General features: G+C 37.7%; 104 protein-coding genes, 2 tRNA genes and 1 pseudogene (1 of these 107 running past the window's edge). 46 read left to right on the top strand and 61 right to left on the bottom strand.

The features are described 5' to 3' along the window. The 3 genes from rimO to ABS768_RS10645 form a co-directional block, all read right to left on the bottom strand. Positions 1–1,035, bottom strand: partial view of a 30S ribosomal protein S12 methylthiotransferase RimO gene (gene rimO / locus ABS768_RS10655; protein WP_408074956.1) — the 5' portion only. 294 nt of this gene lie to the left of the window's left edge; only the first 1,035 of its 1,329 coding nucleotides appear in the window; its start codon is at positions 1,033–1,035; its stop codon lies off the left edge, out of view. A 144-nt stretch (positions 1,036–1,179) separates the two neighbouring features. Continuing rightward, positions 1,180–2,676, bottom strand: coding sequence for an OmpP1/FadL family transporter (locus ABS768_RS10650; protein WP_408074955.1), 1,497 nt, complete (start codon positions 2,674–2,676; stop codon positions 1,180–1,182). 56 nt (positions 2,677–2,732) lie between these two features. Continuing rightward, on the bottom strand, positions 2,733–3,830 hold the full coding sequence (locus ABS768_RS10645) for a hypothetical protein (protein WP_408074954.1): 1,098 nt from the start codon (positions 3,828–3,830) through the stop codon (positions 2,733–2,735). A 106-nt stretch (positions 3,831–3,936) separates the two neighbouring features. Between ABS768_RS10645 and proS the strand changes: the two genes are divergently transcribed. The 5 genes from proS to typA all read left to right on the top strand — a co-directional run bounded on the left by proS (position 3,937) and on the right by typA (position 7,953). Next, positions 3,937–5,412: a proline--tRNA ligase gene (gene proS, locus ABS768_RS10640; protein WP_408074953.1), complete on the top strand. Its 1,476-nt coding sequence runs from the start codon at positions 3,937–3,939 to the stop codon at positions 5,410–5,412. Positions 5,413–5,493: 81 nt separating this feature from the next. After that, positions 5,494–5,565, top strand: a tRNA-Glu gene (locus ABS768_RS10635). 68 nt (positions 5,566–5,633) lie between these two features. Then, a tRNA-Glu gene (locus tag ABS768_RS10630) sits at positions 5,634–5,705 on the top strand. Between the two features lie 35 nt (positions 5,706–5,740). Continuing rightward, positions 5,741–5,992, top strand: coding sequence for a 30S ribosomal protein S20 (gene rpsT, locus ABS768_RS10625; RefSeq protein ID WP_157483307.1), 252 nt, complete (start codon positions 5,741–5,743; stop codon positions 5,990–5,992). Between the two features lie 161 nt (positions 5,993–6,153). After that, positions 6,154–7,953: a translational GTPase TypA gene (gene typA, locus ABS768_RS10620; RefSeq protein WP_408074952.1), complete on the top strand. Its 1,800-nt coding sequence runs from the start codon at positions 6,154–6,156 to the stop codon at positions 7,951–7,953. A gap of 40 nt (positions 7,954–7,993) precedes the next feature. On the opposite strand, the gene ABS768_RS10615 is transcribed toward typA, so the two are convergent. The 11 genes from ABS768_RS10615 to ABS768_RS10565 all read right to left on the bottom strand — a co-directional run bounded on the left by ABS768_RS10615 (position 7,994) and on the right by ABS768_RS10565 (position 21,920). Next, positions 7,994–8,812, bottom strand: coding sequence for a hypothetical protein (locus tag ABS768_RS10615; RefSeq protein ID WP_408074951.1), 819 nt, complete (start codon positions 8,810–8,812; stop codon positions 7,994–7,996). 65 nt (positions 8,813–8,877) lie between these two features. Further along, entirely contained in the window at positions 8,878–11,373 is a 2,496-nt protein-coding gene (locus ABS768_RS10610; RefSeq protein ID WP_408074950.1) for a T9SS type B sorting domain-containing protein, read from the bottom strand. A 56-nt stretch (positions 11,374–11,429) separates the two neighbouring features. Beyond that, positions 11,430–14,198 carry a T9SS type B sorting domain-containing protein gene (locus ABS768_RS10605; protein WP_408074949.1) on the bottom strand — a complete coding sequence of 923 codons (2,769 nt, stop codon included), beginning with the start codon at positions 14,196–14,198 and terminating at the stop codon, positions 11,430–11,432. 63 nt (positions 14,199–14,261) lie between these two features. Beyond that, positions 14,262–15,101: an ABC transporter permease subunit gene (locus ABS768_RS10600; protein ID WP_408074948.1), complete on the bottom strand. Its 840-nt coding sequence runs from the start codon at positions 15,099–15,101 to the stop codon at positions 14,262–14,264. 9 nt (positions 15,102–15,110) lie between these two features. Further along, entirely contained in the window at positions 15,111–16,010 is a 900-nt protein-coding gene (locus tag ABS768_RS10595; RefSeq protein ID WP_408074947.1) for an ABC transporter ATP-binding protein, read from the bottom strand. A 93-nt stretch (positions 16,011–16,103) separates the two neighbouring features. Beyond that, on the bottom strand, positions 16,104–17,987 hold the full coding sequence (locus ABS768_RS10590; RefSeq protein ID WP_408074946.1) for a hypothetical protein: 1,884 nt from the start codon (positions 17,985–17,987) through the stop codon (positions 16,104–16,106). Between the two features lie 148 nt (positions 17,988–18,135). After that, positions 18,136–19,194, bottom strand: a complete 1,059-nt coding sequence (locus ABS768_RS10585) for a nucleoid-associated protein (protein WP_330442872.1) — start codon at positions 19,192–19,194, stop codon at positions 18,136–18,138. A gap of 65 nt (positions 19,195–19,259) precedes the next feature. Then, complete coding sequence (locus ABS768_RS10580) at positions 19,260–19,799, bottom strand: IS1096 element passenger TnpR family protein (RefSeq protein WP_408074945.1); 540 nt, start codon at positions 19,797–19,799, stop codon at positions 19,260–19,262. A gap of 105 nt (positions 19,800–19,904) precedes the next feature. Beyond that, complete coding sequence (gloA2, locus tag ABS768_RS10575) at positions 19,905–20,294, bottom strand: SMU1112c/YaeR family gloxylase I-like metalloprotein (protein ID WP_408074944.1); 390 nt, start codon at positions 20,292–20,294, stop codon at positions 19,905–19,907. 1 nt (position 20,295) lies between these two features. Further along, the gene (locus ABS768_RS10570) at positions 20,296–20,670 is read right to left on the bottom strand and encodes a VOC family protein (protein ID WP_408074943.1); all 375 of its coding nucleotides are present in this window, start codon (positions 20,668–20,670) and stop codon (positions 20,296–20,298) included. 74 nt (positions 20,671–20,744) lie between these two features. Further along, the gene (locus ABS768_RS10565; RefSeq protein ID WP_408074942.1) at positions 20,745–21,920 is read right to left on the bottom strand and encodes an outer membrane beta-barrel protein; all 1,176 of its coding nucleotides are present in this window, start codon (positions 21,918–21,920) and stop codon (positions 20,745–20,747) included. A 175-nt stretch (positions 21,921–22,095) separates the two neighbouring features. Between ABS768_RS10565 and ABS768_RS10560 the strand changes: the two genes are divergently transcribed. After that, positions 22,096–24,249, top strand: coding sequence for a TonB-dependent receptor (locus ABS768_RS10560; RefSeq protein ID WP_408074941.1), 2,154 nt, complete (start codon positions 22,096–22,098; stop codon positions 24,247–24,249). A gap of 79 nt (positions 24,250–24,328) precedes the next feature. Here the strand turns inward: ABS768_RS10560 and ABS768_RS10555 are convergent, their stop codons facing one another. Genes ABS768_RS10555 through ABS768_RS10545 form a run of 3 tightly spaced genes read right to left on the bottom strand, consistent with a single transcriptional unit; the run spans position 24,329 to position 26,282 of the window. Further along, complete coding sequence (locus ABS768_RS10555) at positions 24,329–25,255, bottom strand: hypothetical protein (protein ID WP_408074940.1); 927 nt, start codon at positions 25,253–25,255, stop codon at positions 24,329–24,331. A 6-nt stretch (positions 25,256–25,261) separates the two neighbouring features. Continuing rightward, complete coding sequence (locus tag ABS768_RS10550; RefSeq protein ID WP_408074939.1) at positions 25,262–25,759, bottom strand: hypothetical protein; 498 nt, start codon at positions 25,757–25,759, stop codon at positions 25,262–25,264. A 1-nt stretch (position 25,760) separates the two neighbouring features. Further along, positions 25,761–26,282, bottom strand: a complete 522-nt coding sequence (locus ABS768_RS10545; protein WP_408074938.1) for an STM3941 family protein — start codon at positions 26,280–26,282, stop codon at positions 25,761–25,763. 321 nt (positions 26,283–26,603) lie between these two features. Between ABS768_RS10545 and ABS768_RS10540 the strand changes: the two genes are divergently transcribed. From ABS768_RS10540 to ABS768_RS10505, 8 genes are read left to right on the top strand one after another with little or no spacing between them, the layout of a single operon-like run. Further along, positions 26,604–27,236 carry a tetratricopeptide repeat protein gene (locus ABS768_RS10540; RefSeq protein ID WP_408074937.1) on the top strand — a complete coding sequence of 211 codons (633 nt, stop codon included), beginning with the start codon at positions 26,604–26,606 and terminating at the stop codon, positions 27,234–27,236. A 21-nt stretch (positions 27,237–27,257) separates the two neighbouring features. Beyond that, complete coding sequence (locus tag ABS768_RS10535; protein WP_408074936.1) at positions 27,258–27,629, top strand: hypothetical protein; 372 nt, start codon at positions 27,258–27,260, stop codon at positions 27,627–27,629. 44 nt (positions 27,630–27,673) lie between these two features. After that, entirely contained in the window at positions 27,674–29,020 is a 1,347-nt protein-coding gene (locus tag ABS768_RS10530; protein WP_408074935.1) for a 2TM domain-containing protein, read from the top strand. Continuing rightward, positions 29,011–29,334: a 2TM domain-containing protein gene (locus ABS768_RS10525; RefSeq protein ID WP_408074934.1), complete on the top strand. Its 324-nt coding sequence runs from the start codon at positions 29,011–29,013 to the stop codon at positions 29,332–29,334. Before ABS768_RS10530 ends, ABS768_RS10525 begins: the two co-directional genes overlap by 10 nt. Positions 29,335–29,336: 2 nt before the next feature. Further along, positions 29,337–29,654, top strand: coding sequence for a 2TM domain-containing protein (locus ABS768_RS10520; protein WP_330442879.1), 318 nt, complete (start codon positions 29,337–29,339; stop codon positions 29,652–29,654). Between the two features lie 2 nt (positions 29,655–29,656). Beyond that, complete coding sequence (locus ABS768_RS10515) at positions 29,657–29,953, top strand: 2TM domain-containing protein (protein WP_408074933.1); 297 nt, start codon at positions 29,657–29,659, stop codon at positions 29,951–29,953. Positions 29,954–29,962: 9 nt separating this feature from the next. Next, positions 29,963–30,289: a 2TM domain-containing protein gene (locus ABS768_RS10510; protein ID WP_408074932.1), complete on the top strand. Its 327-nt coding sequence runs from the start codon at positions 29,963–29,965 to the stop codon at positions 30,287–30,289. Positions 30,290–30,324: 35 nt separating this feature from the next. Then, a complete protein-coding gene (locus tag ABS768_RS10505; RefSeq protein ID WP_408074931.1) occupies positions 30,325–31,080 on the top strand; it encodes a LytR/AlgR family response regulator transcription factor in 756 nt (251 codons plus the stop codon). Between the two features lie 86 nt (positions 31,081–31,166). On the opposite strand, the gene ABS768_RS10500 is transcribed toward ABS768_RS10505, so the two are convergent. The 7 genes from ABS768_RS10500 to ABS768_RS10470 form a co-directional block, all read right to left on the bottom strand. Then, the gene (locus ABS768_RS10500; protein ID WP_408074930.1) at positions 31,167–31,349 is read right to left on the bottom strand and encodes a CsbD family protein; all 183 of its coding nucleotides are present in this window, start codon (positions 31,347–31,349) and stop codon (positions 31,167–31,169) included. A gap of 108 nt (positions 31,350–31,457) precedes the next feature. Next, positions 31,458–32,483, bottom strand: coding sequence for a COX15/CtaA family protein (locus ABS768_RS10495; protein ID WP_408074929.1), 1,026 nt, complete (start codon positions 32,481–32,483; stop codon positions 31,458–31,460). 140 nt (positions 32,484–32,623) lie between these two features. After that, positions 32,624–34,066, bottom strand: a complete 1,443-nt coding sequence (locus ABS768_RS10490) for a CCA tRNA nucleotidyltransferase (protein WP_408074928.1) — start codon at positions 34,064–34,066, stop codon at positions 32,624–32,626. Continuing rightward, complete coding sequence (locus ABS768_RS10485) at positions 34,067–34,642, bottom strand: L-threonylcarbamoyladenylate synthase (RefSeq protein WP_408074927.1); 576 nt, start codon at positions 34,640–34,642, stop codon at positions 34,067–34,069. A gap of 2 nt (positions 34,643–34,644) precedes the next feature. After that, positions 34,645–35,757, bottom strand: a complete 1,113-nt coding sequence (locus tag ABS768_RS10480) for a DegT/DnrJ/EryC1/StrS family aminotransferase (protein ID WP_408074926.1) — start codon at positions 35,755–35,757, stop codon at positions 34,645–34,647. A gap of 26 nt (positions 35,758–35,783) precedes the next feature. Then, positions 35,784–36,731 (bottom strand): hypothetical protein, encoded by a 948-nt coding sequence (locus tag ABS768_RS10475; RefSeq protein WP_408074925.1) that lies wholly within the window; start codon positions 36,729–36,731, stop codon positions 35,784–35,786. Continuing rightward, positions 36,732–37,700 carry a hypothetical protein gene (locus tag ABS768_RS10470; RefSeq protein WP_408074924.1) on the bottom strand — a complete coding sequence of 323 codons (969 nt, stop codon included), beginning with the start codon at positions 37,698–37,700 and terminating at the stop codon, positions 36,732–36,734. It abuts the gene before it with no gap. A gap of 170 nt (positions 37,701–37,870) precedes the next feature. Between ABS768_RS10470 and ABS768_RS10465 the strand changes: the two genes are divergently transcribed. Beyond that, positions 37,871–38,779 (top strand): hypothetical protein, encoded by a 909-nt coding sequence (locus tag ABS768_RS10465; RefSeq protein ID WP_408074923.1) that lies wholly within the window; start codon positions 37,871–37,873, stop codon positions 38,777–38,779. Then, positions 38,779–39,573 (top strand): glycosyltransferase family 2 protein, encoded by a 795-nt coding sequence (locus ABS768_RS10460; protein WP_408074922.1) that lies wholly within the window; start codon positions 38,779–38,781, stop codon positions 39,571–39,573. Before ABS768_RS10465 ends, ABS768_RS10460 begins: the two co-directional genes overlap by 1 nt. Before the next feature lie 2 nt (positions 39,574–39,575). Here the strand turns inward: ABS768_RS10460 and ABS768_RS10455 are convergent, their stop codons facing one another. Beyond that, a complete protein-coding gene (locus ABS768_RS10455; RefSeq protein ID WP_408074921.1) occupies positions 39,576–40,328 on the bottom strand; it encodes a glycosyltransferase family 2 protein in 753 nt (250 codons plus the stop codon). 123 nt (positions 40,329–40,451) lie between these two features. Between ABS768_RS10455 and ABS768_RS10450 the strand changes: the two genes are divergently transcribed. Continuing rightward, the gene (locus tag ABS768_RS10450; protein ID WP_408074920.1) at positions 40,452–41,111 is read left to right on the top strand and encodes a polysaccharide deacetylase family protein; all 660 of its coding nucleotides are present in this window, start codon (positions 40,452–40,454) and stop codon (positions 41,109–41,111) included. Here the strand turns inward: ABS768_RS10450 and ABS768_RS10445 are convergent. Continuing rightward, positions 41,103–41,840 (bottom strand): glycosyltransferase family 2 protein, encoded by a 738-nt coding sequence (locus ABS768_RS10445; RefSeq protein ID WP_408074919.1) that lies wholly within the window; start codon positions 41,838–41,840, stop codon positions 41,103–41,105. The genes ABS768_RS10450 and ABS768_RS10445 overlap by 9 nt on opposite strands. Before the next feature lie 59 nt (positions 41,841–41,899). Here ABS768_RS10445 and ABS768_RS10440 point away from each other — a divergent pair, with 59 nt between their 5' ends. Further along, positions 41,900–42,718, top strand: a complete 819-nt coding sequence (locus tag ABS768_RS10440) for a glycosyltransferase family 2 protein (protein WP_408075069.1) — start codon at positions 41,900–41,902, stop codon at positions 42,716–42,718. Between the two features lie 17 nt (positions 42,719–42,735). On the opposite strand, the gene ABS768_RS10435 is transcribed toward ABS768_RS10440, so the two are convergent. Continuing rightward, positions 42,736–43,797 carry a glycosyltransferase family 9 protein gene (locus tag ABS768_RS10435; RefSeq protein WP_408074918.1) on the bottom strand — a complete coding sequence of 354 codons (1,062 nt, stop codon included), beginning with the start codon at positions 43,795–43,797 and terminating at the stop codon, positions 42,736–42,738. 58 nt (positions 43,798–43,855) lie between these two features. Here ABS768_RS10435 and ABS768_RS10430 point away from each other — a divergent pair, with 58 nt between their 5' ends. Next, positions 43,856–44,623, top strand: a complete 768-nt coding sequence (locus tag ABS768_RS10430) for a lipopolysaccharide kinase InaA family protein (RefSeq protein WP_408074917.1) — start codon at positions 43,856–43,858, stop codon at positions 44,621–44,623. Between the two features lie 48 nt (positions 44,624–44,671). Here the strand turns inward: ABS768_RS10430 and ABS768_RS10425 are convergent, their stop codons facing one another. Continuing rightward, a complete protein-coding gene (locus tag ABS768_RS10425; RefSeq protein ID WP_408074916.1) occupies positions 44,672–45,487 on the bottom strand; it encodes a 2,3,4,5-tetrahydropyridine-2,6-dicarboxylate N-succinyltransferase in 816 nt (271 codons plus the stop codon). A gap of 135 nt (positions 45,488–45,622) precedes the next feature. Between ABS768_RS10425 and ABS768_RS10420 the strand changes: the two genes are divergently transcribed. The 3 genes from ABS768_RS10420 to ABS768_RS10410 all read left to right on the top strand — a co-directional run bounded on the left by ABS768_RS10420 (position 45,623) and on the right by ABS768_RS10410 (position 48,431). After that, entirely contained in the window at positions 45,623–46,357 is a 735-nt protein-coding gene (locus ABS768_RS10420) for a class I SAM-dependent methyltransferase (RefSeq protein ID WP_408074915.1), read from the top strand. A 44-nt stretch (positions 46,358–46,401) separates the two neighbouring features. Next, the gene (ruvX, locus tag ABS768_RS10415; protein ID WP_408074914.1) at positions 46,402–46,815 is read left to right on the top strand and encodes a Holliday junction resolvase RuvX; all 414 of its coding nucleotides are present in this window, start codon (positions 46,402–46,404) and stop codon (positions 46,813–46,815) included. 107 nt (positions 46,816–46,922) lie between these two features. Continuing rightward, entirely contained in the window at positions 46,923–48,431 is a 1,509-nt protein-coding gene (locus ABS768_RS10410) for a malate:quinone oxidoreductase (RefSeq protein ID WP_408074913.1), read from the top strand. Between the two features lie 46 nt (positions 48,432–48,477). Here ABS768_RS10410 and ABS768_RS10405 read toward each other — a convergent pair whose 3' ends face one another. Then, positions 48,478–50,694 carry an FUSC family membrane protein gene (locus tag ABS768_RS10405; RefSeq protein WP_408074912.1) on the bottom strand — a complete coding sequence of 739 codons (2,217 nt, stop codon included), beginning with the start codon at positions 50,692–50,694 and terminating at the stop codon, positions 48,478–48,480. A 167-nt stretch (positions 50,695–50,861) separates the two neighbouring features. Here ABS768_RS10405 and def point away from each other — a divergent pair, with 167 nt between their 5' ends. From def to mazG, 3 genes are all read left to right on the top strand, one after another. Next, positions 50,862–51,449 carry a peptide deformylase gene (def, locus tag ABS768_RS10400; RefSeq protein WP_408074911.1) on the top strand — a complete coding sequence of 196 codons (588 nt, stop codon included), beginning with the start codon at positions 50,862–50,864 and terminating at the stop codon, positions 51,447–51,449. Between the two features lie 57 nt (positions 51,450–51,506). Then, positions 51,507–51,956 carry a DUF5606 family protein gene (locus ABS768_RS10395; protein ID WP_408074910.1) on the top strand — a complete coding sequence of 150 codons (450 nt, stop codon included), beginning with the start codon at positions 51,507–51,509 and terminating at the stop codon, positions 51,954–51,956. Between the two features lie 135 nt (positions 51,957–52,091). Then, positions 52,092–52,865, top strand: a complete 774-nt coding sequence (gene mazG / locus ABS768_RS10390; RefSeq protein ID WP_408074909.1) for a nucleoside triphosphate pyrophosphohydrolase — start codon at positions 52,092–52,094, stop codon at positions 52,863–52,865. Positions 52,866–52,900: 35 nt separating this feature from the next. On the opposite strand, the gene ABS768_RS10385 is transcribed toward mazG, so the two are convergent. The 19 genes from ABS768_RS10385 to ABS768_RS10295 form a co-directional block, all read right to left on the bottom strand. Beyond that, the gene (locus tag ABS768_RS10385; protein WP_408074908.1) at positions 52,901–54,940 is read right to left on the bottom strand and encodes a DUF349 domain-containing protein; all 2,040 of its coding nucleotides are present in this window, start codon (positions 54,938–54,940) and stop codon (positions 52,901–52,903) included. A 156-nt stretch (positions 54,941–55,096) separates the two neighbouring features. Continuing rightward, entirely contained in the window at positions 55,097–55,858 is a 762-nt protein-coding gene (locus ABS768_RS10380) for a shikimate dehydrogenase family protein (RefSeq protein ID WP_408074907.1), read from the bottom strand. A 167-nt stretch (positions 55,859–56,025) separates the two neighbouring features. After that, positions 56,026–57,423, bottom strand: coding sequence for a tetratricopeptide repeat protein (locus ABS768_RS10375; RefSeq protein WP_408074906.1), 1,398 nt, complete (start codon positions 57,421–57,423; stop codon positions 56,026–56,028). A 116-nt stretch (positions 57,424–57,539) separates the two neighbouring features. Then, on the bottom strand, positions 57,540–58,727 hold the full coding sequence (locus ABS768_RS10370) for an aspartate aminotransferase family protein (protein ID WP_408074905.1): 1,188 nt from the start codon (positions 58,725–58,727) through the stop codon (positions 57,540–57,542). Positions 58,728–58,739: 12 nt separating this feature from the next. Next, the gene (locus ABS768_RS10365) at positions 58,740–60,401 is read right to left on the bottom strand and encodes an OstA-like protein (protein WP_408074904.1); all 1,662 of its coding nucleotides are present in this window, start codon (positions 60,399–60,401) and stop codon (positions 58,740–58,742) included. A gap of 132 nt (positions 60,402–60,533) precedes the next feature. Further along, the gene (locus ABS768_RS10360) at positions 60,534–61,805 is read right to left on the bottom strand and encodes an adenylosuccinate synthase (RefSeq protein WP_408074903.1); all 1,272 of its coding nucleotides are present in this window, start codon (positions 61,803–61,805) and stop codon (positions 60,534–60,536) included. A gap of 107 nt (positions 61,806–61,912) precedes the next feature. Further along, complete coding sequence (locus ABS768_RS10355) at positions 61,913–62,365, bottom strand: Fur family transcriptional regulator (protein WP_408074902.1); 453 nt, start codon at positions 62,363–62,365, stop codon at positions 61,913–61,915. Between the two features lie 51 nt (positions 62,366–62,416). Next, positions 62,417–62,758, bottom strand: a complete 342-nt coding sequence (locus tag ABS768_RS10350) for a hypothetical protein (RefSeq protein WP_408074901.1) — start codon at positions 62,756–62,758, stop codon at positions 62,417–62,419. Then, a complete protein-coding gene (locus tag ABS768_RS10345; protein ID WP_408074900.1) occupies positions 62,758–64,980 on the bottom strand; it encodes a RelA/SpoT family protein in 2,223 nt (740 codons plus the stop codon). Before ABS768_RS10345 ends, ABS768_RS10350 begins: the two co-directional genes overlap by 1 nt. A 100-nt stretch (positions 64,981–65,080) precedes the next feature. Further along, positions 65,081–65,629: a cupin domain-containing protein gene (locus ABS768_RS10340; protein ID WP_408074898.1), complete on the bottom strand. Its 549-nt coding sequence runs from the start codon at positions 65,627–65,629 to the stop codon at positions 65,081–65,083. Further along, on the bottom strand, positions 65,629–66,162 hold the full coding sequence (locus ABS768_RS10335; RefSeq protein ID WP_408074896.1) for a hypothetical protein: 534 nt from the start codon (positions 66,160–66,162) through the stop codon (positions 65,629–65,631). Before ABS768_RS10335 ends, ABS768_RS10340 begins: the two co-directional genes overlap by 1 nt. Then, complete coding sequence (locus ABS768_RS10330; RefSeq protein WP_408074895.1) at positions 66,152–66,559, bottom strand: hypothetical protein; 408 nt, start codon at positions 66,557–66,559, stop codon at positions 66,152–66,154. Before ABS768_RS10330 ends, ABS768_RS10335 begins: the two co-directional genes overlap by 11 nt. A gap of 66 nt (positions 66,560–66,625) precedes the next feature. Next, positions 66,626–67,414, bottom strand: coding sequence for a TrmH family RNA methyltransferase (locus ABS768_RS10325; RefSeq protein WP_408074894.1), 789 nt, complete (start codon positions 67,412–67,414; stop codon positions 66,626–66,628). Positions 67,415–67,455: 41 nt separating this feature from the next. Next, on the bottom strand, positions 67,456–68,787 hold the full coding sequence (locus ABS768_RS10320) for a DUF58 domain-containing protein (RefSeq protein ID WP_408074893.1): 1,332 nt from the start codon (positions 68,785–68,787) through the stop codon (positions 67,456–67,458). Next, the gene (locus ABS768_RS10315; RefSeq protein WP_330442953.1) at positions 68,787–69,743 is read right to left on the bottom strand and encodes an AAA family ATPase; all 957 of its coding nucleotides are present in this window, start codon (positions 69,741–69,743) and stop codon (positions 68,787–68,789) included. The genes ABS768_RS10320 and ABS768_RS10315 overlap by 1 nt, the downstream gene beginning before the upstream one ends. A gap of 116 nt (positions 69,744–69,859) precedes the next feature. Next, complete coding sequence (locus ABS768_RS10310) at positions 69,860–71,050, bottom strand: DUF4350 domain-containing protein (RefSeq protein WP_408074892.1); 1,191 nt, start codon at positions 71,048–71,050, stop codon at positions 69,860–69,862. A gap of 2 nt (positions 71,051–71,052) precedes the next feature. Then, positions 71,053–71,799: a DUF4129 domain-containing protein gene (locus ABS768_RS10305; protein ID WP_408074891.1), complete on the bottom strand. Its 747-nt coding sequence runs from the start codon at positions 71,797–71,799 to the stop codon at positions 71,053–71,055. After that, a complete protein-coding gene (locus tag ABS768_RS10300) occupies positions 71,792–72,709 on the bottom strand; it encodes a hypothetical protein (protein ID WP_408074890.1) in 918 nt (305 codons plus the stop codon). Before ABS768_RS10300 ends, ABS768_RS10305 begins: the two co-directional genes overlap by 8 nt. Continuing rightward, positions 72,702–73,673: a stage II sporulation protein M gene (locus ABS768_RS10295; RefSeq protein WP_408074889.1), complete on the bottom strand. Its 972-nt coding sequence runs from the start codon at positions 73,671–73,673 to the stop codon at positions 72,702–72,704. The genes ABS768_RS10300 and ABS768_RS10295 overlap by 8 nt, the downstream gene beginning before the upstream one ends. Positions 73,674–73,694: 21 nt before the next feature. Here ABS768_RS10295 and ABS768_RS10290 point away from each other — a divergent pair, with 21 nt between their 5' ends. Further along, positions 73,695–74,435 (top strand): RDD family protein, encoded by a 741-nt coding sequence (locus tag ABS768_RS10290; protein ID WP_408074888.1) that lies wholly within the window; start codon positions 73,695–73,697, stop codon positions 74,433–74,435. Beyond that, entirely contained in the window at positions 74,435–75,040 is a 606-nt protein-coding gene (locus ABS768_RS10285; RefSeq protein WP_408074887.1) for a trimeric intracellular cation channel family protein, read from the top strand. The genes ABS768_RS10290 and ABS768_RS10285 overlap by 1 nt, the downstream gene beginning before the upstream one ends. Here the strand turns inward: ABS768_RS10285 and ABS768_RS10280 are convergent. Genes ABS768_RS10280 through ABS768_RS10270 form a run of 3 tightly spaced genes read right to left on the bottom strand, consistent with a single transcriptional unit; the run spans position 75,037 to position 79,355 of the window. Then, positions 75,037–75,597, bottom strand: a complete 561-nt coding sequence (locus ABS768_RS10280; protein ID WP_408074886.1) for a hypothetical protein — start codon at positions 75,595–75,597, stop codon at positions 75,037–75,039. The two genes, ABS768_RS10285 and ABS768_RS10280, sit on opposite strands and share 4 nt — an antisense overlap. After that, positions 75,594–76,880, bottom strand: coding sequence for a MutS-related protein (locus tag ABS768_RS10275; protein WP_408074885.1), 1,287 nt, complete (start codon positions 76,878–76,880; stop codon positions 75,594–75,596). Before ABS768_RS10275 ends, ABS768_RS10280 begins: the two co-directional genes overlap by 4 nt. Positions 76,881–76,889: 9 nt before the next feature. After that, positions 76,890–79,355, bottom strand: coding sequence for a gliding motility-associated C-terminal domain-containing protein (locus tag ABS768_RS10270; protein ID WP_408074884.1), 2,466 nt, complete (start codon positions 79,353–79,355; stop codon positions 76,890–76,892). A 159-nt stretch (positions 79,356–79,514) separates the two neighbouring features. On the opposite strand from ABS768_RS10270, the gene ABS768_RS10265 reads away from it, so the two are divergent. From ABS768_RS10265 to ABS768_RS10240, 6 genes are read left to right on the top strand one after another with little or no spacing between them, the layout of a single operon-like run. Continuing rightward, positions 79,515–79,712, top strand: a complete 198-nt coding sequence (locus tag ABS768_RS10265; protein WP_408074883.1) for a hypothetical protein — start codon at positions 79,515–79,517, stop codon at positions 79,710–79,712. Beyond that, positions 79,696–81,084: a methyltransferase domain-containing protein gene (locus tag ABS768_RS10260; protein ID WP_408074882.1), complete on the top strand. Its 1,389-nt coding sequence runs from the start codon at positions 79,696–79,698 to the stop codon at positions 81,082–81,084. The genes ABS768_RS10265 and ABS768_RS10260 overlap by 17 nt, the downstream gene beginning before the upstream one ends. Beyond that, positions 81,081–82,577, top strand: a complete 1,497-nt coding sequence (locus tag ABS768_RS10255) for an alkaline phosphatase family protein (RefSeq protein WP_408074881.1) — start codon at positions 81,081–81,083, stop codon at positions 82,575–82,577. Before ABS768_RS10260 ends, ABS768_RS10255 begins: the two co-directional genes overlap by 4 nt. Further along, on the top strand, positions 82,564–83,505 hold the full coding sequence (locus ABS768_RS10250) for a GNAT family N-acetyltransferase (RefSeq protein WP_408074880.1): 942 nt from the start codon (positions 82,564–82,566) through the stop codon (positions 83,503–83,505). The genes ABS768_RS10255 and ABS768_RS10250 overlap by 14 nt, the downstream gene beginning before the upstream one ends. Before the next feature lie 13 nt (positions 83,506–83,518). Next, on the top strand, positions 83,519–85,009 hold the full coding sequence (locus ABS768_RS10245; RefSeq protein WP_408074879.1) for an oligosaccharide flippase family protein: 1,491 nt from the start codon (positions 83,519–83,521) through the stop codon (positions 85,007–85,009). Then, positions 85,002–85,733, top strand: a complete 732-nt coding sequence (locus ABS768_RS10240; protein WP_408074878.1) for an acyltransferase — start codon at positions 85,002–85,004, stop codon at positions 85,731–85,733. Before ABS768_RS10245 ends, ABS768_RS10240 begins: the two co-directional genes overlap by 8 nt. On the opposite strand, the gene ABS768_RS10235 is transcribed toward ABS768_RS10240, so the two are convergent. Continuing rightward, positions 85,730–86,869 (bottom strand): glycosyltransferase family protein, encoded by a 1,140-nt coding sequence (locus ABS768_RS10235; RefSeq protein WP_408074877.1) that lies wholly within the window; start codon positions 86,867–86,869, stop codon positions 85,730–85,732. The two genes, ABS768_RS10240 and ABS768_RS10235, sit on opposite strands and share 4 nt — an antisense overlap. A gap of 92 nt (positions 86,870–86,961) precedes the next feature. Between ABS768_RS10235 and ABS768_RS10230 the strand changes: the two genes are divergently transcribed. Together ABS768_RS10230 and ABS768_RS10225 are read left to right on the top strand one after the other, a co-directional pair. After that, positions 86,962–87,729, top strand: a complete 768-nt coding sequence (locus ABS768_RS10230) for a glycosyltransferase family 2 protein (RefSeq protein WP_408074876.1) — start codon at positions 86,962–86,964, stop codon at positions 87,727–87,729. Next, positions 87,726–88,142 carry a sugar 3,4-ketoisomerase gene (locus ABS768_RS10225; protein ID WP_408074875.1) on the top strand — a complete coding sequence of 139 codons (417 nt, stop codon included), beginning with the start codon at positions 87,726–87,728 and terminating at the stop codon, positions 88,140–88,142. The genes ABS768_RS10230 and ABS768_RS10225 overlap by 4 nt, the downstream gene beginning before the upstream one ends. On the opposite strand, the gene ABS768_RS10220 is transcribed toward ABS768_RS10225, so the two are convergent. Genes ABS768_RS10220 through ABS768_RS10200 form a run of 5 tightly spaced genes read right to left on the bottom strand, consistent with a single transcriptional unit; the run spans position 88,139 to position 92,705 of the window. Continuing rightward, on the bottom strand, positions 88,139–89,083 hold the full coding sequence (locus tag ABS768_RS10220) for a glycosyltransferase family 2 protein (RefSeq protein ID WP_408074874.1): 945 nt from the start codon (positions 89,081–89,083) through the stop codon (positions 88,139–88,141). The two genes, ABS768_RS10225 and ABS768_RS10220, sit on opposite strands and share 4 nt — an antisense overlap. A gap of 3 nt (positions 89,084–89,086) precedes the next feature. Next, positions 89,087–89,968, bottom strand: coding sequence for a glycosyltransferase family 2 protein (locus tag ABS768_RS10215; RefSeq protein WP_408074873.1), 882 nt, complete (start codon positions 89,966–89,968; stop codon positions 89,087–89,089). Between the two features lie 28 nt (positions 89,969–89,996). Then, entirely contained in the window at positions 89,997–91,298 is a 1,302-nt protein-coding gene (locus ABS768_RS10210; RefSeq protein ID WP_408074872.1) for an ArnT family glycosyltransferase, read from the bottom strand. Further along, positions 91,288–92,019 carry a glycosyltransferase gene (locus ABS768_RS10205; protein WP_408074871.1) on the bottom strand — a complete coding sequence of 244 codons (732 nt, stop codon included), beginning with the start codon at positions 92,017–92,019 and terminating at the stop codon, positions 91,288–91,290. Before ABS768_RS10205 ends, ABS768_RS10210 begins: the two co-directional genes overlap by 11 nt. A 2-nt stretch (positions 92,020–92,021) precedes the next feature. Next, a complete protein-coding gene (locus tag ABS768_RS10200) occupies positions 92,022–92,705 on the bottom strand; it encodes a cell division ATP-binding protein FtsE (RefSeq protein ID WP_408074870.1) in 684 nt (227 codons plus the stop codon). 194 nt (positions 92,706–92,899) lie between these two features. Between ABS768_RS10200 and ABS768_RS10195 the strand changes: the two genes are divergently transcribed. The 10 genes from ABS768_RS10195 to ABS768_RS10150 all read left to right on the top strand — a co-directional run bounded on the left by ABS768_RS10195 (position 92,900) and on the right by ABS768_RS10150 (position 108,584). Further along, positions 92,900–95,914, top strand: coding sequence for a tetratricopeptide repeat protein (locus tag ABS768_RS10195; protein ID WP_408074869.1), 3,015 nt, complete (start codon positions 92,900–92,902; stop codon positions 95,912–95,914). Positions 95,915–95,943: 29 nt separating this feature from the next. Then, complete coding sequence (locus ABS768_RS10190; protein ID WP_408074868.1) at positions 95,944–97,713, top strand: porin family protein; 1,770 nt, start codon at positions 95,944–95,946, stop codon at positions 97,711–97,713. Positions 97,714–97,791: 78 nt separating this feature from the next. Further along, positions 97,792–98,244 carry a hypothetical protein gene (locus ABS768_RS10185; protein ID WP_408074867.1) on the top strand — a complete coding sequence of 151 codons (453 nt, stop codon included), beginning with the start codon at positions 97,792–97,794 and terminating at the stop codon, positions 98,242–98,244. A 230-nt stretch (positions 98,245–98,474) separates the two neighbouring features. Beyond that, positions 98,475–100,091 carry an asparagine synthase B gene (gene asnB, locus ABS768_RS10180; protein ID WP_408074866.1) on the top strand — a complete coding sequence of 539 codons (1,617 nt, stop codon included), beginning with the start codon at positions 98,475–98,477 and terminating at the stop codon, positions 100,089–100,091. 278 nt (positions 100,092–100,369) lie between these two features. Next, positions 100,370–102,310, top strand: coding sequence for a DNA topoisomerase (ATP-hydrolyzing) subunit B (gyrB, locus tag ABS768_RS10175; RefSeq protein WP_408074865.1), 1,941 nt, complete (start codon positions 100,370–100,372; stop codon positions 102,308–102,310). A 189-nt stretch (positions 102,311–102,499) separates the two neighbouring features. Further along, on the top strand, positions 102,500–103,435 hold the full coding sequence (locus tag ABS768_RS10170) for a malate dehydrogenase (protein WP_408074864.1): 936 nt from the start codon (positions 102,500–102,502) through the stop codon (positions 103,433–103,435). Between the two features lie 139 nt (positions 103,436–103,574). Beyond that, positions 103,575–106,520, top strand: a complete 2,946-nt coding sequence (gene secDF, locus ABS768_RS10165; protein ID WP_408074863.1) for a protein translocase subunit SecDF — start codon at positions 103,575–103,577, stop codon at positions 106,518–106,520. Positions 106,521–106,672: 152 nt separating this feature from the next. After that, positions 106,673–107,380 carry a MotA/TolQ/ExbB proton channel family protein gene (locus ABS768_RS10160; RefSeq protein ID WP_408074862.1) on the top strand — a complete coding sequence of 236 codons (708 nt, stop codon included), beginning with the start codon at positions 106,673–106,675 and terminating at the stop codon, positions 107,378–107,380. Positions 107,381–107,382: 2 nt separating this feature from the next. Continuing rightward, complete coding sequence (locus ABS768_RS10155; RefSeq protein ID WP_408074861.1) at positions 107,383–107,775, top strand: ExbD/TolR family protein; 393 nt, start codon at positions 107,383–107,385, stop codon at positions 107,773–107,775. A gap of 8 nt (positions 107,776–107,783) precedes the next feature. After that, positions 107,784–108,584 (top strand): energy transducer TonB, encoded by an 801-nt coding sequence (locus ABS768_RS10150; protein ID WP_408074860.1) that lies wholly within the window; start codon positions 107,784–107,786, stop codon positions 108,582–108,584. A gap of 58 nt (positions 108,585–108,642) precedes the next feature. Here the strand turns inward: ABS768_RS10150 and lgt are convergent, their stop codons facing one another. The 4 genes from lgt to folE all read right to left on the bottom strand — a co-directional run bounded on the left by lgt (position 108,643) and on the right by folE (position 112,114). After that, on the bottom strand, positions 108,643–109,590 hold the full coding sequence (lgt, locus tag ABS768_RS10145) for a prolipoprotein diacylglyceryl transferase (protein ID WP_408074859.1): 948 nt from the start codon (positions 109,588–109,590) through the stop codon (positions 108,643–108,645). A 66-nt stretch (positions 109,591–109,656) separates the two neighbouring features. After that, positions 109,657–109,908: a membrane protein insertion efficiency factor YidD gene (gene yidD / locus ABS768_RS10140; protein ID WP_408074858.1), complete on the bottom strand. Its 252-nt coding sequence runs from the start codon at positions 109,906–109,908 to the stop codon at positions 109,657–109,659. 4 nt (positions 109,909–109,912) lie between these two features. After that, positions 109,913–111,397 (bottom strand): cysteine--tRNA ligase, encoded by a 1,485-nt coding sequence (gene cysS, locus ABS768_RS10135; protein ID WP_408074857.1) that lies wholly within the window; start codon positions 111,395–111,397, stop codon positions 109,913–109,915. A 45-nt stretch (positions 111,398–111,442) separates the two neighbouring features. Next, on the bottom strand, positions 111,443–112,114 hold the full coding sequence (gene folE / locus ABS768_RS10130; RefSeq protein ID WP_408074856.1) for a GTP cyclohydrolase I FolE: 672 nt from the start codon (positions 112,112–112,114) through the stop codon (positions 111,443–111,445). 374 nt (positions 112,115–112,488) lie between these two features. On the opposite strand from folE, the pseudogene ABS768_RS10125 reads away from it, so the two are divergent. Beyond that, positions 112,489–115,343 (top strand): annotated as a pseudogene (locus ABS768_RS10125) (hypothetical protein); the annotation flags it as partial.

Here is a 115,343-nt window from a genome sequence, read left to right as displayed (position 1 = left end):
ATCATCTTCAAGAAGGTAGGCATGGGTGTTTTCCTCATGAGAGTAGGTAAAGCAGCCTAAACGCTCAAAGCGCATTTCCTCTACCCAGTTTTTAAGTATCTGGAAGTCCTCTTCGGTCTCTCCCGGATACCCTACAATAAGGGTAGTTCTAATAGCCATTCCCGGTACCATTTCCCTAAAGTCTCTAAGTAGTTTAGTAGTCTTTTCATAGGTAGTACCACGGCGCATTGACTTTAATACATTGTCACTAATATGCTGAAGCGGAATATCTATATAGTTACATATTTTAGGTTCGCGTTTCATTAGGTCTAATACATCCATCGGGAATCCGCTAGGGAAGGCATAGTGTAATCTTATCCATTCTATACCTTCAACCTTAGCAAGGTTTTCAAGTAGTTCGGCAAGGTTACGTTTTTTATATAGATCAAGACCATAGTAAGTAAGATCCTGAGCAATAAGTATAAGTTCTTTAACTCCGTTTTTAGCTAAACCTTCGGCTTCTTTAACCAGTTTTTCAATAGGCTGGGAAACGTGTTTACCTCTCATTAAAGGGATGGCGCAAAAACTGCATGGGCGGTCACAGCCTTCGGCAATTTTAAGGTAAGCATAGTTTTTTGGGGTAGTGGTTAAGCGTTCCCCAAGAAGTTCATGTTTATAGTCGGCTCCTAATGCTTTAAGTAGTAATGGTAGTTCGGTTGTACCAAAATACTGATCAATATTAGGGATTTCCTTCATTAAATCAGGTTTGTATCGTTCAGAAAGGCATCCTGTAACAAAAACTTTGTCTACAATTCCCTGTTCCTTCTTATCGGCATAATTAAGGATCATGTTAACCGATTCCTCTTTTGCATTATCAATAAAACCGCAGGTGTTTATTACAATAATGTTTCCTTCCTCTTCAGCCGGAGCTTCGTGGGTAACATCTTTGCCGCTTGCTTTAAGCTGGCCCATAAGCACTTCACTGTCATAAACGTTTTTAGAACAGCCCAGGGTTATTACATTGATTTTATTTTTCTTTAACGATTTGGTTCTCATGTACTTGAAAATTGGAGTGCAAAATTACGCTTTTTATTGATAAACAGGAGTATATAGCGTTAAAATTTATATTAGCAGGCAGTAATAAAAAAACCGCCCTTTTTAAAAAGAGACGGTTTTTTCAGTATAAAGCAAGATGAAAAATTATAAGTCAAGCGTGTAAGACAGTGTTACATTATTATTACTGCTGTTTATCCTTGCCGAATCGGTAAGTCCTGCAGTTAGTAACGGTGCGTTTGATTTTCTTTCAAAATAAGAATAAGCAAGGTCGAGTCTTGAGTTGTTGAAAGCAAAACCTAAACCAGCAGACCATCCTGTAAGGTCACCTACAGTATAGCCGTTTTTATACGGACTTTGCTCATAGCGGTAACCACCCCTTAGACTAACGAATTTAATGCGGTATTCTGCACCTACGCGAAATTCGCTTGCCATGTCAAGGCTGTTTTCCAGTTCACTGTTTATTGAGCCATAACCATTGCTGGTGTATTTTGTTTGGCTGTAATCTTTAAGGGAGTAGTCAAAGCTTATTAATCCCGATCCGCCAAATATGTAAGCTAAACTACCGGTATATTTACCTGGAGTTTTTAATCCGTAATCATCAAGAATAAAGGTTATTCCCGGGTCTGTAACAACATTACTTCCGTTATAGCGTGCAATTATGTTTTGTGTTATCTCATCCTGTAGTCTGTACCATGTTGGCGATTCGTAAGCTAAACCAAAACGAAGTGATTCGGTAGCTTTGGCAATAGCACCTACGTTAAAAGAGAAACCTCCACCATAGGTATATCGTCTGTTATTAAAACGAACAGCCTCAAGCCCAGTGGTTGGGTTGGCATAATCTTCATATAGTGATGATGTTTTAATATAATCGGTAAAATGTGCGTTAAGATTGGCACCAAGGTAAAGCCAGTTTTCAATTTGCATTGCAAAGTTAAAAGCTACCTTGCCGTTATATCCTCTTGTAGAGATACTGTTTTCATTGTAATAAGGCCCTGCCGGTACGTTACTTGAATACGTAGTGTTTTCTGGAGACGAAGTGTCGGGGTTAAATATATAAGCATTATAGCCTAAAAAAGCCTGTTGGTCTATAAAGCTTAAATCTTCATAGTACGAATTATTAAGGGTGCTCAAATAAATTCCGCCTTCATTGCCAATACCGTTAGCGTAACGTAAAAAGTACTGGTCTATAGAATTGTTTGGATTGTATCCGGCAGAAAAGAAACTATTGTCCAGATTATCGGTATTCTCGTAGTTAAATGCTATGGCAAACTTTTTAAGTGTAGCATTTTCTTTTGTATTGTTGTATACAAAAACAGCTCCCAGCTGGTTTAATTCCAGTGAGCTGTCGGTATCTTTAGTTCCTGTCCCAAAATAATCAGATTTGTTCCTGATGTTATAGTTGGTAAGTGATATGGTAGCTGTATTGTAATTGAAAATGGCCGAACCTGCAGGGTTTACATTAATGGCCGACATGTCTCCGCCAAGTGCGCCAAATGCTCCGCTCATTGCTCTGAAACGTGCTGTACCGTTAAGATTTCCGGTGGCGTACCTTACGGCATCTTCGGGAGTATTAAGGTTTTGTTGCGCATGCAGGGCTGCTGCTGTTAATGAAAAAGCAGCTATAAATAAATATCTTTTCATAGTGTAGTGGTTTTTTAAAGCCCCGCGTTACCACGGGGCTATGTATTGTATAGTAATTAGCCTCTTCTTCCGCCGCCACCGCCGCCGGATCTTCCACCTCCGCCACCGGATCTTCCGCCACCGAATCCGCCGCCTGAACTTCTTGAAGGCGATGGGCTGTAAGATCTGCTAGGTGAACTCGATCTTGTAGAAGGAGTATAACTTCTTGTGTTTCTTGTATTTGTAGAAGGGGTGTAGTTTCTTGTACTTCTTGTTCTTGAAGAGTTGTTGTAGTAGGAATTTCTGTCGGAAGCATTTCCTCTGCTTCTTACTGTAGCACTGTTTCTTGACTGCGTTGTGCCTCTTCCCGGGGTGTAATTACGTCCCGAAATATTACTTCGTCCCGAAACGTTACTTCTTCCGGCTACATTACTTCTGCCACTGTATGGGCTTCTTCCTGCAACTCCGCTTCTGTTACCACCATAAGCAACATTAGATCGGCCTCTGTTATTATAGTAACCGTTATGATTGTAGTAATACGAGTGTCCGTAAGGGTAGTAGTACCAGTTATTCCAGCCATAGCCTCCCCAGCCCCAGCCACCGCCGTAGTATGGGTATCCCCATCCACCGCCGTAACCCCAGCCCCATCCAAGGCCAACGTTCCAACCGCCCCAGGAGTTCCACCCAAGGCCTATGCTCCAGCCCGGGCCACCCCATCCGCCATAACCCCACCAGGGATTATACCAGTTGTTGTAGTAACCGCCATATCCGCCACCATAATAGTTTACGGTAATGTTGTCTGGGTCTTCGCCCCATCCGGTATAAGAGTTTCCGCTGTAATTGCTGTTATAGTTAGTAACGCTAACAACGGTGTCGTTATCGTAATAAGCATCATTTTGCTCATCGTATATAGGAAATTCGTTTTCCAGAGAACTGAAATATCCCTGATAGTTCATATTTTGACCGGAAACTTCACCGTCCCTGTATTGCTGTACGTTACCGTCGTTGTAAGTGTACACAGGGTTATTGTTGCTGTCTCTTGGTACAGTTCCGTAAATGCCGTCGTTGTATGATGAGTTATTCTGGTACGAACTACACGAGGATGCAGTTATAGCCAGAAGTCCCAATACAGAGTATAAGGAGATTTGACGTAGTGTAAAGTAGTTAGTTTTCATAACGCTGCATTTTTTTTTATTGTTGGACTACACAAAAATAGTTAGTTTTGCCAAACATAATTAGTAATACATTTATAAAAACAATATTTGTGCCAATTTATTAGAAATGAGTAAGAATTTAACTAAACGGTCAGAAGATTATTCCAAATGGTATAATGAACTGGTTGTAAAAGCAGACCTTGCTGAGAACTCAGGGGTTAGGGGATGTATGGTAATAAAACCATACGGCTATGCAATTTGGGAAAAAATGCAGGCAGAATTAGATAAGAAGTTCAAGGAAACCGGACATCAAAACGCTTATTTCCCCTTATTTATACCCAAGTCTTACTTTAGTAAGGAGGCAAGCCACGTAGATGGTTTTGCTAAAGAATGTGCAGTGGTTACTCATTACAGGCTAAAAACCGGTGAAGACGGAAAAACAATAGAAGTAGATCCTGATGCTAAGCTGGAAGAAGAGCTTATTGTAAGACCTACCTCTGAAACCATTATATGGGATACCTACAGGAAATGGGTACAATCGTACCGTGACCTGCCTATACTTGTTAACCAGTGGGCTAATGTTGTGCGCTGGGAAATGAGAACACGTTTGTTTTTAAGAACTGCAGAGTTTTTATGGCAGGAAGGGCATACTGCCCATGCTACTAAAAGTGAGGCAATAGCCGAGGCAGAACAAATGATGAACGTGTATGCTGATTTTGCCGAGAACTTTATGGCAATACCGGTAGTGAAAGGAGTTAAAACTGCTAACGAGCGTTTTGCCGGTGCAGAGGAGACTTACTGTATCGAAGCGCTTATGCAGGATGGTAAAGCACTACAGGCGGGTACTTCGCACTTCCTTGGTCAAAACTTTGCCAAGGCTTTTGATGTGAAGTTTGCCAACCAGGAAGGAAAGCAGGATTATGTTTGGGCTACATCATGGGGAGTGTCTACCCGTTTAATGGGAGCGCTTGTAATGACACATAGTGATGATAACGGACTTGTGTTACCACCAAACCTTGCGCCTATACAGGTTGTAATTGTGCCGATACATAAAACAGATGAACAGCTTGCTGAAATTAGTGAGGAGGTAAATATACTGGTAGCTAAACTAAGAAAGCTGAATATATCTGTTAAGTTTGACGATAGGACTACGCATAAGCCAGGATGGAAGTTTAACGAGTATGAGCTTAAAGGTGTACCTGTAAGAATTGCTATGGGACCAAAAGACCTTGAGAACGGAACTTTTGAGGTTGCCCGTCGTGATACACTTACTAAAGAAGTAGTAGCTAAGGATGATATCGTAAATTATATTCAGGATTTGCTGGAAAAAATCCAGTCTGAACTGTTTAATAAAGCTCTTGATTACAGAAATTCGCATATTACCGAAGTAAATTCTTTTGAAGAATTTAAAGATATTTTAGACAATAAAGGCGGTTTTGTGGCGGCTCATTGGGACGGTACAAGCGAGACTGAAGAGAGGATAAAAGATCTTACTAAGGCTACAATCAGATGTATAGCTCTTGATAGGGTAGAAGAAGAAGGTCAATGTGTACTTACAGGCGCGCCATCAAAGGGACGAGTGCTGTTTGCTAAGGCATATTAAAAAAAAATAAAAATTTTTGTTTCAGCTATTGCGTAAATGAAAAATAGTTGTACATTTGCAACCGCAATAATGAAACAAAACGGTCCGTTCGTCTAGGGGTTAGGACGCCAGGTTTTCATCCTGGTAACAGGGGTTCGATTCCCCTACGGACTACAAAATTGAAGTTCTAAATTTATTTACTGAGAATAATCCGAAAAAAGGACTTCAGGGTAACAAACAATGGTCCGTTCGTCTAGGGGTTAGGACGCCAGGTTTTCATCCTGGTAACAGGGGTTCGATTCCCCTACGGACTACAAATTTTATATAACAAGATATTTAAGTTAACAAAATGGCAAATCACAAGTCAGCTTTAAAAAGAATCAGAAGCAACGAAAAGAAAAGAGTGTTGAACAAGTATCAGCACAAAACTACTCGTAATGCAATTAAAGCAATACGTTTAGCTACAGATAAGAATGAAGCTTCAGGAAAATTATCTTCTGTTATTTCAATGATTGATAAATTAGCTAAGAAAAATATCATTCACGCTAACAAAGCTTCAAACTTAAAATCAAAGCTAACTAGACACGTAGCAGCTCTTTAATCAGATAGCGTTACTTGTTTAAATTATAAAATTTCTAAGCTCCTGTAATAAGGAGCTTTTTTTGTTTTATTACTATTAGGTTATAAATTTCTTAAGTGTCTAATAGTTAGTGTATTTTGTATTAAAATAAAGTGTACCTTTGCACCTTCAAAAAAATAAAGATGGCGTCTATAAGAAACATTGCAATTATTGCTCACGTTGACCACGGTAAGACTACGCTGGTTGACAAAATTATGTACCATTGCCAGTTATTCCGTGAAAACGAGAACACGGGCGACCTGATACTTGATAACAACGACCTGGAACGTGAGAGAGGTATTACCATTACTTCTAAAAACGTATCCGTTAATTACAAGGGAACTAAGATTAACATTATCGATACCCCTGGTCACGCCGACTTTGGTGGTGAGGTAGAGCGTGTACTTAATATGGCCGATGGCGTACTTCTTTTAGTAGACGCCTTTGAAGGACCAATGCCACAAACACGTTTTGTACTTCAAAAAGCGATTGACCTTGGACTTAAGCCTTGTGTGGTTATCAATAAAGTTGATAAGGAAAACTGTACCCCTGATGAGGTTCACGAAAAAGTATTCGACCTTATGTTTGAACTTGGTGCAGAAGAATGGCAGCTTGATTTCCCTTCAGTATACGGTTCTGCTAAGCAAAACTGGATGAGTACCGACTGGAAAAACAAAACAGAAAATATAGAGCCGCTTCTTGATATGGTTATAGAGCACATCCCTGCTCCAAAAGTATCAGAAGGTACTCCGCAATTGCTTATTACTTCACTAGACTTTTCTAGCTTTACAGGACGTATCGCTATCGGTCGTCTTCAAAGAGGTAACCTTACAGAAGGGATGAACATATCTCTTGTTAAGCGTGACGGAAAAGTAGTGAAATCAAAAATAAAAGAGTTACACACTTTTGAAGGTCTTGGACGTAAAAAAGTAGATACAGTAGAAGCAGGTGATATTTGCGCACTTGTAGGTCTTGAAGGATTTGAGATTGGTGATACTGTCGCTGATTTTGAAAATCCGGAAGCTCTTGCAACCATTGCAATCGATGAGCCTACAATGAGTATGCTTTTCACCATTAACGATTCGCCATTCTTTGGTAAAGAAGGTAAATTTGTTACTTCAAGACACATTAAAGAAAGATTAAACAAGGAGCTTGAGAAAAACCTTGCCCTTAGGGTGAACGAAACCGACAGTGCCGATAAGTTTATGGTATTTGGTCGTGGTGTACTTCACTTATCTGTACTTATCGAAACGATGAGAAGAGAAGGTTATGAGCTTCAAATCGGTCAGCCACAGGTTATCATTAAAGAAATTGATGGTGTTAAATGTGAGCCGGTTGAGGAACTTACTATCGACTTACCAGAAAACCTTTCGGGACGTGCAGTTGAGTTTGTAACTGTTCGTAAAGGTGAGATGATTAGTATGGAGCCAAAAGGTGAGCGTATGATTGTTAAATTCATCATTCCTTCACGTGGTATTATAGGTTTAAGAAACCAGTTGCTTACAGCTACTGCGGGTGAGGCTATCATGTCACACCGTTTCTTAGAGTACCAACCGTTTAAAGGAGATATACCAGGACGTATTAACGGTTCTCTTATCTCTATGGAAAACGGTAAGGCTATTCCTTATTCTATTGATAAATTACAGGAGCGTGGTAAATTCTTTGTAGATCCTAACGAAGATATTTATGAAGGTCAGGTTATTGGTGAGAACTCTCGTGGAGACGACATGGTTGTAAACGTGACTAAAACCAAAAAACTTACTAACGTTCGTTCATCGGGTGCAGATGATAAAGCAAGGATTATCCCTGCTATCAAATTCTCTCTTGAGGAAGCACTTGAGTACATCCAGAAAGATGAGTATGTAGAGGTAACGCCAAAGAGCTTACGTTTACGTAAAATCTACCTGAATGAAAATGACAGAAAGCGTTTTAAAATCGCTTAATGATATATAAAAGTAAAGCCCCGCATTTGCGGGGCTTTTTTTATTGGTATATATACTCTGTTTCTTTTATCAGAATATCATTGTGATATTCTTTTCTGTTTGTTGGTAATCCTATATCGTTAAATATATAATCATATTTTTTTACAGATGATATTGGTCCGCTTTCAACGGTTTCTTTTGTTAAATATTTATCGGTAATTGAATCTATGTCATCAAGAATATTGTCAGCCATTAAAATATTATTGCTTAAGTACAGGTTGTTTTTATTTCTGTCGTTTAATAATAACCTATTATGAAACTCATCATATTCATAAAGTATATTATTACTTCCGTTTGTAGTTAATGTAGGATTTTGACCATTATACGTAATAGTATATTCTTCTAAATTTGATACTTGTTTGTATATAAGGTTGTCACTGTTTAAGTAAAATGTTGCTGTTGATTCTCCTCCACCATTGACCATTCGTAGAGCTGAGATTGTATTGTCGTTGTTATAAGTGTAATCAGTATTGTATGATTGGCTTCCTCGATATTTTTTAAACGCGATTCTCTCATGCTCATCATAAATATATTCATAAGAATAAATAGGTGTAAAATTATCAGTACCGGTTTTAGTGATTCTAAGAAGGCTTCCGTTTGAATAATACTCGTATTTTGTTTTTCCGATGCGAAAGTTACTATTATTGTAATGCATTATTTGAGTGATTTTTCCATCAGAATAAGAATAATGTGCTATTTCTGTTCGATTACCGTTACTGTATTTCTGTACAACAACTTCAGTTAGGTTAGATGATAGGTCATCTTTGGAACAAGCTGTAATAAGGGTAGCAACACTAAACACTGCTAATAATTTTTTCATAAGGTTATGGTTGATTAAATTTGTTTTAGTCAAAGATAAAATTATAATTAAAATAATTGTAAGTATTACCTTATCATACTAAAATGTCCTTTAACAACCCTTCCGTCATCAAGGGTAACCACATACCAATAGTCTGTTGAAGGTAACGGTTCACCATTATAGGTGCCGTCCCATCCTTTGCTTTTAGGGTCTATACTGGCCAATAGTTTACCATACCTGTCATAAATAAATATGGTACTGTTTTGATAGAACTTTAAGTTCATGCCTATAATATCCCAGGTGTCATGAACACCGTCTCCGTTAGGAGTGAAGAATTTTGGGATAGAAAGAACAGAGAATTGTTTAAACACGGTACCACATCCGTTTACGTCGGAAACATAAACGGTATGTACACCCGGCTGCACTCTTTCAAAAAAGTTAGATTCCTGAAACGGACCGTTAGGCATATCTATACTGTATCCGTAGGTAGTATTAACACCTCCTGTAGGTGTAACATGTACAGTTACCGTGTTATTATCTACAAGATCAACTACATCTACGCTTTCTATTTGAGCAACATCAGAAGGTGTTACGGTTATAACCTGAGTTTTTTTACATCCATTCTCGTTGGTTAGGGTGACGGCGTAGGTTCCTGAGCGGTTTACATGTATTACAGGTGTAGTTTCTCCGGTAGACCATTCATATGTATACTGCGAACTGGTAATCCCTGAACTAAGTGTTATATAGCTGCTAGAGTTAGCGCATATCCTTTCTTCATTAATGGCGTTTATAGCAGGGATAGCCATAGTGCTTACCATAAATGAGGTTATAGCATAACAACTGGTGTTACCTGTGTTTTGTACACGGGCATATATTATTTGAGGATCACTGCTATTATTAAAACTGTTTGGATTAACCGGAAGATTTGCATTTTGAGCATTTTCCAATGAATCGTAATAGGTTACCTCATAATTATTAGGGTTTTGATTCCCTAATATTATTTCGGTATTATTGCTTAAAACAAAGTTTTCAGTGCCGTCGTCACTAATATCACAAAGAGTTAGATTAGGAGCGTCGTTAGCAACCGGAATGGCTGCTATAGTAACGTTTTGTGAAAAAGTAAAATCTTCTCCCGCGTAGGTTATAGTAGCCACTACATTATAAGTGCCGGGACTGGTGTATGTATGTGTTGGTACTGTTTCGCCTGAAGCGGGCGAACCATCGCCAAAATCCCATGATATGGTATCAAACTCATTTGAAACAAGCAGGGTGAATTCTGAAGTTTCACCCAAGCAGGTATTTTCAACCTCTATACTGGCAAAAAAGTAGGAAGTTATAAAAGGCGGAAGTCCAAAAAAACATTCGGTACCCGCAGGTAAAGTAACAGCATTAGTTTGATAACCACAGGCTACACCTGTTTCTTCGGGGTTGTTTATCACATCAAGATTTTGAGATGCTACCACTGCCCTGTATATTTTACCGTTAGGCCCTAACTGAAGCGTTCCCGATTGAGGAGTGTCTGAAATAAAAATTTCTGAGCCTGGAATATTAGCTGCTTCAAGATTATACTGATAAATTCCACTAATAACATTTGCCGTATCATAAGATGCATAAAGCTTTTTGCCAGACGGAGAGAACTCAACCCCATAGGGTGATCCATTTTCTTTTATCAATAACGGATTTGAAACTACTCCTGTACTGTTATTAAAATCATACAGGTATACCATACCGTTTGATTCTGTTCCTCCGGTTTGAGTACCTGATTGCGTATGTGCAATGGCAAGTTTATTTCCTGTAGGAGACACTTTTAAACACCCTATCGCATTTCGACGATAGCCCGAGGTAGGTATTACAGGTTCGAGCTCACTTATTACCGGAGTTTCGTTTACCCCGTTACTATCTACAAAAAAGGCGTAAAACTTATTTATAAAATGGGTTATAACCCAGTACCCGGTTCCTTCAGCATTTTTTACAGCAGTAATTTTTTCAGAACACTTGTATTTTAATTCCTCAATATTAGTGTCGTCATAAGTAACTAAATGTATGTTTCTTGTAGTAACGTCACCTATGCTGCCGTTATCTCCCGTTACCGAAAGGTCTACTATTGAGTAATTGAAACCATTATTTAACCCGTCGTCAGATGCCGGTATAGTACTACCATCCTGATAAGGCCCGGGAAAAGGGTTGGGGTAGGTAGCTGTGTTTTCATGATGGGGTTCATCAACCGTAAAAATATAATAGATGTCAGGGTCGTCTGCCTTTGGCACTATAATGCCCGATTGTGTACTGGAAGGGTCTCCTAATAGCCCCGTGCCTGCAGAATAATTTGCATTAGGCATAATCACATGGTTACGGTCCCATACGGTACGACCATCGGTATAGAAAAGTAGATTGCCAAGCTCATCTGATATGGAACTACAACCTTCATTGGTTGTCATTTGTCCGTCAGTGAGTGTTTGTACTGTACCGTTGTCTAAAAAGTGTATACCGGCATTGTTTCCAAAGTACCAGTAATTAGCTTCCTTTTGTGCGAAAGCATTTAATGATAAAAGAAAAAGTAATAGTAAGGTAATTTTTTTCATAGCATAGACCATATAACGGATTAACGTTAAAGGTTTTATAAAATTACAAAAAAAAATTACCTAACCATGGCAAAATGCCCTTTGATGTTTCTTCCGTCTTCCAATTCAAGTAAAAACCAATAATCAGTTGATGGAAGGGCTTCTCCGTTATACATACCATCCCAGCCTATGCTATCACCCCAAAAGCTACTAACCAGTTTGCCGTAACGGTCAAAAATTGAGATTTTCGATTTAGGGAGGAAGTAAATAAAATATACCTGCCAGGTTTCATTAATACCGTCTCCGTTTGGTGTGAAGTATTTAGGGTAGTTTAAAAGTACCACATCTTCCTGTTCCGTTTTACATCCGTCCTTAGATCGTATATATACTTCATATAGCCCCGGAGTGAGGTTGCCGAAATAAGGTATGTCTGTATAATTTTCCCCGTCCATAGAGTATTCAAAATCTTCCCAGTTAGGAATATCAATAGCTATGGAATTGTCATATTGGGTAAAGTCTTCAATTCTTATTGAGTAGTCTATTACCGGTAGTTGGGCAACACTAATGGTAAACGATGTAATGTCGTACCCCAAGCAGCCATTGGTGCTTTCAAGCCTTGCCCAAATGGTTTGACCTGTATAAGGGACACTGTTTTGATGTACATCGTTTAACGGATTGGTTTCGTTTTGGGCATCCTCCAGCGAGGCATAATAAGTGACCTCCCTGTTAGATTCGCCATTTGCTATAAGTTCATCATTAACGCTTAGTATGAATAGTTGTAAGCCGTTCATGTGTAGGTCACACTGCCATAAATCGGCAGGCTCTCCTGCTACGATAGGATTGATGATTTCAATAGTAAAGTTTTGCAGCGGACTGTAACAGCCTGTTTCTGTATTATAGATTTGCGTATAGATTGTTTGCGGATTCGTAATATTGGCGTAAGCCTGTGGATTGACAATTGCATTACCGGCATTAAAATCGTCCATGCTGGCGTAATAGGAGTATATCAAATTAGTTTGTTCTCCCGTAAACATTTCTTCGTGAACGGTAAGGTCAAACGCGTTCGACTGGTCGTCTACACCATCATCATCACACTGACTAAGGTCTAATAATATATCGTTAGGATTATTGAAAACCGGAAGGTTGAGTATACTAATCGTAAAAGATGTTATGCTGAAACACTCACTATCGTTGCTTCTTTCCATTCTTACCCAAATAGTCTCATCGGTATATGGCTGCTGGTTTTGATAAGGTAAATTAAGTGCATTCGTAGCATTAACAGCGTCTTCCTGCGAATTGTAATAGGTTATCTCGGTTGAAGTATCTCCATCCTGTACTAAGGAATCATTTACAGAAAGATCAAACTGTTGTATTCCGTTTTGGTTATCATCACACATAGCAAGATTTTGCGGAGTTCCGGGGCTTACTGTTGATGTACCTATGGAAAATGCCTGTGTAATATAACACCCGGTGTCGTTATTGGTCATCCTTACATATATCATCTGCGGATTAGCTGTGCTGAAATAACTTGTAGGATTGCTTATAGGATTATCATTTAGTACATCAGTACCCGAAGCATAGTAGGTGAAAGAAGTATTTGGAGTATTGCCCGAAAAAGACTCTTCATTTATAGTAAGATTAAAAGTGGTGAGTCCGTCATCAGTACCGTCACTATCACAAAGATTAATAGGTATAGGCGGAATTTCAAAGTTATAAACGCTTATGGTAAATGAAATAAGGTCAAAGCAGTTTTCGTCTGTTTTTTCCAGTCTTGCCCATATTATCTCACTTTCGTATGGAATTGTATTTTCATACAAAGGGCCAATTGCTCCTGTGGCATTTTCGGCATCCTGCATAGAGGTATAATAACTTACAGAAGCATTAGAGGTATTGCCAATAATACCTGCATCGTTAACCGAAAGGTCAAACTCCCGTATACCGTTTTGATTATCGTCACAAAGTGTAATGTCTTCAGCATCTCCACTAATAATAGGTATATCAAGATTAAAGGTTTGTATATCATAACAGCCCGTAACCGGATTTGTCATTCTCAGATATACTGTTGTAACAGGGGTGCCACATGTAAATGATTGCGGATTAGTCATTGGGTTTTCTCCTGTAATCATATCGTTCATGCTGGTATGGTAGGTAAGCTCAACATCGGTTTGTGTACCTATAAACATATCTTGATATACGGTAAGGTCAAAAACAGCCATCTGATCATACACTCCGTCATCACCGTCACACTGGGTTAACCCAAGCGGGATATCATTTGGGTTGTCAAAATAGGGTACTTCATGAAAAGTGGCTGTACCGGTCCATTCTATAGAGAAGTTACTAAAGCCGTGTGGTCTGTCTACCACTAAGTAATAAATTTCATCATCTTCAACATCAACCCATTGTATGAATCCGTTTCCGTCTGAACTCGGACCTTCAGATACGTCAATCTCGGTTTCGTTCATACCGGTTGTGTTGTAATCAAGGCCTGCCTGTAATGGGTTAGTGGTAGAACACCTTATGGGGTCGCCAAGGTTACCGCATTCAAGGTTAGGTCCAAACAGCCAAAAATCAAAATCAACAACAAGATCATCTATTTCTTCAGGAGTAAGTACAAAACCCAGTGTACCGCCGTCTTTTATCTGGATTTTAAACCAAACACTAAAGTGCTCTTCACTATGACAATCGTTAGTTGCAGAACTTAGCTCTAATATATCGCCTACTCCTCCTGCACTAAGCCCATAATAATCCATGCCGCCACAAACAATTATGGCCTCGGGGCAATCACTTTGTCCCCAAGCAGAAATATTAAAAAAGAGGAGTAATAAATATATAAATCTCAATTTCACAGCAGCAATGTTAAGGTTTTTGTAAATTTATATAAAATTTATAAAACCTCATTGCTATCTCTTTTATAAATCTCTCTTTTTCAAAATATTATATGATAATGTTATAAATATGGCAGTCCATGCTAAAACTATAACAATTTCATACCAGTGCACGCCGTAAAAACGAACTTCACCAACACCGCTAACCTGATTTTCTATTGCATTGTAGGTTTTAAATCGGGTAATGGGTTCTTTCATCATGTTATACATGGACTCTAAAGGCATAAAACCTATAGCCGTTTCCAGCATCTTATCGTTTCCAAATACATATTTAAACAAGGAAAAGTGTATAATTTTCTCTATTACATACCACACTGCTATAAAACCAATAGCAAAAGCCGAACGCTTTATTAATACGCCTGCAAATAAACAGAAGGAAAAGAAAGCAACCAGTTTTAAAAAGTATGATGGTATGTAAAATAAATCAGAGAATACTATTGAAGCTTCTGTGTAAGAAGAAAAGCTGTAGCCTAATATAATGGTAACCGTAAATACAAAAAGCGTAGATACTGCCGAGAATAGTAAAACCGTAAGCATTTTTGAGGTAAGGAATTCCTTTTTACTCAATCCGTCAATAAGGTTTTGTTTCAGGGTTCCATAAGTGTATTCGTTAGACATCATGGAAACAATAACCAAGGCAAGGAAAATTTTAAGTAGCCCGGCAAAAAAGAAGTTAAAGTGCCAAATGTAAGGGAAATCAAATATTCCCTGATCGGCAAGTTTTATTTCCTGTCCAAAAAGGGTTAGCTTAATACTTGACATCAAAGCCAAAAAGCTTAACAGTACGAAATAAGTTATGATGAGTACTTTACTGGATCTGTTTTTCCAAAGTTTTTGCAATTCTATATTTAAAAGTCGTTTCATGGTGGCGGTTTATTTTGCAGATGAGGTTAACTGGATAAATTGTTCTTCAAGGCTGTATTGACGCTTAACTAAATGACTTAAGTAAATACCTTGTGCAGATAGGTATTTATTAAGATCGGCAGCTTCAAGAGAGTCTTTAAGGTAAACGGTTAGTTTGCTTTCGTTTTCCTCAATCTTATCAATTGCAGGGTGCTGCTGCAAAATAGTTTTAAGCGTTTGGTTATCGTTAGCCTGAAGTTCAAAAAAGCCTTCGTTTGAAATCATTCCGTTAACGGTACCTGTATAAAGTACAACACCTTTTCTAAGTACTACAACATGTGAGCATACCTTTTCTACTTCATCAAGCAGGTGAGAGGCCAGTAGTATGGTGGTACCCAGTGAGGCAATATGCCTAATGATATCCCTTATCTGTCGTATTCCTTGTGGGTCAAGTCCGTTTGTGGGCTCATCAAGTATTAGTATTTCAGGGTCGTTAAGCAGTGCACTGGCTATTGCAAGCCTTTGCTTCATACCCAGGGAATAGGTTTTAAATTTGCTGTCTTTTCTTTCCAGTAACCCTACCAGTTCCAGTTTTTCATCAATTTTCTCCAGTGGAGCACCTTTAATACCACATACCAGCTTAAGGTTTTCGTAAGCCGTCATGTAGGGATAAAAGTTAGGCCTTTCGATAATGGCCCCCACTTTTTTAAGGGCATCGTGCGTTTCCATATCACCGTTAAACCAGCTATAGCTGCCCGATGTTTTGTTTACAACATTAAGTATAATACCCAGAGTGGTGGATTTTCCGCTTCCGTTAGGACCTAATATCCCGTAAACATTACCCTTTTTTATTTCAAAGGAAACATTGTTTACCGCATGTACATGGCGGAATTTTTTGTGCAGGTTGTTGATGGTTAGTATGGTTTCCAAAAGCTTATTGTTTTAGGTTACTTTGACAATATGACGAACCTTGTAAGGTTTTGTTACCAATTTAAATAAAAAATTCAGTAAAAATCAGGTTTGTTAATTATAAGGCACTACTTGTGGTTTGCTAATTTGGAAATCAGGAAGCATAATGTCGTTGTTCTTAAAACTGTTGGTTTTAAATATGTTATCACCATTACCGGGTATAGTAGGGAAAAAGGCAAATGATAGCTGGAAGCTGCTAAATACAAGGTAGTCGTTAGTAATAAGCAGCCCTAAACCAAACTTGCTGTAAAATTTACTTTCGTAGAGTTTATTGTATTCGTCACCAATAACCCCAACGGTAATGTTGGCAAACGGATTTAAACGAAAGCCCAATACCTCCCATGGAGTATAACTTTGGGTTTGTAGTGTTAATATAAATTTTTTAGTACCTAGTGGAGCCGTGCTTTCAAATCCCTGTATGCCCGTATCGCCACTAAGGTTAAGCTGATCTTTTAGGAAAGGCATCCTGTTATCGCCAAAAACAAGTCGGGGCTGTATAAAATGCCTGAAACGCCAGTTACCCCATTCTTTCATATTACTAAAGTAAAGCAGGTCAAACCGTAGTGTAGTCTGTTCGGTTTTATCCCTGTAGAAAAAGGAACCCATTTCGGCACTGAGGCTTAAAAATCCCCATTTAAAGTAATTACCCACGGCATAGCGTCCGCCGAGATAAATGCGATGTTCCTCATTTTTGACCTGAGTACCTCCGGTAATGGAATAGGTACGGCCAATGGGTATATCTTCAACAATATCATAATTGAAGAGAAATTTATCCTGAACGAATTTTCTTGAGGTTAAACCAATGCTGGCTAAATACAGCTTCTCATTGGAGTAATATCCAACCGAGTCGTATGCAACGGAAGGTTTTTCTTTATACTGCCTGTTGCTAAAACCTGCTGTTGTAACAAGGTTTGTAGTTCGGTCTTCTTCGGTGAAGCCTTTGAATATTTTAAAGGAATAGCCTCCCCAAAACTCTTTAAAATCAGACTTCATATTTTGCATGGCATATACTCCCTGAATATCAGGAAGGGAATCCCTAGCTAGTTTTTCCTCCAGATAAATACCACCTGCCCAACGTGTGTAGGCCGAGAAGAATTCTCTTTGCAGCCCGAAACTTTTAAGGTAGCTTTCATCTGTGTGTATACTGTAAGTAAGCTGTCCCTGCATATAAGTGTTAAGAATGTTAGGTACGGTATATTGCCCCAAATAGGCCGTTTGACCCGTGTTGAGCTCTTTGTCAAATTCATTACGGAATTCGTGTCCCAGCCCGAAGAAGTTTCTTTCGGTAAGCTCAAATGAGGTTTTAGATGATGATGCTGAACCATTTGGTATAAGGCTCCAGGAGTCCAGTACCCTTACCTCTACATCTACGGAGTCTTTAGTCCCTTCAATAGGTATGGCATTTATAATTACCCTACGGGTATAGCGTTGTGAACGTATTAAACGCTCGGTTTCTGCAACTATAAGAGTGTCCAGTCGTTCTTTTTCCTTAAAAAGCAGGAGGTTTTTTATGGTTATTTGCTTTGTTTTAAGATGCACTCCGTTACCAAAGCGTTCGGCCCAGTTCGCAGGCCTTCTGGCAGTATCGGTAATGGAATACCCGAAAGGATCGAGCGTTACAATATTTATTTTTCTTATTACTTTATTGCTGTATTTGGTATAGCGGTCCTGCATTTCGGGAGCATTTTTCCTGGTTTTTTTACGCGTGCCCGATGCTTCCTGTTCCCTTACGGGTCTGAATATGAGTTTGTGCAAAAACTTGGTGAATTTCCTTTTTTTGGAATAGTCCTGTATGTTTTTGTACATCTCATTCCTTTTTTGTTTTATGGTATCGTTCAACTCTGGTATAGAGTCTTGTACAGGAGTGACCTGTGCAGCCATGGGTACAGCCACAAAAAGTAAAGTTAGTAATATGAGTAACTGTAATGTTTTGGTCATTTCCTGCGAAAAGCTTTACAAATTGTAAGTTATGAAATTAAACTATAAGAAAACGCTAAAGTAAGGGAGTATAGCGCGTTTTACCATTCATTTAACACAATAAAAAAAGAGGCTCAGTGCCTCTTTTTAGTATGGTTAAGCTAAGGGTTTAGCTTTTTTGTTCTTTGTTAAAGTAAACAAGGTAATAGTACATTTGTTTTTCTTCGTCCCATCCTTTTTCCACAAACTTTTCGGCACTTTCAGGGTTTACAAAGTCCATTTTAATCTGGATGTTAGTATCCAGGTTAATTACGTTTTTGATTTTCTTACGGGCATCGGTTACTGCCGAGTTGGCAATAGGGAAGGTCGTAACATCCTCAATACTGTATTTAGGCGCTTTTTCTACCTTGTAGTTTTTGAATTCCGGAATCAGATCCGGATTATCTATAACTTCGTTAAGGAAAGCCGTTTCTTCAAACTCATCGTTTTTAGCGAAGTAGTTTACAGAGCGGTTCATGAACATAACTTCCTCTTTTTTGTCTTCTGCAGGAAGTACTACATCTTTAGCGAAATCCTGACAGAATTTAAGGTACTTTTTAGTAACGAAGTTTTCGTCCTGAAAAGCATCTACCGAAAGGAAATGCTCCAACCAGTAACGGGCATCATACCTGTTACTGTCTATAGTTAGTATTTTATAACCTTCTTCTTTTTTATAATTGAAAACGATACATCCTTTATCCAGTTTGTTAAGGTTGATACCCTGCTGAAGTACTATGTCAAGGTTGCTGCTTTTTTCCTCAAACTGAAGGAAATCGGTTTTAATCTCACTTTTAAATATGCCTACTGCATCTACGGTATTGTTGTCTATAGACAGGTTGGTTAGATAAGTAACGTATACCTCTCCGTTTTTAATGTGCGGGTGGTTTGACTGATCGAACAGGTGCTTGGTTATTTTTTTTGAAACCTCGTGAGCATTACTCGGGTCGGTAAACATTTCGGTTACCAGGTTGTACATATCATGGTAATCCAAATCTACCTCGTGTGCAAACTGGAAATAGTTTTCCTCTTTCTCCCTAAAAGGCTTAAAGAAATACTCCTTTAATAAAGGGGCAATCTCATCGTTAAGGTTATAAGGCTGTTCTGATAAAAAGATAGCTTCGTTACGGCTTTTATTTCCTACTCTGTGTACAGAAAGGGTTTCAATGTGAGTATTAAAAAGGTTTATCATGTTTTTAAGATGCTTAGTTTTTAGGTGCTTAGTTTATTATTTTATCAGTGACTTAGTCTTTAAGTTTAATTCCACTGATTGTCATCGAAGCTCATGTCGTCAAAATCTTCTCCGTCGCCAAACATGTCAAGATCTTCATCATCATAGTCGTCTTCAAAATCACCATAAATATCGTCACCTTCGGCACTAAAGTCTTTTTCAGGTGCAGTGTTAGGCATGTGTCCGTGAGAGAATAAAAGGTCAGGGTAACTCACTCCGTTTTCAGGCTCTTCAATAGCTCCCAGTTCCACAAAAAACGTCCACATATTAAGAAAATCGTATACGTAAATTATTTTAGTGTTCTCACTGTCTAAAATGGAGCTAAGCGGATAATCTGCCATTGCTTTCATTTCGCCCGGTACTTCTCCCGCATCAAAAAGCGGAATTTCATCTTCCTGTGTCCATTCGTCATCACAGGTATAAAAAGAAGCTATTTCAAGTCCGTCAAAACCAAAAGCATTAACAATAGCATTGTGTAAATCTTCCAGCGTATCATTTTCCTGGATGGCAATATCCCTGAAAATATCTTCCTCAGCATCAAGTATTACTCTGAATTTGTAAACCATAGTTTATGTTATTTTTGAACCCCAAAGGTAAGCCATTAATTCTGATTTTGCTTTTTGGAATTTTAGATTTTTTAGATATAAGGGTAGCCTAAAATAGTAAAAAAACTATATTTCATAAAGCTCAATAGGCAGATTATCAGGGTCTGACAGGAAAGTGAATTTTTTCCCGGTAAATTCGTCGGTTCTTATGGATTCGGTTACAATATTATTTTGCGAAAGCCAGTTTACTGCCCGGTTTATATTATCGGTCTCAAAGGCAATGTGCCTTAGCCCGACGGCTTCAGGACGGGAAACCCTTTGTGGCGGATTTGGGAACGAAAAAAGTTCTAAAGTATAAACACCGTTTAGAGATAAATCCAATTTATAAGATTGCCTGTCTTCCCTATAGTTTTCTGCCTCAATAGTAAACCCCAGTATATTGGTGTAAAAGTATTTTGATTTTTGGTAATCACTGCAAATTATTGCTATATGATGTACCCTTTTTATATTAAGCATGCTATTTTATTTCATTAATCCACCAGTGGTTACCAAAGGGGTCTTCAAAACCTGCGGCATAACCATATACCTCGTGAGTGGGTTTTTGCAGCGATGTGCTTCCTCCTTCAATGGCGCGTTTGTAAACGCTATCCACATTTTCCACAAAAATAAACATACCCGATGTTTTTTGTTTCCAGTTGTCGTTACTGTTTGCAAACATAATAATGGCATCGTTTATTTTGAGTTCGCCGTGCATTATTACCCTGCTGTCTTCACCGGGAACAATCATTTGTTCGGTGGCATTAAAGGTATGTTTGCAAAACTGTTTAAATTCAACCGCCTTATCCAGAACCAGGTAAGGCATAACGGGTAGGTAATTATCAGGAATTTTCATAGTATAAAATTAAGGCTCTACCATAAAAGTAGAGCCTTTGACCGAGATAAAAAAAGACTTTAAGCTTTTTTTATCTATAAAAACCTATAGCCTAACATAATACCTATTGTACTGTAATCACAGTCCCAAAAAGTATAATTGGTAAGTATAGAGTGCTGTATGTTATACCTGAGTTCTGCACTGTATTTTTTGTAACTGTAACCGGCTCCTACAATAAAGGAGTTGGCGCTGCCCAACTCTAGCTCACGATTATTAGCACCATGTTTAACCGAACCGCTGTTTGTACAAAATGCAAAAGCGGCATTTACAAATATTTTGGACTCATCATTAATAAACATATAATGCCTCACACCTACAGGAATTTGCAAATAATTATATTCAACAGTTGCTCCTTCGTTTTGTTGTGTTGAATTTTTATAAGTACTATAAACAGGGTTTATAAACACGCTCCACTTTTTATTGTTAAAGGGCAGTGCATATTCGACTTCAGCTCCAAATGAAAAAACTGTTTTAGAATCAAAATCATAGTTCATTGTATTGCTGTATGTGTTTGAGTTGCTAAGACTCAGGCTCGCCACAGAAGCTCCTGCAGTGACTTTTAGGTTTAATTTTCCGCTGTTGTGTTTAACCTCATAATCCTTATTACTGTTACCATTGTATTGGGTGAAAAGTTTTACTAAATAGGATTTTTTGTATTTCAGGTTTTGAAAATCAGATGATTCGGTAAGCCTGTTGCTCATAAGGTTGTACAGTTGCTGTTTGTAATGACTGTTTTCGCTGATTATACCCTTGTTGTCAAACTTTTTATAGAGAAGCTGAGTAGCTTCCTCACTGTTAGGAGAACTGTAAAAATACTTTATAATGTTTCCGTCTTCAAACTGATAAAGTGTAAGGTCTCCTTCTACAAGTACTTTTAGAAAAAGGGTTTCGTTTTCCCATTTCGGTTCGGGAGAAGTGTCCAGCCTTGATATCATTTCAAATGACTTTTCAATTTTCAGATCAAAACGCTTAAACTTATAGGCATTGTTAACGCAAAACTCTTTAACAGTTTTAATACCGGCTGTTTTTGTTTCATCATTTTCTGTCATTTTGTATTCAAAATCAACAGGGTTATTGCGCCATGCAACATTTTTTATAAGGCAGTTTGTTTTGTTTCCGCCATTGTCAATAAAGTAACCCGGCTCAAAGTTTATCTGTCCGTAAGTAAGACAGCTGAAGCCGATTAAAAGTAAGGTGTAAAGTTTTTTCATGTATGTGTGTTAATTTGGTTTGTATTGCTAAAATAAACTTTTTGTTAAAATAAACACACTTTACAATTCATCCCAAAAAAATTACAGTTGGGTACTATTCTTTATGATAAGAGAAATAACCGCTGCAAATTTGTCCCAACAAAATAACCAAACAATCAGTTTAATCATCAATCAAATGAAACCAACAGTTATTATCTTATTTCTGCTTACAGCTTTAAACCTTAATGCACAGCATGTATTAAAGGGACATGTAACCGACCACAAAGGCGAACCTCTACCCGGTGCGAATGTTTACCTGGAAGGTACTTATGACGGAGCTATTACCGATGCAAAAGGTGATTTCTCTTTTGAAACCACTGCAACCGGCGAACAGGTACTTGCTATTACATTTTTATCGTTTGAAGATGTAATGCAGAAAATAACTGTTGAGAACTACACATCACAAAACTTTAAAATGCGTGAAAGCGTTAATACGCTTGATGCTGTAGTGATATCGGCAGGTACTTTTTCTGCCGGTGATAACAGTAAGATAACGGCATTAAAACCACTTGATATTGTAACCACAGCCGGATCGGCAGGGAATATTATTGCTGCTCTGCAAACCTTACCCGGTACACAAACCGTAGGGGAGGACGGAAGACTTTTTGTACGTGGTGGTGAGGCAAACGAGACCCAAACTTATGTAGACGGTATACGAGTGGCACAACCTTATGGCTCTACAACAAACAACCTGCCTACACGCGGACGCTTTTCACCTTTCCTGTTTAAGGGGATGTCATTCTCTACCGGAGGATATTCGGCAGAATATGGTGAAGCCTTATCCAGTGTATTATTACTTAATACTATTGAGGAACCCGACCAGGAACAAACCAACATTTCATTAATGACTGTAGGACTTGGACTGGGTAATACCCAAAAATGGGGGAAGAATTCGCTTAGTTTCAATATGGCATACATTAACCTGCAGCCATACCAGTGGATAATACCTCAAAATATTGACTGGAATAAGCCTGTGCAGTCCCTTTCGGGAGAAACGGTTTACCGTCACAAGTTTAATAGTGGTATGCTAAAAATATATGCAGCGTTTGATTATTCTGACTTCGATATTAATCAGGAAGATATTAATGAGCCAAATCCTGTAAGGGTAGCACTTACTAATAATAACTTTTATCTAAATACTTCATACAAGGGTTCACTGGGTAACTACTGGACTATACAAACAGGATTAAGCTACGGTTACGGACATAACGATATTAGGCCTGCCGGGAATAAAGTGGACAATGCAGAAAACAGTTCGCACATGAAGTTAAAGCTGAGCAAAAAATTCAGTAACCGTTTTCAATTGAGTTTTGGGGCTGATTATTTCCTAACCGATTTTACAGAGGATTATAGTGAGCCAACAGGTTTTGTTTATAATAGTGGTTATAACAATTCAATCGCCGCTACTTATGCTGAAGCTGATATCTTTTTTTCTAAAAAACTGGCGTTAAAGGCGGGGGTAAGAGGCTCTTATTCTGATGTGCTGGGTAAATCAGTTCCAGAACCACGTGTGTCCCTTGCTTATAAAGCGGGTAAAAAAGGACAGTTTTCTCTTGCTTATGGTGATTTTCATCAAACACCTAATGCCGATTACCTGAAGTATTATAAAAACTTTGAATACGAGAAAACCAGTCATTATATTTTTAATTATATGTATAATGCCGATGGTAAAATGTTTAGGGCAGAGACGTATTATAAAGATTATGCCAGCCTTGTAAAGTATGATACTGAAACCCCAATGTACAACTCGTTATATAACAGTAACGGTAGCGGGTATGCACAGGGACTTGATCTTTTTTGGAGAGATAGTAAATCTATTAAAAACCTTGATTACTGGGTGTCGTATTCCTTTATTGATACCGAAAGGGATTACAGGAATTATGAATACAAGGTTACGCCAAGTTATGTAGCAAAACACAACTTTTCTGTCGTAACAAAATACTGGGTAAACAGCCTGAGGTCACAGTTAGGGGTGACTTACAGTTTCAATTCAGGAAGGCCTTATGACAACCCTAATGACACCGAATTTATGAGCGGACTTACAAAAAGTTATAATAACCTTAGTGTAAGCTGGGCATGGTTGTTAAGTCAGCAAAAAATACTTTACTTCTCGGTGTCAAATGTAATGGGTAGTAAAAATGTATTTGGATACGATTATGCCAATAATCCCGATGTAAACGGACAGTTTGCAAGACAGGCTGTAGTACAGCCGGCAGACAGGTTCTTTTTCGTAGGTTTCTTTTGGACCATTAGTGATGACAAAAAATCCAATCAGCTTGATAATTTGTAGTTAGTTAACAGGGGCTTTAGTAATTTGATTTAATCAAAACTGCCAAAGTTCCTGTTTTCCTTGTTTGGGACATACTGTTTTATTTATTTTTTACGATGTAAAGTAAAATTGCAGGAGCAACTATACTACTCTTATGAGGTTTTTTAAAGAAGATGTGTGCAAAGTCATAATTAATCATGAGGTTAATGTTACGTAGGTTTGGTGTTAATTCATTAGTCCTGCTGTTAATGAGTTTAGCATAATAATCGGCTCTGTCAGATAGTTGGAATTTTAATTTGGTAAGGTCTTTAAATTCAGGCTTAAAAACATTACCTTCTTCATTATAATAATCAACTAGCTCTACAGATACTAATATGTTCTCACCTGATGCTAAAATAAAGCCCTGTGGTATATCTATAGTAACTTTTCCTTTGGTACGCGGATCAAGAAAAAGTGTATCTGTAATGAAAACCGGCTCAGGATTTTTAATATCCTGATTCCCATTCATAATAAATGATTCCTGAAAGGTGTAAAACTTAATTTTATAAGCTGTTTTATGTTTTACCTTATCTACAAAAATATCCGCTTTTGTAATTGTGATGTCGGTATTCCATTTGTTTCTGAAAACCAGGCCATAAAGTAGTTCTTTACTAAGGGATTTTGCTTCGCTTTTTACAAATCGATTTTGCTCTCCTATAACAGTTTGGTCATCTTTAGTGTTTGATAAAACTATTTCATCAAGGTAAATGGTGCTTTTTTTTAAGAAAACCAGTGAGTCTAGTTCATTTTTTTTAAAGCCTGTAGTCTCATAATCTAACCTGCTGAAACTTATGGAGTCAAAGTCTTTTTTAATTGTATTAAGCTCGTTTATTACTGTAACTCCTTTTGAAACAAGCTTATTGTTTTTGAATACTGAATAATTTACATCAGCTATAAATTCATAAGTATCTTCATCAACTGTAATGAACGATTGTGAGAATACCGGACTAATAAACGCAGTAAGTAAAAGGGTGTAAAGTAGTTTCATTATTGTTTAGTTAATAGTATTTAAGGGATTTGGTAATTCAATATAATCAAGATTGTCAAAGTCCTGTTTCCCTTTTACAGGAACCCACTTTTGTCCCTTTTGTAACTGTATTAGTTTATCGGCAGCTTTATATAGCTCTTTAGGAGTTTCATTTTCATACACATATACCCAATTTACAGTATCGTTTTTGGTTTTATAGAATTTAAAAGAGGTTCCATCAATAATATTGTCATTTGTGTACATAGTGTCGTACTTGGAAAAGTTAATTTCTTTTATGATTGCGTAAGCCGAATCCCTTTTATCTTCGGTTAAAAGTGAGTAGGAATAATCAACAGGTGAGGTTTTCATGTAAACAGTATCCCCTGGAGTAAATTTAATGCTAAAGTTAGCCGCATCAGTAGTAAAAGAGAAAACAAACATATCAAAATCAGCAGATGTTTTTTTCTCCTCTCTACCACAGCTTAATAGTGACAATAAGGTAAAGGCAATGATTATTTTTTTCATATCAGGCAATTTTATCTCCGCTTCTTAATTGCAATTCTAAAACCAGTAATTTGTATAGCTCATCAAAATCATCTCCCAATGTGGTTTTCGGGATATTAATGTTTGTACCCTGTATAGACTGATTCATTTTCATCATCCATTTTTTAAAGAGGCCGGTATTTTGCATATACTTTTCCGGATTTTTTACATAAATACTTATAAATAACTGATTGTTTACAGAAGTTATTTCAACACCAAGTATGTCGCTCCATTCTATGAGCCCGGCGCTAACTGCACTGGCATTATCGGTAATTCCTTTATCATCAATAATGATTGCAGGTTTATTGCCAGCTAATTTTAATACCATTGAGATAAAGATTGCGCCAAAAAATAAAATACCTAATACTCCTGCAAGGTATTTTAATGGGCTTGGTATTTTTATTGGCTGGCTAATTATAAATATACTTGCAATTACAAATAGTAATGCCATGAATATTAATGAAATTATTCTGCCTTTATTAAACTTAATTATTTTAGTTTCCATTTCTTGCTATTTATTTTCAGGTAATTATTGGTGGTTGTTTATTAATACTTTTAGTTTGTTTAATTTATTGAAATACAGTTCTTCATCTGCTTTAATACAATAGGCATCATTTATATCTCTACCATGTACGGCAGAGATATTTTGTATCTTTAGTCCAATAACAGTAAAAAAGAATCATACAGTATAATGGTAAAATTAATGAAAATAACAATTCATCCCTTTTATTCTACAATTGGGTAAAACACTTTTTAACAGGTGTGTTTTTGTTATGATATTTGTCTCATCAAAATCAAACAATTATTAATTAAAAAACCAACAGTCATGATTAGAGCAATAACAATTATAATTTTATTTGTGTGTCACACCGTTTGCGGACAGTCACAATATGAAACAGGAATGCAAAAAGCTTTCGGTCTTTGGAGTGAAGGTAAAAATGCAGAAGCATCGGCATTATTTGAAAGAATAGCCGCCGCCGAAAAAGACAACTGGCTACCTAACTACTATGTGGCACTTGTTAATACCACAACAGCATTCCAAACAAAAGATAAAGAGCAGGTAAATGCACTTTTAACCAAAGCACAGGAGGCATATGATAAGGCTGATTTAATTTCGCCCGATAATGCAGAGTTACTGGTAATGCAGGCCATGATACACACCGCCTGGATAGCATTTGACCCAATGACAAACGGGATGAAGCTTTCGCCGGTTGTAAAACAACTTTATACAAAAGCAAAAACCTTAGCGCCCGAAAACCCGAGGGTAGTATTTTGTTCGGCGGAGTTTGATATGGGTGGGGCAGCCTTTTTCGGGCAGGATACCACGCCTATGTGTGCCGAGGTAGAACGTTCTATTGAGCTTTTTAATAACTTTAAGTCCGAGTTGGCATTTTACCCACAGTGGGGACTGGACAGGGCGCAGGCTACACTGGCAAAGTGCAATAGCGAGAAGAAATAATTAACAGATAAAGAGAATAAGATGGAAGCTGTAGGCTTGGATGACATAAATTTAATGTGGATAATATTACCCTTTTTTATAGCAGGTATATTGTATGTAAGGATTGTAAAACATAAAACGGGTAATGCTTTAAGGGATAGCGTTAAAACGTTACAAACAATGCTTGTTATGATAGGAGTGGTATTAGCCGTTCTCTTATTTACACTCCCTTCAACACCAAGCCTAAGTACTTTTGGCTATCCTGACACGGTAGCAGACATAGATAGTCAGGAAAAAGTGTTAAAGTTACTGCAGGAATATAATCATGCAATCGTTAGGACAACCGATGCGTTGCGATGGATGGTTTTTATATTCATATTTTGGGGGTATAATGACGGTATACCAACTGCTTAAAGTGTATAGAGGTGTACTTGATGAACGTATTATAGCAAAGAAAAATGAGATTAATAATTAGAGAGCTTTTAAAGGCCATATCACTGGGGGCACTTGTTTTTGTGATACTGTATGTGCTAAATACTATTTTAGGCAGCGGATTTGCTACCGGTGAAGCACTGTTTACGGCCTTTTCATATACCATGCTTTACAGTGTGGTACTCTATATGGTAAACGTTTCGGTTTTCATAGGGCTGGATAGGGTGTTTGGTAAAGGAAAAACATCCGTAAAACGTGTAGCTGTAGGGATACTGATATCGTTTGCTGTTAGTGGCTTCTTTGTGTTTCTGCTCAGGATTTTTGAAGATGTAGTAATAGAAGGAAGGTCTTTTAGCCGGTTTTTTGAGAATGAAAGGTTATCTAATTACTATTTTGCTCTGGGTATTACCCTTATCGTTACACTTTTAATACATGCTTTTCATTTTTACAAAAGGTATCAGGAAAACAGGGTTAAAAAGGAAAAGATAATTGCAGGTACGGCATCGGCCAAGTTTGAGACTTTAAAAAACCAAATTGATCCGCACTTCCTTTTCAATAGCCTTAATGTGTTGAGTTCGCTAATAGAGGAAAACCCCGATAACGCACAGCGTTTTACCACATCATTGTCAAAGGTGTACCGTTATGTGCTGGAGCAAAGGGATAAGGAACTGGTAAGCATACAGGAGGAACTGGCATTTGCCAAAACCTACATGAATCTTCTTAAAATGAGGTTTGAGAACAGCCTTTTTTATGAACCGCCAACAGAACTGGCTAACCCCGAAGGGAAGGTGGTACCGCTATCACTTCAGTTATTACTGGAAAATTCTATAAAGCATAATATTGTGAGTCCGCAAAAGCCCTTACATATTCGTATTTATGAGAAAAACGGTAGCCTTGTGGTAGAGAATAATCTTCAGAAAAAAGAGGTGTTGCAGGACAGGAAAGGTGTAGGGCTTGAAAACATAGTAAGCCGCTATGCCATTTTAACCAGCAGAAAGGTAGAGATTGAGCAAACCACAGAACACTTTACCGTTTACCTGCCTATTTTAACCAAACAGATAGAAATTATGGATAGTATAGCGTATAGTGAAGAAGAGAATGATTACTACAAAGCCCAGAAAAGGGTAGAGGATATAAAAGGATTTTACGGAAACCTGATGTCTTACCTGGTTGTAGTGCCGGGGCTGGGTATATTAAATTATATAACCTCACCACAGTTTTACTGGTTTTTATTCCCTTTGTTTGGCTGGGGACTGGGAGTTATTATCCACGGATTGAACGTATTTAACTTTATGCCTTTTTTAGGCAGGGACTGGGAAGAGCGAAAAATCAGGGAATTTATAGAGAAGGAAAAATCCAATAAATGGCAGTAGGTATGAAGTATTACAATGAGTTTGACGAGGATAGTGTTTTATATAAAAAGACCCGAAAGAAAGTAAGGGATTTAAGGGCTTTTTACATTCATCTTATCTGTTACCTTATAAGTGTTTTTGCAATGCTTATACTGCTTGATCTTACTTTTAAGCCATTACTGTACTGGTTTTTGATTATAACAGTCAGTTGGGGGGGTGGAGTGTTTTTAAATGCCATGAAGGTGTTTGGGTTCTATCCTTTTTTAGGAAAGAGATGGGAAAAAAAGAAAATGAAGGAAATAATGAAAAAGGAGCAATCCGGTAAAAAAGAGTAATTATGGACAATTTTTACAACAAATCAGAAGAAGAAAGGCTTTTGTACAGAAAAGCCAGAAAGAAAGTTAAAGAACTTCGCGGGTTTTATTATCACCTAACCTGCTACTTAGTAATAATGCCGTTAATAATTTTTATCAACCTAACCTTTTCACCACAGTTTTTATGGTTCTTTTTCTCACTAATAGGGTGGGGACTTGGATTAGGGTTTCATGCTATGGAAGTTTTTGGATACAATCCGTTTTTAGGACGTGGTTGGGAAGAACGCAAAATGAGGGAGCTCATGGATAAGGAAAGACAGGAACGAACCAGATACGAATAATCATGAAAACAACTACACCACTGGAAAGGGCTCACAACAGGATAGAATGTATACGTAATTTTTATACCCACCTGTTTGCTTATGTAGGGCTTAATATAGTTTTACTGATAACCTGGAGCCTGGATTTTAATATAGCCGATATATTTTGGGAACGAACCTTTTTCATAACTGCAGGTTTAGGAGGTTTGGCTGTTTTAGCTCATGTTATCATACTGTTTTGGAGTAACTATTTGCTGCCAAAAGGATGGGAGGAGAGAATGATTAAAAAGATACTGTCTAAAACCAAAAAGAAAATCTAATACTTAAGTATGGAAAATTCATTTCAGGAGAATCTAAGAGTTGAGCGTGCCAGAAAAAGAGTGAAATCAATAAAAGGATTTTACAGGCACCTTGTAGTATACATGTGTATTAATGCATTTATATTAGTTATGCATTATATTAATATGGACCCCGGACAGAGTTTTTGGGAATGGCATACATTCTCAACAGCAATACCATGGGGAATAGGTTTACTTTTACACGGAGTAAGTGTTTTCGGGAGGAATGTTTTTTTCGGGAGCGACTGGGAAGAACGTAAGATTAACGAAATACTGGAGCAAAATAAAAAACGAAAAAGCGAAAACCGCTGGGAATAACAATACAATAACCAAACACAAATAAACGCCAACCAATGAATGTTTTAATTATAGAAGACGAAAAGCCTGCGGCAAGACTCCTGCAACGCAAACTGGTAAAACTAAACCTTGAGGCCAATACTATGTTACACTCGGTAGAGGAGGCTATAGAATGGTTTAAGAATAATGAACATCCTGATTTGATATTTCTGGATATTCAGCTTTCTGACGGACTTTCGTTTGAGATATTTGATGCTGTACCGGTTAATAGTGCGATTATATTTACTACAGCTTATGATGAGTATGCCCTGCGTGCCTTTAAGCTCAACAGTATCGATTATCTGTTAAAGCCTATTGATGAAGATGATCTTGAAATTGCTGTAAACAAATACCGCGAACGCATACCCGCAAAAGATAGTTTCTCTTTTGATTTTGACCAGATAAAACGCATGTTGGTAAACCCACTGGATAAAAGCTATAAGAAACGTTTTACCATTAAAATGGGGCAACGCCTCAAAATGATTAATATTGAAGATGTAGAGTGCTTTTACAGTGAAAATAAAGGTACTTACCTGCATACTAACGATAATAGGGATTATTTACTGGACGGTACCCTTGAGTTGCTTGAAGGTGAACTGGATCCGGCTAAATTTTACCGTGTGAGCCGTAAGTTTATCATATCAGTAAATGCGATTAAGGATATTGTAATGTATACCAATTCCCGTTTAAAACTGGTACTTAATACTTATGATGGCGATGAGGTTATTGTGAGTAGGGAGCGTGTTAACGACTTTAGGGAGTGGTTGGGGTAACTGCATAAAAAAAAACTGTTCTGCAAACCATTACCTGTTTACAGAACAGCTTCGAAATGTAGTATTTTGCTTAAAAAGAATTGAGTTTACTCAAAAACGGATAATATTTCTTTTTTTGCCTTACCCAGCTTCTTTTCTAGTTTTCCCCACATTTCATCTTCTTTGCCCTCTTCATACATCAAATCGTCATCTGTAAGTTGGGCATATTTTTGTTTGAGTTTACCTTTAAACTCGCTCCAGTTTCCCTGGATTTCTTCTTTGTTTGGCATAGCTTTTTTATTTTATGTTGATTTTTATTTACATAAAGGTACCAACATATAATGTATAATGCCAGAGGTTTAGTACAACTTTAACCCTGCCTTAAAACAATGTGAAAATTATCCCGTTTGTAATGCCCTGCTACGGGTAGTTTCCAGCCAAATGTAATACTGTATACCAAACAGTAAAGAGGCTGTTACAAGGTGTATGGTTTGTGAGCCAAACGGGAAGTCTAGGTAATACATGGCAATACCCGAAGCTATTTCGACTAATAGTAATGTAATTACCCAGTTTACTTTGCTGTACCCAAGTCCCAGTTTTTTGTTGCGTAGGTACAGCCATAGGTTTATACCAAATACTACAAACGAGAACGTTCTGTGGATGTAAAAGGTTACCTCAGGGCTGTTAAGTATCATGTTCATATTATCGTAGCCCAGTAATTTTACCTGCTCATCTACAAACTGGCGTACCTGTGTACCCAGTACTACCTGTATTAAAGTTAGTAGTATGGCAGCAACAAGCAGGTTTTTAAACAGTTTGTCATGTTTAAAATCGGCTGTGGTTTCTTTAGCCTTGTGTATAATGTACAGAATGATGCCTACAATAACTAGAGCCATAACCATATGGACTGTAATTTTTATAGGATTAAGTACCGAATATACTACTGTAGCACCAAGCCATGCCTGAAAGCCCATACAGAAAACGGTTATCCATGATAGGGTAATAATGATTTTTTTATGCGTGGTGAACGACAATAAAGCCATTATGAAAACGGCAATCCCCGCAAGAGCACCAACCAGACGGTTACCATATTCTACCCAGGTATGTACAGGATTAAACTCTGCATAATCGTGTTTGGTGTAGGCTTTCCAGTTACCTTCATTATAACTGTGGGTAGTAGTAAAGGTTTCTTTAGCAACCCAAAGCTTTTCATCCTTAATGATAACCTGTCCTTTTTTAAACTCATGTTCAGGGCTCCAGGTAAGTTCGGTAACGTCGGTAGGAGGGATGTAATAGCCAAAGCATTTAGGCCAGTCAGGGCATCCCATACCCGAACCTGTCATACGTACTAAAGCCCCTGCCACAATTACCAGATAAACCAGTATTAAGGCTATTCTTGCCGATTTTATAAAATTTATTTTCATGGTTTAAATACTAAGTCACGTTTGTGCTGCAAATTTACATTTGGTTGCCCTGTGCTGAATATGATTTATGTCATAATTTACCATATAACTGTACAGGTATATAAACAAAACCTGCGGGGGGAGTCCCTACAGGTTTAATATTATTTGGTAATAAGTCCCATTTTTTTTGCTTTGGTCATCATGAAATCATGAGCAGCCTGATACTCGTTAGGAATTTCCCCCTCCAGTATAGCTTCTTTAATAGCTTCTTTAAGTACGCCTATTTCGCGTGATGGCTTCAGGTTGAATATCTCCATGATTTCCTCACCCGATATTGGCGGCTGGAAATTACGGACATGATCTCTTTCCTCAACTTCAACAATCTTTTGGCGTACAATATTGAAGTTATTATGGTACTTTTTGAATTTTTGCGGATTCTTGGTCGTGATATCTGCAGAGCATAGTGTCATTAAATCATCTACATCTTCACCTGCATCAAATATCAGTCTGCGTACGGCTGAATCAGTTACTATATCCTGAGCCAGTACAATAGGGCGGGAGCTAAGCATAACCATTTTTGCCACATATTTCATTTTATGGTTAAGTGGCATGTGCAGTCTTTCAAACAGTTTTTTTACCATTTTTCCTCCTAAAAACTCATGCCCGTGGAATGTCCATCCGTGCTTTTTACTGAATTTTTTGGTAGGTGCTTTTCCTATATCATGTAATAATGCAGCCCATCTCAGCCATACATCTTCAGTATTTGGTACAATGTTGTCTACTACTTCCAGTGTGTGGTAAAAATTATCCTTATGGGTTTGTCCTTCCACTTCCTCTACACCTTTAAGTGCAGTAAGTTCGGGGATTATTATATCCAGCAGTCCTGTTTTTTCCATTAGTATAAAACCGATGGATGGTGTTTTAGACAGGAGTATTTTATTCAGCTCGTCTACAATACGTTCGCCCGAAATTATTTTAATACGCTCCTTATTTTTAGTAATTGCCTTTAGCGACTCTTCCTCAATGGTAAAGTTAAGCTGAGTGGCAAAACGGATGGCACGCATCATTCTAAGCGGATCGTCTGAATAGGTAATATCCGGATTTAATGGTGTACGGATAATGCCTTTGTGCAAATCACTCACCCCATTAAACGGATCTACCAGTTCGCCATAATTATCTTTATTAAGCGAAAGTGCCAGTGCATTGATGGTGAAATCCCTACGGTTTTGGTCGTCTTCCAGCGTACCGCTTTCCACAAACGGGTTACGGCTTTCACTACGGTAAGATTCCCTACGGGCACCTACAAACTCAATGTCTATAAACTCGCCTTTGCTCTCTTCATAGCGTAGCATGGCAGTACCATAGTTTTTAAATACCTGTACTTTTGGCTTGTTTGGCAACAGTGCAGAAACCTGTTGTGCCAGTTCTATACCGCTGCCCACAGCAACGATATCTATATCTTTCTTAAAGTTTCGTTTTAAAAGAAAATCCCTTACATAACCGCCTATCACGTAGCTTTCTAAATTAAGCTGTGCTGCGGCCTGAGAAATGATTTCAAATATCCTGTTATCCAGAGCTTCTTTATATGAAGTTTTGTTTTCCATTTAAGGTCGTATCACTTTTACCTGTAAATCATTGCCAAGCTTAATGATTGTTGAAGGCTTGGCGGCAACTTTATCGTGGTGCAAATTTACGATATAGTCTACTCCGTCCAAAATATGATGGTCTATTTCTTTAAAAGAATTAGGGGTAGGCATTCCGCTTATGTTAGCCGAAGTGGATACCAAAGGCCTTTTCATCCTTTCCATAAGCTTGTAGCAAAAGGGTTCTTTAACCAGTCGCATGCCTAAAGTATTATCGGGTGCTACAATGTTTTTTGCCACATTACGCGGGTTATCAAGTATTAGGGTAGTGGGCTTGTCTGTCACATCCAGTATTTGCCATGCTACCTCTGGTACTTGGTTAAAAACATTGTAAAGCATACGGTCGCCGTTCATTAAAACAATCATGCTTTTAGTTTCCTCACGCTGTTTAAGGGCATATATTTTTTTAATAGCCTCTTCGTTTGTAGCATCACAGCCTATTCCCCATACTGTATCAGTAGGGTAAAGTATTATGCCTCCGTTCTTAATTACCTCATAGGCATTGTGTACCTCTTCATTTACATTTTCTGTGCTCATGGCTAACTTGTATAACTGTTTAATGTATCTATAATGTGTTGTATCTCTTCGTTTGTAAGTACCGGGCTTATAGGCAGGCTCAGTACTTCGTTGTGTATTTGTTCTGTAATAGGGAACGACAGGTGATTGTATTCCTTGTAAGCTTCCTGTTTGTAAGGTGGAGTAGGGTAGTGTATAAGTGTTTGTATACCGTTATCTAAAAGATATTGCTGAAGCCTGTCCCTGTTTTTTGTCCTGATTACGAACAGATGCCATACATGCCTGCTTTTTATGGTAACATTTCCTGTTTCAGGCAGTATAATTTCGGGATTATTAACCGAGTCTATATAACGCTGTGCAATTTCCCTGCGTATCTGGTTTTCGCCATCAAGGTACTTTAACTTAACCGAAAGTACGGCAGCCTGTATTTCGTCTAGCCTTGAATTAAGCCCTTGATATTGATTTACATATTTTTGCTGCGAACCATAATTGGCCAGTGTGCGTATAGCTTGTGCCAGTTCACTGTTGTTTGTGGTAACGGCACCGGCATCGCCTAATGCCCCAAGGTTTTTACCCGGATAGAAGCTAAAGCCTGCGGCATCGCCAAGGTTTCCGGTTTTCACTCCGTTGAGGTCGGATCCTATAGACTGGGCATTGTCTTCCACTATCTTAAGGTTGTATTTTGTTGCTAATTTTATTAGCAAATCACTAAAAGCCGTTTGACCATATAGGTGTACGGTCATTATGGCTTTGGTTTTTTTGGTTATCTTTTCCTCTATTAATGAGAAATCAATGTTATAGGTGTAGATATCCGGCTCTACAAACACAGGAACCAGTCCGTTATCGGTAATACTGAGTACAGATGCTATATAGGTGTTTGCCGGTACTATGACTTCGTCTCCCGGTTTCATGATCCCAAGCTCAATATAGGCTTTGAATATAAGGCGCAGTGCATCCAGTCCGTTTGCCACACCAATGGTATGATTACTGCCTATGTATTCACATAGTTGTTTCTCGAAGGCTTTTACCTCTTCGCCAAGCAGGTACCATCCGCTCCTAAAGGTTTTTAGCAGTCGTTCCTCTATTTCCTGTTGGTGTTGCAGGTTGATTTTTTGTATGTCGAGGAATTTTATCATTGATTGAATTTTGTATAAAAATACTATTAATCCTTAATATTCAGTAGTGTTTTAACCCAGTTTTCCTGACTGTATTTTTTATAGATATGCTCCGGAAGCTCTTCGTAAGGTGTATTTAAAAACTCTGCAGGGATTGATTTTGTCTCCGGAGTCCAGATAAAAATATTATTTGGGTTGTAAAAATCATAACCCTTTATATCAGGATTGGTGGTAATCAGTTTTTTACCAAGTCCCATAGCTTCATACACCCTAAAGGATAACCCGCGTTGTATATCCTTATGGATATCCAATATTATACGGGACTTTCTCATAAGCTCTTTTGTTTCGTTAAAAGAGATATGTTTATCTATAAATTCAACCGATTTAGGCGCATCAGTAACATCGGGTAATGTTTCGGCATACTGTTTTATTACCACTTTTTGGTTTTGGGCTTCCAGTACTGTGGCTATTGTAGCAATAAGCGAATATCTTGAATCGTATGATGCGAGGAAGAACAGGTCATAATCATAATCGGTTACCCTTTCTTCGTGGAAGTAAAAGTTGGTGATAAGGTTAATGTTGTAATCTTTGGCGTCTTTTGGCTCAAAAGTAAATGCCTCATCAAAATATTGTATAGTGTGTGCTGCCGGAATATGGTCAAACGAATCCCAGTAGTAAGCCACACTGTGACTGGCTTTTTGGGTCAGTTTTTTAATGTGCTGAGGTAGCACCAGTTCGGCAGAAATCATTACCAAATAATCATAATGCTCTTCAAGTCCGTAAAGGTTCTGTTCGCTAGCCTTAATTTTTTTAAGGTTTTTGTTCAGGAATATTTTGAACAGGAAATTCTGAACCTTTTCCCAGGTGTTTTTGTACTTATAGTTTTTATATAAAACGGTGGTTACCTCACAACCCGAATATTTTTTGAATCCCTCTTCAAAAACTTTGTAAAGGTCGTAGCGTCCGTTGCTTAAAAATAATAGTTTCTTTTCCATTTATATAGTGTCACCTTTATCAAAAAATACAGTGTTGACCCAGTTGTCTATAGTATATTTATAGTATATGTTTTCGTCTAATGGTTCATATGGCGTTTCAAAAAAGGAAGCCTCAATTACAGGATTGTCTGCATCTACAATCAGTATGTTATTCGGATTGTAAAAATCATAGTCCTTAATGGTTTTGTTTGTTGTTATCAGTTTCTTTTGGTAGCACAGGGAATCAAATACCCTAAAGCTGAGACCGGTTTGGTTAAGCCTTACAATATCTACAAAAACCCTTGCATCATTCATATACTGGTCAAGCTTGTCCAGTTTTATAATATCCCTTTGATGGTTTATGTTTGGATTTAAGTCGGCAGGTTTATGTTTACCTATCAGCATAAAGTTGTAATTAATGTTTATACTATCCAGGCTGTTTGCTATGGCGTTAAGCGCCTGTAATCGTTCATCTATTGACAGTATCATAAATGCTCCGTAAGTAGCTTCGTTTGGTTGCTGTAACGGTTTTTTATCCATATAGATGTAGTTGCTTATTGGCGAAAAACCATATTGGGCAACATCATCTCTGTCAAAAGAGAATATCTTATCAAAAATATTATCCAGCAAATGGTCTATAGGGTAGCGTTTAGAACTGTCATACAGGTAGGCTATGTATTGTTTGGTATGTGCTTTTATCTGCCTGTGTATAGCAACAGGTATAAGCTCTGGGTTTATAACCAGTATTTTGTCCTGTGGCCCAAGTTTTTTTAGTTCGTCTAAAATATATTGGTGTTGCTTTATCTTTTTAATATTCCTTTTAAGGAGTGTTTTGCTGAGACTGTTTGTTATTCTATGTAAGGGGGTAGGGTATTTGTACTTAAATTTCCCGGTATTAATATGGTGTGCCTCTATGTTTTTGTCTTTAAGGGCTTTTATTATATGTTGGTCGTATTCCCAGTGGTCAAAGCTGATAAGGCATATTTTCATTTGAATAGATTTTAAGAGAAAGGCTTATAACTCATAAATTATTGCAAAAATATTATTTTTAACGACGGAATTGTTTAAAAAATAATAATTTGAAACAAATTATGATTCCATTATTATTTTGGTATTTTTGCCCACTTTAACATTTGTAGGCAAGTTAAAAGTACGTTATTATGAAGAAGATTCACGTTGGGTTCCTTTTGTCCTATGACTATGAGAAGCTTAAACTGGCTATTCCTCCTGTATATAAGGGGGCAGACAGGATTTTTATAGCAATGGATGAAAAGTTGAGAACCTGGTCTGGTAATACTTTTGAGGTGGATCCTTCATTTTTTGAATGGGTTAAGGAATTTGATGTCGATAATAAAATAGAGTATTATAAGGACAATTTTTATATTCCGGAACTTAATGCTATACAAAACGATACCCGTGAAAGGCACATGCTAGGCCTTAAAATGGGTATAGGTAACTGGTTAATACAGGTAGATAGTGATGAGTATTTTATAGACTTTGAACGTTTTGTAAAACATCTTAGGAAATACGACTGCTACCTTAAAAAACCGGAAAAGAACCCTATACAGTTTGCCGGCTTCCATATTAATGTATACAAATACCTTGACGATGGTTTGCTATACGTTAATAAGCCTACAAAGCTGCTTTTAGCTACTAACTACCCTAACTATAAGAACGCCAAGAATACTAAAGAAAGAATAGTGTATCACGATACTTTTATCCTGCATGAAGGCCTTGCCAGAACTGAAGAGGAACTGGAACTTAAACTGGCTAACTGGGGACATATGCATGAGGTGAACATGACTTTTTTGGATAAATGGAAAATGGCCAATAAAGATAATTACCATACCATTAAGGATGTTTTTTATCTTGAACCGGGAATATGGAAAGAGCTGGGGTATCTGCCTTCCAAATCCCTAACAGATTTAAAAAAACTGGTGGCGAATGACCCTAACCTGCAAATTCCGAAAATGAAACTTTTTTTCAGGAATTTTGGGCAGTGGTTTAAACATTCTAAAATTAAAAAACCGGGCTATAAGCCTTATTACGAAAAGTATTTTAACAGCTAATGGAAAAGTTTTCTGCCGCATTACTACTTTCTACTTACAACTGGCCACAGGCACTGGAGGTAGTTTTTAAAAGTATTAAGGAACAAACGGTACTTCCCGATGAAATTCTGATTGCTGATGACGGCTCTAAAAACGAAACCAAAAAACTGATAGACAGTTTTGCTGCTCAAATAAACGTACCTGTAAAACACTTTTGGCAGGAAGACGACGGCTTCAGGAAATCCAAAATACTTAATAAAGCTGTTGCAGGAAGCACGTCTGGCTATATTATTCAGGTTGACGGAGACTGTATTTTACATCGCAATTTTGTAGAAGATCATATAAAAGCGGCTCGTAAAGGGATGTACCTTTATGGTGCCAGGGTTAATATACTGGAAAGCGGAGTAACACAGGTGCTTGAGGATAAGGTTACTTCATTCGGGTTTTCTTCAAAACTGATAAAAAACAAAACACGCAGCCTGCATATTCCTTTTTTAGCAGGAATGTATAAACCTCATAAAGAGTATTCAGATAAATTCAGGGGATGTAACGTGTCGTACTGGAAAAGTGATTTTATAGCGGTAAACGGCTACAACGAAGCTTTTGAGGGTTGGGGCAGGGAAGACTCTGATTTGGTTATACGAATGGGTAATAACGGAGTTATGGCAAAACGACTGCGCTATGCGGGCATTGTTTTCCATATACATCACAAAATAAACTCAAGGGATAACTTTGAAACTAACGACAGGATTCAACAGGAAACTATTGCTAATAAAATAGTGCGTTGTGAGCAGGGAGTAAGCCAGTACCTGTAACTCTAGCTTATTTTTCTGTACTTCATCCAAAGCTGAATGTAACGTTTAAATACCGAGAATGAGTGGATGTAGGCGAGTACAAAGCCTTCTTTACCATCAAGTATACCCAGCCTGTAAAAATACTGCCAGCAAAAACGGTAAAACGGCCTGAATAAAAAGTGGTAGGCATTTGGCCTTACTTTTCTTCCATACAGGTTTTCTGCCTGTAGTTTACTGTAAAGGTTTAGCTTATTGTTGTAATTGTCAAAGCTTTTATAACTGTAATGGTCTACTTTTTCCTTTAGGGTGCATACTCTTCCTTTTGCTGTAATCACTTCGTGTACAAGTCCGGTATATTTACAGTGTTTTTTATTAAAAACACGAACAGCCTTATCTGTTCTCCATCCGCCATAGCGAATGTGTTTACCCATAAAATGGAACTTACGCTTAACAAAGTAAGCAACAATACCGTCTTTGTTTTCTACGGCTTGTTTTATCTCGGTTTCAAGAGCAGGGGTAACAATTTCGTCGAGGTCAAAAAATAATATCCAGTCGTTAGATGCCTGCTCTATGGCGAAATTTCTTTGGCTGGAAAAATCAGTAAATTCGTTTTTAATGAACTTTACGTTAAGTTCGTTTGCCAGTTTCTCGGTAGCATCGGTGCTGTATGAGTCTACGATAATAATTTCGTCTGCAAAAGACAGGCTTTCCACATACCTGTTTATATTCTCTTCTTCATTATAAGTAATGGCGAGGGCAGTTATTTTCGTACTCAAATTATTTTCTGGCATAAATGTTATATAATTGGCAAATGTAATAATTTTACACTTACTAAATTTTTAAAAATAATGACACAATTACCCGTTTTAATGTATCATAACGTGTGCGCTTTTAACGAAATGAGCAAAGGGCTGACAATTTCGCAACAAAAACTAGAGGAGCAATTTCAATATCTGGCATGCAATTATACTACTTTTCATTTATCTGAACTCGAAAAAAATGAAAATATTAAGAGTAAGGGAATTGTAATAACTTTTGATGATGTTACAGTGAATCAACTAGAGTTTGCCGTACCCTTGTTAGAGAAATATAAGCTTAAGGCAACCTTTTTTATTCCGTTTAATTATGTGGGTAAATCAGACTGGTGGAATAAGGGTGCCGAACCTATTATGGATGTACAACAGTTACAGTCGTTAAACTGTGATTTAATTGAGCTGGGGTATCACTCTTTTATACATGGTCGTTATGCTCAAATGAGCGATGAAGAGATAAATAACGATTTTGACCAATGCCGTACTTTTATTGACGAAAATAATCTTGATGTTTACCCTGCTGTGGCTTACCCTTATGGTAATTACCCTAAAAAGGAACCTGCAAAGTCACATTTTAAGCAATTGCTTGATAAAAACGGAATGAAAATGGGGCTTAAAATAGGCAACAGGATTAATAAATATCCGTTAAGGGAAAACTACGAAATACAGCGTATTGATGTAAAGGGCGAAGACAGCCTTTTTAAATTTAAGCTAAAACTGAAGTTTGGCAAGCTAAAATTATTTTAAGCCTCTTTGCAGCAGCAATAATTTTGCATAACGGGATAGTACTCCGTAGGCATTAATACTGGCAAGGGCAAGCCCCGGTACACCGTCTAAAAAGCCTCGTTTAATAATGTAGGTATGGAAAAAACGATACATGGGTTTAAAGATAAGATGGAAATAAGTAACCTTTTTACCTTTTTTAAAACTCATTCCGGCCTGAAACCATGCATATGAGTCCTTTTTTTGCAGCCAGTGAAAAAAGCCCTTGTAGGTATAGTGAACCATAAAGTTTTTAAGCTCGCCTATACTGCCGTTTACATTTAGTTTTTCATGTACATCTCCGGTAAACTTAATATCATTGTTTTTTACCAGCCTGGTAACGCGGTCTATTTTGTGGTATAAAAAGCGGTTCATGTAAAAATGCAGGAACTTAATTTTATAACCTTGGTGTTTTGGGTTGGCTATGGTATCCTGTATTTCAAACCACAGTTTTTGGGTAACGCGTTCATCGGCATCCATAAACAGTACCCAGTCTCCTGTAGCGTGTGGAAGGGCAAAGTTTTTTTGTGCCGAAAAATTATCAAACTTTCTTTCTATAACCTTGCATCCCAGTGCCTGTGCCTTTTCTTTTGTACTGTCAGTACTGTAAGAGTCTATTACAATAATCTCATAGGCTTCCTTAACTGATTTTACAGCATCCTCTATATAGGCTTCTTCGTTGTAGGCTGGGATAATTACAGAAAGTTTATTCATAAGCTGTAGCGCGGATTAGAATTACACAAAACTAAAAAAAATTGAATTATCTTTGCGGCATGATGCAAAAGAATATTTCTGTAATAATTAGTACATACAATTCGGTAGAGTGGCTGAAAAAAGTGCTATGGGGTTATAACACTCAAACTTATAAAGAGTTTGAAATGGTTATTGCAGATGATGGCTCACGTGAAGATACAAAGCAAATGATTGATGATATGAGGGAAGAGGTTTCTTATCCTATTATTCACGTTTGGCATGAAGATAACGGATTCCAAAAATCACAAATCTTGAACAAGGCAATACTCGCCTGTACTACAGATTATGTGTTAATGAGTGACGGAGACTGCATACCACGTCCTGATTTTGTGGAGCAGCACATTAAGTATAGGGAAGAGGGATATTTCCTTTCGGGAGGATACCATAAACTGCCTATGGAGCTTTCAAAATCACTTTCTAAAGAAGATATATATTCGGGCAGATGTTTTGATGTAGACTGGCTTAAAAAGAATGGTATGGCTACCTCGTTTAAAAATAATAAGGTAGATGCCATGGGGATAAAGAGTGCTATACTTAATATGGTAACTACTACGAAGCCAAGTTGGAACGGACATAACTCTTCCGGTTGGATAAAAGACATCAAGGCTATAAACGGTTTTGATGAAAGAATGCAGTATGGCGGACAGGACAGGGAACTGGGTGAAAGACTGGTTAACTATGGTATTATACCAAAGCAGATACGCTACAGTACCATTTGCCTGCACTTGGATCACCCTAGGGGCTATGCAACTCCCGAATCAATAAATAAAAACAGATCGATAAGGAAAGTAACCCGAACCGAGAAAAGAAAATGGACAGACCACGGCATCGTTAAATAACGGTGCTTTTTTTTGGTCTATTGGTTACTTTTAAGGAAAGCGTCCAGTTCCGGTAAAATCATTTCGGGCGTAAGTTGTTTGTAAAGTTCGTGCGGATCTTTCTCTATTTTCTTTCGCTCATCATAAGTAAAGCTGTCAAACAGGTTAGGTTTCATTTCCAGCAGGTGTACGCTTTTATGGAATTTGCCATCCTCAAAACTGGCCCAGTGTGCTTTGTTTACATAAGGAGAGAAAATAGTGAAGGTAGGTTTGCCTAAAGCCTTGGCGATGTGTACCGTTCCGCCTTCGTTAGCCACAAGAGCATCGGCCTGGTACATTACTTTTATAAAGTCGCGTATGGTTTTAGGGTATATATCAAGTATGATGTTTTCTTTGTATTTGCACATCTCATAAATTTTTATTGCCTCCTCCTTTTGGTGTGGTGCATAGTTGAAAAAGATGTACACGTTGTAGTTTTCGGTAATAAAGTCGCACATTTCGGCAACATACTCATAAGGCATTGATTTTTGTGGTGTACTGCCCAGTACCCCCATAACAATAACCTTTTTATCACTGTATTTGTTTAGCCAGTCTTCTTTCTTTTCTTCTTCAGAAAGGAATATGTGTGGCTCATAGTCTACCGGTTCAAAATTTCCTGCCATCTGTAACAGGTGTATGCGGTCTTCAATGGCTTTACCGCAAATATGTGTTCCTTCCTTTAAAGGACGGGTAGGGTGGGTGTAATACCCCCAGTTGCCCAGTTTTTTACGGCTTTTGTTGCCAATGGTCATTTTAGCTCCCGAAAATTTACAGATAATCCTGCTTTGGGTTTTGGAATAGGAGTCAAAAATAATATCATATTTTTCAGCTCTTACCTGTTGTATGGTTTCAATAAGTACAGGGAGTCTTTTCAGTTCCTTCTCATTAAGCGAAATAAAGCGGTCAATATTAGGGTTGTTCATTACCACACCTTCGGTGAAATCGTATGCCATAAGGTGGATTTCACTGTCGGGATATTTTGCTTTAAAGTTATTGGCAATTACCGATGCGATTAAAACGTCGCCTATTCGCTTATTTTGGATAATAAGTACTTTCTTCATACAACTAAATCTATTGCAAAGTAATACTTTTTTTCTACTTTTAAGGCAAAATTATCCTATGCCTTTAAACATCTATACCCATCCCGACTATGCTTCCCAAAAAGACTTAATACTCAGTTTGGTGCAGGGATTTCACAACGAGGGGCAACTGCTGGTTAAAGGCTCCCGAAACATTATAAAGATTAATATATTAGGCGACGAAAAAGTCAATATTAAGTACTTTAAAAGGCCTAATGCAATGAATTCGGTAGTGTATTCGTGGTTAAGGCCCTCTAAGGCGAGGCGGTCGTTTGAGTATGCGCAGTACCTTTTGGAGCATGATATACTTACGCCTTTTCCTATTGCTTATGTTGAAGAACGTACTGCAACAGGGCTAAAGGAGAGTTTTTACATATGCAGGCATATAGATTATGATTTCACTTTTAGGGAGCTGATACACGACCCAATGTTTGAAAACCGAAGGGAGATATTGGAACAGTTTACTGAGTTTACCTTTAAAATGCATGAAAACAGGGTTAACTTTTTAGACCATTCGCCGGGAAATACACTTATAGTAAATAGGGGGAACGCTAATTATGATTTTTACCTTATAGATCTTAACAGGATGAAGTTTGAGGATATGGATATCGAGACCCGTATGGATAACTTTAAAAAGTTATGGCCATCGCGTGCTATGGTTAAGATTATGGCCAATAAGTATGCCGAATTAAGTAATCAGCCTGCCGAAAAGCTTTATGCGATATTGATGGAAAAAACGGTAGCTTTTAAAAAGAAGATTACCAAAAAGAAATACCTGAAACGAAAGCTGAAAGGGAAAAGGAAATAAAAAAGGGATTGTGGAAACAATCCCTTTTTTGCTATATGAACAATATGATTATACTGCTACGTCATACTCCCTAAGTGCATTGTTAAGGGAAGTTTTAAGATCGGTAGATTCTTTACGTTTACCAATGATAAGCGCACACGGAACCTGATATTCTCCGGCTGCAAATTTTTTGGTATAGCTACCCGGTATAACTACGCTGCGTGCAGGTACAATACCTTTCATCTCTACAGGAGTATTTCCTGTAACATCAATAATTTTTGTAGAGGCAGTAAGGCAAACGTTAGCGCCAAGTACGGCTTCTTTTTCTACTTTTACACCTTCTACCACTATACATCTTGAACCTATAAAGGCACCATCTTCAATAATAACCGGAGCGGCTTGTAACGGTTCTAATACACCACCAATACCTACACCACCGCTAAGGTGAACATTTTTACCAATTTGAGCACAACTACCCACAGTTGCCCAAGTATCTACCATTGTGCCTTCATCTACATAGGCACCAATGTTTACATAACTTGGCATAAGAATAACACCCGATGAGATATAAGCACCATGACGCGCGACAGCATTTGGTACTACACGAACACCTTTTTCGGCATAATTACGTTTTAAAGGCATTTTGTCGTGGTATTCAAAAATACCTGCTTCAAGGGTTTCCATTTTCTGGATAGGGAAATACATAACCACTGCTTTCTTAACCCATTCGTTAACCTGCCATCCGCCTTCAATTGGTTCGGCAACACGAAGTTTACCTAAGTCAAGCTGCTCAATAACCTCACGAATCGCATTTGTTGTTGTCTCTTCCTGTAACAGGGCTCTGTTTTCCCAGGCCTGTTCTATAATGGTTTGTAAATTGCTCATGTTCAAATTTTATTTTGTGCAAAGATAAGCATAGGTGTTACAAAACTGAAAACGAATAAACAAATATCACAAACTAACGCCATTCTATTAAATTACTTCTTATTTGGTATCTTTACGGTATTAGCGAATCAAAGTATGAAAGATAATTTTTCCACTCAGGCTGGTTTATATGCCCGGTTTCGTCCCTCTTATCCTAAAGAGATGATTGATTTTGTAGTGTCCCAGGTTGCAGATAAAGAAACGGCGCTTGATGTTGCTACCGGAAACGGACAGGTAGCCGGGGCACTGTCAGAGCATTTAAAAAAAGTGTTTGCTACTGATATCAGCCAAAAACAGCTGGATAATGCCATTAAAAAGGATAACATAGTTTATAGCGTTAGCCCTGCCGAAAAAACAGGCTTTAATGCTCAAACCTTTGATTTGGTTACTGTGGCACAGGCAATACACTGGTTTGATTTTGATGCTTTTTATAAGGAGATATATCGCATATTAAAACCGAACGGATTGTTTGCAGTATTGGGTTACGGACTACTTTATACCAATGCCAGAGCCGACAGGGTACTACATGATTTTTATACAGATATAGTTGGTCCGTATTGGGATCCTGAGAGGAAATACCTTGATGAAAACTATACTACAATACCATTTCCTTTTGAAGAGCAGGAAACCCCTAAGTTTGTAAATGAGTTTACCTGGGAGTTTGAGCAGCTTATAGGGTATTTAGAAACATGGTCGGCAGTGCAGCATTATATAAAACAGAATAACTCTAACCCTATCGATCTGATTAGGGAAACACTGAGAGAAGCCTGGCAAAAAGGGGATAAAAAAGTTTATTTTCCATTACTTTTGCGTATGGGTAAGTTGGTTTAGCTTTCTGTATAAACTGTAACCTGAAACTTTTAATTAAAAACAAAATGAGAGTACTGGCAATAGATTACGGACAAAAAAGAACAGGTATAGCAGTAACCGATGATATGCAGATAATAGCATCGGGGCTAACCACTATAGATACCCCTAAATTAATAGACTTTTTAACCGATTATTTCGCTAAGGAAAATGTAGGAAAAGTACTTGTTGGAGAGCCAAAACAGATGAATAACGAGCCTTCACAAAGTGCGCCGCTAATTAACGCTTTTGTAGAGAAATTTAAACTCCAATTTCCTGATATGGAATTAGAAAGGGTTGACGAACGTTTTACAAGTAAGATGGCCTTTCAAACCATGATAGATAGTGGGCTTAAAAAGAAACAAAGGCAGAATAAAGCTTTAATTGATGAGATTTCTGCAACAATTTTGCTTCAGGATTATTTATCAAGAAAAAAAATATAACTTTTTGTTAACATTTCATAAAAATTAACTTTAACATAAGTATAGGGGTGGTTTATGATAGTTTTTTGATAGTTAAAAATTAACTTTGCACTTTCAAAATTTACACAATGTCCACTACTATACAGTACGAACCAGATGTGGTTCTTATTGGCGCTGGTATAATGAGCGCCACTTTAGGTATGTTCCTGAAGGAGCTTATGCCTGAAGTAAAGATTGATATTTATGAAAGGCTGGATGTGGCAGCTGCCGAAAGTTCTGATGCATGGAATAATGCGGGTACAGGGCACTCTGCTTTTTGTGAACTAAACTATACTCCCGAGCTTCCCAATGGCTCTATAGAAACTGTAAAAGCTGTGAAGATTGCTGAATGGTTTGAGGTTTCAAAACAATTTTGGGCTTACCTTGTAGAGAAAAACCGTATTACTAACCCCGAAGATTTTGTGAGGAGTGTACCACACATGAGCTTTGTTTGGGGAGAAGAGAATGTGGAGTACCTTAAAAAACGTTTTGAGGCTTTACAGAAATTCCCGCTTTTTAAAGGAATGGAATTCTCTACCGAAAGGGAAACCATCAAATCATGGATGCCTCTTGTTATGGAAGGGCGTGATGAGAAACAGCCTATTGCAGCGACCAATATGAAAATTGGTACCGATGTTAACTTTGGCGAGCTAACACGTGATATGTTTGCATGGTTAGGTGAGCAGGAAGGGGTAAACCTTTACTTCGGTCACGAAGTATCGAGTATGAGACGTTCAGGCCTTGGCAACGGAAAATGGAAACTTAAAATCAAAAATCTTGAAACGGGTAAAAAGTTCAGGCAATACACACCGTTCGTGTTTATTGGTGCCGGCGGAGGATCACTTCACCTACTGGAGAAAGCAGATATTCCTGAAGGTAGCGGTTTTGGTGGTTTCCCTGTAAGCGGCCAGTGGCTTAAATGCGTTAACGAAGAAGTTATTAAAAAACACCAGGCCAAAGTATACGGTAAAGCATCGGTTGGAGCACCGCCTATGTCAGTTCCTCACATTGATACCCGTATGATAAACGGTAAAAGAGAGTTGTTATTCGGCCCTTATGCCGGGTTTAGTACCAAGTTCCTTAAAAACGGTTCTTACTTTGATTTGCCTACTTCTATCAAGGCAAACAACATTGGGCCAATGCTTGCGGCAGGTTACCATAACATGTCACTTACCAAATATCTTATTGAGCAGGTAACACAATCTAAGGCCGACAGGCTTGAAGCGCTTAAAGAATACCTTCCGGATGCTAAGATGGAAGACTGGGTTCTTGAAACTGCCGGACAACGTGTTCAGGTTATCAAAAAGGATGAGGAAAAAGGTGGTAAACTTGAGTTTGGTACTGAGGTTATTAATAGTGCCGATGGGTCTCTTGCAGTGCTTTTAGGGGCATCTCCTGGAGCTTCTACAGCAGTATCTATAATGCTTGATCTTATTCAGCGTTGTTTTCCTGAAAAGGTAGCTTCGCCGGAATGGCAGGCTAAACTTAAGGAAATGATACCTTCTTTCGGGCAGCCGCTTAATGAGAACGAGGAACTTCTTAAGGAAGTAAGAAAGCATTCTGAAAAGATGCTTGGCCTTGTAAGCTTAGAAGATTAATACAATAGTATATACATGAAAATCCCCTGCATCGCAGGGGATTTTTTTATTTGGTAAGTTCCAGTTGTTTTGTTGCGGTAAGTATTTTTTCCGATAGCCCGTTAAGCCAAACCAACTGTTCTATTATCAGGTTGGCTTCCTCCATTTTTAAACGGAATTCATTTTCATCATCAGGTGTGCTTTCTTTTAGCTCACGTGCTCTTATGTTTCTAAGCTCTGTAAAACGCATAGCCAGTTCTTCCTTATCAGAACAGTAAGTTTCAGAAGATGTTTCTGCAGAAAGTAATGCTACAGAATGATCCAGATTTTTTATAACGGCATTAACCACCACATTAAAAGCTTCAGATGCTTTTGATGTTTTGTGTGACTGTATATAAGTACCCAGTGACGCCAGTGACGATACAAGTGTATGATTAAGTACTGCCAGTTTGTATACCTGCTGTACCTGTTTTTGTTTTGATTTAGGTTCCTGTATCATACGCTGGTAGGACGACATCAGATTACCCAGTTCTACAAAGGCGCTTTTACGGGCTAGTTTATAGGCGGTGGATACGCTTCCTTTCTCGTTATAAAAAAGGGATATTTCATTAAGGTAATTCCTGTTAGCCTCAATAGATTTTTTAATATATACCGGAAGGCTCAAAAACTCCCAGGCAGGCCACAGGAAATAGTTGGCTGCAAAAGCCAGTACTGCACCAACGGCAGTATCGAATACCCTATATTGAATTACTTCCCTAACATTTGGGGTAAGCATACCATACAGGAACACCACGTATATAGTAACAAAAGTAGCCCCTATACTGTAGTTTATAGAGGTGAAGGCAAGCCCAAGTACCATAGCGGTGACAGCCAGTATCGCAATTACAGATGTACTTTTTATAACACTTAACAGGGCGAAAGCAATTACTGCACCAGCAACCGTACCTATTATACGCTGAAAGGAGCGTTGTTTGGTGAGGCCATAACCGGGACGCATAATCACGATTATGGTTAGGAGTATCCAGTAAGGATTTTGCATTTGGAAAATAAGTCCTAAACTAAAACCTATAATCATGGTAACCGTTAATCGTAATGAGTGCCTGAAAATAGTAGACGATAAACTAAGGTTTTCTTTAAGTGTCCTAAAAGGGTAATATTCGGGTGTAAGGAATTTTTGAAGGTCTTTATCCCTTTCCTTTAAATCCTTAAAGTTCATGGTAGAGGTAAAAGCTCTTTCAATAGTCTTGATCTTTTCTACCTGCTTCTCGGCATAGTGCAGCATGTTTAAAAGCATCCATACCCCTTCAGAAGCTTCAGCCTCACTAAGAGCGTTACGGTAAGATTCTATGGCTCTTTCTACACTTTCCAAATCTTCAATAAGGTTGTGTTTCGAAATGTATTTTTTTCGGTTCTCTATACTTTTGGCAATCCTTTTAAGGGAAGCTCCTAAGTTGTAGGCCAGGTTTTGGTAGGTGTCAAGCACCTTAGGGTGTTCACTGAATTTGTGCTGTAGCTTACTGTGGTCAAATGAGGTAGAGAGCGCCAGTTCCAGTATATCTACCATGGATATAAAAACCAACAGCATTTTACGGGTACGGTTGGAACTACCCGCTGTAGACCTGTTACGTATAAGTATCTCCCTTAAACTCTCGTGTATGGTGTTTAACTCCACCTGTAGGTGTAGCTGTTTCTCTACTATTTTTTCCCTGTCGGCATCTTTTTCCCAAAGGTTACCGCGCAGTTTCATGTACTTAGCAGTAAGTTTAAGGCATTCTACCATTTGGAGTTCAGTATAGCGGTGTGGGCTAACAAGCTTGAACAGTACTGATATGGTGGTGTATATAAGTCCGCCGGCAAGCGAAAGTGCAGTGTATATTGCAATATCCCATCCGTCACGAAGGTGCCCTGTTGCAAGTGCTATAGCAAGCAGTCCGGAAAACGATACCATAGTTGCCCTTTGCCCGTAAACCGAAATCATAGAAAGAAAAAATACCATAACTATGGCAAACGGATAAAAAAGCAATGGTACAGGGTGTAACAGGTTTACCATAAGGGTACAGCCCGATACTATTAGTGTAGTGATAAGTAACCCTCTTACTTTGTGCTGTAAATTACTGGGAATATCGGCAGGATAGGTAAGAAAAGAGCCCAGTGCCACAGCGATACCATATTGAAAGTATCCCAGTTGTGTGAGTATAATAAGCGGCATTGCCGAAGCTATGGTTACTATAACTGCTTTAGTAAAATTGGTGCTGTCTGCAAAGCGTCTTAATCTCTCAATCATACGTGTCCGAATGATGTGCAAAGTTACTAAATGCTTTAAAAACTATGTTTGTTTACGAGTTAATTCTCACAAAACTTTAGCATTTGGCATTATATGGGGTTTTGGCAAAAAGAGTATCGTTTTTATTTACTATTTTTGCGCTCAGCCCAAAATAAATTAAAATAGATATGATTTTACCGATTATAGGATATGGCGATCCGGTTTTAAGGAAAAAAGGAGAAGATATACCACAGGATTATCCTAATCTTAGTGAGCTGGTTGCTAATATGTTTGAGACGATGTATAATGCTTATGGTGTAGGGCTTGCTGCACCACAGGTAGGGCTTGCTGTCAGGCTATTTGTTATAGATACGAGTCCGTTTGCAGATGATGAAGAGCTTAGTAAAGAAGAGCAGGAGCAGTTAAGCGGTTTTAAAAAGGCGTTTATAAACCCTGTTATCACTAAGGAAGAAGGAGAAGAATGGGGCTTTAACGAAGGTTGCCTTAGTATACCGGATGTACGTGAAGATGTATACCGTAAAGAAAGAATAACAATTGAATACTATGATGAGAACTTTAATAAGCATACCGATGTGTATGACGGACTTATTGCAAGGGTGATTCAGCATGAGTATGACCATATAGAAGGTATATTGTTTACAGACAGGATTTCTACGCTTAAAAAGAAGCTTATTAAGAAAAAACTGCAAAATATAATGGAAGGGAAAACAAGACCTGATTATAAAATGAAATTTGTTGCCAAAAAAGGCAGATAATTTTTGTTTTTATAGTCAAAGATTAGATATTTGTCTCCCTTAAAAAAAACAACAATAATGAGCATTCAGAAAATATTATCAATTTCAGGAAAACCGGGTTTATATGCCCTTAAATTACAAACCCGTACAGGGTTTGTTGCAGAGTCTTTAGTAGATGGTAAAAAAATTACTGTAGGTTTAAGAAGTAATGTTAGCCTTTTATCTGAGATCTCTATTTATACGTATGACGGAGAAGTTAGACTAAGTGAAGTATTCACTGCAATCGCTAAAAAAGAAGATAACGGACCTGCTATTTCTCACAAAGAAAGCAACGATAAGCTTACGGACTATTTTAGAGAAGTGCTTCCTGACTTTGACGAAGACAGAGTATATGCTTCTGACATTAAAAAAATACTTAACTGGTATAACATGCTTCAGCCTAAAGGGCTTGTTTCTAAAGATGAGCCTGCAGAAGGTGAAGGTGAAGAAGCTCCTGCTGCCGAAGCGGAAGTTAAATCAGAGGAATAAAAATTTTTCTTACTAAATTAACTAATCCTGTCGCTATCCCATACAGCGGCAGGATTTTTTATTTTACACACTTATAAAATACTCATTAGGGATAAACTCTTTTTATATTTTATCTTTGTTTAAAACATACTTCTTATGAATACAAGACAGCAGCAATTAGAGGCTTTTAACAGGTTACTGGATATAATGGACGATTTGAGGGAAAAGTGCCCGTGGGACAGGAAACAAACCTTACAGAACCTGCGTCACCTAACCATTGAGGAAACCTATGAACTGGGTGATGCCATACTGGATAACGACCTGCAGGAAGTTAAAAAGGAACTGGGTGATATATTGCTGCACATTGTGTTTTATGCAAAAATAGGAAGTGAAACAAACGATTTTGATATAGCCGATGTGGCAAACGAAATATGTGAAAAGCTAATACACCGCCACCCACATATTTATGGTGATGTAAAGGTGGAAAATGAAGAGGAGGTAAAACAAAACTGGGAAAAGCTTAAGCTAAAGGAGGGGAAAAAATCAGTACTGGAAGGTGTGCCTAAAAGTTTGCCTGCACTTGTAAAGGCCAGTCGTATTCAGGACAAGGCAAAAGGAGTAGGGTTTGACTGGGAAGAACCCGAGCAGGTTTGGGAAAAGGTACAGGAAGAGTTACAGGAACTGCATGATGAGGTACAGGGAAGTGATCAGGATAAAATCGAATCAGAATTTGGTGATGTGCTGTTTTCCATGATTAATTATGCACGTTTTTTAAATGTAAACCCCGAAGATGCCCTGGAGCGTACCAATAAAAAATTCATCAATCGTTTTACCTACCTTGAAAGTAAAGCGGGTGAAATGGGTAAATCACTTGCCGATATGACACTAGCCGAAATGGATGTGTTTTGGAATGAAGCCAAAAAATTATAAAATTAAAAAGCCATCTCACTGAGATGGCTTTTTTGTTATTCGTTATTTTCCTGTTGGATGTTTCTTATTTGTTTAAGTTTTTCCTTCCAGGTTTTTAACTCTTCCTTATGGCGGTCAATATTTTTGTGTATCTCTTTTATAAAAGGATTATCATCCTTCGCGTTAGAGATAAACTGAATATTGTTTTCCAGCTGTAGTATTTCGCTTTGTACCTCGTCAATCTTACGCATAATGAAAATCTGTTCGTTTTCAAGTTTGCGGGTATCATCATTGTCTACAAGCTGCTCAAGTCGGTTATTAAATTTAACCATCTCAGCCTCTTTTTTAGACATGCTTAGTTTATCAAACAGTGCATCCAGTATTTTATTGAATTTACCTTCAATATGGCGTCTTGACTGTGGTACACGACCCAGGCTTTTCCAGTTGTCTATATGTTGCTTAATAGCATCAAGATCGGTTTTGTGATCGCCTGTAAGTTCAAAACTCTTAAGGTCTTCAAGGTATTCTTTCTTCTTGTCAAAAGCCTCAATTTCCTCTTTGTTAACCTCATTTCTTACAGCGTGAAGCCTGTCAAAATAATGGTTACATGCCGCTTTAAACTCTTTCCAAACTTTATCAGAATACTTTCTTGGAACGTGTCCTATTTTTTTCCAGTCTTCCTGAATCTGTTTCATTATAGGAGTGGTAGCGCTAAAGTCTTCACTGTCTTTAAGTGATTCTGCCTTTTCTACCAGTTCCATTTTTTTGGAAAGATTATCCTGTTGTTCTTTCTTAATGTCCTTGTAGAAAGCGTTTTTGTTAGAATTAAACTCTCTTACTGCCGACTTAAAGTGAGCCCAGGTATCTTCGTTCACTTCAATAGGTACTTTACCTGCTTCAAAGAAAGCAGATCGTAAAGCTTCTATTTTTTCTATTTGTCCCTGCCATGCATTATGAGAGCTAACTTTTTCTTTAGCAATCTCCTCAATTTTGGCAATGATTTCTTTTTTCTTCGCTAGGTTTTCTTCTTCCTTGCCTCTTAGTTGAGCGAAAAAGGCCTCACGCTTATCGTGTAATTGTTTTGTAAGCTCACTAAACTGATTCCATATTTCCTCGCGGTGTTCTCTGTCTACAGGCCCTATTTCTTCTTTCCATATTTTATGTAAAGACTGGAGTTCCCTAAAGGCCTTATTAATATCTTCTTCCTGTAACAGTTCTTCAACACGCTCTATAATTTTTTGCTTTTGCTCAAGGTTGTGCTTAAAGTCTAAATCGCGTGCTTCCCTATCTAGGTGAAGATGATCGTAAAAACGCTCAATATGAAAATGGAAGTTATTCCAAACATGGTTGTATTTATCACGCGGGATAGGTCCGGCGTTTTTCCACTGTTCACGAATGGTGTTAACGTGTTTAAGCGAATCGCTTATACTCTCGTCGCCATCTATAACCCTTTTAAGCTCTTCTATGAGGGCAACCCTTTTTTCAAGATTGGCTTTAAGGTTATTTTGCAGTGATTTGAAATGTGCATTTCTTTTATCTCTGTATTCGCTGTAGGCAGAATCAAACCTGTTTTTTAACGGGAAGTGATATTCAAACCCAGATGTGTCGCCATCATTGTCATGGCTGTATTCATCCCTTTTCTCTTCGATGAGATGATTGTATTTAGAATAAAATTCTTTCTTTATTTCTTCAACGTGCTCTTTAACAGACATTACTTTCTCGTGAGCCACTAATTTTTCCAGCTCATCGGTAAGTTTTTCCATAGAAAAGGCTTCGTAGTTCTGCATAGGTATATTATGCCTTTCTGAAGCGGAATCATCTTCGCTGTCTTCTGCATTAGAATCTTCTATCGCTTCGACTGCTGATTTTTTCTTAGGAGTGCCTTCCTGCTCGTTTTCTTTGTTTCCTGCACTCAATAGTTCTTCGGGAGCAAAAGGCATTTGCCCTTCGGTTTCATGAATATCGCCAAATTCATTAAGCCCTTTGTTTTCTTCATTGGGTTCGTTGGCAAGTTCATTCTTGTCTATTGCTCCGTTTAGTTCCTTTAACTCCTTTCCATCTGCATCCTGCAGGTTATCATTCTTTTCTTCTAACATTTCTTTAAATGCTTAAGGTTTATATTGTGCTTTACTTCCCGAAGATAGTAAAGCCTGTTTAAAATTCAAAAAAAAACGCTATATTATGTTAATTATAGTTTGGTTTTGAATATTTAGTTAACTTTTTGATTTAAATAGGTTTAAATATTTAAATTTTTATTTATTCCATATCTTCCAGGCTTTCTCTGCCTGGTATACTAGCATCTTATACCCGTTAGATGTTTTGGCTCCGTGCTCTGCGGCCTTTCTCATAAAGGTTGTTTCTTCCGGATTGTATACCAAATCAAAGGCAATATGTTTATCGGTAAACAGGCTGTAATCCAGTGGCGGACATTCGTCTATATTAGGATGAGTGCCCAGTGGTGTAGTGTTAATGATGATTTGGTACTCCTCAAAAATTTCCCTGTCCAGCTCATTGTATGAAAATATCACATCGCTTTCCTTTCGGGAAACAAAGTCGTACTCTATTTTTAGTTTGCGCAGGGCATAGGCAATGGCTTTAGATGCTCCGCCAGTACCCAGTATAAGTGCTTTTTTGTGGTGTGATTCCAATAATGGTTTTAATGCTTTTTTAAATCCGGTATGATCGGTATTATAACCTTTAAGTTTTCCTTTTTTGGAAATGGTTATGGTGTTTACTGCACCTATTACACGCGCTGTTTTATGAAGCGAATCGAGCAGTGAAATAACATCTTCCTTATACGGAATGGTAACATTAAGGCCTCTAAGCTTTTTGGTTTCCTCAATAATGTTTCTTAGTTCGCCAATATATTCCAAATCAAAATTCTGATAATAGCAGTTATCCAGCTCCTTTTTGGTGAATTTATCATTAAAATATTTGGCAGAAAACGAATAGCTAATCCCTTTGCCTACAAGTCCGTATATTTTTTTTGACTTCTTTTTCAAAATGTCCTTCATTTATTTGGCTCAATTTATAAAAGCTTCTCACAAAGATTGCTATTTCTTTGTTATCAGGCTGTGTTCTAATTGTTAATTTATGTGTTGGTGGTTTTTGTAAATAAAAACTGGCAACAAAGATTATAAATTCTATGTTGCCAGCCAATATTACGGTATTTATTTCTCTCTTATTTAGCCCTGTTCTTTTTAATGGTTTCCTGTACGGTAGTGTTTTCCCATATAGTAGGGAAAAACTCTTCTAAAAGAACATGGTTTTTAAAATTAAGCCTAAGCCCGTTGCTAAGGTGGAAAACACCTTTATCTTCCTGATGCATCATAAAGTACAATCCCGCAAGGCGGTATTCTACCTCATACTCTTCAGGATAGTATTCAGATGCCTGTAGCAGGGTATTTGCAGCTGTTTCATATTCACCAAGGAACTGAAGTGTGTCTGTCCAAAACAACCATGTATCTAACTGGTAATCGCCATACTCTACAGCTTTGCGATAACCCTCTTCAGCCTCTTCATGGAAGTTAAGCGCCTTGTTAATTATGGCATAGCGTTTCCAGTACATTTTATTTTCGTTGTCTATGCCTATTGCTTTGTTGGCATAGTAAAGTGCTTTCTGGTAATTTTGGCGACGGATATAAAAATCAGTAATAGCTATCCATGCCTTATCCAGTAACGGATCTTCGTGAACCGTTTTTAAATAAAATTTAAGAGCTTTTTCATGATTGCCAAGCCTTTCATAACACTTACCTACTCGAAGCAGTGCAAAAGAGGTGGGGTCATCAAGCTCCATAGTAATATTGTAGCACTCAATAGCATCCTCATAACGTTTTAGTTTTTCAAGGGTTTTTGCTTTTTCAAGAAAAGCACCAAGGAAACTCTCGTCAATAAGGGTAGCATAATCAAAAGCCCTTAACGCCTGCTCGAAATTGTTTACTGCATAGTACTGGCGGCCCAGTTGGTGCCATGCCACATCACTATATGGGTTTCGGTCAATAAAGCTGTTAAGGAAATCAATTGCTTCAAGGTTTTGGTCTAAAAAGTCAAAGCAATACACTACATTGTATAATGCAGAGTGGTCGTCAGTATCTTCTTCAAGACACTTAATAAAACTTTCTTTTGCCTGTTCAAGGTTATCCATAAACAGGTATTCCATACCAATAAGTGAGTATACATCAGCATAATCATCTGTATACTTAAGGGCAACATTAAGCAACTCTACAGCTTTATCGTGTTGGTCCCTTTTAGAATAAATATTGGCTTTTTGGATGTAAATTTCTTCGTTTGTAGGTTCGATGGCATAAAGATCGTTAAGTAATCTTTCGGCAATATCAAGCCTGTCATCAAACACTAATAGTTCAACCTGTACTAATTTTAAGCCTGTTGATTTGGGGTGTTGTTCCAAACCTAATTTTAAGGCCTTCTTAGCTAAATTAATTTTTCCGGAGTCAAGATAATGAAGAATAATATCTTCAAACTCTTCGGAATCAAAGAAGAATACTTTGTTGGTTTTCAACATTGATTCGAACTTTGATAAGGATAAACTGCGATCTTCTTCTTCGTGGCTCAAATTCATACTCCCTTTAGTTTAAAATTATCCTTATTAAAGTTACAAAATGTAACACTCAATAAGAATATATCCTTATTTGTTTTGAACAATTTAATTAACAATTTTTTGAGGGTTTAATCCTGTTATTGTTCTGCTAAAATCTCATTTAATACTTCAATAATAATGCCACATCCCTCTTTAATCTCTTCGTTTGAGATAGTTAGTGGAGGAGTTATCCTTATAGCCTTACCTTCAAACAGTAGCCAAAAAAGAATAAGTCCCTTTTCCTGGCATCTTAAAATGGCTCTGTTAGTGATGTCATCACTTTTGGTCATTGCTGCAAGCATTAGTCCGCGACCTCTTACATCTTCTATTAAAGGGTGTGCCAGTAGTTCCCTAAACAGTTTTTCCTTTTCCAGGGTTTGTGCCATTATGTCGGTTTCGGTCAGTTCCTGTAATGTAGCAAGACAGGCTGCTGCAATAACCGGATGCCCGCCAAAGGTGGTAATATGTCCCAGTTTAGGATCGTGGCTAAGCAGGTCCATCATTTCTTCCGATGCCGTGAAGGCGCCTACAGGCATTCCTCCGCCCATACCTTTCCCCATAATAATTACGTCAGGAACGATATCATAGTTTTGGAAGCCGAACAGTTTTCCAGTACGACCAAAGCCCGGTTGTATCTCATCGAGTATCATTACCGCACCTACTTCGTCACAGCGCTCTCTTACCTTTTTGAGGAAATCGTTCTCCGGCTGTATGAAACCAGCGCCACCCTGTATGGTTTCCAGTATAATACCGGCTGTTTTTGTGGTTATTTTTTGCAGGTCCTCCTCATTGTTAAAGGTAATGAAATCTACATCCGGAATTAAAGGCCTGAATATTTGCTTGCGTTCCTCAAATCCCATAACGCTCATAGAGCCCATAGTATTGCCGTGGTAAGCATTAAAGCATGATATTAGCTGACTCCTACCTGTAACCCTGCGTGCCAGTTTTAAAGCTCCTTCGGTAGCTTCGGTACCCGAATTGGTTAGGTAGGTCTTGTTAAGCTTCGCCGGAAGGTTTTGGGCTAAAAGCCTGCAAAATTCTGTAGCAGGATGTTGTGCATACTCGCCATATACCATAACATGCGAATACTTGTTAAGCTGATCGATTATAGCATTGTTTACCCTTGGGTGCTGATGCCCCAGGCTGGCTGCCGATACTCCGGCTACAAAGTCAAGATAGGCTTTGTTGTTAGTATCATATATATAAGAGCCCCTGGCGTGAGAAACTTCCATTCCCAGCGGGTGGGGAGAAGTTTGTGCCTGGTACTTTAAAAAGTCATTAATCATAATGTAAATGTATTATTCTTTACTTACAGGAGGTTTAGGCTTAGGGTTGTTCTTGTCATAATCAAGCGTTTCCTGGAGCACTTCCATAGGTGTGTCTTCCTCTTTTTTCTTTTCCAGACTTTCTTTTACGATTTGTTCGTGAAGTTCCTGTTCTTCGGGAGGGAAAATGTCTTCCCGTTTCTCAATCATCTCATCGCCACGCCAAATAAAGCCTCTTAGTTTTTTAATATTATCGGGGAACATGCTGGGAGGATAGGTTGTTGCGTCTACGTTGTTGTGTGAAAAAACCTGAGATAATTCATTGTCAACAAAATGCATGCTAATTTTGCTACTCATACTTTTGTCTATCCCTATCAGGTTCTCCTTGTCATAGTTGTAGAGTATCTTCTCAGTATTTTTGTTAAACTCTACATACGAGAGTTTGTTATCTTTAAACTTACCATACAGGTTTTTTCCTTTTATCTGGTTATAGTTAGGGTTGTTAGGTGTTTTTTTTGCCGATATGGTATCCAGTTGTATCATAAAGGCATTGTTGATTACCTTTAGAGAGTCCAGCTTTTCAGTCTTAGTGTCTGATATAAGGTGCATAACATCACCCGTAAGCTGGCTTTTGCCGTTCCATATCACAGGGCGGCCAATAAGCTGTGTTAGTCCGGTTACTTCTTCAGAATGGATAGAATCACATTTACCGCTCATGTCTACTTTGTAGAAACGCGCATCATTATAACCTCTCACAACTCTTTCGCCTTCCTTACCTGTTATTACTATTTGCTTGGCATGAGTATAAAGCGAATCTTTCTCTACCAGTGTTACCACTTCGGCTCTTTTAGTAAGGTAAAGGGAATCCAGTTGCTTGTATACTTCGGCATAATGCCCTCTTGCTACAAATTTGTTTACCGTATCGGTAACTCTTACATTATTAGTTGCCGATGAGAATTCCCTGTTCCTGTCATAATAAATGCTATCACCCTTTATAACCTGAGTGTCATATTTAATATAAGAGTTGGTTAACAGGTGTGCAAAGTTCTTTTTGGTGTCGTAAAATCCTTTTTCAGTATAAATATAGTTCTCCTCACTTGTAATAGTTGTTGGTCCGAATACGTAGGAGTGTCCCGAGTTGGTATAATAATCAAGATGGTTTGATTTTAATACGTACTGCGGATTGGTTAACGTAACCGCTGTAAGGAACTGGTATTTTTTTTGATTGGCGTAAAACCTTCCTGATTTGCTTTTAAGTGTATTGTCTCCGTTTACTATGGTACCGTATGAATTGTAATACGCTTCCTGTTTGTTTCGGTCAAAATAAATGGTATCGGTAGTAAGGGTCATTTCCGGGGAACGCATTACTACGTTGCCCGATGCAAATGCAAAGTTCTTGTTACCGTTATATTCGGCATAATCACTGTTCATGTGCAGGGTATCTCCCTGATTGAATTTTATATTACCGTAAGCCTTAAGGTAGTTTTCCTTTTCCAGTATATAGGCTTTGTTACATTTCATAACAGAACCGTTATGTTCTACTTCAACATTGCCTATAAGGGTAATGGCACCCGGTACTTCGTTCTCGTTTTTATCGGTATAGTCGGTATGCAGTACTCTTATTTTTTCCTGGGCAAGGGCAGGGGAGCTGTAAAAAGCTAAAAATGAGAGCAGAATAAAAAACAGTTTTTTCAATGTGTAAAAATTTGTTGCAAATTTAAGTAAAATACAATTCACTAACCTTAATTGTTTATAACTGTTGTGTGAGAGCAATAACCGAACCAAAGTGTAAAAAAAAGCGCTTTAGAATCCTAAAGCGCTTTGCTATTATTTTATTATTGTTTGAGTCCTGTCCGGCCCTACAGAGATAACTTTGATAGGCACTTCCAGTTCTTTCTCAATAAACTCGATGTATTCTTTTAATTCTGCCGGAAACTCTTCGTAAGAAGTCATTCCGGTAAGATCGGCATTCCAGCCTTTTTTCTCAACATATATCGGCTCTACGTTTTCCGGCTCAATGTTGTAAGGAAGGTGGTCTATTTCCTGTCCTTTGTATTTGTATGCAGTACAAATCTGAAGAGTTTCAAAGCCCGAAAGCACGTCACCTTTCATCATGTAAAGCTGTGTTACACCGTTAACCTGAACAGCATATTTAAGTGCTACAAGGTCTAACCATCCGCAACGTCTTGCACGTCCTGTAACAGAACCGAATTCGTTACCAACTTTTGCCATTGTAGATCCAACTTCGTCAAAAAGCTCAGTAGGGAATGGTCCGCTACCTACACGTGTAGTGTATGCTTTAAATATACCAAATACATCTTTAACCCTGTTTGGTGCAATACCTAAACCGGTACATGCTCCTGCAGCAGTTGTGTTTGATGATGTAACAAACGGATATGTACCAAAATCAATATCAAGAAGAGATCCCTGTGCACCTTCTGCAAGGATAGATTTACCATCCTTAAGTGCCTGGTTTAGGTAAGCTTCACTGTCTATAAAGGTAAGTTCTTTAAGTGCCTCTACAGCAGCAAAGAATTCCTCTTCCATTTCTTTAAGGTTGTACTGAAGGTTTACATCATAAAAAGAAATCATAGCCTCGTGCTTATCAGCTAAAGCTCTGTAACGCTCTTTAAAGTCTTCCAGCTCAATATCACCTACACGGATACCGTTTCTTCCGGTTTTGTCCATATAAGTAGGACCGATACCTTTTAATGTAGAACCGATTTTTGCCTTACCTTTTGAAGCCTCAGATGCTGCATCAAGCAAACGGTGAGTAGGTAAGATAAGATGTGCTTTTCTGGATATAAGCAGTCTTGATTTAATATCGATATTGAATTTTTCAAGGCCTTCCAGTTCTTTTTGGAAAACAACCGGATCCATAACCACACCGTTACCGATGATGTTAACGGAGCTTTCATGGAAAATTCCTGAAGGAATAGTTCTCAAAACATGTTTTATACCGTCAAATTCAAGTGTGTGCCCTGCGTTAGGCCCTCCCTGAAAACGGGCAATAATATCATATTTAGAAGTTAGTACGTCAACAATTTTACCCTTGCCTTCGTCTCCCCATTGTAACCCAAGTAGCAAATCTACAGTCATTCTGTGTTCTTGTTTGTTTATATTATGCTGATATTGTATGTTCTTAACAAAATAAAAACCAACTTCTTAGAGAGAGTTGGTTTGTTATATCTCTTTATGCAACCGGATTAATTTTCGGTAGCAGGTTGTTTTTTCTGGCCGTAAAGGTATAAAGAATGGTTATGAATTTCAATACCAAAAATCTCCTCTATGGTTTTTTTGATGCTTTGTATCCTTGGATCGCAAAACTCTATAACCTCTCCGGTATCTGTCATGATAATATGATCATGTTGCTTGTCAAAATACGATTTCTCGTAGTGTGCCTGGTTTTGGCCAAACTGGTGCCTTCTTACAAGGCCGCTTTCCAAAAGCAGTTCTATAGTATTGTATAGTGTAGCACGGCTAACACGGTAGTTTTTGTTTTTCATTTTGATATAAAGTGACTCTATATCAAAATGCTCCTGGCTGTTGTATATTTCCTGAAGTATGGCATAACGCTCAGGGGTTTTGCGATGTCCCTTATCTTCAAGGAACTTCGTGAAAACATTTTTTACAATCTCCTGGTTTTTATTCTCTTCCATCAGTTTGTGAATCAAAGTGCAAAGATAAACTAAATTTTGTGAAGTAAAAGGTTATTGGCTAAAACTGATTTTACTCTTATCATAAATAACAGTTTCATTTCTCTCAAAGGCAGGAAAAGCCACATACTGAAACCAAGCCGGACTTATTTGTACATTATCTTCGAGTTTTTGTATAAACTCGTCGTACCTGGGTAAATCTTCATGTATTCTGAAAAAATCATCGGTTTCCAGCTCAATCCTAATACATATACGGTCAATAGCTACAAGGTCTTCCTTATGAACTGTTATTCTACGTATGTCGTTCCAGTTAATGTGTTTTTCATTAAGATTAAATCCGCTTTCATAATAAGAAAACGGATTTGTAGGTTCTTTATGTTTTTTTCTAAGCCACATTAATTATTGGTAATCCTTGTTACTTTATCAATTCCGTCTATCTTTTTAATATTTTCCATTAGTTTTTTAAGTATGGTATTGTTCTGTACAATAACTGATACCTGTCCGTTAAATATTCCGGCATTTCCGCTAAGGGATATGCTTTGTATGTTTACATGCATGTTGTTTGATATTACCTTGGTAATCTCATTGGCAAGTCCCAGCGTATCCATACCGGTGATTTTAAGGGTAGCCTTAAATTCTTCCTGAGAAGAGTCTATCCATTTTGCAGGCATAATACGGTAAGCATAGTTTGACTGTAGCCTTATGGCATTTGGACAGTCTTTTTTATGCACCTTGATTCCTTCATTTATGGTTACAAAACCAAACACGTCGTCTCCCGGTATAGGGTTACAGCAGTTGGCAAGTTTATAGTCAAGTTTGTCCTGATCCTTACCAAAAACCAACAGGTCATAATTCCTGCTGATTTCATCCTTTTGTACCTGTTCCTGTTGTGTGCTTGGCGTACGCTTAATTTTATTACCCTTAAAGAAGTTCATAAAGGTATTGCTCTTCAATGCGGCAAACTCTTTAAGCTGTTGGTTATCTATAGTACCTACACCCACGCGGTAAAATAAATCCAAACTGGTTTTTAGCTTGAAATAGTTAACCAGTTCGTTAACCACACTCTCATTAAGAGTTACCTTAAGGTGGCGAAGTTTACGTGTAAGCAGTTCTTTACCTTCTTCGGCAATTTTCTTGGTACTTTCGTTAAGTACGTTCTTTATTTTGTTTCGGGCGCGTGAGGTGGTTACATAGTCCAGCCAGTGCGGATTCGGTTTTTGGTTGGCAGAAGTAATAATCTCAACCTGATCTCCGCTATTAAGCACATGGTTTAACGGAACCAGTTTACCATTTACACGTGTACCTCTTGTTTTTATACCGATTTCAGAGTGGATACTGAAAGCAAAATCCAGTGATGTAGCCCCTTTAGGTAACGATTTAATATCTCCTTTTGGCGTAAATACATATATCTCCTTAGAGTAGAGGTTTAGTTTAAAATCCTCCACAAAGTCAACAGCACTGCCCGATGTGTTTTCCAGCGCTTCTTTTAAAAGGTTAAGCCAGGTTTCCAGTCCGTGTTCCTCACCTCCATTACCTTTGTATTTGTAGTGTGCCGCATAACCTTTTTCGGCAATCTCATCCATACGCTCACTGCGTATCTGTACTTCAACCCATCGTCCCTTTGGACCCATTACGGTAATGTGGAGGGCCTCATATCCGGTAGATTTAGGTGAAGATATCCAGTCCCTTAGCCTGCTTGGACTGGGTCTGTAATGATCTGTAACTATGGAGTATATTTTCCATGCCAGGAATTTTTCTTCCTGTGGTTTGGCTTTATAAATAATACGAAGGGCAAACTTATCGTAAACCTCGTCAAAGGTAACACCCTGTGCCAGCATTTTTCTCCTGATAGAGTATATGGATTTAGGCCTTCCTTTAATAGTGTATTCAATGCCCTCTCCGTTTAGGGAATCCTTAAGTACATCTGAAATGGATTTGATATAAGCATCCTGCTCTTCCTTACTTTCCTTCATTTTACTCACAATATCATTATAAGTATCGGGCTCGGTATACTTAAGGCCAAGGTCTTCCAGCTCGGTTTTAATGTTATACAAACCAAGGCGGTGTGCCAGTGGGGCATATATGTACAGGGTTTCCGACGCTATTTTTGCCTGCTTATAGTCTACCATAGATTCCATAGTCTGCATATTGTGCAGCCTGTCGGCAATTTTGATAAGTATTACCCTAACGTCGTCGTTAAGGGTAAGCAGCATTTTACGGAAATTCTCTGCCTGTATTGATATTTCCTGATCGGTTTTTACCTTGGCAATTTTGGTAAGTCCGGCAACAATTTGTGCAATTTTAGGGTTAAACATCTTCTCGATGTCTTCCACAGTAATATCAGTATCCTCAACAACATCATGCATAAGGGCAGAGGCAATAGAGGTAGCACCCAAACCAATTTCGGCAGCTACAATTTTGGCCACGGCAATAGGGTGGAAGATGTATGCTTCCCCCGATTTCCTTCTCTGGTCCTTATGGGCATCTACAGCCACGTCAAAAGCCTTGCGTATCAGTTTCTTGTCTTCCTCTGTAAGGGTTTGGTAACTAATGCGCAGTAGCTCTTTGTACTCTTTGGCAATTGCCTTGTTTTCCTGTTCTATATCTATCTCTATCATATATCTGTAACACTAGCCTTAAAAATAGTCAAATATATTAACATTTACAATAGGGTTACATCACATTATCTTATAATGGTATAGCCTTATTTTATAGGGATTAACGGCAGTATTTGTTTTGCAGTTTAGTATCGGTTTTTGTAATCTTAGCCAAAAAATATGCCAGTCCGGCAAAAGGGGTAAGAAGATAAAAAAACGGGTTTTTTAAATGAGTGTCACCCCAGTGTAATAATAGTGCCGCGTGCAACGGGTTTTTAGGGGTTTGCCTTTTGGTTGTTTTGCCGTCGTTCACCAGTCCGAAAAGGGTTTTTATAAAGTTCTCAAAACCGGGTTGCCCTTTGCGGAGTATAATCCTGAAAATAATTTCTTCATCAGTATCATTAAAAAAACGATGCACGGTACGTATAGGTACCAGCCTGCTCTCACCGGGTTTAAGATGAATATCCTGCTTTTCATACTGTATGCCCAGCAGTCCTTTTACGGCAATAAACTCTTCGGTAAACTTAGTGTGGTAGTGTGGCGGATTCCCGCCACCCGGCATAAGGCTTACTTCCAGAAAGGTGTATTCGCCGTTAGTATCGGCAGCACTTTCCAGTATTTTGGTGTATTCTCCGTTTATGGGGTTATGGTAGGTTTTTGGTATACCCATTACATGCAGTTTTCTACATATTCAATAGAGGAGAGTTTTCCGTCTTTGAAGTTGAAATTCCATTCGTAATCTGCCGAAAGGTTTCGGGGAAAAATCACTACTCTTTGGTATTCTTCGTTAGTTACTTCGTCATAAAGGTCTTCTACATACTGAGACTGCTCGGGGAAGGAACGCCCAAAGCTTTTTAGTTTTGTGGTATGATCAAACCAGTCATCCTCTGTAGCAAAATACATTGCTTTTCGAGCGGTAAAATCAATACTTCTAAAGTGTAGTGTATCGTTAACCAACTCAAAAGCTACGCCTTTGTAGTAGTAAAATTCGGTTTCTTTTTCCTGCATATCAGTGCACGAATATCTGTATACTGTGGCAGTACTATCGGCAGTTTTATAGCGATCCTGAAACTCACTGAGCGGAATACTCAGTTTTATTTTGTCGTTTATGGTCGGCTCATCCCAGTTAATACCTTCGTTCTCCTGAGCACAAACAGTAAAGGAAATAAGGATAATGAAAAAGGCTAATAATTTAGTGTGCATTTTTTATTTTGTTGTTTTTACTGATTAGGCTTCCTGACAGATATATGACTGAAGATACTATTAATGCAAATATAAAACCTGTAATGAAAGAAAAGTTTCTTCCGGAGTCATTAATTAGGTTTTGCATTGCTTTTTCTTGGTCATCATTGATTTCGTTTCCCGAAAATATGCCGTCTTTATTAAGATCGTATTGATTGAGGTTCCAATCGTAGTAATAAGTGTCGTATAATGCGCTACCAACAATACACAGGTAGATAGTAAAGAAAGCAAAAGCCGCTATCCAGGATACTTTATTTCTAGCTAGTAATTTTTTAAAATTAAAGCATATAATACAAAGTCCTATACTACAAATAAGACTTGGAATTAGTAAATGATAGGGTACGCTTATATGCTCCATAAATTTATACAGGAATAAATTTAGTAAAATAACGGTTTCCCCGGTATTTATAGTATAAAGTTGAAGTTAAAAACCTCTCTGTCTTTTCGCTTCAAAAATAAGTATTGCAGCAGCTACAGAAACATTCATGGAATCGATTTCGCCCTGCATGGGTATAATAATATTTTTGGTAGACGCATCCCTCCATTCCTGTGTTAGTCCGGTTGCTTCGGTACCTACAACAAGTGCGGTAGGGGCAGTATAGTTTTGTGTATGATAGTAAGTAGAATCCTGTAAGGTTGCACAATACATGCTTATCCCTTTGTTTTTAAGGTATTCAATTACTTCGGTAGTGCTACCTGTAGCAATTTGATTTGTAAACAGGCAACCTACGCTGGAGCGAACAATATTTGGATTGTACATGTCGCCTTTAGGATTGGCAATAATAACCGCATCCAGGTTAGCGGCATCGGCAGTACGAAGTATAGCGCCAATATTACCAGGTTTTTCAGTAGCTTCGGCTACCATTATTAAAGGATTTTCGCTCAGTTTTAAATCATCAAGGCTTAATGTTTTTGTTTTGGCAACAGCCAAAATCCCTTCGGTAGTATCACGATAGGCTAGTTTTTGGTATACGTCCCTGCTTATTTCAATTAATTCGGTATCAGGCTGGCTTAGTTCCCTTACATGAGCTTCGCTAATCATATCGGGTACAAACAAAATGGTTTCGGCAGTATAGCCGCCTTTTGCTGCGAGCATTATTTCGCGCTGCCCTTCAATAAGAAAAGTTCCGCTTTGCCTGCGGGCCTTAGCTTTGTCCTGAAGTTGTACAAGCGATTTGATATAGGGATTTTGTGTACTTGAAATCTGTTTCATGTAAGCAGGGTTAAAGGCGGTAAAGGTACAAAGTATATTAATTATAATATACCCCTTGCTTTTATCTCCAAATACTTATTGATGCTTTCTATAGTAAGGTTTTCGGGTTTTGTTAGTACCGAATGGATACCGTACTTCTTCAGTTCATTCACAATAAGCCTTTTCTCAAAAGCAAACTTTTCGGCTATCACCTTATCATATACTTCCTGAATATCATCGGCCTTTTTATTGATAAACTCATCCAGTTCGGTATTTTCAAAAAACACAACAACAAGCAGGTGGTTCTTGGAAATGGCTTTTAGGTAGGGTAACTGCCTTTTAAGCCCGTCCATAGTCTCAAAGTTGGTATATAAAATAATAAGGCTCCTATGTGTGATGTTCCTTTTAATATCGGCATATAGCCTGCCGTAGTCACTTTCAAAAAAGTCGGTCTCTACATTGTACAGGTTATCCATTATTTTTTGCATTTGGGAAGTACGCCTTTCCGATGCAACACGGTTTTCTACTTTTTTAGAAAAAGAGAACATGCCGGCCTTATCCTGTTTTTTTAAAATAACGTTAGAGAGTACAAGGGTCGAGTTAATGGCATAATCCAGTAAGCTTAACCCGTTAAAAGGCATTTTCATAACACGGCCTTTGTCTATAGCCATGTATACGTTTTGTGACTTTTCGTCCTGAAACTGGTTTACCATGAGCTGTTTTCTTTTAGCAGTGGCTTTCCAGTTTATGGTACGAATATCATCGCCCGAGACATACTCTTTTATCTGCTCAAATTCCATAGTATGACCTATACGTCTTATTTTTTTCAGTCCATACTGCATAAGCGTATTGGAAAAAGCAATAAGGTCGTACTTTTTAAGCTGCATGAATGAAGGGTAGGTGGGTACCATAGTGCCTTCGTCAAAAATAAACCTCCTGCATGCCAGATGTAGTGGGGAGGATATATAAATATTTAGTTTCCCAAAGTGGTATTCGCCCCTTTCTAACGGCCTAAGCTGGTATTTAAGGGTTACTTCCTTATTTGAGGAGAGTTTCTTTTTAATCTCAAAATTACGTTCCTGAAACTGAAATGGAATCTCATCTATAATTTTTGCATGTACCGGGAAATTATAACCACTTTCCATAGTTACTGTAACAGGGTTTTCATCTCCGTTAGAGAACTTTTCGGGCGTGTTTCTTGATGCCTTAAACTTTTGGTTGGTAAAAAGCAATACAAAATCAATCGCTGTAAAAGCAATAAAAATGTAAAACAAAATCCAGGTTACATGGTATAATGCAGGGATAAAATAAGCTACCGTAAAGCTTATTAATATGCCTATAAATACATAGAAAAAGAAATTGTTAAGATATATTTGCTTAAGCCACTTTTTCATTAACGCGGAATTTCTACAGTGTCAATTATCTGTCTTATTATCTGTTCCCCGGTAAGTCCTTCCATTTCCCTTTCCGGTGCTATTACAACACGGTGTTGTAGTACTGGTACGGCAGAATCTTTAATATCATCGGGCGTTACAAAGTCCCTGCCTCTAAGGGCTGCATATCCTTTTGCAGCATTTAGTATGGCGATAGAAGCACGCGGAGAAGCACCAAGGTAAAGGAAAGCATTGTCACGTGTGTTTGCTACAAGCTTAGCAATGTACTCTAAAAGCTGTGGCTCTATAACAATTTGTTTTACCAGTGACTGGTATTTTATGATGTTTGCCTGAGAAAGTATGGTTTTTACATCCTGAAGTTTCTCTTTGTTTTGTAATGCATTTTCTCTTTGCAGTATAGCTATCTCTTCTTCCAGTTTTGGATAATCGATAGTAATTTTGAAAAGGAAACGATCCAGCTGTGCTTCCGGAAGACGATAAGTACCTTCCTGCTCAATTGGGTTTTGAGTCGCTATTACAAGAAACGGAGATTCCATTTTATAGCTGTTTCCTTCAATAGTGATTTGTCTTTCTTCCATTACCTCAAAAAGCGCCGCCTGTGTTTTTGCCGGAGCCCTGTTTATCTCATCAATCAGTATGAAATTAGAGAATATAGGTCCTTTTTTGAAATCAAAGGATGATTTAGACATATCAAATACCGATGTTCCCAGTATATCTGAAGGCATTAAGTCGGGCGTGAACTGAATTCTGCTGAAATCAAGAGAAAGGGTTTTTGCCAAAAGCTTGGCTGTAATGGTTTTTGCAACTCCCGGTACACCCTCAAGCAATACGTGTCCGTTAGACAGTATGGCAACAAGCAGCCTGTCTATCATTTTGTGTTGCCCCACAATAACATTGCCTATTTCCTGCTTAACATCGTTTATGCTTTGTTGTAGCTCGTTTAAATCAAGCCTCATACCAAAGTTAATGTTGTCGCTTTGCGTTTCGGTGTTATTGTTTTCCGGTGTGTGGTTTTCTGTATTAGTAAGGTTCTCCGGATTGTTTTCGGTGTTATTATTTTCAAATGATTCCATTATAGTATCAGTTTTTCTATTGCTTTATTAATCTGTATCACATCAGCTTCGCTACTTTCAAAGCTGTTTCGGTGTCGTTTTATCAAACTTACGGCTTTTTCAATATCTTCAAGAGACTTTCCTGTTTTTTGGTGTAGTTTTTCAACAAACTCATTATTTAAGGTGGAAGTATCTATAAGGTAAACGGTTCTTATATGTTCCAGGAAATAAATAATTTTCTTTTGGATTATGGTATGATGGTTTTTCTCTTGGTAATAAAGGTTACCAATGGTTTTGGTAAAGTCTATAGTTGTGTTTTTTACCGGAGGTATATCATGTACAATACGTTGTTTTCTTCGGGCATTAAAGAATATAAATATAAAAAGGCATAAAAGCCCTAAGCGATATACAGCTTTAAAGGCAGGTTGTTTTAAGAAATATCGTAATGCTGAGCCTTCAAGTTGATCATTTATCAACGATTTTGAGTACCAGTACATATTACCCTGCGGTAAGTATGACAGTACCTGTTCTGCATAGTGGTAATGATTATTTTTTAAAAGATGGAAATTAGTAAATGCCGCAGGTTGTGTATGTAATATAAAAGTTCCGTTACCATAAGGAACCTTAATGAAATTGACATCTTTTTTCTTATCCAGCCTTTGGTAACCCAGTATTAGGGTGTTTAAAGTATCCAGTTTATCAAAATAGGTAAACCCAACCCCTTCGCTATAATATAACTTGTCGATGTTTTTTGTTTTATCGGCAAGGGTAAGTTTTAACGAATCGTTGCTGTAGCGGTATGAGGTTTCTATTTTAAGTGAATCCAGAATAACCTTAGGGAAGTCCTTCATACTTAGGAATACAGTACTACCATATTCGGCAAAATATAACAGTTCCTCTGCCGATTCCGGGTCAATCTTACTGGACTCATCAATGTTTATAAAAGTACCCTTTTCGGTATAGTCATCAAGATCATAATCGTATAAAGGGGTAATGTATTCATAAGGAGTAACACTAAACTTTTTAAGTTTACTGTCCTTAAAAATACTTTTTGCTTCTTTATCTAAAACATATAGTCCTAAAGGTATTTTTTCTTCGGTTTTATAGCTTGGCCGCCAGTCTATAGGTTTAGGCTTGTTTGCATCTACAATCATTATAAGAACTATAACCAATGCAAACAGCGCAATATATATGATAAGGCTTTTTTTCATGGTTAAAGAGTATTAATGGTTTTAGTAAATGCTTTTTCGGCTTTTATAAAAGCGTCGTTTTTTATCTCAAACTCACCATACCATATATAATCATAAATATATGAAAGGTATCTAAAATCTTCTTTCAGTTCTGTATTAGTAATTTCATACAAATAATCGCTGTTTGTTTTATCAGGGTGCCATTCTATTATTTCCCTGTATGTAAGCAGTTTTAACAGCCACAGGTAATAATACCTTGTAGCAAGCCTGTAATCGCCTTCCTGTTTTGTTTTTTCTATTAAATCCTTGAAGTTTGCCTGAGACAGATTTTCCGTCATTATTTCTTCGGCGGTTATTTTTTTACTCGAACGTTTAAAAATCCAGTATTTGTCTTTTCCAAGTAGTGCAGTAACTATAAGGTAAATTACAAAGCCTATAAAAGCAAATGCTATTATTCTTATGGTGTAGATAAGAAAATTTGAATTTGAGGTTTTATCGCCGGCTCCTAAAATATCTCTTATTAGGCGTCCAACCCATTCCCAAAAACGATCCCATGCGGTTTTAGCCTTAGGTTTAACTTCATACACAAATTCATTCCCTTTATATTTATCTTTAAAGTTTGGGGATAATTCTCTTTGTGTATACTTAACCGTATCGGCTATAGGAAAATGCATTTCAGTTTTCAGAGTGTCTTTAACCGTGGTATCGGCAAAAACAGGCTGAAAAAAAGAAATACAGAATATATATAGTATTACAGCTTTTTTATTCACTTTCACCTCCAATTAAGTCTATTTCTGAATCTAGTGAATTGTTATGTATTGATTCTTCATAGCTGTAATAAATCATCCCCTGAGAAATAACAGTAAGATTGGTTAATAAATAACTTATAAATACTGATAAGATAGTGCTTATTATAGCAATAATTACTGATACCGAAGTGGTGTCGGTAGTTTCACTTAACAGAGTGAATTCTAATAATAACTCAGGAATCAATGAGAAAAATAAATTAGTACAAAATACTACAATGGCTATTATTATTGTTACACCTATGTTTTGCCAAAAACGGTTTGTTAATATGGTTATTCCTTTAGAGAAAGAAGTGAAAAAACCGTTATCGGTAGTAATGTTGTCGTAAAAAGAAAGCATCATCCAACTTGCCATTGCTGCTATTATAATGCAGGCAACCGGAATACCAATTATTGTCATAAAAAAGAATGCCGATATAAGTGCTATTATTGTAAATAAAGGTATAAAACTTATTAATGAAGCAATAGGGAATAATATTATTTTTCCGGCTTTTGATTTTAATAGCGTTACTATATCCTTAACAGTAGGTTTTTGATTGTTTTGCAGGGTTTTAAGGTATAGTACAGGGTAACTGTAGTTGAGTAATGAAAGTATCATTAAGAGTAGGAATATAACACCCCCTACACCAATAAAATACCATAGATTGTTATCAAAATAATCCAAAAGCATTTCCTGTGCTCCCGGTGAATTAAGATCACCTATAGATGTAAAAATAACATTAGTGGTAAGGTAAGTAAGCAGTGCTATTACAACAAGTATTCCTCCATTTATAATGAAGTAATTTTTAAAATAGTTTTTCCCGTGATATTTAAAAAAAGAAAAGCTGTCGTTAATAAGAGCGCTAAAATCACGAAGTCGGTATAGTTTAAACATTTTTCAGGTGTGTTTTTTTATGTACAATAAAAGGGTAAATTAAAAAATAAAAAGATATAAGGGCTAAAGTAGCCAGTATAATAAATATATTTAAAAAGCGTGGCATATCTGGTGAATATCTGGTTATAAAACCTTCCAGTATACCTGCCATTATAGTAAAAGGCATAGTGGCTAATACTATTTTAAAACTGTTTTTAAAACCCATTTTAAGTGAGGCTTTACGTGAGTAGGTTTTAGGGAACAGTAATGATGCCCCTAAAATTAAGCCTGCTGCTGCTTCTATTACCATAGCAAATATTTCCATGGCACCATGTATCCAGATACCGCGAACACTTTCCCAAAAAACACCCTGCTCCAGGAAAAAGTACTGGAATGATCCCAGCATAACGCAATTTCTAAATAATATATAAGCAGTACCCAACCCACCAAAAATCCCAAAGAAAAAGGATTTAAGGCCTACTTCCAGATTGTTTTTTGTAATAGAAAACCACATCCCCCAGTTACTGCCGCTTTTATATACGGCTACAGGATTTCCGTTATCTATGTTTTCCAGAGTCATGTTTACATAGTGGTCGCCCAGTATAAGCCTTACAAAAGTGGTGTCGTTCATGGCAGATATAACACCTATTGCCGTAAAAATAGTAAAAAGTATAAAGGCGTATAATACATATCGCCTATACTGATACACTATTAAAGGGACCTCTGTTTTAAAGAAGCTTATAAACCTGTTGCTTTCTTCCCTCTTTGTTTTATAAATTTTTTGATAGGTGATGGATGCAAGGTGGTTTAAATAGATAACAGCTTTGCTTTTAGGGTAGTAGGTTTGTGCAAATGAGAGGTCGTTTACCAAATGAATATACAAACTGGCTAATTCATCAGGATTTTTTTTAGATTTACCAAAAATAGCCTGTTCAAATTCAAGCCATTTTTCTTTATTTTGTTTTATAAATGCGACTTCTCTCATAGGGAAGCTAAAATAAAAAATATGTCAGAATTATCCATAACCACTACTCAAAATGTTAATATAAATTTTACTACCGCCTCTGTAGGCGAAAGAGTACTGGCGTATTTACTTGATTTAGTAATTATTATTTCCTACTATACGGTAATTATTGTAGTGTTTTTCAATATTTTCAATATTGAAAATTTAGCCGGAACAGACGGGGCTTCTTTAATGGCGATTTATGGATTAATATCTCTGCCTGTGGTTTTCTATGCACTGTTTTTTGAAAATTTGATGGAAGGTCAAACTGTAGGGAAAAAGATTTTGAAGATAAAGGTGATAAAAATAGACGGCTATCAGTCCAGCTTTGCCGATTATCTTATAAGATGGCTTTTCAGGATAATCGAGGTAACACCACCGTTTAGTTTTATAGGGCTTATTGTTATGATAATAAGCGATAAAACACAACGAATAGGTGATATGGCAGCAGGTACGGCCGTAATTACACTTAAAAACAAAATTAATATTGATCATACCATATTAAAGGAGCTTAAAACTGACTATGTCCCTACTTATTCGCTGGTTATAAAACTTAGTGATAATGATGTGAGGATTATTAAGGAAACGTATGAAACCGCAGTAAAATCTGCCGATCATGAAATTATTGCCAAACTGGTTAGCAAAATCGAATCGGTTACAGGGATAAAATCGGTTTCCAGCAGTCCTATGGCTTTTGTGGATACTATTATAAAAGATTATAACTACTACACTCAAAACATGTAATGTTTTTTTACCTTCTTGATATTTTAGGGACTATGGCATTTGCCATATCGGGGGTGCTAACGGCACTAAACAAAAAAATGGACCCGTTTGGGGTATTTGTCATTGCATTTGTAACAGCCGTTGGTGGCGGTACTTTGCGTGATGTACTTATAGGCCGCACACCTGTAGGGTGGATGCAGGACCTAAACTATGTATATGTAATTACCGCAGGGTTTGTACTGGCCATAATATTCAGGAAAAAGCTGGATAAATTGCGTACGTCCCTTTTCTTTTTTGATACTATTGGATTAGGAGTTTTTACCCTTATAGGACTTGAAAAAGGAATGGATGTTAACCTGCATCCTGTGATTTGTATTGCACTGGGTACCATGACGGCCTGTTTTGGCGGAGTAACCCGCGATATATTATGCAACCAGATACCGGTTGTTTTCCGTAGGGAAATATATGCTACTATCTGTATTTTAGGCGGTGGGGTTTTCTTTTTACTAAAAGCGCTCGATGTGTCTAACGGACTCCTGTATATACTTACATCGGGGGTTATTATTATAGTTAGGCTAATGGCTGTGATGTTTAAATGGTCACTGCCATCGCTGGGTAAAAATTAGTTTTTCTTGTTAAGAATACCTATTTCTTCTAACTGATCTAATACTGCAGTTATGAGAAGGTAAATGGTTTCAAGCTCCCTATAGTCGTGAATATCTCGTTCAGTTATAAATTCAAGCTCATGAGTTCCTTCAGGAAGTTTTGACCAAAGCTTTCCGGCTTTTGCGAGTTTTAGGTTTAATCGCTTAAAGTTTTCAATTTCATGTTTTACTTTTTGGTCTCGTAGTAACTGTTTTACCTTAAACCCATCATTACTTTTTACAATGTAATTTTTATCAAAAACAGGATCTCCGGTTTCTATATCCTGCATGCCAAAGTACTTGCCTATTGAGCTGAATATATTGCTGTTGTATATATGAAATTCAAAATATTTTTTTGGGATAATATAGGTGTAAACCTTTGTACACGTTACAGGGGTTTCACCACCTGTAGAATAATTCTCAAACACTATGGTATAGCCATTATGTACTTTTTTTACGGCAGGAGGATACCAAAACCCTTTTTTAAAGTATTCTCCATTAATGTGTTCTGCAAAATTTTTCCAGCCTTTTGAGTTCATGATAAGGTATGTTTAGGATTTAAAATGGTATTTAGCCCTTCTTTTTCAAAAAGTATGCGACCTATTTTTACATCACTCCAGCCAGGCTTTAAAGTGTAGGTAAATGCAGGTGTGTTTGCTTTTAGGTTACAGTCCAGATAAAAAGTATCAATAGTTTTATCCTGTATCTCTTTCATTTCGGTAAGCTGATGCAAATGGCTGGAGACTAAAAACAGGGAATTTTTAAAATTAAGTAGTCCTCTAAGGGTAGTTTGGCTTATTTCCAGTGCATCCTCAATATTAGTGCCCCTAAAAAGTTCGTCAAAAACTGCATAATTAGGACTGTCGTTGGTAGCTTCCAGTGCTACGTTTTTGAGGTTAATCACTTCGGTCATAAAATGACTGTATCCGCTTTGCATGTCATCATTAAGATTAATAAATACCGATATATTGTTGTACCGTGGTAACTGTGCTGCCTTTGCAGGGACGGCAAACCCAATATTGCCGAGATAAATACAAAGACTTATGGCTTTAAGCAGAGTGGATTTGCCCGACATATTAGGTCCTGTTATAAGGATAACATTACTGTTTGAGGTAAAGGTGTTTTTAACAGGGTCTTTTAGCAGGGGGTGGTAAAAATCTGTCAATGATACCTGCCCTGTACTGATTTCAGGAAAACAGAAATTATGTTTTTTTATTCCTGTAATGATTGATATATAGGCTTCAAAAAGGGTATAAGTATCCTGAAAGGGTGTAATCTCCTTTTTCTGCTTTTTTAGCGAAATGTGTTTTATAATTTGTACAATGTGCTTTACGCCAAATTTGTGTTCCCGTATAAGATTTTCATAATAGTCGAGTTTAAAACTGTTTAAAAAATCATCCAGTAATCTAATGTCGTTTTTATACTTTTCAGGGAATGGGACTGTAACAAGCCTTTTAATGTAATGGTTGTGCAGCCTGTGGAAAAGCGTTATTAACTGTACGCATCTCCCTCGGTAATCATAATGCTTTTTTTTAGAGAGCCTAAGTCTTAACTTCAGTCGTTTAGGAAGAAAGTCATGCTCATCAAAGTTTCTTAAAAAGATGTATACCTGCCTAAAATCAATACGGGAATAGGAGTAGCCCTCAAATAACGAAAAGTTTTCCATGAAACCTTTGAGTATGTTTTGGCGCTCCAGTATCTCACTTGTGCTAACAAGCGGAAGGGAAAGCAGTTTCTTTACTTCGGCTTTAGCATCACCGTTTAGTGTATAGTTAAAAAGTTCGAGTATATCCTCGTTAACATTAAGGTCTTTTATTCTCATTAAGGTGTGTTATTTGCTTACATATACCCAGCCTACTATAGGTTGCGGATAATCAGGGTCGTTAAGCTCCAGTACAAAATAATAAGTGCCTACAGGTACAGTTCTGCTATCGGCTCCCACTTTGGCTTCGCTGGCTATTCCGTCCCAGTCTTCTTTACTGTGGTCGCCTACCCATACCAGTGCTCCCCAGCGGTTATAAATGCTCATTTTAAAGTTAAGGAAGATGTTACGCAGCCCCCTTACAAAAAACGTATCATTTATACCGTCGCCGTTTGGAGTAACATAATTGTAGGTTTGTGGCGGACAGTTTTTGGTATAAAGCAAAAATGATGCTACACTGTAGCAAAACTCATCGTTTAACCTCACAAAAATTTCCTGAGGGTTAGTGGTAGTTATAAACTGTGAAGTATTATTTATAGGGTTAATTCCCTGTTCGGCATCCTGTTGGGTAAGGTAAAAAGCTACAATGTCATCGGGGTTTTGTTTCAGGCTCTGTTCGTAATCAGAGAAATCAAAAGTACCCAAACCAAACCCTTCGTTACAGGATATAATATCTTCCAACCCTGTAATAACAGGAGATGATACTAATGATACGTTTATGCTGTAACTGTTATTGGTTTCATCAATTTCCTGCACAATTCCGTTGCCTGTACCATCGTCATCAACCACAAAAGTAAGTTCAAAGTCCATAGGGATATCATCAGGTATTGTAAGTACAATCATATCATCCTCACTTCCGCCTATGGCGATATCCAAAAGTGTTTCGGTATATTCAATAAACTGACCATTAGCATAAATGGATATTGGTGTTCCTGCCGGTAGTATATCATCACTATCTAAATTATAAACCGTAAAGGCAACCTGTATGATACGTGAGTCACACGATTTTTCTACATCATTTATAGATATGGTAGCATCGGGGAAAAGACAGTCTACTGCATGTAGCGCAAAAGCACCTATACTGTAACAGCTATTCTCATCCTGAAGTCGGGCATAAATAATTTGTACGGGGCCGTTTGAGGTATAATTTTCGGGATTAGTAATATGGTCGGTCTCGTTTTCAGCATCCTCCATAGAAGTGTAAAAACGGACTATATCAGTAGGAGAGTTTTTAAGTTCTTCCTCATAAGCCGAAAAATCAAAAATACCAATGCCGCTACCATTAAATGTTTCGCAAACGGTTATATCCTCCAGTTGTTGGAATGGGGGAGACACCCATAGGCTTACATCAATGTTAAAGTTGTTGTTATTCTCATTGGTTTCAGTAATTATACCTGTTCCTGTACCATCATCATCCACAACAAAAACAAGTTCAAAATCGGTTGGAGTTCCTGCGGGTAGAGTAATAGTTATAGAACCACTTTCACTTCCGTCAATAGGGAGTTCGGTTTGTGTTTGCGTTGTAGCAACCAGTACACCATCGGCATATATCGCTATGGGAGTGCCTGCAGGAAGCGGATCGGTACTGTTAACGTTGTACACGGTATAATCGGCCTCAATAACCAATGAATTACAGGCTAAGGTAATATCGTCTATTTCTATGGTCGCATCGGGTAGCTGGCTGTTAAGCTTGGTAATAATGGCGTTTACCATTACAAAATCCTGACCCGATTCCAAACTAATATCTGCCGACTCATCACCAATTTCTATAAGGTTCTGGATATCGTAGATATCCAAATCCATGTTATACATATCAGTGGCTCCTGTCACACTATTAGTGCCGTTAAAAGCATTGTTTGATGGGTTTAAGGGAGGATTGCCCAAAATGTTTCCGTTAATGGAAAGTACTTCGTTATTGGCAATGTTTTCATCACCTTCCCAGGCTATAAAACCTATTTTGGCACCTATATTATCAATAACGTTAAGGCTGGGCAGTTCTATATCTATAGAGTTTGGTACAAACTGTAATCCGTCATATAGGTTAAGCTGATTAAGCGGAAGGTTATCATTTTCATAAACCACAAATATCGCCCATCCGCCAAAGTTGGTACCATTTACACAATACAGGTTTTCGGAAGGAGGGACATCGTTATTAATAACATCGGTAAGGTCGAGGTCAGACACAGTATAAGTACCGTTTCCGGTGCTTTGTACCAGTGAGGTTACATCGGCAAAGGCACTAAAAAAATCGCGGGGTATAAAATCGGTACTGCTTACAAATACTACAGGAAAAGTACGTGATGCAACTACATCCTGTCCGTTTAACTGAATTTCAAAATCTCCGCTGCCCGATCCTGCCCAGTACAGGTAAGCCCTAAGTATGGTGTCGTCGGGGTTAAGGGTAAGTTCTGCCGACGATGAGGTAAGGATACTACAGTCTACCCCTGCGCCGTTGGGTTGCAGGTTTAATGTGTTTCCCACAAAGGTAAAATCATACCTGCCGTTAAACTGCTCGTATAGTTCTATATCTACCTGGCTGTTTGCGGTTAAAGCATAAAGTAATAAAAATATAAAAGGAAGTAGTTTTCTCTTCACTGCGTGGTTTTTAATTTTTTGTTTAAAAATAGAAAATATTTACCAAAGCTGCTGTTTTTTACCTAAATAGGTAATAAAAAGAATGTTTTTAGCGATTAGGTATGATTAATTCTGCATATGCCGCAGAATTTTTTATTTTTACCAGTTCAAATTATAATTATGAGTCATATACTTTTATATTTCGATCCGGGTACAGGAGCACTTATTGTTCAGTTTTTAGTCGCGATAGGAGCTTCCATAGCTTTATTTTATAAAAGGATAAGTATGAAGCTGAAATCGATTTTCGGTAAAAAGCAGGAAGAAGATCTTTTAGGTGATATTGATATAGAAGAAAAATCAGATGCAGACAAAGAATAGGCATTCTTCTTCCTTCAGGGATCCGTCGGGTTATGTTTTTACTAACCAAGGGCAGGTTTTCAGGCAGGTAAATCCCATTTATTTTGGGCAGTACAACTCGCTTAAAGGGAGTGGTTTTTATGAAAAACTTTTTAAGTCAGGACTTCTAATCCCGCATGAGGAAACAGAGTCAACACAAACAGGGGTGACCCTAAAACCCGAAAACATATCTTTTTTTTCCTATCCGTACGAGTGGAGTTTTAACCAATACAAGCATGCGGCTTTGCATACCTTAAAGCTGCAAAAGTATTGCCTGCAAAACGGGTATAGCCTTAAAGATGCAACAGCCTTTAATATAACGTACCATAAAGGAAAGCCAATATTCGTAGATACACTTTCGTTTGATTTTTACAACGAAGGTGAACCTTGGAGAGCCTACAAGCAGTTTTTAATGCACTTTTTCGCTCCGTTACTTTTAGCAAAATACTACGGTAACGATATGCTTAAAATAATGTTACAGTATATAGACGGGGTTCCGTTAGACAAAGTAGCTAAAATGCTGCCGTTTAAATGTAGGTTTAGCCCTGTACTGTATACTAATATTTACCTTACTGCAAAATATGATTCAAAATACAGCAGTGATAAGGAAAGCGGTAAAGAAAAGAAAGTTAATATACCTAAAGAGTCGCAAATCAAAATACTTGATTCTTTATACAATTATATAAAAGACCTTGAGCTTAAAGAGAAAACAGAATGGAAAGATTATTATAGTGTAACTAACTATGATGCCGACTCGTTTGCTTATAAAAAAGACCTTATAAGGAAATGGTATCAGGGTATTAATGCCGATAAGCTAATTGATTTTGGCGGTAACGATGGTACTTTCTCAAGAGTTCTTAAAGATTTAGCCAAAGAGATACTGGTAACAGATATTGACCCAAATGCGGTAGATCAAAACTATGTTGAGGTACTAAAGCAAAAGGAAACTAATATTTTACCGTTGGTAAGTGATTTGGTTAACCCTGTGCCGGGTATAGGGCTAAACAATACTGAAAGAGATTCGTTACTGGACAGGATAAAAAATGCAAATTATGATGTGGCTATGGCGCTTGCCCTAATACATCATATCTCTTTAACGGGTAATGTGCCTTTTGATATGTCGGCAAAGCTGTTTGCTTCGCTAACACCATATCTTATTATTGAGTTCCCTGATAGGGAAGACTCATGGGTTGATTTCCTTTTAAAAAGTAAGCGTGAGTTTAAAAATCACTTTGACCGATATAATCTTACCGACTTTGAAAAGGAATACAGTGTGTACTTTGATGTTTTGGAGAAACAGAAAATACCTAATACACACAGAACAATGTTTTTGCTTAAAAGAAAACAAGTATGATAGAAAAACTAAGGCAGCGTATTTTAGATTTTATTAATTCGGATAAAGATACTCCCATACTAGCTGGTTTGGCTGTAGGGTTTTATCTTGTATTGTTTTATTACTCCCGTAATTTTGCCTTAGCGAATTCGTTAATTCAGTTTTTATTTTTTACAGCTTATTATGTGCTTGTTCCTGTTGTGGTTTTATATGCAGGATACAAAATACTGCCACTGTTTAAAATGGAAAACTACAGGAAAAACTACCTTTTTGTAGTGATGCCTGTTTTATTTTTTTATTACATTTTTGAACTGATTGCCTTACCGTTTACAGAGAAGGGAACACTTGCAGTTATATTGATTGTTAGCTGGTTTGTTTCTAAAAAGTACAAAAAGTACTATAAGCTGTTTATTGTCCTATTGTTTTTTCTTTCGGTTTTTAACCTCCCGCCTATTTTAGAAGCTGCTTTTACCAGGCGAAGTACCCAATGGCAAAAACAACCTGATAATATTGAACAGGTTGCTTTTAAAAAGAAACCCAATATATACTACATTCAGCCTGATGGCTATACAAATCCGGTAAACCTTACAGATAGTATTCATAATTTTGATAACAGCAGTTTTTGGGGATACTTAAATAGTAGTGGCTTTACAGTATATCCTGACCAAAGGTCTAATTACTATTCTACATTACTGTCTAACTCGGCAACCTTCTCTATGAAGCATCACTATTGTGCAGGAGATATAGAGGAGTATAGTGCCAGGGAGATTATTGTAGGGGAAAATGCCGTGTTACGAACATTAAAGCACAATGATTATAAAACTCATTTTATAACCGAAAAACCTTACCTGTTAATAAACAGGCCTGATTTAGGTTATGATTTTTGTAATGTGGCTTATAGTGATATTCCGTTTTTAAAAGATGGATGGTCTCAAAATTATGATGTTATTGAAAACTTAAAAAAGCAAATGCAAAACACATCTCAGGGAGGGAATTTTTTCTTTTTGGAAAAGTTCACTCCGGGGCATATTAGTGTTTACAAAAAGCTTTTGGACAATGAGTTTGAAAAAGAAATAGACACCGAGAGAGCTGCATACCTAAATGGTATTAAGGATGCTAACGTTTGGTTGGAAGAGTTAATAGGCTACATCTCTAAAAATGACCCTAATGGTATTATAATTATAAATGCAGATCATGGGGGATTTGCAGGTTTTGCCTATAGTTTGCAAAGTCAGTATAAAACAAATAACAAGCTTAAAAAGAACTCAATGTTCGGGACTCTGCTAGCTATTAAATGGAATGATGATAACGCTAAACTGTTTGACAAAGATTTAAAAACAAACGTAAATCTGTTTAGGGTTGTGTTTTCATATCTTTCTCAGGACAAAGCGTTATTAAGCAACCTGCAGGAAGATGCAAGTTATGTTCATCTTAAAGAACCTCAGGGAATATATATTTATATTGATGCCAAAGGGAAACATGTATTTGAAAAGATAGAAAATGTACAGGATTGAGAAATATAATACTACCCATTACAGGCTTTGGAATGATTTTATAGCTGAGTCCAAAAACGGTACATTTTTGTTTCAAAGAGATTTTATGGAATACCATAGTGACCGTTTTACCGATTATTCACTACTGGTGTTTCAGGAAGATAAGCTAATGGCTGTACTTCCTGCTAATGTGGATAATGGTGTTGTGTATTCGCACCAGGGGCTTACCTATGGCGGACTCATTTATACTCCTAAAACTAAGCAGCTAGCCGTTACAGAGATTTTTACTACACTTATCACTTTTCTTAAAAACGAAGGTATAAATACGCTTTACCTAAAGCAGGTGCCTGCTATATATCATAAATATCCTGCTCAGGAGGCCGAGTTCACCTTGTTTAATTTAGGTGCAAAATTGGTAAGGCGTGACGGGGTATCTGTATACGATCAGGAAAATCCGCTGCCTTTTACAAAAAAACGAAAAGAGGCTATAAGAAGAGGGGAGAAAAATAAGCTTACCATTGTAGAAGAGCCCGAATTTGGCTTGTTTTGGGATAAGGTTTTAATACCTAATCTAGAAAGGAAACATGAAGCACGTCCGGTACATACGCTCGAAGAAATTAAAAAGCTGTACAGTAAATTTCCTCAAAACATAAGGCATTTTAATGTTTACCACAATGGGGAAATCGTAGCCGGAACAACTATGTTTGTTACCGATACAGTTGCTAAGCCGCAATATATATCGGCCACACCCGATAAGAATGAACTGGGGAGTATTGATTACCTGTATTCGCAGTTAATAACAACCCTTTTTAAAGATAAGAGATACTTTGATTTAGGACCTTCTTTTGGTGATGACCGCAAAACCATAAACGAAGGTGTTTTGTTTTGGAAAGAGAGTTTTGGTGCCCGAATTGTGGTACAGGACTTTTATCAGTTGGAAATAGGATAACTACAGGATATGTATGCAGCAAAAAAATGAGGATACATATAAAAAGATTATAAAGGCAACTTCTTTATTTGGCAGTGTACAGCTAATGGGGCTTTTGGTTTCAATAGTGCGCTCTAAAGTTTTAGCTCAACTAATTGGGCCTGCGGGATACGGACTTTTTTCGCTTTTAAATTCTACAGTCGAAATGGTAAGGCAGCTGTGTGGTTTCAGTATAGAAACCAGCGGAGTTAAAGCTGTTGCTGAAGCCAATACGAATGCTCCCGATGAGATACCTGAAACTACTTCGGTAGTTAGAAAAATTGCTGTATTAACAGGCTTGTTAGGTGTTGCGGTAGCTATTGTGTTTTCGGGTTTATTAAGCAGGTTTGCTTATGGAGACTATACGGGAGTTTGGGCAATAATACTGGTTTCGGTTTCCATATTGTTTAAACAGTTAACCAGTTCGCAGTCGGCTATAATTCAGGGACTTTCTAAGCTAAAGGTTTTGGCAAAAATCAATTTGTTTAGTAACCTTTTGTCACTGTTTTTTACATTACCGCTGTATTTTATATGGGGAGTAGATGCTATAGTACCTGCAATCCTTTTTACTTCCCTCATTACTTTTTTTACTTCGTTTTTTTTCTACAGGAAATTAAGTATTCCTACAGTTAAGCTCAAACCTACAGATGCAACAAAAAAAGGAAAGAGCATACTTTACTTTGGCGGACTGTTATCGTTAACAGCCTTTTTGCCTACAGTGGTTAACTATTGCCTACAGGTGCTTATAAATAAAATTGGCGGACTTAATGAGGTAGGTATATTCAATGTTACCATTATGGTGGTTAATACCTATGTAGGTGTTGTTTTTACAGCAATGTCTACCGAATATTACCCACGGCTGGCATCTATAAATAAAAACAGGGAAGAAGAGGCTAATGCTATAAATGCACAGGCTATTTTATCTATGCTTATTATGGTGCCTATAGTAGTTTTCTTTTTGGGTTTTTCTACATTAATTATCAGAGTATTTTTCTCAAGAGAGTTTTTAGCAGCAGTACCGGTGCTTTCATGGGCCATGGTAGGTATGTTTTTTAAGGCAGTTTCGTTTTCTATGGGATATGTTATTATTGCCAGAGCCGACTCTAAAGTGTTTACAAAAACGGCAGTGATATTTAATATACTTTATTTTTTAGCCTGCTTTTTAGGGTATTACTATTTTGGGCTGGAAGGTTTAGGTTTAGGTATGGCTGGCTATTTTTTATTACATTTAGTGGCCATTTACTTTTTGATAAGAATAAGGTATGGTATTAAACCAATGCCCGAATTTTATTATGTTTTTCTCGCAGGGTTATCGTTTTGCTGTATTGCCCTGGTTATATATAATTTGGTAAGCGGAAGCCTTAATATAATATTGTTTACTGTTTTGTTTATTTTATCGGTTTTATACTCTTTGTATGAAATTAATAAAAGGATAGGTTTGAAAAATGTACTGGTAAAATTTTTTAAAAGAAAAAGAGGTGACTAATTCGCGAAGCATTTATAAGAAGCTAAAATTTTACCTTAGTATTAACTGGGTTAAAACACTGCGTTTTAATTTTAAAACATTGCCTTATGCACAGGCAAGAAAGTTACCTGTATTATTTTATGGTAAAGTAAGGTTTCAGGATATTAGCGGCGAATTTATTATAGATGCTCCGGTGCATTTCGGGATGATAGGTTTCGGTCAGCGTTATGAGAAAAACACCGTTCACAAAGGTATTGCCGAAATAGCTTTAGGCGGTAAGGTCGTTTTTAAAGGTATGGCACAGTTTGGTAAAGACTATTTTGTTTGTGTAGAACGTGGTGCCAGCGTAGAATTTGGTCATATGTTTGGGCTGGGTACAGAAGGGAAAATAGTATGTACAGAGAAAATGACCTTTGGAAAATATGTGCGAATAGCATCTGAATCCAGGATTGTGGATACCGATTTTCATCAAATGGTAAATACAGTTACAAATGAGAAGTACCCGTTATCGGCTCCTGTTATACTTGGAGATTATACTTATCTAAGTAATAGGGTGTCGGTTTTAAAAGGTACAATAACTCCGCCCTATTGTACAGTATCGGCCAATAGTTTGTGTAACAAAGACTATACTGCTTTAGGCGAAAATATACTTTTAGGAGGTGTTCCGGCAAAACTTTTAAAAGAGCATATAACAAGAGACTGGAAAACCGAAGAAGCGCTTTTTGATAAGTGGATGAAGGTTTAAAACTTCCATGCCTCAATATACTTTTCGGCTATTTTAATGTAGTTGTGTTCCTGTTCTATAAAACTTCTTGCCCTTTTACTTATAGCTTTAATCTCATTTGGGTTTTCAATTAAAAACGACAGTTCGTTTGCAATAGCTTCGGCATCGGGTAATGCATTTACAGCAACTCTTTCGGTAAGATTATAATGTTGGGTAAATTCGGTTTCTGCGCCTGTAAAAACCACTTTTCCTTTAGCCATAGCCTCAAGGGCATTATATCCCTGGTCGTACCCATAAACCTGATCCAGTAAAATATGTGCCCTGTCATACAGTTTTATGTATTCTTTATAAGGGATATTCTCGGTTACAATAATCTCTATTTTATCCTTATACTTTTGCCTTACCATATTGAGTGCTTCCTCAAAAAAGCTTATTCCTTTTTTAGTGTAGCTCATTCGGTTTATCCCTAAAAAAATGATAATCTTATCGGTAATTTCAGGTTGATTGTAAGTAATTAAATCAGTATTAATAGGGTTAGGTATAAAGTGTGTAGTGTAACCCTGAGTCTTCATAGGGACTTCATAATCCAAATCAGATGTTACAAGGCAAACCGAATTATCTTTAACCCAATTAAATAGCTTGCGGTAAGTAGGGGTTAGATACTTTAGGGAATAGTTGTAATATTGAGCTGTTGCTCTTTTTTCAATGTAAGGTGTAAGTATGGAGTATTTAAGGTTTCCGTTAAGGCAATAGCCTATAATAGGGGTGTCGTCACCACAAACAAGCAAACTCATTTGCCTGTTTTGCTGTAGCAGTTTTTTGTACAGTTTTATTTGAAAACCGGGTTGGGTTTCAATGGCGTTTGAGTTTATTAGCTGTATATGGTCAAACCCTTTTAGTTTAGGGAGTAATTTTTTGAACCGATATCCTTTTTCGGCTTCTTCGAGATTGTAGCCGGTGAGTTTTTTAATAAAGTTTTTAGCCTTACGCAATAATAGGTAATCACTAAAGTATTTTGGATGGATGGAGTAGTCGGTATCATATTTTTTGAAATGATCTCCTGTGCCCACTATGGTTACCTCATGCCCTAAAGCGGTTAAGCCTTCCTTTAGGGAGTTATGAAGCCTGCTGTATTCGCCAACCAAAAGTATTTTCATTAGTGCGTAGGGAAATTTTTATATTTGTGTAAATATATAAACAATTGCAGGAAGGATTTAAAAAATCGGATATTGAAATTTTGGTTTCTACTATGAACCGAAGTTCACTTGATTTTTTAATCCCTATGTTTCCCAATCACTTTTCAGGCTATTCAATACTGGTTATTAATCAAACCACCCGCGATGCTGTAGCAGAATCAAACTATCCCAATGTCAGGGTTATTAATTCATTTGAAACAGGGCTCTCTAAAAGCAGGAATTTGGCTCTTAGCAAAGCCACAGGTAAAATATGTATTATTACCGATGATGATGTGACTTTTAAACCCGAATTTGAAGAAAAGGTACTGAAGGTATTTAACGCCGAGAGAAATGCTGCCCTTATTGCTTTTAGGGCAGAAAAACCCGATGGTTCACTATTTAAAAAATATCCTTCACAAAGAATTACTGCTCTTAGTGATTTTAATATGCTCAGTATTATGTCGGTTGAAATGGTAATCAATAAAGCTGTTTTGAGCGATGATGTTAAGTTTGATGAGCGTTTTGGCCTTGGGGCACAGTTTACAATGGGAGAGGAAGCTATATTTGCCTATACCCTTAAAGATAAAGGTTATGCAATAGCTATGGAGCCCGAGGTTATAGTGCAACACCCTGAGGTACATTCGGCACTGATACAAAGCGTTAAGAAAAAATATTATGTACAGGGAGCTTTTCTTAGCCGTATTTTTAAGAGGGCTTATTTTAAATGGTTGTTTTTAAAAGTATTTTTTGACCTGAAACAGGGAAAACTTAAATTTGGAGAAATATATACTGCACTTAAAGCAGCTTCTAAAGGAAGAAAAGATCTAATTGAAACAAAATGAACACCAACACTACCATAAAAGATATACAAATAATTTCACTTCCGCGTATTGAAGACAGGCGTGGTAACCTATCGGTTATTGAGAAAGAAGTACTTCCTTATGAAATGAAAAGGGTATACTATCTTTATGATGTGCCGGGAGGTGCCGAAAGGGGAGGACACTCACATATAGATCAGCAGGAATTCCTTATAGCCCTTAGCGGTAGTTTTGAAGTGGTTTTGAACGATGGTAAGCAGGAAACTACTGTAACCCTTAATATCCCTAACAAAGGGCTTTTAATCCCAAAAGGGATATGGCGTGAACTGAAAAACTTTTCATCGGGGGCGGTATGTCTTGTAATAGCGTCAGACGTGTACCTTGAAGAAGATTACATTCGTGATTTTGACCATTTTATTAAGAGTAAAAACTCTTAGTTGTAAATGTCAAAATGAATATTTGATTTTTTAAGTTGTTGTTTTAACTGGTAAAACATTCGTAATAAAGGAGCAGGGAGCTTTAAGAGGAAAGCTGTTTTGCCCGATATGTTTTTTAGACTGTTTATGGATTTGTAATAATAACGGAATGTTTTATCATCGCCCGCAAGTTTATGTTTCAGGGCATAGGAAGCTCGGTATAAATCAAGAAACTTTTGCAGTGAAACATTATTTTTTTCCTCTTCCTTAAACTTATCCAGCTTGGCAAATACCCGTTTTAATGTTTGCGCATGTGAGACCCTATTTCCGCCTTCAAGCCTGTAGGTGGCAGTAATGGTATCATTATAGGCAACGGTATATTTTAAAGCTATGCGTGTCCACATGTCAGTATCTTCACCAGCACCCAGCGTAATGTTAGTATCAAAATTACCTACAGTTTTAAAAACCTCCTTTTTAACAGCAACGGCAGTAGTCCATATTAAACGGTACTTGAGGCTTGATTTAAAAAAATCGTTTACGATTCCTGTATATCCTGTATAAATATCATTAAATATAGTGTTTTCTATATATCCCCCAGGATGTAAAAACTCATAGTTTGTAGTAACTGCGCCTGCTTCAGGAAAAGATTTGCAAAGTCCATGCAGTACTTCAAGGTGGTTAGGATACCAGTAATCATCGGCATCTAAAAAAGCAATATAAGTTCCTTTAGCCTTTTCAATTCCTAAGTTTCGGGCTTGAGAAACACCACTGTTTTCAGTTTTGATATAAACTATCCTTTCATCTGTAAGTGAAAGTACGTGTTTTTCACTATCATCTGTAGAGCCATCGTTAATAACAATAAGCTCAAAATCCCTGAAACTTTGTTCAAGGGCACTAAGCAAAGTTGCTTTTATGTCATTTTGCTTATTGTATAATGGTACTACTACTGAGAAAAAAGGCATAGATTAATCTTTTAAGGAACAAATATAACCAAGCCTGTATAAGTCAAGACAAAAAAGGTTAGGGTTGCTGTTTAATATTTTTCTTTTAAGTAAGGGTTCTGTTATTTTAAACCCTAATGAAACCAGACCTTTTAATCTGTACTTTTTTAGTTTTTTATAATGCTTTAGAAGTGAGTTTATGTTTTCAATACCTTCTTTACAAGCTAAAATATCTTTTCTGGATTTTACTGCATCAAGAGATTTTTTAAAGAATACTTCGTTATTCTCCAATCCAATATGATAAACAGGATTGTCTATATGCAGTATGGCTACCTGCTTTTTATAGAGGTTGTAGGCAAAGTAAATATCCAGTCCGTATAGGTTAGCTTCTTTAGAAAAGTTGTTTTCCAAAAAAACATGTTTGTCAATCAGCAGGTTTGCAGAAAGTATATTTCCGTATGGGTTAAGGCTTCTTATTTGTGATGGTTTTGATTCCCTTTCAATTCCGTATTTCAGCCTTAAAGTAGTATTTGGGTCTTTTGGATGTGTTTTATAAGCTATTCCGCCCAGTATTAACGGAGCTTTATTTATAACTTTAATGTAATTGGTTATAAAATCATCAGAAACAGGAAGCGTATCTGCGTCTAAAAATAAAAGTGATTGGTAACGGGCCACTTCCGCAAGTTTTTTTCGGGTTTGCGTACGCCCTAAGTTAACTTCGTTTTCAATGAATCTGTAATTTAGCAGTTTGGCCTGGGCTTTGTTTTTTTCCAAAAAAGATGTTTCAGATTTGTCGTCTATCACAATTATTTCAAAAGGTATATTTAATGAAACAGCCTCAGCATGTATCTTTTGAAGAAGCTGGCTAATATCATAGTTATATACAGGAATTAATATAGATAGCATAAACAGAGTTTTAGCAAAAATAACAAGATTATGTTAGTCTAAGCTTTTTTCCAAAAGTAAGCAGTATAGTTACCATCATTAAAAACTCGAAGGGATAGCTAAACCTTGAGTTAGTACCATAGGTTGCCATAGCCTGTAGGAGCGAGGCAGCAAAAATAACAGTTGTGATTATAAACACTGCATTTATCTCTTTTTTACGCAGAAACCGAATTAAGTGATAGGGTATAAGTAATACAAAGAGTACTTTAATTAAATACAGTATAAAACTTTGTATGTACCAAATTACAACCAGCCCCTGATTGGCGTGTGGTACTTTAAATTTTTTATAGTTCCAGTAAATGGCAGTATCCCAAAAGTCTCTCCATGATACAAACACCTGCTTGGTATAATCTAAAGGGTTTTCCTTTATGGTAGCCTTACTGTATTCGCTAAGTTTAGCAGAAAAGTCAGGTAGGGAAGACAGTTTTGTTATATGCATAAGTTCGGGTCTTGCGTACCAAATGGTCATGGCAACATCTTTATCTGCAGCAATAATTCTTTCTCTGTAATCTGCATACGCGTCTCCTATCTCTTTATATTCTTCAGGGCACTTTTCGGCAAAATGTACACAGTTTTGGGCTATGTTTATTCCCCAAAAAGTAGTAGAGACAAAATAGCCTGTGTTCATTTTATTTACATAAGACCATCCTAAAAAGGATACAAGGGGTAATATAAGTAGTGTTATACGAATATTTATGATGTTTGAAAACCTGAAATTTTTTAGTGTGTAAAAACCGTAAATTAAAAAAGGAAGGAAAATATAAAAAGGCTTTACAAGTACAAGAAAACCCATTAGCAGGCTTAGTACTATACTATTTTTAAGTTTCTGTTCTGTGTTTAGTCCTTTTATGGTAAAGTAGAATACTAAGGTTACAAAAAATAAAGTAACACTTTCTGTAAGTATATTTGTTTCGTAAAAAATTACATGAAGCAAACAGTTAAAAATTATCGTTAGTATAAACGATGTTTTGGTATTGAAATTAAGTAGTCGTAACGTTTTGTATTGATAAACAGCATTTACAGCTCCTATTATAAACTGTAAGGCCACAGTGACAGCTAATGAGTTTCCGGCCAAGGCCAGCAGTATAGGGTATCCGGGGCTGCGTGTTCCATCATAATCTTTCAGGTTAAAGCTGGCAATACGTTCCGCAAGCTCTATATATCCTGACGAATCAGGGAAAATAGTTATGTTTTGATAGAGCAGTACAATAATTAGCCTGCTTATAATGCAAAACGCAATAATAGCAGTAATGGGCTTTTTAGTAATAAAGTTTATTGTTTTACCTGCCATAAGCAAAGTATATTTTTACCAGCTGATAAGGGAAGCCTAACAGGTCCTTAAATGTTATTTTACTGTCTCCTTTTTCAATCCAAACGCTAAGTCCGTATTCAAATATTTTATGAAGATAAAGCTTTTCAATCGCTTTATATCGTAAAAGTAACTCCAAATCAAAAACCCACTTGGTTATAAAAGGTTTTTCAAATAGTGTTATTGCCAGTTTATAGTCTATAATTTTTGCGCCACACTGCGTATCGTAAACGGGTGCTTTAAGTATTAGCTTACTGGCAATGGTTGCAAATATCCTACCGGAATAATGCCTGTAGGAGTAGCGTGTTATATCGCTCCCAAGTTTTTTTATCCTGCTACCCATTACAAAGTTGTAATTAGAGTTTTTATGTGCAAAATCCCATATCCTGAAAAGCTCATCAAAAGGGGTGGCTAAGTCGGCATCAAGATACCCTATGTGTGTATAGCTTTTGTTTTTACTATGTAGTACAGCCTGTCTTATAGCTTCTGCTTTTCCTTTGTTTACCTTTAGGTCAAGAGCAGTTGCGTTAGGGTGCTTATCACTTAGGTCTTTAATGACCGAAGCAGTGTTGTCGCTGCTACCGTCATTAACCAGCAGGAAGTCACAATCGGTATATTGTTGAAATGCGTGATTGTAAGTAGCTAAGTCAATTCTGGATGCTTCATTATAAAACGGAATAATAAGCAATAGTTTTTTGCTCATAATTATACTGTTCGCTGTACCACTTCAAACAGAGTGCCGCTGTCACATTTAAGCGTTTTAGAAGGGAACTTCATTAAAAGGGCATAATCATGTGTTGCCATGATAATGGTTTTACCGTTTTGATTAATTTCCTTAAGCAGTTGCATTACTTCTACGCTGGTTTGCGGGTCAAGGTTTCCGGTAGGCTCATCGGCAATAATAACCTCGGGGTCATTAAGCAGTGCACGTGCTACGGCAACCCTTTGCTGTTCACCGCCCGATATTTGGTGAGGCATTTTATATACGGCATTTTTCATTCCTACCTTATCCAGTACCTCGTTTATCTTAACGTCCATCTCTCTTTTTTCACTCCAGCCTGTAGCTTTAAGTACAAACAAAAGATTGTCATATACATTTCTGTCGGGAAGGAGTTTAAAGTCCTGAAAAACAATTCCTATTTTTCTTCTCAGGTAAGGGATGTTTCTTTCTTTTAGAGTAGTAAGATCATAGTCTACAAAAGTACCCTGTCCCTGTTTTAGCTTTAGGTCTCCATAAAGGGTTTTCATAAAACTACTTTTACCAGACCCGGTTTTACCAATAATATAAATAAACTCTCCGGGGAAAACCTCAAGGTTTATATCAGTTATTACGGCATTGTTATCCTGGTATACGGTTACGTTTTTTAACGATAATACGGGTTGGGACATAGTCTTAGTAAGTTTATTTTGTAAAAGTAATAAAGTAAACGGTTTTATTCAAAAAATTATTCTTTAAGGCAGTTGTAATTTAACCTTTTTTATGCTTTTGGGGTTTTTATTAAACTAATACTAAATCTGTATTAAAAACCGTTTAATAGAATAAGAATTGATATATTTGGCTACCCATAAAATAAAAAACCAATATGCGCAGACTAAACAGGTTACTATTATTTTCAGTACCGTTATGTGCCCTTAGCCTATCGGCACAACAATCTAAAATCTATACACACGACCTAAAAGACTTTGATAAGGCAGTGACACTTTATGGTGAAAAACAATACCAGGCTGCACAAATTCTTTTTGAGAAAACCAAAACCGAAAACAAGGAAATGGAAGTGCAGGCCGACTGTGCTTACTATATAGCAAACTGTGCCATAAGACTGGAGCAAATGAATGCCGATATGCTTATGGAAAACTTTGTGGAAGACTACCCAACCAGCACTAAGCAAAATCAGGCTTATGTTGAGGTGGCGGGCTACTACTTTAATCAGGGTAAATACCCGCAGGCCTTAAAATGGTATGATAAGGTAGACGAAGCCTCTATGTCAAATGCTGACAGGGAAAGATATAACTTCCAAAAGGGGTACAGTTATTTTAATGCAGGCGATAAAAAGCAGGCAGAAAAATACCTGAATAAAGTAATCAATTCTAAGGAGTTTGGTTCTCAGGCAAAATACTATTTAGGTTACCTTGCTTACGAAAGTGATAATTATAAGGATGCTAATGAGTATTTTGACCAGGTAGAGGATAAGGAAGAGTACAAAGAAAAAATGTCCTACTTCCAGGCCGATATGAACTTTAAGCTGGGTAATTTCCAAAAAGCAATTGATTTGGGCGAGCCACAACTGGCCAAGTCTAACGCTATGGAAAAATCAGAGCTTAATAAAATAATAGGTGAGAGTTACTTTAACCTTAAACAGTATGATAAGGCTATTCCTTATTTAAATGATTATAAGGGTAAGCGCGGTAAATGGAATAATACCGACTATTATCAGTTAGGGTATGCTTACTATAAGCAGGGCGATTATGAAAACGCCATTGCTCAGTTCAATAAAATTATTGAAGGTAACGACTTTGTGGCACAAAATGCCTACTACCATTTAGGGGAGAGTTACCTTAAAACCGATAAGAAACAACAGGCGCTTAATGCATTTAAAAATGCATCGGAAATGGATTATGATCTAAAAATTCAGGAAGATGCTTATCTAAACTATGCAAAGCTGAGTTATGAGATAGGTAACCCATATCAAAGTGTACCGGAGGTGCTTAAAGGATTTATGGATAAATACCCGCAAACTCCGTTTAAGCAGGAAGTTCAGGGATTACTTATTGACTCTTATATTACCTCTAAAAACTATAAGGAAGCGCTAAACCTGCTGGATAAAAATAAATCTCCTGAAAACAGACTGGCATACCAAAAAGTGGCTTTTTACAGAGGACTTGAATTATATACTGACGGTAGCTACCACGATGCACTCGACCTGTTTAAAAAATCGATTGCCGAACAGCGTGACCCAAGGTTTACTGCAAGGGCAACGTTTTGGAAAGCAGAAACCGAATATGTGCTCGGACTATTTAACGAATCGCTTTTAAGCTTTAAGCAGTTTACAGGTTTTGATGAGGCAAAATCGACTCCGGAGTATAAAAACATAAACTACAACTTGGGTTATACATACTTTAAGCTGAAAGAATATGAGAAGGCTGCCGAGTTTTTCCAAAAATATGTAGAAACTGCCAAAGAGGATAGAGTAAGGCTTAACGATGCTTACCTGCGCTTAGGGGATAGTTATTTTGTTTCTACAAAATACTGGCCGGCTATGGAAGCCTATAATAAGGCTATTGATATGAAAGGTATTGATGCCGATTATGCTTTCTTCCAAAAAGGAATAAGTTATGGTTTTGTGGGCAGGAACGAAAGGAAGATTGAAGATCTAACCAAATTCGTACAATCGTACCCTAAATCAAAATATGCCGATGATGCCCTGTATGAATTAGGTAATACTTATGTGGCAGAAAATAACACTACTAAAGCACTGCAAACCTATGACAGGCTTATAAGTGAGTATAAGGGGAGTTCATATGTGTCTAAAGCTATGATGCGTCAGGCACTTATTTACTATAATGCGAAAAACGATAAGCAGGCGCTTGATAAGTTTAAGAAAGTGGTTGCTGATTTCCCTAATACACCAGAGGCTATGGAGGCTGTTAGTACAGCACGCCTTATTTATGTGGATAGTGGAAGAACAGAAGAATATGCAACATGGGTTAAGACACTGGATTTTGTTGATGTAAGTGATGCCGATTTAGATAACACTGCTTTTGAGGCTGCCGAAAAACAATACCTGCAAAACAATACTAAAGGCGCTATATCGGCACTAACAAGTTATTTAGCGCAGTTCCCTAACGGTATATCGGCACTTAAGGCTAATTTCTATCTGGCTCAGTCGTACTTTACCGAGAAGCTCGAAAACAATGCCGTGCCACATTATGAGTATGTTATTGGTAAGTCAAGAAATGAGTTTACCGAATCATCTCTGGCAAGGCTTGCAGAAATACACTTAAAGAATAAAAATTATGATAAAGCACTTCCGGTACTGAAAAGGCTGGAGGCAGAGGCCGACTTCCCGCAAAACGTAACGTTTGCACAGTCTAATCTTATGAAGTGTTACTACGATCAAAAAGATTATGCTAATGCAGTGGTGTATGCTGAGAAGGTTATGGCTAACACCAAAACGGAAGACAGGGTTAAGAGTGATGCACAGATTATTATTGCGCGTTCGGCTATTAAAACTAACGATGAAGCAAAAGCAAAAACAGCTTATGCTAAACTGCTAACTATTGCAAAAGGTGAGCTTGCAGCAGAGGCGTTGTATTATGATGCTTACTTTAAGAATAAAGAAGGTAAATATGAGGCTTCAAATGCTGCGGTACAAAAGCTTTCTAAAGACTATTCGGGTTATAAATATTTTGGAGCCAAAGCTCTTGTGGTAATGGCTAAAAACTTCTATGGGTTAAAAGACAGTTTCCAGGCAACATATATACTGGAGAGTGTAGCCAAGAATTTTACCGACTATCCTGATGTGGTAGAGGAAGCTCAGGCAGAGCTTAAAAAGATTAAGGATGAAGAAGCAAAAACCAATTCATCTATCCAAAATTAAGTATAACCCAAGCCTCTTAAAATTTAGTTATGACAATCAAATTTCAATATAAAATAGCTTTTGTTTTAGCCCTGGCAGGATTTCAGGCTGCCACGGCCCAAAAGAAGGACGAGAATATAGGTACCGAAGTGGTAAACGTAGTAAAACCATATACCCCTACTATTTCAGATGCTTTTAAAGTAAAGGAAACTCCGGTTATGGAGGACGATGATAATGCCCAGAAAAAGGAAATCGAATATAACATATTTTCTTTTCCGGTAGCCTCTACATTTACACCTGCAAAGGGTAAGGCCGCAGGGGTTAAAAGAGCGAAAAAAGAATCGCTTTATAATAATTATGCTACTCTTGGTGCAGGGAACTACGGTACTATTAACGCCGAGCTTTTTGTAACCGAAAACCTTAACCGTAACGAGTATGTGGGCGGTATGCTGCGCCACCTTTCCTCTCAGGGAGGTATAAAGGATGTGGTGCTTGATGATAAGTACTACGACACATCACTGGATCTTACCTATGGTAACAGACAAAAAGCTTACAGCTGGAATGCTGATTTGGGGTATCATAATCAGGTGTATAACTGGTATGGACTGCCGTTGGAATACCAGGTGTTTACGGATGAGTATATAGCGACTATAGATCCGCAGCAAACTTACCATACGTTTTATGTTGGCGGTAAAGTAGCAGCCGAAGACAGTTTCTTCAGAGATGCTACAGTTCAGTACAAACGTTTTTGGGATGCGTTCAATTCGGCAGAGAACCGATTTTACGTAAAACCTTCGTTGGATATTGATGTGCTTGACGAAAAGATAAAAGTAGATTTCATTGCCGATTATGTGGGCGGTAATTTTGAAGAGAACGGCCTGTATTCGGCTATAGATTATAATTACTTCAACGTAGGTATTCAGCCAAGCGTGTTGTTCCAAAGGGATGACCTTTCGGTGCAGCTTGGAGCCGGACTGTTTTATAGTATGGGTAAGCTAATGGGAGAAAGTGATAATAAGTTTTATGTATATCCGCAGGTTAAGGCTTCTTACAAAGTAGTGGGCGATTTAATGATTGCCTATGCCGGTGCCGAAGGTACATTAAAGCAAAACTCATATGCTGATTTTGTAGAACAAAATCACTTTATGATGCCAAACCTTATCGTTGCACCAACAGATCAGCAGTATGACATATATGTTGGTTTAAAAGGTAAGCTGGCAAGCAATGTGGCTTATAACATTCGCGGGTCATATAAAAATGAAGACAACAGGGCTTTCTTTGCAAACTATAATCCTGCTCTTGTACCACAACCACAACCTGATGTTGAGGTTCCTGCTTATGCAAACGGTAACTCTTTTGGGTTGGTTTATGATAAAATGCAAACCGTTAGTTTCTTTGGAGAACTTAAAGCCGATTTCTCTAAAAGTGTAAGCTTTGGTGTAAACGGTACTTTTAGCAGCTACTCTATGGAAAACCTTCAGGAAGCATGGAACCTTCCGGTAATACAAATAGGCGCCGACCTTGATGTGGATATTACTGAAAAATGGTACGCCGGTGCTAATGTTTTCTTTGTAGGTGAAAGAAAAGATTTTGTAGCGGTAAACAATCCTGATTTTGCAGATCCTTTAGTTACAGAAACTGTAGTTACATTAGATAGTTATTTTGATGCTAATGCTCATGTAGGGTATAAGTACAATGAAAGGTTAACAGGTTTCCTGAAACTAAATAACATTGCAAGTCAAAATTACCAGCGTTGGGTAAACTATCCTGTACAGGGCTTCCAGTTCCTTGTAGGGGCTTCTTACAAGTTTAATTTCTAGATTTATTTAAATAATAGTATATGTAAAGCTATGCAGGTTTAAAATCCTGTGTAGCTTTGTCTTTTTATATAAGATTTTATGCAGTCATTAAAAATTAAAGTGCTTGCTTATTACAGGCAGCAGGTTCAGGATAAGGAAGATGCTTTTAGGGATATGATAGATGCTCTTACAGAAGGAGCTGCTAACGATGCTAAAGGTTCGGCTGGCGATAAGCATGAAACAGCTCTTTCCATGATGCATCTGGAGCAGGAAAAACTAAATCACAAGCTAAAGGAAATACTGGAACAAAAATCAGTATTGGATAAAATTGAGGCCGATACGGTTTCCTCAAAAATTATATTAGGTAGTTTGGTAAAAGCAAATAATATGTATTTGTTTTTAAGTACGGCACTGCCTAAAATTATAGTTGAAGGGACTACCGTTTTTGCCCTTTCGCCACAGTCTCCATTGGGTAGCAAGTTACTGGGTAGCGAAAAAGGGGATGAGGTTGAAGTTAATAATACAAAATATATTATTGAAGAATTTTGTTAGACTTTTTTACAGAAATAATAGTAAAGCCACCTCTATAGGTGGCTTTTTTAATTTGTAAGTAAAAAGGGTGTGTTTTTTCGGTTTTACTTTTAAAGTGTTTTTAATTCTTTATTTTTTATTTTAAAGTGTAATCTTTATTAGTTGATATGTTTTTAAAATGAAAGTTAAAATTAAAATTTGTCTTATAAAAAATAACCAAAAGGGTTAAAATGAGATAAAATTTAAATACTATGTGCGGAATTTTAGCAATCATCGGAAGAGGGAAAGATGAAGCCCTTGTTAGGCAGCTGTCAAAAAGGATGTCCCATAGAGGACCTGACGAAAGTGACTTGCTTGTAACTGAGAAAGGGCATATTTTAAGTCATGAACGTTTATCAATAATTGATTTAAAAACAGGTAAACAACCAATACAGGGTACTGATAATGCCTGGATGGTGCATAATGGCGAAATATACAATCATCAGGAACTTAGGGATACGGTGCTAAAAAACCATACTTTTAGAACGCATTCTGATTCAGAGGTTATTGTGCACCTGTATGAAGAGTTTGGTAATGAATTTTGCCATTTACTGGATGGTATGTTTGCCTTTGTGGTTATAAAAGGAGACGACTTTATTGCAGGGCGTGATCCGCTTGGGGTAAAACCATTGTATTACGGACTGGATGAAAGGGGACGAATATACTTTGCTTCCGAAATGAAAGCACTGGCCGATCAGTGTAAAACATTCTCTACATTTCCACCGGGGCATTACTATACTTCCGAAACGGGATTTGTAAAGTACTACAAACCACAATGGGAAAATGCTGCAACAGCAGTGGAAGAAGCCGATTTTGAAGCCTTAAGACAGTGGCTTACCCATGCGGTTGATAAAAGGCTTATGAGTGATGTACCGGTAGGAGTGTTACTAAGTGGCGGGCTGGATTCTTCCTTAATATCATCTATAGCATCAAGGCTCGCAAAACAAAAAGGGCAGGAACTGCACTCGTTTTCCATAGGGCTTGATGCGGCAGCACCCGATGTGGTAGCTGCCCGTAAGGTAGCTCAGTTTTTAGGTACAAACCATCATGAAATATATTTTACGGTAGAGCAGGGAATAGCCGTACTGGATAAACTGATATGGCATCTCGAAACCTATGATGTGACTTCGGTAAGGGCAAGTACGCCTATGTACTTTCTGTCGGAAGCTATTACGGAAAAAGGCATAAAAGTGGTGCTTTCGGGCGAAGGGGCCGATGAGGTTTTCGGTGGTTATCTGTATTTCCGAAATGCGCCAACTGAAAAAGATTTCCAAAAAGAGCTTATAGATAGGGTGCAAAAGTTGTTTACGGCTGATTTGCTGAGGGCAGATAAGTCGACAATGGCTCATGGTCTTGAAGCGAGAGTTCCGTTCTTAGATAAGCAGTTTTTAGAGGTTGCCATGAAAATTAAACCACAGGAAAAACAGCCTAAAACACACAGTGGGGTTGAGAAATATATTTTAAGAAAAGCGTTTGATACCCCACAACAGCCCTACCTGCCGGATGAGGTGTTGTGGAGGCAGAAAGAGCAGTTTTCAGATGGGGTAGGCTACAGTTGGATAGATACGCTTATTGGGTATTGTGCTTCGCAGGTTAGCGATACAGATATGGAAAAGGCTGAAGAGCGTTTCCCGTATAATACCCCGGCAACAAAAGAAGCTTATTATTACAGGTCGGTTTTTCATAAGCACTTCCCGCAAAGGAGTGCGGCGCAAACCGTAAGGAAATGGATACCAAAATGGCAGGAAAATACCGATCCCAGCGGTAGGGCTAATGCGGCTCACGTAATGGCCGATACGGCTATTTCACAAGCTAGGATTGAGGTGTAATAACGTTGTGTTTTTTTGGAATTTTTAGTTTGTTTGTTTATTAAGAACACCATGAAGCAATGCATGGTGTTTTTTATATTTAAGGGGGTTGCTTTTTAGCTTGTTAAATGGTTATTTTATGAGTTTAGACAGTAGATTGCTGTTTATTTATATTAAAAATCAAAATTTAATAAATTGTTAATAACTTAGTTGCTAAAAGCAGGGTTTTGGTAGTAATATAGGTCTTGTTTTCATATATTTGTTCGTTAACTTAAAAATTCATTAAGAATACAGATTATATGAGTGAAGAGGTAAAGCAAAACAATTATTCGGCAGACAGTATTCAGGCCCTGGAGGGAATGGAACACGTAAGGATGCGTCCTTCCATGTACATTGGAGATGTGGGTACAAGAGGTCTTCATCACCTTGTTTATGAGGTAGTTGATAACTCGATAGATGAGGCACTGGCCGGGCATTGTGATACTATCTATGTTACTATTAATGAAGATGATTCGATCACTGTAGAAGACAACGGTCGTGGTATACCGGTAGACATGCACAAGAAAGAAGGTGTGTCTGCGCTTGAGGTAGTTATGACAAAAATTGGTGCCGGTGGTAAGTTTGATAAAGATTCTTACAAGGTTTCCGGTGGTTTGCACGGTGTGGGTGTGTCGTGTGTTAACGCACTATCCGATCATTTAAAGGCTACAGTATTCCGCGAAGGTAAAATATACGAACAGGAGTATGAAAGGGGTAAAGCTGTTTACCCTGTAAAACAGGTTGGTGAAACCGATAAAAGGGGTACTACGGTAACCTTTAAGCCGGATGCAACTATTTTTACCCAGACTACTGAGTACTCTTATGATACGCTTGCTGCACGTATGCGTGAGCTTTCTTTCCTTAATAAAGGTATTAGTATCACAATGACTGATATGAGGGAGAAAGATGATAAAGGCGAGTATATAAGCGAAACATTCCATTCTGAAGAAGGTTTAAAGGAGTTTGTTAAATTCCTTGACGGTAACCGTGAGCCTATTATTGCAGATGTAATCAGTATGGAGACAGATAAGGGTGAGGTTCCTGTAGAGGTGGCATTGGTTTACAATACCAGCTATACAGAGAATATTTTCTCTTATGTAAATAACATTAATACACACGAGGGTGGTACTCACTTATCGGGATTCCGTAGGGGATTAACTAATACCTTAAAGAAATATGCCGACTCATCGGGGCTTCTTGACAAGCTTAAGTTTGAGATTTCGGGTGATGACTTCCGTGAAGGTTTAACTGCAATCATCTCGGTTAAGGTGGCGGAACCTCAGTTTGAGGGGCAAACCAAAACCAAGCTTGGTAACCGTGAGGTAGTGGCGCCTGTAAGCCAGGCGGTAAGCGAAATGCTTGAGAACTATCTTGAGGAAAATCCTAACGATGCTAAAACTATTGTGCAAAAGGTTATTTTAGCGGCTCAGGCACGTCACGCTGCTAAAAAAGCCCGTGAAATGGTACAGCGTAAAACCGTTATGGGTGGCGGTGGTTTACCGGGTAAACTTTCTGACTGTTCTGAGCAGGATCCTGCAAAATGCGAAATATTCCTTGTTGAGGGTGACTCGGCAGGTGGTACTGCAAAACAGGGTCGTGACCGTAACTTCCAGGCTATTCTTCCGTTAAGGGGTAAAATTCTTAACGTAGAGAAAGCAATGCACCACAAAGTGTTTGAAAACGATGAGATTAAAAACATGTTTACAGCACTTGGTGTAACTGTTGGTACGGCAGAAGACAGTAAAGCTCTTAACTTAGAGAAACTTCGTTATCATAAAGTAGTGATTATGTGTGATGCCGATGTTGATGGTAGCCACATTTCTACACTTATCCTTACGTTCTTCTTCAGGTTTATGAAAGAGCTAATCGAGAACGGACACGTTTATATTGCTACTCCACCATTATATCTTGTTAAGAAAGGTACTAAAAAAGAGTATGCATGGAACGATGCTCAGCGTGATATGATTAATGAGAGAATGGGTGGTGGAGCAACGATTCAGCGCTATAAAGGTCTTGGAGAGATGAATGCAGAGCAGCTTTGGGATACTACCATGGATCCGGAGTACAGAACGCTTCGTCAGGTAGGTATTGATAGCCTTACAGAGGCTGACAGAATCTTCTCTATGCTAATGGGGGATGAAGTACCGCCACGTAGAGAGTTTATTGAGAAAAATGCAGCATATGCAAAAATTGATGCATAGGCTTTATTGATAAAATATTTATTAAAAAACGGGGTGTCATGTTAATGGCACCCCGTTTTGTATTTAAAAAATAATAAAGGGTAAATATTAATGTAATATTGATAATTTGACGTGTTTTAAATGGTTGGTTTTGTTATATTTGTTAGGAACAATAACTTTTTTTGATAACCAATCTAAAAATATAATACTATGAAAGTAACAATTGTAGGTGCCGGTAATGTAGGTGCTACATGTGCTGATGTGATTTCTTACAGAGGTATAGCCAGTGAAGTGGTTTTATTAGATATTAAAGAAGGCTTTGCCGAGGGTAAGGCTATGGATATAATGCAGTGTGCCACTACTACCGGATTTAATACAAAAGTTTCAGGAAGTACAAACGACTATTCTAAAACAGCAAACAGTAATGTGGTGGTAATAACATCGGGGGTTCCAAGAAAACCGGGTATGACCAGGGAGGAGCTTATAGGTATTAATGCCGGTATTGTGAAAACTGTGGCAGATAACGTTCTTAAATATTCACCCGATGCAATTATAGTTGTGGTGTCTAATCCAATGGATACTATGGCTTATTTAACGCTTAAAGCAACCGGATTACCTAAAAACAGAATTATAGGTATGGGAGGTGCGCTTGATAGTTCACGCTTTAAATATTACCTTTCTAAGGCTTTAGATAAGCCATCAAACGATGTTCAGGGTATGGTTATAGGTGGGCATGGCGATACTACCATGATTCCGCTTACAAGAATCGCTTCTTACAACGGTAGCCCTGTGTCTGATTTCCTATCTCAGGAAGTGATGGATAAGGTAGCTGCCGATACTATGGTAGGAGGGGCTACGCTAACCGGTTTACTGGGTACATCGGCTTGGTATGCGCCGGGAGCATCTGTTGCTTACCTGGTAGACAGTATACTTAACGATCAAAGGAAAATGATACCGTGTTCGGTTTACCTTGAGGGCGAATATGGTCAAAGTGATATTTGTATAGGTGTGCCATGTATAATTGGTAAAAACGGAGTAGAGGAAATTGTTAATATAAATCTGGACGAGAAAGAGAAAGCTTTATTCGCTAAAAGCGCCGACGCTGTTAGGAATATGAATGAAGCGTTGAAATCAGTATTAGCTTAACATTTTCTTAATATATAGCAAAAGACTGCTTTAAGCGGTCTTTTTTTTATGATATATTTAGAAAATAAATTGGTTAATCTTATGGAGAATTATATATTTGCTCGTTTTTAAAAAATGGAATAATTAATTTTTAGTACTAATGCAGAATAAGGGACTCATTAAATTTTTCGCAATTATTTTTGCGATAGTAAGTATTTATCAGCTTTCGTTCACATTTGTTTCTAATGGTATTCAGGAAGATGCCAAGGCAGCTTCCGGAGGTGACTCTCAAAAGGAGCTTGCTTACCTTGATTCAATTGGGAAACAGGAGGTTTTTCTTGGTTATACTTACAATCAGGTAAGAGACAAACAAATTAACAAAGGTCTTGACCTTGAAGGTGGTATTAACGTTATCCTACAGATATCTGTAAAAGATATCCTTAAAGGATTGGCTAACAATACTACTAATCCTGTTTTCAACAAAGCTTTAGATGTAGCTACAAAGGAACAGCAGGGTAATCAGGACTATCTGGACGCATTTTTCGTAGCTTTCGCTAATGAATCAAAAGGTACAGTTAAGTTGTCTTCAACAGAAATTTTTGCTAACAGAGATCTATCTGACGATGTTCAGACACAAATGTCTGACGAGGAAGTTAAAGTTGTTATCAAAAGAAAAGTTAATGAGGCTATTGATAGTGCATTTGGAGTACTTACAAAACGTATAGATAAATTTGGTGTTGTACAGCCAAACCTTCAAAAACTTGGTGAATCAGGGAGAATACTTGTAGAGCTTCCGGGTGCTAAGGATATAGACAGGGTTAAAAAACTTTTACAGAGTACAGCTCAGCTAGAGTTTTGGCAAACTTACAAAGTAGACCAGATGGTAGGTGTATTAACAGCTGCCAATGAGGCTATGAAAGCAGATAAGGCAGAGGTTAAAACTACTGAAGAGCCTGAAACTTCTGCAATCGATTCTTTACTTGTAAACAAAGCAGAAGATTCTGCAGCTGCTGCTAAAGGTAATAATCCATTATTTGAAATATTGAGCCCGGGCCCAATGGGTAGCCCTATAATTGGTATGGCAGCTACAAAAGATACTGCTAAAATCAATTCATATTTCAAAAAGCCTGAAGTTCGTTCAGCTTTATCAGGAGAGCTTCGTTATACTCGTTTCGCATGGGGTAAAGAAGATAAAAAGAATCCGGGTGTAGTTGAGCTTTACGCTTTGAGAGGTAACAGGGAAAACGTTCCGCCGTTAAGCGGTAGTGTTATCACAGGAGCTAACGACTCATTTGACCAGTTAGGTAAGCCATGTGTTGAAATGCAAATGGATGCTAAAGGTTCAAGAGAGTGGGAAGAGCTAACAGGTCAGGCTTATCAGGAGCAAGGTAACATTGCTATCGTACTTGATAACATTGTATACTCTGCACCGGGTGTATCTTCAGGTCCTATTTCAGGTGGACGCTCTCAAATTTCAGGTTCATTTGATGTAACTGAAACAAAAGACTTAGCAAACGTATTAAGAGCAGGTAAACTTCCTGCATCTGCAGATATAGTACAATCAGAGGTTGTTGGTCCGTCATTGGGTCAGGAAGCTATTGATAACGGTATTACTTCATCTTTAGTAGGTTTATTATTAATCTCCTTCTGGATGATATTCTACTACGGTAAGGCAGGTTGGTATGCAAACATTGCACTGGCTGTTAACTTACTGTTCATTTTCGGTATCCTTGCAAGTTTAGGTGCTGTGCTTACATTACCTGGTATTGCCGGTATCGTATTAACAATGGGTACTGCGGTAGATGCTAACATTATTATTTACGAAAGGGCAAAAGAAGAAATGCGACTGGGTAAAACGCTTGAAGAGTCTATCAGGGCTTCATTTAGCTGGAAAGGTGCAATGTCTTCAATTACCGATGCTAACGTAACTACATTCCTTACAGGTTTAGTGCTTTTAATATTTGGTACAGGCCCTGTTAAAGGTTTTGCTACTACATTACTTATAGGTATATGTACTTCTCTTTTCACAGCTATCTTTATTACAAGAATCTTACTTGACTGGGCAGCTAGCAGAGGTGGTAACTTAACTTTTAATACAAGTATTACTAAAAACTGGTTTACCAAATTCAACTTTGATTTCCTTTCTAAAAAGAAAGCTGCATACTTCATTTCCGGATTACTTATTCTTGGTAGTTTTGTTTCATTCTTCACAAACGGTTTAGATCAGGGTATCGACTTTGTGGGTGGACGTACTTTCCAGGTAAGGTTTGAAAACAAAGTATCTGTAGAAGAAGTTAAGAGTGTACTAAGCGATGCTTTTGGTAGTGCTGTAGATGCTAAGGTATTTGGTAGCGACGATCAGTTAAGAATTACTACTAAATATAAAGTAGATGCTCACGGTGTTGAAGTTGACAAAGAAGTTAACGAGATACTATACAATAACCTTAAGAAGTTCTATTCTAAAGATATTTCTTATGATGATTTTGTAAATACTTACGATGGTAAAACTGTAGGTATCATGCAGGCTTCTAAAGTAGGTCCTACAATTGCAAAAGATATTAAAACAAACTCTTACTGGGCTGTACTTGGTTCATTATCTATAGTATTTATTTACTTAATGCTAAGTTTCAGAAGATGGCAGTTTAGTTTAGGTGCGGTAGTTGCAGTTGCTCACGACGTTATTATCGTGTTAGGTATTTACTCTGCATGTTATAAATTTATGCCTTTCCAAATGGAAATGAACCAGCACTTTATAGCGGCTATCCTTACTGTAATTGGTTACTCTCTTAACGATACGGTAATTGTATTTGACAGGGTAAGGGAATTCCTTGGCGGATCAGTTAAAGGAGACTTTAACAGTATCGTTAACCAGTCAATCAACACTACATTATCAAGAACAATCAATACATCATTAACTGTAATGCTTGTATTATTAATCATGTTCATATTTGGTGGTGAGTCTATCCAAGGATTTGTATTTGCAATGCTTGTAGGTATCATAGTAGGTACTTACTCGTCACTATTCATTGCAACTCCAATACTTGTAGATACAGTATCTGCAAAAGAGAAAAAAGCTGTAGAAGCAGCTCACAACGCAGCAGAATAATATAGTATATTACATTATATATAAAACCTGCCTGATTTTCAGGCAGGTTTTTTTATTTCTAAAAGAGATGTTAGCGTGATGGCTATTAAGCAATTTTTAGACTATATTAGCGTTAAAATTTAAAAGATAAATATTTTAAGAATTAATTCTCTATGGTAAACATTCAGAATGCTGCCGATAGCCTGGCAGTGGCTCAGGAAGCTTTGTTAGACGAACAGTCTACAGAAAAAACATTATCTATTATCGAACTTCTTACAAGTGGCGGTATTGGCGGTCAGATAATCATGATCGTACTGGCGGTACTTTTATTTGTAGCCATTTACCTTTATATAGAGCGATTGCTTACGCTTAAAGCGGCATCTAAGGTGGATAAAGGGTTCATGAACCAAATAAGGGATCATATTATGAATGGTCGTTTGGATAGCGCTAAGCTTTTATGTCAGCATACAAATACTCCGGTTTCAAGACTTGTAGAAAAAGGTATCTCAAGAATTGGTAAACCGCTTGAAGATATTAATACTGCTATTGAAAGTGCCGGTAAACTGGAAATTTACAGCCTTGAGAAAAACGTTAGTATACTTGCTACTATTTCGGGTGCGGGTCCTATGATTGGATTCCTTGGAACTGTAGTTGGTATGGTACTTGCGTTCCATAAAATAGCAACAGGTGGAGGGCAAATTGAGGTTGGCGCTCTTGCAGGTGGTATTTATACAGCGATGACAACTACTGTAGCTGGTTTGATTGTAGGTATTGTGGCTTACATAGGGTATAACCACTTAGTAGTAAAAACAGATAAAATTGTAAACCAGATGGAAGCCAACGCAGTTGAGTTCCTTGACCTATTAAACGATCCGGTATAATTATGCAGTTTAGAAGCAGAAACAGGGTAACGCCCGAGTTTAACATGTCGTCAATGACGGATATCGTATTCCTGTTATTGATATTCTTTATGCTTACTTCTACCATGGTTACAACCGATGCGCTTGACCTTAACCTTCCAAAGGCTAAAGGTAAAACAGCTAACAATCAAAACGTAGCGGTAAGTATAACTAAAGACCTTGAATATTATATAGATAAAAAGCCAATTGCTGAAGAAGCACTTGAGTCAACTCTTATAGAGATGCTTTCGGGAGATGAAAATAAAGCAATCGTATTACGTGCCGAAACCGGTGTGCCTATCGAAAAGGCAGTTAGTGTAATGGATATAGCTTACAGAAATCAATTCAAAATAGTATTGGCAGTTAATCCTAAATAATAGGAATAATGAAGTATTTAGAAACAGAAGAGGAAAAAAAATCATTTGCGATAACAGTGGCTATATTTGCTCTGTTATTTCTTTTGTGTCTTTTTCGTGGACTATCATATATGGATCCGCCGCCTGAAAATGGTATCGCCATTAATTTTGGTACTACTGATTTCGGTTCGGGTGATGTACAGCCCACGCAGCCTATAGAGTCGGCACCACAACCACAGGAATCAACTCCTGCATCAGCTCCGGTAACAGAAGATGTTGCAACTCAGGATGTAGACGATGCGCCTGTTATAAGTAATGAGAAACCTAAAAAAGAACCTGCTAAAGAGCCTGAAAAACCAAAGGAAACTCCTAAGCCGCCTCAGCCGTCAAAAACGACTACAGATGCTTTAAACAGTCTTATAAACGGACCTAAAAGCGAAGGTACTGCAACGCAGGGGCAGGGTGATGATAATAAGGCGGGAGATAAAGGTAAAATTGATGGTTCTCTTCAGGGAGGTTATGGTAACGGAGGAGGAGGTACTGCTGGAACAGGTTCAGGCAACTATAGGTTGGCAGGACGTAAAGCCTTAACAAAACCAGCTCCTAAGTATTTATGTAATGAACAGGGTACCGTTGTTGTTGAAATCTCGGTAGATAAGAACGGTAATGTTATATCAGCTAAGGCGGGAACCAGAGGTACTACCAACTCAGCTAAATGTTTATTGGATCAGGCTAAAGTAGCTGCTATGAATACCAAGTTTAACAGTAGTGATAGTGCTCCTGATAAACAGATAGGAGAGATTGTCTATAACTTTAAGCTGACTGATTAAATATTATAATTTCATATAAAATAAGAAGCCCCGCATTTGCGGGGCTTTGTAGCTCTTTTTAAAGCGTTTCAGTCCTTTTCTTAGCTGTAAATATTAGGTATAGCCCTACCAGTATGAAAGGTATACTTAACCATTGGCCTGTAAGTAAGTCGCCTGGTAAATATTTTTCAAATCCTTTTTGACTTTCTTTTACAAATTCTACAACAAAACGTACAGTCCAAAGTAATACAAGGAATACCCCAAAAATAAGTCCGTGTTGCTTTCTGGAATCTGTTTTCCAGTACATATAATATACTATAGCAAATACGAATATATAACAAAATGCTTCATATAACTGTGCCGGATGCCTGTAAGGTATAGCGTTAAATATATCAGCATATTTTGGGTCGTGTTGTACTAAATCGTAAGCTTTATTGTAGTCTGTTTGCTCAGTAGCCTTCATTATGGCACGTCTGCCCAGTTCTCCTTCTTCACCTCTAATAAATTTAACGGCTGTAGCTACATCGGCAGTTGTTTCGCGACCTAATATTTCAGAATTGATAAAGTTACCTATACGAATAAAAATACCGCCAAGCGTAACCGGTATTACAATACGATCCAGCATCCATAGAACTGGCCTTTTGATGATTTTTTTACTATAGTAGAAAATAACAAGTATAATAGCTATTGCAGCACCGTGGCTGGCCAGTCCTGCAAATCCGGTAAACTCAAATTTAGGTGTTGTTCTAAAAGGTAAGAAAACATTAAGGAAATCTTCCTTAAACAGTTCCGGCTGATAGAATATAACGTGGCCTAAACGGGCACCTATCATAGTGGCAACTATAGTGTAAATAAATAGTTTGTCCAGCTTTTCCATAGATTCACCTTCACGAACAAATATGTTTTTCATTACATACCACCCCAGTCCAAAGGCTACTACCCACATAAGGCTATAGTAACGTAAAAGGAAAAATCCAAGGTCTATACCTTCGTGAGGGTTCCATACAAAGCTTAAAGCGTGTGTCATTTTAATTGGTTTAATTTCTGTAAAAATAAATAAATGTGAAAGATTGCCAAATCTAAAAATCGTTAATTAATGATTATGACGGCATTTTCTTTCGGGTACAGGGTCATAACCGCGTCCGCCCCAGGGGTTACAACTGGCAATACGTTTAATACTTAACCATCCGCCTTTAATAAGTCCGTGAGTTTGCAGTGCTTCAATAGTATATTGAGAACAGGTAGGGGTGTAGCGGCATGCCGAAGGCAGGAAAGGTGATATGGCACCCTGATAAAAGCGTACTAATAATACAAAGGGTGCTATTATAATTTTCCTTAATGTCAAATCATTATGATTGAATTGAAAACGTGGTACCTTCTTTACTGTCTTTAAGTTCTATGCCAAGTTCTGTCAGTTTATTTCTAATCTGGTCAGAAAGGGCAAAGTCCTTATTGGCTCTCGCTTCATTTCTCATGCCAATTAACATGTTAACTACACCTTCAAGCTTATCGTTGTTATTTGAAGCTGTTTTTTCGTCAACAAGTCCCAGTACATCAAAAACAAAAGCATTTAATGTTTCAGAAAGTAGTTTAAGGTCATTCGCTGTAATGGTTTCCTTATTCTCTTTTAGAAGATTGATGTAACGAACGGCTTCAAAAAGCTGAGCTATAAGTATAGGGCTGTTAAAGTCGTCGTTCATGGCATCGTAGCAGGATTGTTTCCATGCTTCGATGTTAATACTCGATTTGTCTGAAGTTTTTAGCTGAGTCAATACTTCAAGAGCTTCCATAAGGCGGTTAAAACCTTTTTCGGCAGCAAGAATAGCGTCGTTACTAAAATCAAGTATACTGCGGTAGTGAGCCTGTAGTATAAAGAAACGTGTAACTGTTGGTGAAAATGCCTTACTAAGAATTTCATTATTACCGGAGAATATCTCTCTTGGTAAAATATTATTTCCGGTAGATTTGGACATTTTTTTACCGTTAAGCGTAAGCATATTGGCATGCATCCAGAAATTTACCGGCGACTGACCTGTGCAGGCTTCGTTTTGGGCAATTTCACATTCATGGTGAGGGAATTTTAAATCCATACCTCCACCATGAATGTCAAAATGATTTCCTAAATATTTTGTGCTCATAGAAGTACACTCCAGATGCCATCCCGGGAAACCGTCACCCCAAGGTGATGGCCAACGCATAATGTGTTGTGGTTCAGCTTTTTTCCAAAGTGCAAAATCCTGAGGGTTTCTTTTTTCATCCTGTCCGGAAAGATCGCGCGTGTTGGAAATCATGTCTTCAAGATTCCTGCCACTTAACTTTCCGTAGTGGTTGGTTTCATTAAACTTAACCACGTCAAAATATACTGAGCCGTTAGACTCGTATGCAAAACCGTTTTCTATTATTTGTTTAATGGTTTCAATCTGTTCAATAATGTGTCCTGTAGCCGTTGGTTCAATGCTTGGCGGCATATTATTAAACAGTTCAAGGATTTGATGAAAGTCTACAGAATATTGTTGAACAATCTCCATAGGTTCCAGCTTTTCTATCCTTGCCTTTTTTGCAATTTTATCCTCTCCGTCATCGGCATCATCTTCAATATGTCCTACGTCAGTAATATTACGCACGTACCTAACCTTAAAGCCAAGGTGCTTAAGGTAACGGAAAACCAGGTCAAAAGAGATAAAGGTTCTACAGTTTCCCAAGTGTACATTACTGTATACCGTAGGTCCGCAAACATACATGCCTACGCTGCCTTCGTGTATTGGGATAAACTGTTCTTTGTCTCCGCTAAGCGAATTATAAATTTTTAAAGCCTGGTTTTTATACAATTGCATATGGGTTAATTTGAATCCGTAAGTTACGGTATAAAAATAATAGGATTAGAATTGTGTGTCAAGTTTTATATAATCTAAAAACTCTCTTCTTACGTTCTCTTCTTTGAATTTTCCTCCAAATTCAGAAGTAACCGTGCTGCTTTCAATATCGCGGATACCTCTTGAGTTAACACAAAGGTGTTTGGCGTCTATAACGCAGGCAACATCTTCGGTATTAAGCACTCTTTTAAGTTCTTCTACTATTTGAATGGTAAGCCTTTCCTGTACCTGTGGTCTTTTTGCAAAGTAATCCACAATACGGTTCATTTTAGAAAGCCCTACAACAGTTCCGTTAGATATATAGGCTACGTGTGCACGTCCTACAATAGGAAGAAGATGGTGTTCGCAGGTAGAATAAATAGTTATATTTTTTTCTACAAGCATTTCGCCATACTTGTACTTATTTTCAAAAGTAGATGATCCCGGTTTTTTAGAAGGGTTCAATCCGCCAAAAACTTCTTTTACAAACATTTTTGCCACACGGTTAGGAGTTCCTTTAAGGCTGTCGTCTGTAAGGTCCATTCCCAGTGTATGTAAAATGTTTTCAACATCTTTTTTTATGGCTTCTATCTTTTGGTCATCACTCATTTCAAAAGCGTCTGCCCTTAAAGGGGTTTCTGCGCTTGTTGCAATATGGTTTTCTCCAATATCGTCTTTTAAATCCTCGTTAGCAATCATTGATACAATAATTAATATATACTCTAAAAAGTCAGGTCGCAAAGATAGTTATAAAAGTTGATTTTAAAGGCTGTAGCTTTAACTGAAATTTTATTTTGTCGCTTTGTTTCGGTTTTATGTAAGTATTAAATAATGTGTTATGTTTGTAACAAATTATGTTTGCCCTTTTAAATTTGCCTGAAAAACATTAAAATGTTAAAAAAAACCAAACAAGGTAGGGTAGGTTAAGTAATAACTGTTATTAATAAGCGTTGTAGTATTATTATGTATGTTTTAGTTATATTTTCAAATGATATGCTAAAAAATAATAATTTTTTCTAGTCGGCGCTTTAAATTTGTGTAAATTTCGCGTTTCAAAAAAAACAAGTTAAAAAATGAGAAACAAGTACCTTTTGTTGTTCTTTCTGAGCATTTTAAGTTTTAAAGGTTTTTCGCAGGCACCAGGCTGTCCTGATGTAGGGACATTTGCTCCGGCGCCTTTGTGTAACCCGGGTGATTGTACCGACCTTATTGCTGAGTATTTCGAAACAGGTGAAACCACTTCTTATGAGGTGAGTTCTGTTGATTATGCTCCGCCATATCCTTTTGTTGGTGGTACGCAGGTATCCGTAAATACAGATGACGTGTGGTCTCCATTGGTTACACTACCGTTTTCATTTTGTTTTTATGGGCAAACTTATACCAATGTACTTATAGGTTCAAATGGTGTAGTTACGTTTGATACTACTGGTTTTACAGCTGGTGGCGGTTGTCCTTGGGCATATACCCAAACGATACCTAATACCGGATTTCCTATAAAAAACGCCATATATGGTGTTTATCAGGATATTGATCCGGGTGTTAATAATACTTTTGCCGATCCAAATATTAATTACGCTATTTTAGGTAGTGCACCTTGTCGTACACTGGTGGTTAATATTTCAGAAGTAGCGCAGTTTAGTGGTACTTGTAATAGTGATCCTACCATTGGTGCTCAAACTTCTCAAATTGTATTATATGAAACTACAAACGTTATTGAGGTGTATGTTGAGAGAAGGGTTCCGTGTAATTCATGGCAAAATGGTGTAGGTGTTATAGGTATTCAAAATGCAGCAGGTACAGATGCTCTTGCACCTCCGGGACGTAACTCAGGTAACTGGAGTGCAACGAATGAGGCTTGGAGGTTTACTCCAAACGGAGATTCAAATGTTGAGTTTGCCTGGCTTTTAGGAGGAGCTGAAATAGGTACAGATACTACTTTAACAGTTTGTCCTGATGTAACTACTACATACACTGCTCAGGCTATATATACAGCTTGTGATGGTACAGAGGTTATAAAAACACAGGATGTGACTGTAGAGGTTAATGAGCCTCTAGATTTAGGAACTCCTAACGATTTTTATGTATGTACAACTAATCCTCCGCCATACACATTCGATTTAACCGAAAATACACCTGTAATAAGAAATGGTTATAACCAATTCCAGTATCCTATTACGTATCACCATTCGCTTGCAGATGCCGAAGCTCCTTTCAATCAGATAATTCCTGATACCGCATACTCTACCGATGTAAGTGAGACTATATATGCAAGGATAGAAAACGTACTTACAGGATGTTATGAAGTTGTTTCTTTTGAAATCGTAATAACAGATGCTCCTGTTGCGGGAGAAGTTGATGATATAGATGTATGTGATTTAGATGGAGATGGTTCTGAAGTAGTCGATCTTACAGTTCAGTATAACGATGTTATGGCTGGATTAGACCCGAATGCTATTGAAGTGTTTTATTATGACTCGCTTATAGATGCTGACTCTAATACTAATGCGATAACAACTCCGGATGCATACACTGCTGCAGATGGAGAGACAATTTTTATAAGAGTTGCTGTTATTGGTGATGATGGATGTTATGATATAACGAATTTTGATATAAACTTTACAGAGTTTCCTAATGATGTGGTAAACCCGGCATCAATGGAAACTTGTGACGATGCTTCAAACGATGGTTTTGCCGAGTTTGATTTAACTAATGCTATAGCAGGCATTATGGCTAATGAGCCGGGAATGACTCTTGATGTATCTGTTCACCTTTCTCAGGCAGATGCAGATGCTAATATAAACCCTCAGCCACAACCGTTATTTACTACTACTGAGCCAGATGCACAAACAATTTACTTTAGGGTGCAGGAACAGGGAGCTGTAGTTACTTCATGTTACTCAGTTGTAACTATGGACTTAACAGTTAATGAAAGGCCTACTGTTTTAGCCCCAATCACGAACTACGTTCAGTGTGACCAGACGGACCCTGATGCCAATGATGGTATTGAGGAGTTTGATTTAACTACAAAAGACACGGAGATCACCGGCGGTAATGTGGATTACGCGGTGAGTTACTATATTACTTATGCCGATGCCGATAGTGCTGTAAACGCTATTGCCAACCCGGCAACGTATCAGAACACGAATCCTTTTACCCAGACGATCTATGTACGATTAGAGAACACGGTAACGGGTTGTTACAGCGTTTATGATTTTGATTTAATCATCAACCCTCTTCCAACGATTTCCAATCCGGCCCCTGAGTTCCATGCCTGTGAGGAAGTACCGGGTCAGGCGGACTTTGTACTGCACGATCACGACCAGGCGGTAACCAACTTCCAGAATGGTATGACGGTTCGCTACTTTGCGACTCAGGGCGCAGCCGAGATCGGCGACCCTGCGGATGAGCTACCACAGGTTTATGTAGCCCCTGACTCTACGATCTATGCAAGAGTAGAGGTAACCGCTACGGGCTGCTGGAGAGTAGTTGCGGTACCACTTGTAGTGGAACCTGCTCCGATTTCCCCTGCACTTGATGCGCTGGAAGAATGTGACTTTAACCTTGACGATGTAGCGATATTCAACGTTCAGGCCGTTCTTGACGATATCACAGCCCAACTGGGCGGGGATGTTGTTGTAACAGCCCATGAAACACAGGATGATGCTGATTTTGGCAGTAACGCCATCACCAATACAACAGCTTACAGTAACGTTCAGGCCTTTACCACTAACGGAGTACAAACCCTATATATCAGGGTAGAGTCAGCCTTTACGGTATGTTATGATGTAGAAGAACTGCAACTTATTGTTCACCCTGTACCTGAGGCTACCACGCCACAATCCTACGGACTGTGTGACAACGGCCTTGACGATTCGGACGGGGAAGGCATCTTTGACCTGACGTCTGTAGAGTCTGAAGTACTGGGACT

Source organism: Flavobacterium rhizophilum (genome assembly GCF_046000485.1).
Lineage (GTDB): Bacteria > Bacteroidota > Bacteroidia > Flavobacteriales > Flavobacteriaceae > Flavobacterium > Flavobacterium rhizophilum.
Note: the sequence above shows the minus strand (reverse complement) of the source record. Positions and strands in the feature narration are given on the sequence as shown.

Bases quoted from the DNA above. Each gene is read 5' to 3' on its own strand.
- ABS768_RS10545 (WP_408074938.1), bottom strand. From the start codon at position 26,282: ATGGAAACTAAAATAATTAAGTTTAATAAAGGCAGAATAATTTCATTA.
- rpsT (WP_157483307.1), top strand. From the start codon at position 5,741: ATGGCAAATCACAAGTCAGCTTTAAAAAGAATCAGAAGCAACGAAAAG.
- ABS768_RS10580 (WP_408074945.1), bottom strand. From the start codon at position 19,799: ATGGTTTACAAATTCAGAGTAATACTTGATGCTGAGGAAGATATTTTC.
- ABS768_RS10245 (WP_408074879.1), top strand. From the start codon at position 83,519: ATGCAGCAAAAAAATGAGGATACATATAAAAAGATTATAAAGGCAACT.
- ABS768_RS10600 (WP_408074948.1), bottom strand. From the start codon at position 15,101: ATGAAACGACTTTTAAATATAGAATTGCAAAAACTTTGGAAAAACAGA.
- ABS768_RS10445 (WP_408074919.1), bottom strand. From the start codon at position 41,840: ATGAATAAACTTTCTGTAATTATCCCAGCCTACAACGAAGAAGCCTAT.
- ABS768_RS10345 (WP_408074900.1), bottom strand. From the start codon at position 64,980: ATGATAGAGATAGATATAGAACAGGAAAACAAGGCAATTGCCAAAGAG.
- ABS768_RS10255 (WP_408074881.1), top strand. From the start codon at position 81,081: ATGATAGAAAAACTAAGGCAGCGTATTTTAGATTTTATTAATTCGGAT.
- ABS768_RS10610 (WP_408074950.1), bottom strand. From the start codon at position 11,373: ATGAAAAAAATTACCTTACTATTACTTTTTCTTTTATCATTAAATGCT.
- ABS768_RS10485 (WP_408074927.1), bottom strand. From the start codon at position 34,642: ATGAGCACAGAAAATGTAAATGAAGAGGTACACAATGCCTATGAGGTA.
- ABS768_RS10525 (WP_408074934.1), top strand. From the start codon at position 29,011: ATGGCAGTAGGTATGAAGTATTACAATGAGTTTGACGAGGATAGTGTT.
- ABS768_RS10465 (WP_408074923.1), top strand. From the start codon at position 37,871: ATGAAGAAGATTCACGTTGGGTTCCTTTTGTCCTATGACTATGAGAAG.
- folE (WP_408074856.1), bottom strand. From the start codon at position 112,114: ATGATTGCTAACGAGGATTTAAAAGACGATATTGGAGAAAACCATATT.
- ABS768_RS10190 (WP_408074868.1), top strand. From the start codon at position 95,944: ATGACAATCAAATTTCAATATAAAATAGCTTTTGTTTTAGCCCTGGCA.
- typA (WP_408074952.1), top strand. From the start codon at position 6,154: ATGGCGTCTATAAGAAACATTGCAATTATTGCTCACGTTGACCACGGT.
- ABS768_RS10325 (WP_408074894.1), bottom strand. From the start codon at position 67,414: ATGAAACAGATTTCAAGTACACAAAATCCCTATATCAAATCGCTTGTA.
- ABS768_RS10260 (WP_408074882.1), top strand. From the start codon at position 79,696: ATGCAGACAAAGAATAGGCATTCTTCTTCCTTCAGGGATCCGTCGGGT.
- ABS768_RS10220 (WP_408074874.1), bottom strand. From the start codon at position 89,083: ATGCCTTTTTTCTCAGTAGTAGTACCATTATACAATAAGCAAAATGAC.
- ABS768_RS10505 (WP_408074931.1), top strand. From the start codon at position 30,325: ATGAATGTTTTAATTATAGAAGACGAAAAGCCTGCGGCAAGACTCCTG.
- ABS768_RS10420 (WP_408074915.1), top strand. From the start codon at position 45,623: ATGAAAGATAATTTTTCCACTCAGGCTGGTTTATATGCCCGGTTTCGT.
- ABS768_RS10315 (WP_330442953.1), bottom strand. From the start codon at position 69,743: ATGAGGCTTGATTTAAACGAGCTACAACAAAGCATAAACGATGTTAAG.
- ABS768_RS10590 (WP_408074946.1), bottom strand. From the start codon at position 17,987: ATGACCAAAACATTACAGTTACTCATATTACTAACTTTACTTTTTGTG.
- ABS768_RS10370 (WP_408074905.1), bottom strand. From the start codon at position 58,727: ATGATTAATGACTTTTTAAAGTACCAGGCACAAACTTCTCCCCACCCG.
- ABS768_RS10650 (WP_408074955.1), bottom strand. From the start codon at position 2,676: ATGAAAAGATATTTATTTATAGCTGCTTTTTCATTAACAGCAGCAGCC.
- ABS768_RS10275 (WP_408074885.1), bottom strand. From the start codon at position 76,880: ATGAGAATAAAAGACCTTAATGTTAACGAGGATATACTCGAACTTTTT.
- ABS768_RS10495 (WP_408074929.1), bottom strand. From the start codon at position 32,483: ATGAAAATAAATTTTATAAAATCGGCAAGAATAGCCTTAATACTGGTT.
- ruvX (WP_408074914.1), top strand. From the start codon at position 46,402: ATGAGAGTACTGGCAATAGATTACGGACAAAAAAGAACAGGTATAGCA.
- ABS768_RS10300 (WP_408074890.1), bottom strand. From the start codon at position 72,709: ATGTTTAAACTATACCGACTTCGTGATTTTAGCGCTCTTATTAACGAC.
- ABS768_RS10280 (WP_408074886.1), bottom strand. From the start codon at position 75,597: ATGAACTCAAAAGGCTGGAAAAATTTTGCAGAACACATTAATGGAGAA.
- ABS768_RS10195 (WP_408074869.1), top strand. From the start codon at position 92,900: ATGCGCAGACTAAACAGGTTACTATTATTTTCAGTACCGTTATGTGCC.
- ABS768_RS10430 (WP_408074917.1), top strand. From the start codon at position 43,856: ATGCCTTTAAACATCTATACCCATCCCGACTATGCTTCCCAAAAAGAC.
- ABS768_RS10200 (WP_408074870.1), bottom strand. From the start codon at position 92,705: ATGTCCCAACCCGTATTATCGTTAAAAAACGTAACCGTATACCAGGAT.
- ABS768_RS10540 (WP_408074937.1), top strand. From the start codon at position 26,604: ATGATTAGAGCAATAACAATTATAATTTTATTTGTGTGTCACACCGTT.
- ABS768_RS10520 (WP_330442879.1), top strand. From the start codon at position 29,337: ATGGACAATTTTTACAACAAATCAGAAGAAGAAAGGCTTTTGTACAGA.
- proS (WP_408074953.1), top strand. From the start codon at position 3,937: ATGAGTAAGAATTTAACTAAACGGTCAGAAGATTATTCCAAATGGTAT.
- ABS768_RS10460 (WP_408074922.1), top strand. From the start codon at position 38,779: ATGGAAAAGTTTTCTGCCGCATTACTACTTTCTACTTACAACTGGCCA.
- ABS768_RS10555 (WP_408074940.1), bottom strand. From the start codon at position 25,255: ATGAAACTACTTTACACCCTTTTACTTACTGCGTTTATTAGTCCGGTA.
- ABS768_RS10535 (WP_408074936.1), top strand. From the start codon at position 27,258: ATGGAAGCTGTAGGCTTGGATGACATAAATTTAATGTGGATAATATTA.
- ABS768_RS10645 (WP_408074954.1), bottom strand. From the start codon at position 3,830: ATGAAAACTAACTACTTTACACTACGTCAAATCTCCTTATACTCTGTA.
- ABS768_RS10155 (WP_408074861.1), top strand. From the start codon at position 107,383: ATGCAGTTTAGAAGCAGAAACAGGGTAACGCCCGAGTTTAACATGTCG.
- gloA2 (WP_408074944.1), bottom strand. From the start codon at position 20,294: ATGCTTAATATAAAAAGGGTACATCATATAGCAATAATTTGCAGTGAT.
- ABS768_RS10185 (WP_408074867.1), top strand. From the start codon at position 97,792: ATGCAGTCATTAAAAATTAAAGTGCTTGCTTATTACAGGCAGCAGGTT.
- ABS768_RS10250 (WP_408074880.1), top strand. From the start codon at position 82,564: ATGTACAGGATTGAGAAATATAATACTACCCATTACAGGCTTTGGAAT.
- ABS768_RS10330 (WP_408074895.1), bottom strand. From the start codon at position 66,559: ATGGAGCATATAAGCGTACCCTATCATTTACTAATTCCAAGTCTTATT.
- ABS768_RS10380 (WP_408074907.1), bottom strand. From the start codon at position 55,858: ATGAAGGACATTTTGAAAAAGAAGTCAAAAAAAATATACGGACTTGTA.
- ABS768_RS10450 (WP_408074920.1), top strand. From the start codon at position 40,452: ATGAGCAAAGGGCTGACAATTTCGCAACAAAAACTAGAGGAGCAATTT.
- ABS768_RS10355 (WP_408074902.1), bottom strand. From the start codon at position 62,365: ATGGAAGAGAATAAAAACCAGGAGATTGTAAAAAATGTTTTCACGAAG.
- ABS768_RS10405 (WP_408074912.1), bottom strand. From the start codon at position 50,694: ATGATTGAGAGATTAAGACGCTTTGCAGACAGCACCAATTTTACTAAA.
- ABS768_RS10550 (WP_408074939.1), bottom strand. From the start codon at position 25,759: ATGAAAAAAATAATCATTGCCTTTACCTTATTGTCACTATTAAGCTGT.
- ABS768_RS10615 (WP_408074951.1), bottom strand. From the start codon at position 8,812: ATGAAAAAATTATTAGCAGTGTTTAGTGTTGCTACCCTTATTACAGCT.
- ABS768_RS10385 (WP_408074908.1), bottom strand. From the start codon at position 54,940: ATGTTAGAAGAAAAGAATGATAACCTGCAGGATGCAGATGGAAAGGAG.
- ABS768_RS10265 (WP_408074883.1), top strand. From the start codon at position 79,515: ATGAGTCATATACTTTTATATTTCGATCCGGGTACAGGAGCACTTATT.
- ABS768_RS10360 (WP_408074903.1), bottom strand. From the start codon at position 61,805: ATGACTGTAGATTTGCTACTTGGGTTACAATGGGGAGACGAAGGCAAG.
- ABS768_RS10310 (WP_408074892.1), bottom strand. From the start codon at position 71,050: ATGAAAAAAAGCCTTATCATATATATTGCGCTGTTTGCATTGGTTATA.
- gyrB (WP_408074865.1), top strand. From the start codon at position 100,370: ATGAGTGAAGAGGTAAAGCAAAACAATTATTCGGCAGACAGTATTCAG.
- ABS768_RS10490 (WP_408074928.1), bottom strand. From the start codon at position 34,066: ATGGAAAACAAAACTTCATATAAAGAAGCTCTGGATAACAGGATATTT.
- ABS768_RS10480 (WP_408074926.1), bottom strand. From the start codon at position 35,757: ATGATAAAATTCCTCGACATACAAAAAATCAACCTGCAACACCAACAG.
- ABS768_RS10335 (WP_408074896.1), bottom strand. From the start codon at position 66,162: ATGCACACTAAATTATTAGCCTTTTTCATTATCCTTATTTCCTTTACT.
- ABS768_RS10410 (WP_408074913.1), top strand. From the start codon at position 46,923: ATGTCCACTACTATACAGTACGAACCAGATGTGGTTCTTATTGGCGCT.
- ABS768_RS10170 (WP_408074864.1), top strand. From the start codon at position 102,500: ATGAAAGTAACAATTGTAGGTGCCGGTAATGTAGGTGCTACATGTGCT.
- ABS768_RS10225 (WP_408074875.1), top strand. From the start codon at position 87,726: ATGAACACCAACACTACCATAAAAGATATACAAATAATTTCACTTCCG.
- ABS768_RS10230 (WP_408074876.1), top strand. From the start codon at position 86,962: ATGAACCGAAGTTCACTTGATTTTTTAATCCCTATGTTTCCCAATCAC.
- ABS768_RS10150 (WP_408074860.1), top strand. From the start codon at position 107,784: ATGAAGTATTTAGAAACAGAAGAGGAAAAAAAATCATTTGCGATAACA.
- ABS768_RS10570 (WP_408074943.1), bottom strand. From the start codon at position 20,670: ATGAAAATTCCTGATAATTACCTACCCGTTATGCCTTACCTGGTTCTG.
- ABS768_RS10285 (WP_408074887.1), top strand. From the start codon at position 74,435: ATGTTTTTTTACCTTCTTGATATTTTAGGGACTATGGCATTTGCCATA.
- secDF (WP_408074863.1), top strand. From the start codon at position 103,575: ATGCAGAATAAGGGACTCATTAAATTTTTCGCAATTATTTTTGCGATA.
- ABS768_RS10425 (WP_408074916.1), bottom strand. From the start codon at position 45,487: ATGAGCAATTTACAAACCATTATAGAACAGGCCTGGGAAAACAGAGCC.
- ABS768_RS10560 (WP_408074941.1), top strand. From the start codon at position 22,096: ATGAAACCAACAGTTATTATCTTATTTCTGCTTACAGCTTTAAACCTT.
- ABS768_RS10295 (WP_408074889.1), bottom strand. From the start codon at position 73,673: ATGAGAGAAGTCGCATTTATAAAACAAAATAAAGAAAAATGGCTTGAA.
- ABS768_RS10500 (WP_408074930.1), bottom strand. From the start codon at position 31,349: ATGCCAAACAAAGAAGAAATCCAGGGAAACTGGAGCGAGTTTAAAGGT.
- cysS (WP_408074857.1), bottom strand. From the start codon at position 111,397: ATGCAATTGTATAAAAACCAGGCTTTAAAAATTTATAATTCGCTTAGC.
- ABS768_RS10290 (WP_408074888.1), top strand. From the start codon at position 73,695: ATGTCAGAATTATCCATAACCACTACTCAAAATGTTAATATAAATTTT.
- lgt (WP_408074859.1), bottom strand. From the start codon at position 109,590: ATGACACACGCTTTAAGCTTTGTATGGAACCCTCACGAAGGTATAGAC.
- ABS768_RS10475 (WP_408074925.1), bottom strand. From the start codon at position 36,731: ATGGAAAAGAAACTATTATTTTTAAGCAACGGACGCTACGACCTTTAC.
- ABS768_RS10205 (WP_408074871.1), bottom strand. From the start codon at position 92,019: ATGAGCAAAAAACTATTGCTTATTATTCCGTTTTATAATGAAGCATCC.
- ABS768_RS10565 (WP_408074942.1), bottom strand. From the start codon at position 21,920: ATGAAAAAACTTTACACCTTACTTTTAATCGGCTTCAGCTGTCTTACT.
- ABS768_RS10515 (WP_408074933.1), top strand. From the start codon at position 29,657: ATGAAAACAACTACACCACTGGAAAGGGCTCACAACAGGATAGAATGT.
- ABS768_RS10215 (WP_408074873.1), bottom strand. From the start codon at position 89,968: ATGCTATCTATATTAATTCCTGTATATAACTATGATATTAGCCAGCTT.
- ABS768_RS10530 (WP_408074935.1), top strand. From the start codon at position 27,674: ATGAGATTAATAATTAGAGAGCTTTTAAAGGCCATATCACTGGGGGCA.
- ABS768_RS10395 (WP_408074910.1), top strand. From the start codon at position 51,507: ATGAGCATTCAGAAAATATTATCAATTTCAGGAAAACCGGGTTTATAT.
- ABS768_RS10435 (WP_408074918.1), bottom strand. From the start codon at position 43,797: ATGAAGAAAGTACTTATTATCCAAAATAAGCGAATAGGCGACGTTTTA.
- def (WP_408074911.1), top strand. From the start codon at position 50,862: ATGATTTTACCGATTATAGGATATGGCGATCCGGTTTTAAGGAAAAAA.
- ABS768_RS10210 (WP_408074872.1), bottom strand. From the start codon at position 91,298: ATGGCAGGTAAAACAATAAACTTTATTACTAAAAAGCCCATTACTGCT.
- mazG (WP_408074909.1), top strand. From the start codon at position 52,092: ATGAATACAAGACAGCAGCAATTAGAGGCTTTTAACAGGTTACTGGAT.
- ABS768_RS10585 (WP_330442872.1), bottom strand. From the start codon at position 19,194: ATGATAAACCTTTTTAATACTCACATTGAAACCCTTTCTGTACACAGA.
- ABS768_RS10375 (WP_408074906.1), bottom strand. From the start codon at position 57,423: ATGAATTTGAGCCACGAAGAAGAAGATCGCAGTTTATCCTTATCAAAG.
- ABS768_RS10235 (WP_408074877.1), bottom strand. From the start codon at position 86,869: ATGAAAATACTTTTGGTTGGCGAATACAGCAGGCTTCATAACTCCCTA.
- ABS768_RS10160 (WP_408074862.1), top strand. From the start codon at position 106,673: ATGGTAAACATTCAGAATGCTGCCGATAGCCTGGCAGTGGCTCAGGAA.
- ABS768_RS10440 (WP_408075069.1), top strand. From the start codon at position 41,900: ATGATGCAAAAGAATATTTCTGTAATAATTAGTACATACAATTCGGTA.
- ABS768_RS10470 (WP_408074924.1), bottom strand. From the start codon at position 37,700: ATGAAAATATGCCTTATCAGCTTTGACCACTGGGAATACGACCAACAT.
- ABS768_RS10510 (WP_408074932.1), top strand. From the start codon at position 29,963: ATGGAAAATTCATTTCAGGAGAATCTAAGAGTTGAGCGTGCCAGAAAA.
- asnB (WP_408074866.1), top strand. From the start codon at position 98,475: ATGTGCGGAATTTTAGCAATCATCGGAAGAGGGAAAGATGAAGCCCTT.
- ABS768_RS10340 (WP_408074898.1), bottom strand. From the start codon at position 65,629: ATGGGTATACCAAAAACCTACCATAACCCCATAAACGGAGAATACACC.
- ABS768_RS10350 (WP_408074901.1), bottom strand. From the start codon at position 62,758: ATGTGGCTTAGAAAAAAACATAAAGAACCTACAAATCCGTTTTCTTAT.
- ABS768_RS10320 (WP_408074893.1), bottom strand. From the start codon at position 68,787: ATGAAAAAGTGGCTTAAGCAAATATATCTTAACAATTTCTTTTTCTAT.